The organism is Streptomyces sp. ICBB 8177, assembly GCF_003144095.1.
Lineage (GTDB): Bacteria > Actinomycetota > Actinomycetes > Streptomycetales > Streptomycetaceae > Streptantibioticus_D.
Genome location: NZ_NSKH01000023.1, coordinates 114,900 through 228,730 on the forward strand (window position 1 = coordinate 114,900; position 113,831 = coordinate 228,730).

Here is a 113,831-nt window from a genome sequence, read left to right on the forward strand (position 1 = left end):
CCGCGCGTCACCAGCATCCACCGCTCGTCCTCGTCGTACGCGACCTGAGTGAGCGTCAAGTCGGGGTCGGAAAGTGCCGGTTGGGAGGACCGCAGGGCCAGCAGGGCCGCGTACCACCGGGCCAGTGAGGCGTGCGGCTCGCGGTCCCGCTCGTCCCAGTCCAGGCAGGACCGCAGCCGGGTCGCCGGGTCCTGCGGGTCGGGCACGTCGGCCTCGGCCCAGCCGTGCTCGGCGAACTCCCGCCGCCGCCCGGTGCGCACCGCCTCCGCCAGCTGCGGATCGGTGTGGTCGGTGAAGAACTGCCACGGCGTCGAGGCCCCCCACTCCTCGCCCATGAACAGCATCGGGGTGAACGGCGAGGTCAGCACGAGGGCCGCCGTCAGGGCGAGTTGACGCGGCGTCAGGCGGTCGCCGACCGCCCGGTTGCCGATCTGGTCGTGGGTCTGCGCGTACCCCAGCAGCCGGTGGCCCGGACTCGTGCGCGGCAGCGGGCGTCCGTGGACGCGCCCGCGGAACGAGGAGAACGTGCCGTCGTGGAAGAAACCGCCGGTGAGCGTCTTGGCGACCGCCGCCAGCGGGGCCCGCGCGAAGTCCGCGTAGTAGCCGTGCGCCTCGCCGGTCACCGCGGCGTGCAACGCGTGGTGGAAGTCGTCGCTCCACTGTGCGTGCAGGCCCAGGCCGCCCGCCTCCCGGGGCGCGGTGGTACGCGGGTCGTTCAGGTCGGACTCGGCGACCAGGAACAGCGGGCGCCCGGTCTCGGCGGCGAGCGCGTCCACGGCCGTCGACAGCTCCTCCAGGAACGTCAGCGCGCGGGAGTCGGCCAGCGCGTGTACCGCGTCGAGCCGCAGACCGTCCAGCCGGTACTCGCGCAGCCACGCCAGCGCGCTGCCCAGCAGGAACGCCCGAACCTCGTCGGAGCCCGGCGCGTCCAGGTTGACCGCCGAGCCCCACGGCGTCCAGTGGCGGTCGGTGAAGTACGGGCCGAAGCGCGGCAGATGGTTGCCGGACGGGCCCAGGTGGTTGTGCACGACGTCCAGCGCCACACCGAGCCCCAGCCCGTGCGCGGCGTCCACGAACCGCTTCAGGCCCTCGGGCCCGCCGTACGGCTCGTGGACCGCCCACAGCGAGACGCCCTCGTACCCCCAGCCGTGCGTGCCGGGGAACGGGCAGACCGGCATCAGCTCGACATGGGTGACCCCCAGCTCGGCCAGATGGCCCAGGCGGCGCGCGGCGGAGTCGAAGGTGCCCTCACGGGTGAAGGTGCCGACGTGCAGCTCGTACAGGACGGCGCCGGGCAGCGGGCGCCCCCGCCACGGATTCGTCCACGCGAAGCGGGCGTGGTCCACGACCGCGCTGGGGCCGTCCGGGCCGTCCGGCTGCCGTGCCGAGCGCGGATCGGGCAGCGGCTCGCTCCCGTCCACCCGGAAGGCGTACCGCGTGCCGTCCTCCCACGGCAGGCCCTCGGGCGCCGTCCACCAGCCGGGCCGTGCCGGATCGGGGCGCATCGGATGGCCGGCTCCGGCGATCTCGACCTCGACGGCCCGCCGGGCGAGCGGCGCCCACACCTCGTACCCCACGCGGTCCTCCTCGTGACGACTGGCGCCGCTCCCGGCGCGTATGCCGGACATCTGCCCACGCGCCCGCGCCGGACGCCTACGGATGCGCGTTCGGCGGATCACCGTCGCGTGACGACACCGCGACCGTATGTACCGAACCGTCCTGGCTCAACTCGACGATCGGTATCGCCTTGTTCCTCGGGCCGCCCCCGGAGTCCAGCGAGATCAGCCCGCTCGCCCCCGACACCGCCCTCGCCCCGTACAGCAGCGTCGTCATCTGGACCACGTCGGCGCCGGTCACCGTGTCCGCGGCGGTGCCTCCGGAGGACGCGTTGCGGATCGCGGTGACGGCGGTCAGCGTCGCGTCGTACCCCATGATCGCCTGCCCGTCGTCCAGTGCCTCGCGGGGGAACGCGGTGCGGAACTCGCCGCCGGGCTGGAACGGCGCGATCGCGGTGGCGTCGAAGGACTGCGGGCGCAGCGTCCAGGCGCCCGGGTGGGCGAGTCCGGTGTACAGCAGCCTGATGTCGCCCAGCCGCAGCGCGTCCTTGACCTGGCCGACCCCGGCGGACTGCCCGACCTGCGAGGCGTCGTCGCCGGAGACCACGGTCAGCGGCTTGTCGGCGCATTGCCGGTGCGACAGCGGCGCGAGGAAGCGCGGCAGGTCGATGCCCCGGCCGGCGAAGTACACCACGTCGGGCGCGTCCAGGCACACGTTGGCCATCTGCTGGGTGAAGTACGTCGAGACGTCCGACTTCGACGAGTCGTACGCCATCGGCTGGTCGACCAGCAGTCCGGCCGGATAGCTCTTGCGGAACGAGGTGGCGAGCGTCGAGGTGTACAGGTCGTCCGACCGGGTGTCCTCGACCAGCAGCACCTTCGCCTTCGGCGCCGTCCTCAGCAGGTACTTCGCCGCCGCGGCCGCCTCGTCGGAGTTGGAGGGCGCGACGCGCACCAGGCCGGGGATGCCGATCAGGTCGTCGGAGGTGATGACCGAACCGAACGCGGCGAGGTCCTGCCGGGTCAGCTGCTCGATGCTGGAACGCGTCGCCAGCGTGCTGGTGCCCAGGCCCGCCACCGCGACGACATGGTCGGCGGTGCGGTAGCGGCTGATCTGCGCGAGGGTGTAGTCGCGCTGCGCGGTGGTGGCGCCGGTGTGCGCGAGCAGCAGCACGATCTGCGGCGAATCGCCTTGCGCGTCGGTGTGATTGGCCTCCCACTGCGCGGTGTAGGCGCCCTCCAGCTCGTGCCGGATCGAGTCGGTGGTGTTGGTGCTGCCCGGGCCCTGCACCATCGACATCAGGTACACCACCCCGACCCACGGCGCGCCGCCCGGCTTGGCCGCCGCCGCCCGCACCCGGTCGTTCTCCGTGTGGATCAGGCCGAACAACGAGGCCAGGTCGGGGGAGTACGCGTAGGAGCCGTCCGTCAGCCCCACGCAGGCGTGGTCCGGGCCCACCTTCGCGACGCCGTCGGCGCACCGCGTGCTCGCCGGACGCACCAGCGAGTAGACGCCGGTGCCCAGCGCGACCAGGGCGACCACCAGCGCCAGCACTCCCAGCCGCCCCCGCCACCACGGGCGCGGCGGGTCCCAGGTGCCGTCGGAACCGGGGGAACGTGCCGGTGAGCGGGAGAACACGATCGACCTCCTACGGAACGGGACACCGCACGCCGCCACAGCCCGGCGGCGCCACGCGTCCTCACGTCGAACGCGCCTCGTAGCGGGCGGCCTCCGACCGCAGCACGGCGCTGTTGGCGTCGGCGTGCAGGGCCAGGTCGCGCAGCGAGGCGCTGATGGTGAAGTTCAGCTCGGGGCGGGCACTGGGCAGCCGGTTGCGCGGATCGACCGCCAGCCACAACGCGGTCACCAGCAGCGCCAGGGAGCGGTGCTTGCCGTACGCCTCGGGCGCCAGGTCGCGGGCGAGCCGGTCGGCGCGGTGCGAGGCGGGCTCCGACAGCACGACCGGGTCGCGCATCGGCGCCGCGGTGACCGCGTACAGCTCGTACAGCCACGCCTCGGTCGGCAGCCCGCCCAGCGAGACGCGCAGCGCCGTCACCACCTCGTCCACCCTGCCCAGCGCCAACATGTGGTGCGGTACGGCGAGTTCGTGGCCCGCGCGGTCCGCGTGCCAGGCCCGCATCCGCTCGTGCGCGGTGTCCCAGTCCGGGTGCGGCCCGCCCCCCTCGCGGGCGGCCAGCTCCCGGGTCAGCAGCAGGCGCAGCCACGGTTGCAGCACGTGGGACTCGGGCAGCCGCCTCGGGTGCGCCGCCGGGCCGTCCGCGGGCAGGTAGCCGGAGCCGCGCCCGCCACGGGTGCCCGCGTCCTCCGACAGCGGCGGCACCATCCACAGCCGCTCGGCGGTGTCCTCCAGCAGCGTCTCGCGCAGCCGGGGAGAAAACCCCTCCAGCAGACCGGAGTTGACGGCCGACTCCATGTCCCGGGCCGCCGCGCACGTCACCAGGCCCGCCAGCTGCTCGGCGTCCATGCCCTGCGTCAGGTACCGCAACGCCTCCTGGCCCAGCGTCGGCGGCGCCGGCGAGCCGCCCGCGCCGCCCGGGTCGCGCACCAGCGGACCGGAGTCGAGGATGCCGCGCAGCCGCTCCTGGGCGTCCGGCCGCTCCAGCAGCCGGGCCGCCGCCCGCTGCGTGCGCAGCACGCTCCACGGATGCCCGTACGTCAGCCGGTGCACCAGCGGCGTCGCCTCCGGCAGCCTCGGCGCGATCGCCGCCCCGAGCTGCGAGACCTGACCGGCCGTCAGGTCCGGCAGTTGCACGGCGTACCACCACCAGGACGCGTCCGCGGGCGAGGCGGGCACCGCGTCGTGCCAGTCGTCGTACGACGCCCGCTCGCCCCGGCTGATCCGCAGCCCCGCCGGTCCCGGGTCGAACGGGCCCGGCACCGCGCGGGCCGTCGAGGACGTGGCGACCACCAGCAGCGGATCGCACCCGCCGTCCGGCGCCGCCCGCATCAGCGCCTCGCGCAGCTCCAGCAGCAGACTGAGGAAACGGGTGCCGTCACCGCGGTCGATGTTGTCCAGCACCACCAGGCAGTTGCGGTCCCGGCCCAGGCCCGGCCGCCCCGCGTAGGCCGCCCGCAGGTCGGCGAGGAACGCCTCGCACAGCAGCCGGTCCACCCGCTCGGCGTCGGCCGGATCCTCGCTGCGGCTGCGCTCGTTGAGGGCCACCAGCGCGGCCAGCGGCTCCGACGGGCTGCCCTCGCCGTACCACTCGACGCCGGAGCGCGACACCGTCGACAACAACCTCGGCCCGATGCCGCGCAGCAGCAGCGAGGCGAGCAGCCCGGCGCCCGGCACCGGGATCACCCCGATGTCGTTGAGCAGCCCGACGACCTCCGACAGCGCGTCCGCCGCGGGCCCCGCGGCACGCTTGCGGGCCGAGCGCATCGCCTTGGCCAACTGGTGCTTGGCGTGCTCGGGGTTGTTGGCGTCCAGCCGCAACTCCGGGTCGACGGCGACCAGTCCGTGGGTGAGGCGGGGGAAGTGCAGGGGCCGCTGGTGCGGAGCCTTGAGCGACAGGCGGAACGCCAGCCGCGCAGCGACCTCGTGCGGGCGCAGCGTCGCGGCGGCGAAGTCGTGGCCGGCCGTGGGCGCGGTGGACGCGCGGTGCGCGAGGTGTTCCAGTGCGGCGGTCTTGCCGCTGCCGTGCCGCCCCAGCAGCACGACGACCGGCAACGGGCGGTCCGCCCGCCGCGTCCCCTGCCGGGCGCGCACCCAGCAGTCGCGGACCAGCGTCTCGACGGCCTCCAGGCCGAGCGGACGGACGGGCACGTCGGGCACAGTGCTGGTCCCCCTTCGCAGCAACGTGATCGCGCCGACCCATCGTGGCACGGATTCCTTTACCCGGTACAGGAGTTGGCTTTACGCGGTAAGGGAGCCGAACGCTCCGCCTTCGGCCCCTCGGCTGGGGCGGCCGGTGGCAACTGGACACCCCGGGCCCCGCCCCGGAGAATCCGTAGCGTGAGGTCATACGAGTTCCAGACGCGCTCCGGCCGGCCGTCGGACGCCGAGCGGGACCGGGCCGTCGAGGTGCTCAAGGAGAACGCGGTCCGCGGCAGGCTGTCCCACGACACCTTCCTGCGCCGCATGGAACTCGCGCTCGCCGCCGAGGACCGCGAGGCGCTCGGCGCGCTCACCGCCGACCTGCCCTCCGGCGGCCGTCTGAGCCGCTGGACGCTCGGCGTGGTCGGCGCCTGCTCGGCGTTCGGCGTGCGGGTGCGCAGGGCCTGGCGGGTCGAGCGGCTGCCGAGGCTGATGCTGCCCGAGCCCGGCCCGCGCCCGTTGCGCATAGGCCGCGACTACGCGTCGGGCCTGCGCGTCCACGACGACTCCGTCTCCCGGGTGCACGCGGAACTGGCCTGCGAGGGCGGCGTGTGGATCCTGCGCGACCTGGGCTCGATGAACGGCACGTGGGTCAACGGGCGGCGGGTGATGGGCGCGACGACGGTGCGCCCGGGAGACGTCGTCACCTTCGGCGCGGTCGGCTACCGCCTGGCGGCCGAGCCCCCGGGAAGCCTGCCCGCGTGACGGTCACTCCGTCACGCGCGAAAGCCATGCCTCGTGCGTGCCGTCGAACGGCGCCTGGCGGCGGGCGACCGACTCCGTGAGGCGGTCCGCGGTGTCACGGGCACCGGAGACGATGTCGGGCGGGTAGGCGTAGCGCACCTGGTGCTCGGCGAACTCGTCCTCGTCGTCGACGAACACCGACCCGTCCCGTCGCCGGATCACGTCCAGGTCGAGATCGGCCATCGTCACCCGGTCCTCGGACGGCCAGCGGGGGAGCGTGGTGATGTCGCAGTAGATCTCGTACTTGTGCGGCACGCCGTTGAAGGACGCCGTCCACCACGCGTCGCGCGGCACCAGCAGCACGAACCCCACGCTGCACTCGACCGGCGGCTCCTGCCCCCTCTGCATGCGGCTCCCCGGCACACACCCCAGCCAGGTCCCGAACCGGTCCTCACCGAGCCGCTGCGCGTGGTGGTGCCAGTGCAGGGACCCGTCGTACTTGGTGTAGACGACCTCGACGCTCTCCAGTTGACCACTCATTCCCCGAACCTACGGTCGGCCCCGGCCCGCGCGCACCCGAGTTCCGGTCGGCCGGCACCGCCGTGTCGAGGACGGGCGTTGCGTGCGGGAACAGCCGAGGTGGCCGACACTGTTGCATCGACCGAGCGAACCGAACCAGACCGACCTGACCCGACCCGACCCGACCCGACCCGGGGCACTCCCCGCACGGAGGAATCCTTCATGAACGACCGGCCCTTGACGCTGATGGCCGTGCACGCCCACCCCGACGACGAGGCCACGAGCACGGGAGGGATTCTCGCGCGGTACGCGGCGGAGGGGATCCGCACGGTGCTGGTGACGTGTACCGAGGGTGGCTGCGGTGACGGGCCGGGGGGTGTCAAACCGGACTCCCCTGAGCACGATCCGGCCGCCGTCGCCGCGATGCGCCGCCAGGAGCTGGAGGCGAGCTGCGCCGTCCTGAAGGTCGCGCACCTGGAGACGCTGGACTACGCCGACTCCGGGATGATGGGCTGGCCGACCAACGACGCCCCCGGTTCGTTCTGGCGGACCCCCGTGGAGGAGGCCGCCGCCCGGCTCGCGGACCTGATGAGGCGTTACGAGCCCGACGTGGTCGTGACCTACGACGAGAACGGCTTCTACGGCCACCCCGACCACATCCAGGCGAACCGGATCACGATGGCGGCGCTGGCGATGACCGAGGCGACGCCGAAGGTGTACTGGACGACGGCACCCCGCTCGATGATGCGGCGGTTCGGCGAGGTCATGCGGGAGTTCGACGCGGACTGGCAGGAGCCGGACCCCGCCGAGGCCGCCGCGATGGCCGAGATCGGACTGCCCGACGAGGAGATCACGACCTGGGTGGACGTCACCGACTTCGGCGCCCAGAAGTTCGACGCCCTGGCCGCGCACGCGAGCCAGGGCGAGAACATCTTCTTCCTCAAGATGGGGCAGAAGCGGTTCACGGAGCTGATGGGCGTGGAGACGTTCGTACGGGTCCGGGACACGACAAACGCCCCGGTCCCCGAGAACGACCTCTTCGCGGGACTGCGCTGATCCGCCGGCGCCAACTCGCCGTGGTCCGGCGGCGGTTGCCGCACGCGCATCCGCCGCCGACCCGGACCGGCCGGCCGTCTTCGACCAGTTCGGCATGACCGTGCGCGCGGAGTGTCAGTCGTCGTCGGCGATGAGGTCCGTTATCGCGGCAGTGACGGCTTCGGGCTGCTCGTCGGGGATGAAGTGTCCGGCGGCGGGCACGACGACTCCGCTCGTTTCGTCGGCCCATGGGCTGAGGGAGGCGGCCATGTCCGCGACGGAGCCGTGGCTGCTGGAGATTCCGAGGACGGGCACGGTCAGGTGCCGCCGTTCGAGCGCCTCGCGGTTCCTGCGCGCCGACTCCGCGGCGTCCCGGTAGTACGCGAGGGAGGCGCGCAGGCCGCCGTCGGCGGCGACTGCGGCCGCGTAGTGGTCGAGTTCGGCGTCATCGAACGTGTCGGGGGACAGGGCCTTCGCCTTCAGGAACCAGCCGACGTACTCGCGTTCGCGACCGGCAAGCAGCGTCTCGGGCAGGTCGGGCACGAGGTGGAACGCGAAATGCCAGGTCTTCCACGCTCGGTCCGGGTCGGTGGGGATCGCCTCCGGGAGAGTGATACCGGGAATTCCGGCGTCGAGCAGGGCGATCCCGCGCAGGTGGCTCTCGAAGGTGAGGGCGAGGGAGAAAGCGACCCAGGCGCCGATGTCATGGGCGACCAGGGAGTAGGCCGACACTCCGAGAGCCTGCACGGCGGTGTGGACGTGTGCGGCGACCGTGTGTGTGTCGTAGCCGCGCTCCGGACGCTCGGAGTGGCCCTGACCCGGCAGGTCGATCGCGATGACGCGGAACCGGTGAGTGAGGCCGGGCATCACCTTTCGCCAGGCCCACCAGGTCTGCGGGAACCCGGCGAGCAGGACGACGGCCGGGCCGCTCGGCTGCCCGCCTTCCACGGCGTGGAGGCGGACGCCGTCCGCGTCGACCCAGCGGTGAGTGAATCCGGTCAGATGCCGCAGGGGCAGGTCGGGCACGGGGTTGCTTCCGGAGACCTGCGGGGTGCTGGGTGCCGGGCCGGTCATGGGAATCCCCTGTCGGTGTCGGGTGTGTGGTCGGGACGGATGGCGTAGCTGCCGGCGGCGACGAGGGCCACGTGGTGTGTTTCCCGTGTGATCGCGAAGTGCACGGTAGGCCTGGCCAAGACCGCACTCGAGGGCTAACACATCTTGAACTGTTCGGTTCAAGATAAGATGGTGCACGACACAGTCCGAACCATCGACGCATCGCCGAGGAAGTGCCGCGTGGCAGGCAAGAAGCAGTTCGACATGGACACGGCGCTCGACGCCGCGATGATCCAGTTCTGGCGCGACGGCTACGCCGACACCTCATTGGACGATTTGTCCCGGGCGACCGGCCTGAACCGCAGTTCCATCTACTCCTCCCTCGGCGACAAGGACACACTCTTCCTGCGCTGCCTGGATCTCTACGCCGCGCGCTATGGCGAGAAGTACGACGCCGCCCTGTCGGGCGCGGCCTCGGACCCCGTGGCCGCCGTTCGCGCGTTCTTCGGCGTCACCCTTGAGCGCATCGCCGATCCCGAACTGCCGGATGGATGCCTGATCGCCCAGTCGGCCATGGCGATCCCCGTTCTGAGCCCGGCCGTCGCGGCGCACGCCAAGCAGGCGCTCGGCTTCCAGTACCTGCGTCTGCGCGCCGCGCTGAAGGCCGGCAGGCTGACCGACGAGGAAGCGGAGGCCTTCGCCGTACACACGGCGGCTGTGAACCAGTCGCTCGCCGTCATGAGCAGGGCCGGGGCGAGCCCGGCGCAACTCCTGGCCGTCGTGGGCGTGACCCTTGACGCGCTGTCGCGGGCGTCGCGGGCGTAACGAATCCGATGCGGCCGACGGACTCGCGGCGGCCGACCTCACGCGCTGATATTGCATCAGTTACTGCCATTGCTGTGCGCAAGCCCCGCAGGGAGACGTCCTGCGGGGCTTCCGTCCATCTGGGCTGTCAGCGGTCCTTCGGGGAGAAGTCCAGTGTCAATGCTTCGCCGGATTTGACGGTGAACCATGCTGCGGGGAATTCCAGGCGGATGCCGCACAGTTCGCCCACGGGATTGTGGATTTCGGAGGATGAGACGATTTCGCTGAAGCCCGGTTTCCCTATCGTCTCCACCTCTTCGAAGGCCCATGACTCGGCGGGGTGGCACCAGGAGGGCAACTCCGGCCACCGGCCCTCGGTGACCTTCAGGGTCCAGTCCGTGGCGCACGACAAGAGAACGGAGGGACCTGTGTCCAGCAGGAACTCCACGGCCTCGATCGGTGAGGTGCCTCGGGTGACGTCTGAGAGATACCTGACGCTGTACGCGGCTCGTACCTGCCGCCCGGCTCGAATGTTCACTACTTCTCGCTCGATCATTCCTGGAATCCGTGCTAATAGGGAGTGGCCTGCTGGAAGGCCTGCTTGGCGGCCTTGGCGTGAGCGGTGGCCTGGTCGTCAGCCTTGGCGGCCTGTCCGGCGTGGGCGGCCGCGTCGTCGGCGGCCTTCGCCGCGTTCTCGGCGTGCGTGGCCGCGTAAGTCCTCGACGGCGGAGGGCGGTGTGCCTTCGGCGGACGGCCGCGGGTCCGGCGAGTCGGCGGAGGCGAGCGCCGGTACGCCTACGGTGGCGGTGAGTGCGGCGGCGAGGGCCGCTGCGGTCGCGACGAGTATTCCGCGAAAGCGGGAGGTCACCCGAAATTCCTTTCCGGCACGGGTGCGACGGCCCGTCTGCCGCCCCCGTGCGGACGTAATGTGCAAGTAAAGGTCGCACGGACCTTAGGGCGGATCGGCGTCATGGGCAACGTGACTGGATTCACAGAGGCTTCACAGGGCACGCATGGGTAGCTCATGGATTGAGCGTGGACACGACACGCTTATAGAGCTGAAACGCCCGTCCCGGGCGGGATTCATTGCCTGACGCTCCGTCATGTCGGCCGCGTCTGCCGCCCGTGACGTCGACCGGTGAGCGGTCGAAATTGAGATGGCAAGGTGAAGGAGGGGTAAAGAGACCCGATATCATTCGTGCGGGGGCGAGCGCCGATCCGTTGGCATTGCGGTACGTGAACGCGCTGTTCGGCATCGGATCACTCCGAGAGGCGGGCAACGGGCCAGGCCCTCCGCCGCTGCCCCTCCCGCCATCACCACTCACCCACTCACCACTCGCCACTGACCACTCGCCACTGACGAAACACGAGGTATCCCTTCCGTGCACGAGTACGTCGCCGCCGAAGCGGGACAGGGTTTCGGCTGGAGCCGCCTTCTGACGGCCGCCCTCGGTTTCGCGTTCCTCGTCGTCCTGATACGCGTGGGGCGTGCGCAGCGGCGGACCGGGCGGTCCGTGCTGAGTCCCGGCGAGCCCATGGAGTGCGGTGACCGGCTGGTCCAGCCGCCGCCTCCGCGCACGGTGCACCGTGTCGTCGGGTGGGTGTTCACCGTCGTGGGGTGGACCGGCGTGGCGTTCTTCGGCGTGACGGCCGTGGCCCTGGTCCTGAGTCGCGTTCTGCCCAAGTGACCTCGGGGGTTCCTCAGGTTGGCTTGCGCCACACGGAGATGTGCTTCACGGAGTCCTGGGTGAAAGGCGCCCCGTCCCAGTCCGCGACGCGGCGTTCGAGTTCGAGCCCGGCGATCCGCGCCATCAGGTCGAGCTCCGCCGGCCAGGCGTAGCGGTGTCGGGAGTCGTCGCGGCGGTAGTGGTCGCCCTCGCGGGTGAAGTGGTGCGAGACGAGAATCTGCTCGACCAGGTCGAAGGTGTCGAAGCCGAGATGCTGGTCGGAGACGTCGAACGGCACCGCGACCTGGCCGGGCGGCAGAAACCGCAGCGGCGGCACGCCCAGCTCGATGACGAACCGTCCCCCGGGCCCCAGATGACGTGCGGCGTTGCGGAAGCACTCGACCTGCTCGTCCTGCGTCAGCAGGTTGGTGATGGTGTTGTAGAGGAGATAGACCAAGGTGAACTCACCGGGAACGACGGTGGTGGCCATGTCCCCGATGACCACGGGGAGGGTGTCCTCGTCGACTTTGCGCCGCAGCACCGCTGACATGTGCTCGGACAGTTCGATGCCCGCTACCGGCACGCCGCGTTCCCGGAGTGGGACGCCCACTCGCCCGGTCCCGATGGCGAACTCCAGTGCCCGGCCCTTCCCGGCGAGTTCGGCGAGGAAGGCGAGAGTCGGTGTGAGGACGGCGGCCGAGGACATCTCCTTCTCCTCGGCGTCGTAACGGTCGGCGGTCGCACGGGTCCACAGCTCACTGCTCGTCACGGGCGGCCACTTTGCCGGGTACCGAGGGGCGCTGTCGACGCATTTGCGTTCTCCTCCGCGCGGCGTTGCACCGTCCACAAGGCGTCTTCCCACGCAGTTGCCGCGCATCGTTGTGTCCGCGTTCCTGGCTACCTGGACGGCTTGGCTGACGGGTGCAAAACGGCTGACGCCAGCTGCTCGCGGAACCAACGATGTCCCGGATCCGCCGAGTTGCGGGGGTGCCAGGCCAAACCCAGGTCCACCGGCTCCAGGTCCAACGGGATGCGGAACGTGCGCAGGCCCAGCGCCTCGACCGTCTCCGGCAGCCAGTCGGCGACCGTGAGGGCGACGAGGTCGGCGTTCCGGGCCAGCATCATCGCGCTGGTGTGACTGGGCACGACCACCGCGATCCTTCGGCGCAGCCCGAGCCCGGCGAGCGCGGTGTCGATGGGACCGAGGCGCTTGCCCTGCCGGGAGATGCCGATGTGGTCCACCTCGGCGAAGCGCCGCGCGTCGATCGGCCCGTCGAAGAGGGGGTGGCGCCGCCGTGCGACACCGACCACCCGCATCCGGGCCAGCGGTCGCGTGCGTGTCTCGGGGTCGAGGTGGGCCAGCACGCCGAGTTCGACGTCCACCCAGCCCTGCCGCAGCGCCGGGCCGCCCTCCATCGCCTCCGGCAGGAAGACGACGTCCACGTGCGGAGCCTCGGCGTGGATGCGTTCGGTCAACGTCGCCGCCAGCCCGGCCAGCAGCAGCTCCGAGGCCTGCACGGTGAAGGTGCGCCGCAGGTGCACCGCGTCGAAACCGGCCCCGGGCCGCAGCACGTTGTCGCAGCCGCGCAGCAACGCCGCGACCTCGTCCTTGAGTTCGAGAGCGCGCGGGGTCGGCACCATGCCCTGACCCGCACGGACCAGCAGCGGATCACCGACCGCGCGGCGCAACCGGGCCAGGGTGCGGCTGGCCGCCGCGGGCGAGGTGCCCAGGCGCTCGGCGGCTCGGGTCACGCTGTTCTCCTGGAGCAGGACGTCCAGTGCGCGCAGCAGGTTGAGATCCATGAGCGCTCCCGAGCTGGGCTTTTGCGTTTTGCGGCAAGTATGGGATGCCGATCCTCGCATTGTCGCGGAAGGGCGGCGCGCGGAGAGTGGGAGGTGCCCGCGACGAGGTGTCGCGCCCGCGCCACTGATCATTCCAGGATCGCCCCCGACCCGACTCCTCGGGGCGATCCCTCGGCGCCCGTCCCTTCGGTCCGGGTCCGTCCGTCTCCGGCCCGTTCGATTCCTTACAAGGAGCCTCCGTGCAGCAGCATTCACCCCGCGCCAACCCCGCAACCGGCGCACCTCGCTCAGGCCGCGAAGGCGACGTCCTGGCCGTCGTCAGCCAGAGCGGGCCCACCGTCTCGTTCTTCGACGCGACCTCCGACCGCCACCTGGAAACGATCGAAGTCCTCGCCCAGCCACACGAGTTGTTCTTCGATCCCACCCAGCGCCTGCTGTGGTGCACGAGCGCCTACCACTCGGGCTACTACCACGCCAACAGCGGACGCCGCACCGAGGTGACCGTCATCGACCCCGACGCCCGCCGCGTCGTCGAGGTCATCGACCTCGCCCCCGAACACGGCCCGCACGGACTGGCGTTGGACGCCGAACGCGGACGGCTGTACGTCAGCGTGGAGGGCGCGGCGGACCGGCCCGGCGGTGTCGTGGTGATCGACACCGCGACGCGCAAGCCGGTGGGCCGGATCGACACCGACGCGCCAGGGCCGCACTGGTTCGCCATCGACCCCTCCGGCAGGACGGGTTACGCCACGAACAAGGAGGCCCCGTTCGTCTCCGTCGTGGACCTGGAACGCGGCACGCTCACCGCGAAGGTCGAGGTGCCGGGCAGCGAGGGGCTCGCGGTCTCCGCCGACCACGCGTTCGTGGCCTCGCCGTACGGCGGTTCCTTCTTCGAGACGGGGGAGAAGCGGCCGGCCACCGGCATCCGGGTCATCGACCACCTGACGGCGACCGTCGTGGACACCTTGCCCACCCAGGACGTCGTGTTGCCGATGCACCTGACGTCGACGGGGCTCGTGCTGGCGGGCGAGGCGCCCATGGAACCGGACCCGGACACCCGCCTCGGCCGCCAGGCCCCCGGCCGCCTGTCCGTCTTCTCCGCGACGACGCGTGAGCGGGTCGGCGAGGTGGAGGTGGGGCTGTGCCCGCTGACGATCAGCTCGTCCCCGGACGGCCGTCTCGCCTACGTGGCGTCCGTCGTCTCTTCGACCGTCGATGTCGTGGACCTCGAAGCGCTGGAGCCCCTCGCCCGCATCGACATCCCGCGCAACGGCGAACCCGGCGCGCACGGCCTGGCGTACATCCCCCGGGCGGTCTGACGGCCGCGGGACGGCGTGGCCGCACGCCAGGCGAGCGGTCCGGCGACAGTGCCACGCGGCGGCCCGAGCGCCGGGACGTTGCCAAAGGATGACGGTATGCCGCCGACCGCAGACATCCGGCCACGCACCGTCGCCGACTGGAACATGCGGCCGTGGTCGCGCGCTACCCGGTCGCGACGCCCAGGAAGCGCAGCACCGCCAGGACGCGGCGGTGGTCGGCTTCGGCCTTGGGCAGGTCGAGCTTGGTGAAGATGCTGTTGATGTGCTTGGCGACCGCGCTCTCGCTCACCACCAGCTCGGCGGCGACGCCGGAGTTGGACCGGCCGCCCGCCATCAGCTCCAGCACCTCGCGCTCACGCGGTGTCAGCCGGTCGAGCGGATCGCTGTGCCGGCGCACCAGCAGCTGCGAGACGACCTGCGGGTCGAGCGCGGTGCCGCCGGCCGCCACCCGGCGTACCGCCTCGGTGAACTCCTCGACGTCGGCTACCCGTTGCTTGAGCAGGTAGCCGACGCCCGAGGTGTTGGCGGCCAGCAGGTCGGCGGCGTAGCGCTCCTCCACGTACTGCGACAGCAGGAGCACGGCGGTACGCGGATACTGGCGGCGGATCACCAGCGCGGCACGTACCCCCTCGTCGGTGAAGCCGGGCGGCATGCGCACGTCGACCACGGCGATGTCGGGACGGTGCTCCTCGACGGCCGCCAGCAACGCTTCCGCGTCGGCGACTTGCGCGCACATCTCGAAGCCGGCCGCCTCCAGCACCTTGACCACGCCGATGCGCAGCAAGAGGGAATCCTCGGCGATCACGGCGCGCACGGCAGCTCCACGGTGATGACGGTCGGGCCCCCGGCGGGGCTGCGGCAGGAGAACGTGCCGTCGACGGACGCGACGCGCTTGGCGAGCCCGGCGAGCCCGGTGCCACCGCCGGCCGCCGCGAGATCCGCGCCGCCCGCGCCGTCGTCCGCGACGACCACCAGCAGTGTCTCCCCGATCCGCTCCACGGTCACGTCCGCCCGGGTCGCCTGGGCGTGTTTGACTACGTTCGTCAGGGCTTCTGAGACCACGAAGTACGCGACGGCCTCGACCGTGGGTGAGGGGCGCCGCGGCAGGTCCACCGCCACGCGCACCGGGACCGGGAGGCGGGCCGCGACCCCGGACAGCGCGGCGTCGAGGCCGCGGTCCTCAAGGACGGCCGGATGCAGGCCGCGCACCAGGTTGTTCAGCTCGGCGATCGCCTCCTTCGCCTCGCGGTGCGCCTCGTCGATCACCCTGCGGGCGTCCTCCGGCAGGTCGCCGAGGGTGGCCCTGGCCAGGCCCAGGTTGACGGCGAGCGAGACGAGGCGCTGCTGTGCGCCGTCGTGCAGGTCGCGCTCGATCCGCCGCCGCTCGGCGTCGGCGGCGTCGAGCACACCGGCTCGGCTCTCGGCGAGGTCGGCTACCCGGCGGGCCAGCTTCTCCGTGCGGCTGGGGCCCAGCAGCACCTCGGCCGTCCGGATGTCCAGCCGCACCCGGGCCCCGGTCAGCCGGGGCCCGAGGAACAGCAGGGCGAGGCCGCAGGCGGTGATGTACGCGGCCTGCGTGGTGTACCCGAGGTCGGTGAGCCGCCACTGCGGGGGCAGCGCCCAGATCCACACGTAGATGGAGGCGGCCACGAGAGCGCAGGCCCAGACGGTGAGGACGGCGAGGTCCAGGACGGCGAGCAACGGACCCGCCACGGCGTGGTAGCAGACCTGCCGCCACAAGGCCCGTGTGGTCAGCCGGCGTACCGCCGACTTCCAGTTGCGTCCCGGCCCGGGTACGGCGGGTCGCGGGAGGTCCTTGCCGGCGAGCGCCCGGTAGCGTAGCCGCTGCCCGGCGGTCAGCAGGGGTGTCACCACGAGCGTGAGCAGCACGGGCAGCGGGGCCACGGCCGGCACCAACGCCGCCATCGTGCCGAGCAGCCAGAGCCACAGTGGCAGCACGGCGAGGTGGAGCGGCAGGCCGGCGGCGATGAGCGCGGTCCGGCGCCCCGCCCTGCGGAACGGCCAGCCCAGTACCAGCCGCAGCCACGTCGTGAATTGCATGCGTCAAACGGTAAAGCCGCAGGCCACTCCCATGCCATGACGCTTCTGCCCGGCTTGGGGGTGCACTTTTCTCCACCCCCGGTCGGAACCCTGCGTGACTGACGGCGCCCTGGTGTGCGGCGGAGGGTGGAGCACGTGAACGGGAGAGCCGGCGGGGAGCGGGGGAACACGGTGCGTCAACTGGTGCTACACGATGGCGAATTCGCCGATGGGGAGGGCTTCGGCCGTGCCGAGGTCATCCCGCTCCACGAGGAGGCCGAGGAGCCGCGTCCGGCGCGGGGCATGCGGCGGGCCGGGTGGCTGCTGGTCGCCTGCGGGCTCGCCCTGCTGCCGTGGCTGTACGTGCTGGCCACCGGCCTGCCGGCCACCGAGACCGCGGCGCACTGGCCGGTCGCCTGGGTCGGGCTCGACGCGCTGGAGGCGCTCGGCCTGATCGCCACCGGCCTCCTCGCCGCCCGCGGCGACCGGCGGCACGCCCTGGTGGCCGCCGCGACCGCGACGCTGCTCGGGGTGGACGCCTGGTTCGACACCACGACCGCGGCCCCGGGCGGCGACTTCGCCACCGCGGTCGCCATGGCGCTCGGCGCCGAACTGCCGCTCGCCGCGCTGTGCGGCCGGCTGGCGCTGCGGGCGCTGAGCCGGCACGCGTGACCCCGACAGCCCGGCCACATGCCACGGACCACATCAATCCACCGGAGAACACCATGCACCGCATCGCCACCACCGCCCCCCTCGCCCCGATCCCGGCCCGGACCCGCTGGGCGGTCGCCGCCGGGGTCGGCGCCGCTTTGGCCGCCGCCTGGTGGCTGGGCGACACGGCGCCCTATCCGTACGCCCAACGCGGCATCCTCGACGTGCCGTTGCCGTTCCTGACAGCCGACCGGATGGACGCCGTACTCCAACCGCGGCCCGGGGAGCGGATGCTGGAGATCGGCCCGGGCACGGGTCTGCAGTCGCTGCATGTCGCCCCGCAGCTCGGGCCGGAGGGACGGCTCGACGTGCTCGACGTCCAGCAGGAGATGCTCGACCACGTGATGTGCCGCGCTGAGCGCGACGGCGTGGCGACGATCAGGCCCACCCGCTCGGACGCACGTGAACTGCCGTACGAAGACGGGACGTTCGACGCCGTGTACGCCGTGACAGCGCTCGGCGAGATCCCCGAGCCGGAGCGGGTACTGCGCGAGGCGGCACGGGTGCTGGCATCGGGCGGGCGGCTGGTGGTCGGCGAGTTCTTCGACCGGCACTGGATCCCCTTCGGCCGGCTGCACCGGCTCGCCGACGCCGCCGGCCTCCACCTGACCGAGCGCCGCGGCCCAAGCCTGGCATACCTCGCCCGCTTCCGACCCTGCGCAGCCCACGCGCCGGGCCACCAGAGAGGGCGCCTCGCCCGCGGCGACCGGGGCACCAACGGGCACCCTGCGCGGTGACGCGATCACCGAGGCGGCCACCGGTGCGAGCGGCAGGCCGCTCCAGGAGGCGAGGGGCTCCGCCCCAACGGCGGCTTCGGGCCTCGGTCGCGCCGACGCCCGGGCAGGTGGACGGCCGGGCGGTCACGCTCATCCGGCAGCGGACGCCGGACCACAACTCGTCTGGGCCGGTGTCGTTGGGTCATTGAACGCGTGATGGGCGGCCCGCCGCATGCGGACGCCTCCGACCACCGCGGCGAGCGCCAGGCCGTGCGTCAAACGCGATGGCGCGTCATTCGGTGCCCGGGAGTTCCCCGGACTTCACTGCCGCGATGAAGCTGCTCCAGGCGTGGGTGCTGAACAGCAGGGCGGGGCCGCTGGGGTTCTTGCTGTCGCGTACGGGGACGACGCCGGAGGCGGCGGCGTGGGCGGGGGCCCATTCGACGCAGTCGCCGCCGCCGCCGTTGCTGTGGGTGGACTTGACCCAGGTGGCGGCCCGGGCCAAGTCCGGGGTGGTGGACATGGGGAGGTGTCTCCTCAGTCGGCAGTCGGGAGTTCTCCGGACTTCACCGCGCTGACGAATGCGTGCCAGGCACGCGGGGTGAAGAGCAGCGCGGGGCCTTGGGGGTCCTTGCTGTCGCGCACGGGGACCGCCCCTGCGGCAGCCCAGGCGGGTGCCCACTCGACGCAAGCTCCGCCGTCACCGTTGCTGTAGCTGGACTTGACCCAGACGGCCTGGGAAATGTCCGGGGTGGTGCTCATGAGGGAAGCGCCTCCATGACGGATCTGATGAGCGTCGCCGCGATGCGGGGCGACGGAGCGTGTGCCTTCAGCAGATCGTAAGCCCGGCGGTGGGCGGTGACTACTTCCGGATCTTCGAGCAGGTTTCCGCTCCTGAAGCTTTCTTCCCAGGCGACGGTCGTCTTGTCGTCGAGGGTGAGCAGTCTGAGTGTCCCTCCAGCCAAGGCGTGCTCCCCGTGGCTGAACGGAAGAACCTGCACGACGCTGTTCGGTGTTTCCACCAAGGAGATCAGCGATTCCAGCTGTGACCGCATCACGCTGGGTCCGCCGACAGGCCGCCGGATCGAAGCCTCGTCCAGGATCAGTGACAGGTACGGCGACGACCTGCCGCGCAGCAGCTCCTGACGACTAAGCCGCGCGTTGACCAACTCCTCGATCCTTCCGTCAGAAGCGGAAGGGTTGCTTACGCGGAACAGAGCCCGGGCGTAGTCCTCCGTCTGCACCAGTCCTGGAATGACCTGCCCTGCGTACTCTTCGATGACCTGCGCCCGCGCCTCAAGCTCCATATGGCGCCGATACCGGTCCGGATGGACCTCCCGCTTCGCGAGCGCGTACACCTTGCCGAAGATGCCGTCCGTGCCGAACGCCGCGTCCAGCAGCTCCGCCAGGTCGGGCGGCGGCATCACCTCCGCGTTCTCGATGCGGGAGAGGTGACTCCGGCTGTACTTGACGATCGCCGCGAGGCGTTCGAGGCTCAGGCCCGCCTGCTCGCGGTGGCGGCGTAACTCCGCCCCGAAGAGATGCCGTGCGGACACGAACGGGGTCAGCTCGCGCGGACGCTGGGCCATGGTGCGTAACTCCTCGTCTCCCAAACCCGCTTGGGACATCGTTCGCTTGGAGAGCCTAGCTCCGCAACGCGACGATGGGAATACGCAGCGTGATGGAACGCGCGTACCCCCGTGACCGATGCGACCGGTCACGGGGGGCTTCACCGACCTGAGGAGACAGGCCGACATGGAAGACGGTACCGAGAAGTCGGGGCAGCGTCAGCCCCGTTCCGCGCCAGAAGTGGGCGCGGTGGTGCGCGACAGCGTGCGGGAGAGGCTCGGCGTGCTGGTGGAGGTGGACGGGCCCGTGGCGCACGTACGGCCGCCGGAGGGCGGGACGCCGTGGCTGGCGCGGCTGGCGGACGTGTACGCGGCGTGCCCGATGGACGAACTGCGGGCGAAAGTGGTCGAGTTGAACGCCCGCAGGAGGCTCGCACCGTGAGCGTCTTGAGGCTGCCGTACGTGGACGAGTGTGCGGAGTGCGAACGGCTGCGGGCGGCGGAGGAGTCGGCGCGGGCCGCGTACGACCACAGCAAGGCGGGCGACTACCGCGTGTTGGCGCGACGGCACCTGCGTACGGAGCACGGAGTGGAGGCACTGGTGGTGGAACGCGCTTGAGGGCGCGATCCCCGGCGGCGCGGGCGGGCGCTCACGCCCGCGCCGCGGCGGGCTCGGTCTTGAGGCAGTGAGCAAACGCCACGGCCGTGGCGGGTGGGCCCTGAGGGACGTCGACGCGGACGTGATGGCGGGGGAGGTCGTGGCGCCCACCGGCGGCAACAGGCCGGGGAAGTCGACGCTGCTGCGGATCGCGGTGGGAGTCACCCGGCCGAGCCGCGGCCGGGTGACCGCACGGCCCGCGGTCGTGGGCTGCATGCCCGACCGCTTCACCCCGAGGAACGCATGTCCGCGATGGCCTACCTGAGTCACAGGGGGCGCGTGCGCGGGCTGGCCACGTCGGCCGCGGCAGTGCCGGCCGGCGGCCTCAGCTCCGCCGCAGCAGCGCCACCGGCCAGTCCGTGAACAACTGCGCCGCGTCGGCGGTTTCGCCGTAACGACGCCCCGTCAGCACGTCCTGCCAGTCGCCGTCACCCCCGGGCAACGGCAACGGCAACGTCGTGTCGTGCCAGCCGCCTGCCGCGTCGAGCGTGTGGGTCAGCCGGGTCACCGCCACGACGACCCGGCCGCCGCGCGAGAACGCCAGCAGGTGGGACGCCGACGCGCCACGCGGCGTCAGCGGCTCGTACGTGTCCGGCGCGGCGAACGCCTCGGGGACCTCGCGGCGCAGGCGCAGCGCATGCCGGGTCAGCGCGGTCTTGCGGTCCTCGCGGGCGGGGAACCGCGCCGGGGGCCGGTTGTCCGGGTCGACCAGCGCCTCGTACACCGACTCCGTGCCCTGGTAGACGTCCGGCACGCCGGGCATCGTCAGGTGGAGCAGGGCCGCGCCCAGGCGGTTCGCCTCGGTGTGCGGGGAGAGGCGGGCGGCGAACTCCGCCAGCGCCGACCACCCCGCCCCGCACACCGTCTCCCGCACGAACGCCGCCACCGCGTCCTCGTACCCCTGGTCGCCCTCCGTCCACGACGTGCGCAGCCCGGCCTCGCGCACCGACTTCAGCACCGCGGGCACCAGCCGTTCCGGGTCCGGCGTGCCCAGGCCCAGCGCGGTCTGCCACGCCACCCAGGCCACGTGCGGGTCAGGGGCGCCCTGCGACGGCAGCCGCGACACCAACGCCTGCCACTCGGAGGGCACCTGGGACAGCACCGCCAGCCGCGCCCGTACGTCCGCGCTGCGTTTGGTGTCGTGCGTGGACAGCACGGTACCGGCGTCCGGCCACAGCGCGGACTGCCGCACGCAGAAGTCGTGGAAGGCCTCAGGAGCCACGGCCGGGTCGCCCGGCTCGCCCCCGACCTCGTTCGCCGACAGCAGCGGCACGTAGCGGTAGAACGCCCGGTCCTCCTCCGCCTTCGCGTGCAGCGCGGACGCCACCTGCGCGAACCGCACCGCGAAGTCCCGCACGTCGGGCTGCGCGTCGCCGTACGACAGCGCCAACTCGCGGACCACGTCGACCGCGTGGGCCTCCTCCGGAACCGCGAACGCCTCCCGCGCGCCCCGCGCCGCCCGTTCCAGCAGCCGTGCCGACTCCGCCTCGCCCTCGTACGGCCGGTACACCGGGAACCTGACCAGCGTCTCGCGGATCGCCCTGCGCAGCGCCCACGGCGCGTGGTCGGCCAGCTCCGGGCGGGCGGCGCAGGCGCGGTCCGCCGACCGGCCGAGACGTTCCACCTCCGCCGTCAGATCACCCTCGACCACCTCGTACGCGGCGCGCCGCGCGGTGGCCGCCCACTCACCGCCCGCGTCGGAAGGGCAGCCGGTGAACTCCCGGTAGATGTCGGTCAGTTCGCGTACGCCGTCGGGGTCGGCGAAGACGCCGTCGACGCGGCGCAACGCGTCGTAGCCCGTGGTCCCGGCGCACGCCCAGCCGCGCGGCAGCCGTTCCTCGCCGCACAGCACCTTCTCCACGACCGTCCAGCGGCCCCCGGACGCCTTGCGCAACCGTGCCAGGTAGCCCGCCGGGTCCGCCAGGCCGTCCGGGTGGTCGATGCGCAGGCCGTCCACCACGCCGTCGCGCAGCAGGCGCAGCACGGTGGCGTGGGTGGCCTCGAAGACCTCCGGGTCCTCCACGCGGACCGCGATCAGCTGCGAAATGGTGAAGAAACGGCGGTAGTTGAGGTCGGTGCGGGCCAGCCGCCACCACGCCAGGCGGTAGTGCTGGGCGGCCAGCAGCTCGGGCAGAGGCAGCTCCTCGGTCCCGGGGCGCAGCGGGAAGGCGTGGTCGTAGTAGCGCAGCTGGCCGCCCTCGACCCGCAACGCGCGCGTCTCGTCCGGGAGCCGTCCGCCCAGCACCGGCAGCAGCACCCGCCCGTCGCCCGCCGCCCAGTCGATGTCGAACCATCGCGCGTACTCACTCGCGGGACCGTCCCGCAGCACCTCCCACAGCGCCCGGTTGAGGCGTTCGGGCGCGGGCACCGCCATGTGGTTGGGCACGATGTCCACCACCAGCCCCATCCCGTGCGCCCGCGCCGCCGCCGCGAGCGACCGCAGCCCCTCCTCGCCGCCCAGCTCCTCGCGCACCCGGTCGTGGCCGGTGACGTCGTAGCCGTGTGTGGAACCGGGACCGGCCTCCAGGACGGGGGACAGGTGCAGATGGGAGACGCCGAGGCCGGCCAGGTACGGCACGGCGCGCTCCGCGGCGGCGAAGGGGAACTCCGGCTGGAGCTGGAGGCGGTAGGTCGCCACCGGCACGGCCGGCGGGGGAGAGGAGGGTACTGCGGGCTCGGGGAGCGGCTGAAGGCTCATGGACGGTCCTCGGTCGGGGGCTGGGGACGGTTGCCTGGTGCCGGTCGTCGCGGGCGGGCGTGGGCCCCGCCCGCTCACACCGGACGTTGCAGCACCACCACGCTGCGGTCGGTGAGCGTCAGGCGGTCGCCGGCGCGGACCTTGCGGCCGGTGCCGGGCGGCACGCCGTCGGGACGGGCGGTGTCCACCACGACCTGCCACTCCTTGCCGTGGTTGACCGGGACCACGAACTCCAGCTCCTCCGGCGCCGCGTTGAACATCAGCAGGAAGGAGTCGTCGGTGATCGGCTCGCCGCGCTGGCCCGGCTCGCTGATGGCGTGCCCGTTGAGGAAGACCACCAGCGCGCGGGCGTGCGCGGCCTGCCAGTCCCGCTGCGTCATCTCGTCGCCCTCGGGCGTGAACCACGCGATGTCCGACAGCTCGTCGTGGGTGCCCTCGACCGGGCGGCCATGGAAGAAGCGGCGGCGCCGGAAGACCGGGTGGTCGCGCCGCAGCCACACCATCGTGCGGGTGAAGTCCAGCATCCGCAGGGCCTCGACGTCCTGCCCGCCGTCACCCGGCTTGGGCCACGGCACCCACGTCAGCTCGGAGTCCTGGCAGTAGGTGTTGTTGTTGCCCCGCTGGGTGCGCCCGAACTCGTCGCCGTGCGCCAGCATCGGCACACCCTGCGACAGCATCAGGGTGGCGACGAAGTTGCGCATCTGGCGGCCGCGCAGCGCCAGCACCTCGGGGTCGTCGGTCTCGCCCTCGGCCCCGCAGTTCCACGAGCGGTTGAAGCTCTCGCCGTCCCGGTTGCCCTCGCCGTTGGCCTCGTTGTGCTTGTCGTTGTACGACACCAGGTCGCGCAGGGTGAAACCGTCGTGGCAGGTGACGAAGTTGATGGAGGCCAGCGGCCGGCGGCCGTCGTCCTTGTACAGGTCGGACGAGCCGGTCAGCCGGGAGCCGAACTCGGCCAGCCGCGCGGGCTCACCGCGCCACAGGTCGCGCACGGTGTCGCGGTACTTGCCGTTCCACTCGGTCCACAGCGGCGGGAAGTTGCCCACCTGGTAGCCGCCCTCACCGACGTCCCACGGCTCCGCGATCAGCTTGACCTGGCTGACCACCGGGTCCTGCTGCACCAGGTCGAAGAAGGACGACAGGCGGTCCACCTCGTGGAACTGCCGGGCCAGCGTGGACGCCAGGTCGAAGCGGAAGCCGTCGACGTGCATCTCGGTGACCCAGTAGCGCAGCGAGTCCATGATCAGCTGGAGGGTGTGCGGGCTGCGCATCAGCAGGGAGTTGCCGGTGCCGGTGGTGTCGGTGTAGTAGCGCGGGTCGGCGCCCAGCCGGTAGTACGAGGCGTTGTCCAGGCCGCGGAACGAGAGCGTGGGGCCGAGGTGGTTGCCCTCGGCGGTGTGGTTGTAGACGACGTCGAGGATGACCTCGATGCCCGCGGTGTGCAGCGCGCGGACCGCCGTCTTGAACTCCAGCACCTGCTGGCCGCGGTCGCCCATGGAGGAGTAGGCGTTGTGCGGGGCGAAGAAGCCGATGGTGTTGTAGCCCCAGTAGTTGGTGAGCCCCGCGTCCACCAGCCGGTTGTCGGTGACGAACTGGTGGACCGGCATCAACTCCAGCGCCGTGACGCCCAGTTCGACCAGGTGCTCGATCACGGCCGGGTGGGCCAGTGCGGCGTACGTGCCGCGGATCTCCTCCGGCAGGCCGGGGTGGAGCATCGTCAGGCCCTTGACGTGCGCCTCGTACAGGACGGTGCGGTGGTAGTCGACGCGCGGCGGGCGGTCGCTCGCCCAGTCGAAGAACGGGTTGACCACGACCGAGGCCATGGTGTGCGGCGCCGAGTCCAGGTCGTTGCGCGCCTGCGGGTCCTCGAAGCGGTACCCGTAGACCGACTCGTCCCAGTCGATGGCGCCGCTCATCGCCTTCGCGTACGGATCGAGCAGCAGCTTGGCCGGGTTGCAGCGGTGGCCGCGCGCCGGGTCGTACGGGCCGTGCACCCGGAAGCCGTAGCGCTGGCCCGGCATGACCCCGGGCAGGTACGCGTGCCGCACGAACGCGTCGGTCTCCCGCAGTTCGACGGAGGTCTCCGAGCCGTCGTCGTGCAGCAGGCACAACTCGATCCGCTCGGCCGCCTCCGAGAAGACGGCGAAGTTGGTCCCGGCGCCGTCGTACGTGGCGCCCAGGGGGTACGTCTGTCCCGGCCAGACCTGCATCTCGTCGACTCTCCCGCTCGGTCCTGCGCTTGGGCTGGCGGGACATCCGCTGGCCGCCATACCCGCTGCATCCTCGCCCACTTCAGTGCCAGGATGCCCGTTTTCGCAAGATCTTCCCCTGAACGGGTGCCCGAACGGCGCACGGAACCCACCTCCCGGACGGGTGGCGATGCCGTGAAACTCCGTGGCCGCGTGCGTCGTTCGGGTGCACCCGGTCCCGCGCCCGCAGTAGTCTTCCTTGATCGTGGACGGGGGCCGGAACGCGGCGTGCGAAGGGGGACGAGAGGCGGTGCGGTGGTGACGTCGGGAGGACTGGCGCTGCCCGGCGGGGGCGACCAGGAGAGCCTGGGCGGCGTCGCCGACGGGCCGGCCGGTACGGTATCCCTCGCACAGCCCATGGAGATCGGAACAGAACTGGACTGGGGCGCCGACGCCTGGGCCGAGGTGCGCACCCGCGCCCGGCGGGCCGGGCGGGCTTACGTATGGCTCAATCTCGTCGAACAGCGGCTGCGAGCCGTGGTCGACGCCGTCCTGCGTCCGGTCTACGAGCCGGTGCACGGCGAGGAATGGGTGGTCGCCGCCGCCGGGCCCGCCGGGCACGAGTGGGTACAGCGGGCCGCCGCGGTGCGCGAGGTCAGCCGCCGCAAGGGCTACCTGCTCGACCCCGCCGACGACAACATCATCTCCTTCCTCACCCTGCCGCAGCTGCGCGAACTCGTCGTCCAGCACTGGCCCTGCTTCGAGCCCTACCTCGACGAACGGCGCGAACTGGAGCTGGTGCTCGACGAGTTGGAGGTCGCCCGGCACGTCGTCAACCGCAACCGGGCGCTGTCGGAGACCGTGCTCGCGCAGGCCGAGCGCGCCGCGGGGCGGCTGCTGGACATGCTCGGCGGCGACCACACCGGGCAGGCCCGCGACCGGGTGCCGGTCGACGCGGTCGAGGAGATCGTCGGCGACCGGTACGCCGACGTGATCGGAGTCCACCCGGACCGGGTGCGGCTGCTGCGGCGGCTCCCGGCGGAGGACCTGTTCGGCGGGGCGCGGCGGCTGGACGCGATAGGCATCGGACTGAACCTGCTGGTCCAGAACTACTCGGGCCGCCGCCTCGTCCAGCTCGCCGCCACCGGCTGCCGCACCCGGCTGCTCTTCCTCAACCCGGCCAGCAGCGCGGTACGCCGCCGGGAACGCGAACTCGGCCTCGACCGAGGCGAGATGAGCCGCTCGGTCGAGATGAACATCATGCACATGCGCCGGGTGCGCTCCCGGCTGCGCGACCCCGACGCGTTCGAGATCCGGGTCTTCGACGAGACCCCGCGCTTCAGCGCCTACCTGGTCGACGGCGACGGAGCGGACGGCCTCGCCGTCGTGCAGTCCTACCTGCGCAAGGCGCGGGGCATGGAGGCGCCGGTGCTGGTGCTGCGCGGCGGCAACCGCCGCATCGTGCAGCCGCAGCCGGGCGACGCGCCCGCCGACCGGCAGGGCGAGGGCGGGCTCTTCGAGATCTACCGCGAGGAGTTCGAGGGCGTGTGGACCGATTCGCGGCCGGTGTCCTGAGAGCGCGAGGAATCGGGCGCGGCCGTGCGGACCGCCTGGCGCGTCTCGCCCGGCACGCGGCTCGCGCCGCTCAGAACGCGTGCCACCGCACCGTCGGGTCGCCCGCGCGCAGCGACGCCACCCTGCGCCCGAACTCCGCGCGGGCGGCCGGGTCGCCGGGGGCGTGCTGCGCCACCCACGCGCAGCTCGCCGTCTCCCGGGCGCCGCGCAGCACGCCCCAGCCGTCCCACTCGCGCACGTCCCACCCGTAGCGGCTCGTGAACGCCTCGTACTCGCCCGGGTCGAGCCCGTAGCGGTCGAGGGCCAGCGCCATCACCACGAGGTCGTGCTCGCGCAGGTCGTCCGCGAAGGTCTCCAGATCGGTCAGCACGGGCCCCTCGGGTCCGACGAGCACGTTGCGCGGCAGCGCGTCGCCGTGCACAGGGCCGGGGTCCAGGCGCGGCGTCACCTCACGCATGGCAAGGGTGATGTCGTCTTTGCGCCCACGCAGGAAGGCCGCGTCGGCCGGATCGATCGCGTCGCCCGCCAGCCGCAGCCAGCGCTCTACGCCGTCCAGCAGGCCGCGCGGCGGCAGACCGCCCGGCAGGACGCCGGCGTCCGGGAGCGGCAGCGCGTGCACCCGGCGCAGCAGGTCCGCCAGGTCTGCGCCGCCGGCCGTGCGGACCGGCTCCGGCAGCGGGTGCCAGTACGTCACCGGCAGGCCGTCGGTCAGCTCGGCTTCCGGCCGGGCGGGGCGGACGGCGGGGACGCCCGCCTCGGCCAGCCACGCGGCGACCCGCACCTCGCGCCGCGCCCGCGCCAGCAGGCCCGCTTCCCGGCCGACCTTGAGCACCAGGTCCCCGGCGCGGAAGACCGCGTTCTCACCGAGTGCCAGCAGGCGCGCGTCAGCGGCGCCCGGCACACCGGTGCGCGCCAGCACCGCCCGCGCCCGCTCCTGCGTGAACGCCAACGCCCTCTCCCTCGCGCCGTACCGGCCCATGGTGGCGAGGCCGCCGGAAGCGTGTCCGGCGACCCCGTACCCGGTTTCCGTACCCCCGTGACGGAGCCCCGGTACCGCACCGACGCTACGCGATCGCCCCCGCGCTCCTCATCCGACTTTCCGGCGGGCGGACGGGCGCGCGGGAAGGGCAGGGCTCAGGCCGCCGCTCCGGCGAGCGACCGGGCCGCCGCCTCGTCGTAGCGGCGCAGCACCGCGCGCGCCACCTCGGGGCAGGCGCCGAGCACCGGGGCCAGCAGGTCCGCCCCGGCCTCGCGGGCACCCGCCGCGATGCGGTCCGGCAGGCGGCCGGGGGCCAGCACGTACGGCGCGACGGCGATCCGGCGCACCCCCTCGGCCCGCAGCGCCCGCACCGCGTCCTCGGTCCGGGGGCCGTGGGCGGAGGCGAACGCGGGCCGCACGGCACACCAACCGGTGCGCCGCCACTCCCGCGCGATTTCAGCGATCACCGCGATCGCCTCCGGGTCGCTGGAGCCCGCCGAGGCCAGCACGACCCCGGTCGAGGCCCGGTCGGCGGGGTCGAGCCCCGCCTCGTACAGCCGCCGCTCCAGCGCGTCGAGCAGCAGCGGCGAAGGTCCGAGCACCCCGGCCTGACGGAACGTCAACTCCGGGTGCCGCAGCGACGCTGCGCGCAGCACGGCAGGCAGGTCGGACTTGGCGTGGAAGGCCCGCGTCAGCAGCAGCGGCAACGCCACCACCTCGCGCACCCCCTCCTGCGCGAGCCGTCCGGCCAGCCGGGGCACCGAGGGGGCGCAGAAGTCCAGGAAGGCGGTCTCCACGCGCACCCCGGGCCGCAGCGCCCGCACCCGTTCGCACACCGCGTGCACGGTCGCGGCGTGCCGCGGGTCGCGGCTGCCGTGCGCCACCACCATCAGGACCGGCGGCATCACGCGCTCCCGGCCCGCAGGCCGCGACCGCGCAGCACCCTGCGCTCCACCGGGCGGAAGACCAGCAGCTCGATACCGATCCCGACCACCAGGATCAGAGCGATCGCGGCGAGCACGCTCGGCATGTCCTGGTTGGTGCGGGCGTTCTCCAGCAACTGGCCGAGCCCGGTGCCCAGATCGGGCGAGGTCGCGATGATCTCGGCGGCCATCAGCGACCGCCAGGAGAACGCCCAGCCCTGCTTGAGCCCCGCCAGGTACCCCGGCAGCGCGGCGGGCAGCAGCACGTGGCGCACCCCGCGCAGGCCGGTCGCCCCGATGGTGCGGCCCGCCCGCAGGAACAGCGGCGGCACCTGGTCGACGCCGGACACCAGCCCGTTGGCGATCGAGGGCACCGCGCCGAGCAGCACGACCGCGTAGATGGTCGAGTCGTTGAGCCCGAACCAGATGATCGCGGCCGGCACCCACGCCACCGACGGCATGGCCTGAAGGCCGGACAGGATCGGCCCGATCGCCGCCCGCACCGGCGCCACCCGGGCCACCAGCAGACCCAGCGGCGTGCCGATCAGCACCGCGATCACGAAGCCCAGCGCGCCGCGCGAGACGGAGGTCCACACGTAGCCGAGCAACTGCCCCTGCAACCACATCTGGTGCAGCGACCCGGCGACGTCGGCCGGGCTCGGCAGGTCGTAGTGCGGCTTGACCTGGAAGTGGTACGCGAGCTGCCAGACCAGGATCACCAGCGCCACGGCCAGCACCGGCGGCAGCGCCTTGGCACGCAGCAGGTGCCAGACCGGCACCTTGGCGGTGGCCCTGGTCTCCAGCGCGTCCAGCCCCGCTTCGAGCCCCGCGAGGTGGTCCGGCCGCTCGGCGCCGGGGGCGGCCTTCGCCGTGTCCTGCGCGACGGCCCTCGCCTCGTCCTCGGCCGTCGCCGTCGCCGTCGTCGTCACCGTCGTCGTCGCCGTCGTCTCAGTGCTGGCCATGTCGGCGGATCTCCCCTCGCAGTTGTTCGGTGATCTCCACGGACAGGTCGGCCACCGCCGCGTCCTCGATCCGGCGCGGCTGCGGGAAGTCCACCGTCCACTGGTGGGCGACGCGACCCGGCCGGGACGACAGCAGCACCACCCGCTGCGCGAGCCGCACCGCCTCGCGCACGTTGTGGGTGACGAAGAGCACCGAGACGCCGGTCTCCCCCCAGATACGGGTCAGCTCCTCGTGCAGCACGTCCCGGGTGATGGCGTCCAGCGCCGCGAACGGCTCGTCCATCAGCAGCAGTTGACTGTCCTGGGCGAGTGCCCTGGCCATCGCCACGCGCTGCCGCATACCGCCGGACAGCTCGTGCACCCGCTTGCCGTGCGCGCCCTTGAGCCGTACCAGCTCCAGCAGTTCCTCGGCCCGCTCGCGGCGCTCGGCGCGGGGCACGCCGCGCAGCCGCAGCGCGAGTTCCACGTTGCGGCCCGCGGTCAGCCACGGGAACAGGGCGTGCTCCTGGAACATCAGCGCCGGCCGTCCGCCGGGCACCTCGATCGCCCCGGCGGTCGGCTCGTCCAGTCCCGCGACCAGGTTCAGCAACGTGGACTTGCCGCAGCCGGACGCCCCCAGAAGGCAGACGAACTCACCGGGCGCCACGTCCAGCGTGATGTCGTCCAGCACCTGCTGGCGCGCGCCGGGACGCCCGAACGACTTCGAGACGTGTTCGATGCGCGCCGCGTACGCGGGGGCCGAGCCGTGCCGTACGGCGTGCTCGGTGACGGGGGTCGCCATCGGTGTCACCTCCTGGGGACGTCGGCGGTCACAGGCCCGCGTCGGACACGGCGGGCTTGCCCTCGGACTTCAGGACCGCGTCGAGCGGCGCCAGGTCGTAGATGCCGGACAGGTCGGGCTTTTGGAGCAGTCCGGCCTTGACCGCGTGGTCGGCCTCGCTGCGGAGGGTGGAGGCCAGCGGGTCGTCGGTGGCCTCGATGTTGGCGAAGGCCGAGTTCAGGACGGCGTCCGGCAGCTTCTTGCCGCCGAGCTCCAGCAGCTGCTCGTTGATGGCCTGCTTGGCACCGGACGGGTTCGCCCTGATCCAGGCGTTGGTCTGCACCGAGCCCTTGAGCACGGCCTGCACGACGTCCGGGTGGGCCTTGAGGAAGGACTGCGAGACGACGACGTTGGTCGTGACGAACTTGCCCTGCGGCCACAGGGAGTTCTCGTTGACCAGCGTCCTGCCGCCCTCGGCGACCAGCTGCGAGGCGGTCGGCTCCGGCACCCAGGCGCCGTCCACCTGGCCCTGCTTGAAGGCGCTCACCACGGTCTTGTTGTCGATCCGGTCGACCTTGACGTCGCCCTTGCCGGTCTGGGCGTTCTCCTTGTAGCCCTTGCCCGCCAGGTAGTTGAGCAGCGCCACGTCCTGGGTGTTGCCCAGCTGCGGCGTGGCGATCGTCCTGCCCTTGAGGTCGTCGACGCTTGCGATCTTCTTGGGGTTGACGATCAGCGAGGCGCCGCCCGAGGTCGCACCGGAGATGATCTTCAGGTCCTGGCCGTGCGACTTGGTGTAGCCGTTGATGGCGGGCGAGGGGCCCACCCAGGCGATGTCCACGGCGCCCGCGTTGAGCGCCTCGATCTCGGTGGGACCGGCGTTGAAGACCTGGGTCTTGACCTGCGTGCCCCCCAGCGCCTTCTGGAAGATGCCCTGCTGGAGGCCGACCAGCGCGGTGGCGTGGGTGACGTTGGCGAAGTAGCCGATCGTCACGGAGTCGGCGGACAGCTTCTTGCCGCTGGCGGCCGGCTGGGCGCTCGCGGAGTCGTCGGACTTCGAGCCGTAGCCGCAGGCGGCGAGCGTGCCGGCGAGCAGTGCCAGCAGGGCGGCGGTGGCGGGGACGCGGCCGAGGCGTCTGCCCGCGGAACGTGCGGTGGTGGAACGAGCGGCGGTCACGGGTGAGGGTGTCCTCTCGATGGCCCGGCCTGCGCGCTGCGGCGCGACCGGGTCAGGGGGATGGTCGGGGGCGGTACGGGGCGGTGCGTGGCAGGTGCCGGGGGGTCATCGCACACATCGCGAGACCCCGCCCTGCCCGCTGCCGATCCGGCCGCCTCCGATCCGGCCGCCCTCCTTGGCGAACCCGGAGAACCGTTCCGTCCCTGCCAGGGCGCAGAACCGTTCCGTCCCGGCGGGGCCGCGCAACGGTCCCGTCATCGCGGTCCCCATCAGAAGTCCCACCCCTCGTCGCCCGCCGCCCGCGCCGCCGGGGCCGCGAACGGCTCGCCGGTCATGCCCGCGGTCAGCGTCGAGCCGTCCGCCGGGTCGATCAGCACGAAGGAACCGGTCAACCGCGAGTCCGCGTAGGCGTCCAGCGGCAGCGGCTCGGCGGTGCGCAGCACGACCGCGCCGATGTCGTTGACGCCCAGGCGCTCCGGCTCGTCCTCGTGCGCCAGGCCCTCGGTCAGGTTGACCCGGTACGGCAGCCGCTTGACGATCGCCTTGACGGTGCGGGTGCCGTGCTTGAGCAGCACCCGCTCGCCGACCCGCAACGGCCGCTCGTGCAGGTGGCACACGGTCGCCTCGACGTCCTGGGTGGGCACGGGGGCGGAGGCGGTGGGCGCGATCAGGTCGCCGCGCGAGACGTCCACGTCGTCGGAGAGCAGCACCGTCACCGACTGCGGTGCCCACGCCGCGTCCACCCGCTCGCCCAGCGCGTCGATGGCGGCGATCGTGGAGGCCGCGCCGGACGGAAGGACCGTCACCGGGTCGCCGACGCGCAGCACACCGGAGGCGATCCGGCCCGCGTAGCCGCGGTAGTCGTGGTGCTCGGCCGTCTGCGGGCGGATCACGTACTGCACGGGGAAGCGCGCGGGGGCGTGCGCCGGGTCGGTGCCCACCGGCACCGTCTCCAAGTGCTCCAGGATGGTCGGGCCGCCGTACCAGTCCATGTGCGCCGACGGCGTCACCACGTTGTCCCCGGCCAGCGCCGAGATGGGGATCGCGGTGATCTCCGGGACGCCGAGCGAGGCCGCGTAGGCGGTGAACTCCTCGGCGATCGCGGCGAAGACCGGCTCCGCGTACTCCACCAGGTCCATCTTGTTGACCGCGAGCACCACGTGCGGCACCCGCAGCAGCGCGGCCACCGCGGCGTGCCTGCGGGTCTGCTCCACCACGCCGTTGCGCGCGTCCACCAGCACCACGGCCAGCTCGGCGGTCGAGGCACCGGTGACCATGTTGCGGGTGTACTGCACGTGGCCCGGGGTGTCGGCGAGGATGAACCGCCGCCTGGGCGTGGCGAAGTAGCGGTAGGCCACGTCGATGGTGATGCCCTGCTCGCGCTCGGCGCGCAGCCCGTCGGTGAGCAGCGCCAGGTCCGGCGCCTCCTGCCCGCGGCGCAGCGACGCCGCCTCGACGGCCTCCAACTGGTCGGCGAGCACCGACTTCGAGTCGTGCAGCAGCCGCCCCACGAGGGTGGACTTGCCGTCGTCCACCGAACCGGCGGTGGCGAAGCGCAGCAGCGAGGTCGCCGAGACGTCCAGGGCGTCGGTCACGGTTTCGGTCATGGCTAGAAGTACCCCTCGCGCTTGCGGTCCTCCATGGCGGCCTCCGACAGCTTGTCGTCGGCCCTCGTCGCACCGCGTTCGGTGAGCCGGGACGCGGCGATCTCGGCGATCACCTGCTCGATGGTGGCGGCGTCGGAGTCGACGGCGCCGGTGCACGACATGTCGCCGACGGTGCGGTAGCGGATCAGCCGCCGACGCACCGGCTCGTTGTCCCTCGGCCCGCCCCACTCACCCGCGGTCAGCCACATGCCGCCGCGGGAGAAGACCTCGCGCTCGTGCGCGTAGTAGATCTCCGGCAGCTCGATGCCCTCGCGGGCGATGTACTGCCACACGTCCAGCTCGGTCCAGTTCGACAGCGGGAAGACGCGCACGTGCTCGCCGGGCGCGTGGCGGCCGTTGTACAGCTGCCACAGCTCCGGGCGCTGGCGGCGCGGGTCCCAGGCGCCGAACTCGTCGCGCAGGCTGAAGACCCGCTCCTTCGCCCGCGCCTTCTCCTCGTCGCGCCGCCCGCCGCCGAACACGGCGTCGTAGCGGCCCGAGGAGATGGCGTCCAGCAACGGCACGGTCTGCAACGGGTTGCGGGTGCCGTCGGGGCGCTCGCGCAGCCGCCCGTCGTCGATGTAGTCCTGCACCGACGCCACGTGCAGCCGCAAGCCGTGCCGCTCCACCGTGCGGTCACGGTAGGCGATCACCTCGGGGAAGTTGTGCCCGGTGTCCACGTGCAGCAGCCCGAACGGCACCGGCGCGGGCGCGAAGGCCTTCAGCGCCAGGTGCAGCATGACGATGGAGTCCTTGCCCCCGGAGAACAGGATCACCGGCCGTTCGAACTCCCCGGCCACCTCACGGAAGATGTGCACCGCCTCGGACTCCAGTGCGTCCAGGTGGCTGAGCGCGTACGGGCTCGCGGTGCCCTCGTTGCGCTGGGTCGCGGTGGTCACGCCAGTCCCCTCTCCGTGAGCAGCGCGTGCAGCGCGGCGGCGGACGCCGAAGCGTCCTGGGTGTGGGTCTCGATGCGCAGGTCCGGTGCCGCGGGCGCCTCGTACGGGTCGTCCACGCCGGTGAGGCCCGACAGCTGCCCGGCCGCCTGCTTCGCGTACAGGCCCTTGACGTCGCGCACCGAGCAGACCTCGACCGGCGTCGCCACGTGCACCTCCAGGTAGCGGGTGCCGGCGGCCTCGTGCCGCTTGCGGACCGCCTCGCGGCTGTCGGCGTACGGGGCGATGACCGGCACGAGCGCCTTGACGCCGTGCGAGGCCAGCAACTCGGCGACGAAGCCGATGCGTTGCACGTTGGTGTGCCGGTCCTCGCGGCTGAAGCCGAGGCCCGCGGAGAGGAACTCGCGGATCTCGTCGCCGTCGAGCACCTCCACCCGGTGGCCCTCGCCGCGCAGCCGGCCGGCCAGCGCGTGCGCGATGGTGGTCTTGCCCGCGCTCGGCAGACCGGTGAGCCACACCGTGGCTCCCTGGTCCGTCACGCCCATGGGTATCTCCTGTGCCCTCGCGGCCGCCGTCGCGGCCACACCTCGTCCGGTGGTCATCAGCCGTGCAGTCCGCACTCGGTCTTGGCCCGGCCAGCCCAGCGCCCCGCCCTGGCGTCCTCGCCCTCCAGCACCCGGCGGGTGCACGGCGCGCAGCCGACCGAGGCGTAACCGTCCATCAGCAGCGGGTTGGTCAGCACGCCGTGCTCGGCCACGTAGGCGTCCACGTCCGCTTGCGTCCAGCGCGCGATGGGGGAGACCTTCACCTTGCGGCGCCTGGCGTCCCAGCCGACGACCGGGGTGTTCGCCCGGGTCGGCGACTCGTCGCGGCGCAGTCCCGTCGCCCACGCGTCGTAACCGGCCAGCCCCTCTTCGAGCGGCTGGACCTTGCGCAGTGCGCAGCACAGGTCCGGGTCGCGGTCGTGCAGCCTCGGGCCGTGCTCGGCGTCCTGCTCCGCCACCGTCCGGCGCGGCGTCAGCGTGATCACGTTCACGTCCATCACGGCGGCCACCGCGTCGCGGGTGCCGATGGTCTCGGGGAAGTGGTATCCGGTGTCCAGGAAGACCACGTCCACGCCGGGCGCGACCCGGGAGGCCAGATGCGCCACGACCGCGTCCTCCATCGAGGACGTCACGCAGAACCGCGCGCCGAACTCCGCCGTGGCCCAGCGCAGCACCTGGAGCGCGTCCGCGTCCTCCAGCTCCCGCCCGGCCCGCTCGGCCAGCTCCCGCAACTCCTCGTCCGTGCGCCAGGATCGCTGTCCGACATCGTGCTGACTGCTCGTCATGATCCGTTGCCCCCTCCGCCGTTGCCGTGCCGCAGGCCCTTGGCCAGCAGTCCCAGGAACGACAGCCGGAACGCCCGGTTGCACGCGGCGCATTCCCACGCCCCGTGGCCCTCTTCGAAGGGCCGCAGGTCCTCGTCGCCGCAGTACGGGCAGTAGAACGGGGCCGCTCGCTCGCTCACGACAGCGCCTCCTCGTCAGCCCGCGCCGCCCAGGTCGCGAAGCGCTCGCCGTCCTCGCGCTCCGCCCGGTAGCGGGTCAGCACGCGCTCGACGTAGTCGGGCAGTTCGTCCGAGGTCACCTTCAGGCCGCGCACCTTGCGGCCGAAGCCCGCGTCGAGACCGAGCGCGCCGCCCAGGTGCACCTGGAACCCCTCGACCTGCTCGCCGGCGTCGTTCAGCACCAACTGGCCCTTCAGGCCGATGTCGGCGGTCTGGATGCGGGCGCAGGCGTTGGGGCAGCCGTTGACGTTGATGGTGATCGGCTCGTCGAAGTCCGGGAACCTGCGCTCCAGTTCGTCGATGAGCGAGGCGCCGCGCGCCTTGGTCTCCACGATCGCCAGCTTGCAGAACTCGATGCCGGTGCAGGCCATCGTGCCGCGCCGGAACGGCGAGGGGTTCACCTGGAAGTCCAGCGACTCCAGGCCCGCCACCAGGGACTCGACCTGGTCCTGGGCCACGTCCAGCACGATCATCTTCTGCTCGACGGTGGTGCGCAGCCGGCCCGAGCCGTGTGCCTGGGCCAGGTCGGCGATCTTCGTCAGCGTGGTGCCGTCCACCCGGCCGACGCGCGGCGCGAACCCCACGTAGAAGCGGCCGTCCTTCTGCCGGTGCACGCCGACGTGGTCGCGCCAGCGGGAGACGGGCTGCTCGGGCGCGGGGCCGTCGACCAGCGTGCGCAGCAGGTACTCGCGCTCCAGCACCTCGCGGAAGCGCTCCGCGCCCCAGTCGGCGACCAGGAACTTCAGCCGCGCGCGGGTGCGCAGCCGCCGGTAGCCGTAGTCGCGGAAGATCGAGATGACGCCCTCGTAGACCTCCGGCACGTCCTCCAGCGGCACCCAGGCGCCGAGCCGCACCCCGATCTTGGGGTTGGTGGACAGGCCGCCGCCGACCCACAGGTCGAACCCGGGCCCGTGCTCGGGGTGGACGACGCCGACGAACGAGACGTCGTTGATCTCGTGGGCCACGTCCAGCAGCGGCGAGCCGGAGATCGCCGACTTGAACTTGCGCGGCAGGTTGGAGAACGCCTTGTTGCCGATGACGCGGCGCTGGATCTCCTCGATGGCGGGCGTGCCGTCGATGATCTCGTCCTCGGCGATCCCGGCGACCGGCGAGCCCAGGATGACGCGCGGGGTGTCGCCGCACGCCTCGGTGGTCGACAGGCCGACGCCTTCGAGGCGGCGCCAGATCTCCGGGACGTCCTCGATGCGCACCCAGTGCAGCTGGATGTTCTGCCGGTCGGTGATGTCCGCGGTGCCGCGGGCGAACTCCTGCGAGACCTCGCCGATCACCCGCAGCTGCTCGGTCGTCAGCCGCCCGCCGTCGATGCGGACGCGCAGCATGAAGAACTCGTCGTCCAGCTCCTCCGGCTCCAGCACGGCCGTCTTGCCGCCGTCGATGCCGGGCTTGCGCTGGGTGTACAGGCCCCACCAGCGCATCCGGCCGCGCAGGTCGGCACCGTCGATCGAGTCGAAACCCCGGTGGGCGTAGATCGTCTCAATACGTGTCCGAACGTTGAGACCGTCGTCGTCCTTCTTGGTCTGCTCGTTGCCGTTGAGCGGGGTGAGGTGCCCCGCGGCCCACTGTCCCTCGCCGCGGTGGCGGCCTGCCTTGCGGCGGGACGGTGCGGCCTTCGGCTGCTCGGGCGTGATGGCCATGGGAATGCGGTCCTTCGGGCGGCTCGGTACGGGGCGCGGATCAGCGGGACCGCCCTGACCTGCGAGAACGGCGCAGCGGGGGCCCGCGCGTCAGCGGTGGCGGGAGGGCGTGGGGCTCAAGTGGCGCTGGACGTCAGCTCGCCGGACAGATGGCGCTGGACATGCGGCCGAGGTCGACGTGCAGTCGACCTACCAAGGCGATTCCAGCGCGAGACATGACGGAAGCGTGGCACGGCGGTCTCCGGGCAGTCCACCGGTATCCATATGCTGGACTTCTATAGCTCAATGGTTGAGACGAGTGTGTCGCCGGTCACGATGGCGCCGCGGCTGTTGACGTGGGGGCCGGGTCCGTCGCGGGGGCCGGGGCCACCTCGGTCGCGAAGAGGCGGAAGCCGCGCCGCTCGTAGTTGGCCCGCGCGTACGGCCCGTCCAGGCTGCACGTGTGCAGCCACACCCGCTCGGTCCGCGCCCGCCCCGGCCACCGTTCGGCCAGGTCCCAGGCCCGGGCGGTGCCGCAGGACAGCAGGTGTCCGCCGATGCCCCGCCCCCGGGACGCGGGCAGCAGGCCGAAGTAGACGATCTCGACCTGCCCGCCGTCCCCCGCCGCCAGTTCGACGTACCCGGCCGGGGTGCCGTGCCGGTAGGCGACCCAGGTCTCCACACCCGGCTGTTCCAGGTGGCGCTGCCACCGCTCGGGCGGCCAGGGCAGGCGGTCCACCCAGGAGACGTCCGCGCCGACCGCGGTGTAGAGGAACCGGCTGAACGCCGCGCACGGCACCCGCGCCCGCATGATCCGTACGCCCGCGTCGGCTCCCGGGACCGCGGCGGGTACGAGGTCGTCGGGGGAGGTCTGTTCGAGCGACCAGGTGGTCACGGCGGCGGCGCGGCTGTCCATGCGGGACACCCAACCACGCGGCGGCTCGGGCTGTCGCTACCGGACCGGGACGATCCGGCTCAGCACCGCCGCGGACGGCGGCCCGAGACGGCCCTGGGCGTCGTCTCCCGTCACCCCGGTGGCTGCTTCCGCGTCGCCGGCGCGCACCGACGTCAGGCGGGCGAACACGACGACGTCGCTGTCGTAGCCGCGCTCCTTGGTGAAGTCGCCCCCGCAGGTGATCAGCCGCAGCTCCGGCTGCCCGGTGTCCCCGTAGACGCGTCGCGCGGGGAAGCCCGCCTTGGGGTAGAGCGCGACCCCGTAGACCGTGAAGACGGCCGTGCGCCCGTCCGCGCGGGAGACCTCGACGCGGTTGCCCCGGTGCAGCGCGCCCAGGCCGTAGAAGACCGCGGGGCCCGCCATCGTGTCGACGTGGCCGTCGATGACGGCGGTGCCGCGTTCGCCGGGGGCGGGGCCCTGGGTGTACCAGCCGGTGAGGTTGCGGTCGGTCGGCGACGGCGCCCCGACCCAGCCGCCCGCCTCGAGCCCCACGCGGGTCACTGGGGCGTCGACACCGATCGACGGGATCCGCACCCGGCCGGGCGCCGAGAACGGCAACGGGGCGTGAACGGGCGGGAGTTGGGCCGCGTCCGCCGGTCCGGAGCCGCCGCCGTCGCCACCGGTGCCGCTCGTGGACGCCCTCGGCCGCGTCCGCGCCCCCGGCCCCGTCCCGGTCCCCTTCCCCGGCGACGCGGCGGGCGACGGCCGGGTCGGCGCGTCGACGGCGGCGGGCCGGGGCGGAGCCGACTCCCGCAGGCCGTTGCGGACCATGGTCACCCCCAGCACCGCCGACAGCGCGATGGCCAGCGGCAGGGTCCAGCGCCCGCGCGCCGCGGCGGTCCCGCCGCCCTCCCCGCTCATGGGCCACCACCTTCCGTATCGCCCGGGGCATCGAGGCCGCGCCCGAGGCACCGGGGCCACCACTGCCTGACGCCGTGAACGCTAGCCACGCCCCCTTCGCCCGGCCACGCGTACCGGGCGAACGGGTGGCGCGGCACCGCCCCGTCCGCCGCCGTCCGAGTGATCGTCGTACGAGGCCCCGCCCGCGCGCACAGGACTCGCGGGACCCGCCCTGACCAGCACCTCAACCGCCGCCACCGGCACGCCGGATGGCGCGGGGACGGTGGCACCGCGGATGCGGTGCGCACCGGGGCGGGTGAGTGTCGAGAAGGACGCGCCCCTGCCGACTTCCGGGGCGCCGCGCCCCGGGCGTGTCCATGGAAGGAACATCGATGTCCGTCTCTCGTGCTCTCGCCGCCACCGTCATAGCCGGCGCCTCCGTCGCGCTGGCCGCCCCCCTCGCCGTGGCGAACGACAGCAGTCCGCTCCCGCTCAGCAGCCCCTCGTCCAGCGCGATGCCGCTGCACAGCCCCAGCTCGCAGCCGCTGCCGCTGCACAGCCCGAGTTCCAGCGCGGCGCCGTCCGGCCCGAGCAACATCCTCGTCTTCCCGACCTCGGTGAAGCCCGGTGGCAAGCTGACCGTGACCGTGGACGGCTCGTCCTGCCGCACCGGCGGCATCGTCGAGTCCAACGCGTTCCCGCGCACCCCGCTCAAGGGCATCCCGAACCAGGGCTCCTCGGTCGCCATGCCGATGATCTTCTCCGCCGCGCGCCCCGGCACCTACAGCGTGACCGCCACCTGCGGCGGCCGGACCGTCACCGGTGGGCGCTTCACCGTCACCGGCGGCAAGGCGGTCGTCGTCCCGTCGAAGGGCGCCAGGACCGGCCTCGGCGGCAGCGTCACCGGCATGAACTCCACCGAGACCGCGCTCGGCGGCGCGCTGCTGGCGCTCGCCGCGGCCGGCGGCGCCGCGTTCCTCGCCCGCCGCCGCTCGGGCTCGAAGGCCTGACGCCGCGCCACGTCCCGCCCCGGACGCCCCCGCCCCCGATCACGGCGCGGGGGCGTTCGCGCGGCGTGGATCCGGGACGGGCGCGGCGTGGACGCCGTTACGCGGCGCCCGCACGCATCGTGCCCGAACCCTTGACGCCTCCGTTGGTCTAGTCCAACTTGAGGGGTGCGCTGCCCCGCTCACCCCCACCCCTCAGGAGGCGCATCGCCATGCCCAGGGAACGCCGACCGCAGCACCGCAGACGGGCGTTGACCGCCGCCACCGCCGTCGCCGCGTTAGGTCTCGCCGGAGCGCTGACCGCCGCGCTGCCGGGCCACGCCCACGCCGACGGCACCGGCATCCAGAACGCGGGCTTCGAGTCCGGCGGCCTGTCGCCATGGTCGTGCGACGGCTCCACCGGCGCCGTCGGCCCGGGCGCCCACACCGGCTCGTACGCGCTGCACGCCACGCCCACCGCGAGCGACACCGCCCAGTGCGAGCAGAACGTCGCCGTCCAGCCCAGGACCACCTACACGCTGTCCGCCTGGGTGCAGGGCTCCTACGTCTACCTCGGCGCGAGCGGCACCGGCGGCACCGATCCCAGCACCTGGACCTCCGGCAGCGGTACCGGCTGGCAGCAGTTGAGCACCACGTTCACCACGGGCGCCTCCACCTCCAGCGTCACCGTCTACGTGCACGGCTGGTACGGCCAAGGCGCCTACGCCGCCGACGACTTCACGCTCGCGACCGGCTCCGGCGGCACCCCCACCCCGACGCCGACACCCACTCCGACGCCCACCCCGACCCCCGTGCCGCCCTCGGTGCCCGTCCACGTCGCCCCGTACGTCGACATGGGCGCCTGGCCCACCCCCACCCTCAGCGACCTGTCCTCCGGCGGCGGCCTGAAGGACTTCACCCTCGCCTTCGTCACCTCCGTGGGCTGCAAGGCGTCCTGGTTCAACGCCTACGACCCGCGCACCGCGTGGGCGAAGGACCAGATCGACGCCATCCGCGCGGCGGGCGGCGACGTGAAGATCTCCTTCGGCGGCGAGTCCGGCATCGAGCTGGCGCAGGCCTGCACCGACGCGACCTCGCTGTTCAACGAGTACAACGCGGTGGTCGACGCCTACGACCTCACGTACGTCGACTTCGACATCGAGGGCGCCGCCGTCGCCGACCAGGCGTCCGTCGACCGCCGTTCGCAGGCCATCGCGATGCTCCAGAAGGCGCACCCGGGGCTGAGAGTGTCGCTGACGCTGCCGGTGCTGCCGGAGGGCCTGACCTCCGACGGGATCAACGTGGTCAAGTCGGCGATCAACGCGGGCGTCAACATCGATCTGGTCAACGTGATGGCCATGGACTACTACCGCAGCGGCGTCGACTACGGCACCGCCGCCACCCAGGCCGCCCAGGCCACCCACGACCAACTCGCCGCCCTGTACCCGGACAGGACCGACGCGCAGCTGTGGTCGATGGTCGGCGTCACCCCGATGATCGGCCAGAACGACGACGGCAACGTCTTCTCGCTCGACGACGCCCGCCGGCTGGTGGCCTTCGCGCAGAGCAAGCACCTGGGCATGCTGGCCTTCTGGGAGGAGACCCGGGACGCCAACGCCTGCACCGGCGCCCTCTACAAGTGCACCGACGTCACCCAGAATCCGTACGACTTCTCGAAGATCTTCGCGCAGTACACCGGCTGACCCGGCCCCTCAGTCGCTCCGGGGCGGGCGAGCGCCGGGCCCGCCCGCCCCGGAGCCACCACCGTCCGCGTCCGCGCCGTGCCGCTCCCGCAGCACCACCGGCGCGGTCGAGAACGGCAACAGGTCCAACGGGTCGGCCGGGCGCCGCAGTTGGACCTCGGTCTCGTCGGCGAAGCGATACGGCCGGTGCGCCAGCACCCCCGCCAACGTCCGCCGCAGCCGGGAGAGTTCGGCCCGCACCGTCACCGTGCGCGAGGCGTCCCCGAACAGGTCGGCCGCCAGTTGCGCCGCGGTGCTCCCCTCCCGGCGCAGCGCCAGCGCCAGCAGCAGTTCGGCGTGGCGCGGGCTGAGGTTCTGCGACCACTGGCCGACCGCGCCGCAGACCGTCACCGACCACGACCTGGGGTGCGACAGGTCCACCACCACCCGCCCGGCCGCCACCGGCTCCCGCTCCCCGCCCGGGGCGACGCGCACCAGCCAGCCACCCGGCAACGGCTCCAGCGCGCAGCGGCCGAACGCGGGCAGCCACACCTCCCCGGCGGCCGGCCGCTCGGGCAGCGCGATCCGGTCCACCGGCGCCATCCCGGTGACCGCCGCCGTCCACCCGTCCCGGTCCACCGCGATCGCCCTGCCGCCCGTGCGGGCCAGCACCGGCGCCGCGACCGACCGCAGCCGCGCCACCGACTGCCAGTGGCGGGAGCGCAGTTCGCCCTCGGCGACCTTGGCGACCGCGGTCACCAGCGCGAACATCGCCGAGGGACGGCAGTCGGCGGGCGAGGTCACGTTCATCACGCCCAGCAGCCGCCCGTCGCACGGGTCGTACAACGGCGCCGCAGCACAGCTGAGCCCGTGGTAGGCCCGCACGAAGTGCTCGGAGGCGTGCACCAGGATCGGCTTGCGGGCCACCAGGGTGGTCCCGATGCCGTTGGTGCCGGCCACCTCCTCCAGCCAGCCGGTGCCCTCGACCAGTTCGAGACGGTCCGCGCTGCGCCGCATCGACCGGCTCCCGTCGCGCCACAGCACCCGGCCCTCGCTGTCGCAGACCAGCATCAGATGGCTGTCGGCGTCCGACAGCGCCGACAGCCCGTCGCGCAGCGTCGGCAGCATCTCCCGCAGCCGGGTGTTGCGGCGCAGGCCCTCCAGCTCGTCCAGCGGCAGATAGCTGGGCCGGTTGCGGCGGTCGGGATCGAGGCCGCTGCGCAGCGTGCGATGCCACGACTCGCCGATCAGCGGCCTGGGCGCGGCGCCGGGGCCCGGCAACGGCCCGCGCGCGCCGGTCGCCCCGGACACGGTCTGCCCCTCCACCGAAGCCACTGAGTCGCTCCCCCCATGTCGTTGCGCGGGGGCCGGACGCAGGTGGCTCGCGCCCGCGGCCCCCTCGGCGCGAGACGTGCAACGTACTGCAACTGTTGTGCGTCGCCTGTGCCCTGACGGAGAGTTGAGCGGGGTCACGTCAGCAGCCCAGGCCCCCTCCGGGCCGCTGACCGCGGACCGGGGGTGGTGCCGAGTCGGCGCGGCACCACCCGTATTCTTCTGCCTTCCACCGCGTCCGTGTCCCCCAATCACCCGAACAGGGGACACGGCAAGACGTTTGCGCGGACGGGCCCACGAAGAGCGGTCGGCGTACGAAGCAGGTGCCGGCGTACACGGAGCGGTTCCGGTCACGCCGTGACGGCGCTCACTCCACGGCCGGGCGGGCCCGGTCCACCACCGCCGCCAGGTCCAGCGTGTGCGCAAGCGTGCCGAAGGCCGTACCCCAGTCGCCGCCCAGCCGGGAGGCGCAGAATGCGTCGGAGACCGGCGCGGGCGCGTACCGCACCAGCAGCGAGCCCTGGAGCACCACCGCCATCCGCTCCACCACCCGCCGGGCCCGCGCCTCGATGCCCTCCAGGTCGCCCAGTTCCGTCAGCAGGTCCTTGACCGCCGCGTCCAGCCGGTGATCGGCGCCGCGCGCCTGCCCGATCTCCACCAGGAACGCGTTCAGCGCCTGCGGCTCCCGCTGCATCGCGCGCAGCACGTCGAGCGCCTGGACGTTGCCCGAACCCTCCCAGATCGAGTTCAGCGGCGACTCGCGGAACAGCCGCGGCATGCCCGACTCCTCCACGTAGCCGTTGCCGCCCAGGCACTCCAGCGCCTCCCCGGCGACCGCCGGACACCGCTTCGTCACCCAGTACTTGGCGACCGGTACCGCGATCCGCCGCAGATGCCGCTCGTGCTCGCCGTCCGCGTCGTATGCCGCCGCCAGCCGCAGCGCCAGCGTGGTCGCCGCCTCCGACTCCAGCGCCAGGTCGGCCAGCACGTTGCGCATCAGCGGCTTGTCGATCAGCGGACCGCCGAACGCCTCCCGGTACGCCGCGTGGTGCGTCGCCTGCGCGACCGCCTGCCGCATCAGCGCCGCCGAACCCGACACGCAGTCCAGCCGGGTCGCGGCCACCATCTCGATGATGGTGGCGACCCCGCGCCCCTCCTCGCCGACCCGGCGTGCCCAGGTGCCGGAGAACTCCACCTCGGACGAAGCGTTGGAGCGGTTGCCGAGCTTGTCCTTCAGCCGCTGGATGGCGAACGGGTTGCGGGTGCCGTCCGGCAGCACCCTCGGCAGCAGGAAGCAGGTCAGCCCGCCCGGCGCCTGCGCCAGCACCAGGAAGCCGTCCGACATCGGCGCGGAGCAGAACCACTTGTGGCCGGTCAGGACGTAACAGCCCTCCTCCGCCAGCGGTTCGGCCCGCGTGGTGTTGGCCCGCACGTCCGAGCCGCCCTGCTTCTCCGTCATCCCCATGCCGAACAGCGCGCCCGGCTTGGCACCCGGCGCCATCAGCTCCGGATCGTAGACCCGCGAGGTCAGCCGCGGCTCCCACTCGGCGGCCAGCGACGGCTCCGCGCGCAGCGCCGGCACCGCGGCGTGCGTCATCGACAGCGGGCAGCCGTGGCCGGCCTCGACCTGGGTCCAGGCGATGAAGCCCGCGGTGCGCCGCAGGTGGCCGTCGGGACGGGACCAGGCGGCGGTGAGCCCGGCCGACACCGCGTGCCCCAGCAGCCGGTGCCAGCTGGGGTGGAAGTCGACCTCGTCGATCCGGTGGCCGTAGCGGTCGTGGGTGCGCAGCACGGGCGAGCAGGCGTTCGCCTCCTCGCCCCAGCGCTGCGCCTGCGCCGAGCCCGCGGAGCGGCCCAGTTCGCTCAGCTCGGAGGTGATCTCGTCCAGCCGTTCGGGCGCGGCGTGCCGTGCCACGCCCTCCGTCAGGGCCGGATCGGACGCGTAGACGTCGTATGCGACCAGGGGCGGAACCTGGTTCGTCACCGTGTGTGTAGGGACTGCCATGACAGCTACGGTATGCAGGTGCACGCAGCAGAGGGAACACCGCCGAGGAGACCGGGAAGGTGGCACCGGGCCCGCGCCCTGTACGCGGAGGTCTCCAAGCGCAGAGTGCTCTGGCTGCTGGTGAAGGACACCTTCGACGCGTGCATGGAGTACCGGGTCACCGGCCTCGCCGCCGAAGCCGCCTTCTTCGTGCTGATGTCGCTGCCGCCGCTGCTGCTCGGCCTGGTCGGCGCGCTGGGCTACCTCGACACCGCGCTCGGCGGCCACACCATCGACCACATCAGGCAGAACATCCTGACCGCCTCCGGCACCGTGCTGTCGGACAAGGGCGTCAACCAGCTGGTGCGCCCGCTGGTCGACACCGTCTTCCGCCGCGGGCGGCCCGACATCATCTCGGTCGGCTTCGTCATCGCCCTGTGGTCCGGTTCCCGCGCGGTCAACGTCTTCGTCGACACCATCACCATCATGTACGGGCTGGAGGGCCGCCGCGGCATCATCCGCACCCGGCTGCTGTCCTTCGGCCTGTACGTGGTCGCGCTGGTGGTCGGCGCGGTCGTGCTGCCGCTCCTGGTGGCCGGCCCGGACGCGGTCGTGGGCTGGATCCCGCACAGCGCCGGGGCGGTCCGCGTGCTGTACTGGCCGGTCGTCCTGGTGTTGTCCATCGCGTTCCTGACGACGCTTTACCACGTCTCCGTGCCGGTCCGCTCGCCCTGGCTGGAGGACGTGCCGGGGGCACTGGTGGCGCTGCTGATGTGGGTGCTGGGCAGCTTCCTGCTGCGCATCTACCTCACCCACACCGTCGAGGGGCCCACCATCTACGGCTCGCTGGCGGCGCCGGTCGCGGTGCTGCTGTGGATCGGCGTGTCCGCGTTCGCCGTGCTGGTCGGCGCCGCGGTCAACGCCGCCATCGACCGCGTCTGGCCGTCGCTGGCCACCGCCACCGCGCGCGAGGAGCGGGCCAGGGCCAACGAGGCCGCCGCCGCGGAGGTCGTGGCGCGCGCCGCCGCCCGCCGCGCCGGGCGCCGTTACGGGGAGACGGCGGGGGAGAGCGCGCAGGAGGACGAGGACGACGAGGACGACGGGGAGGACGACGGCTCCGCGGACGAGGGCGAGCCGCCCTCCGAGTTCCCCGAACGCTGGGCCGGCTTCCTCCCGCCCGACGACGTGCGGTCCCGGCTGCGCAAGCACCACGAGCCCGGAGGCCGGGGGAAGCGGAAGCCGGAGCAGGAGGGGGGCACCGAGGACGGCACGCCGCCCGGCGGCAAATCGGTGGACGGCGACGAGGACGATCAGTAGCGTCGCCCGCGACATCGGAAAAGCAGGCCCTCAGCGGCACGCGTGAGCGAGGAGGTGGGACCCATGGCCGTCATCGCGCCGGGCACCGCCCGTACCCGTACGACCGTTCCTCACCGTTCGCTCACCTCGAAGGGCCTTCCCCTTGAACTCCACGCTCTCCGGCTACGGCTGGGACAGCACGCTCGACACTGACTTCGCGCCGCACGCCGCCCGGGGCCTGGTCCCCGCCCGCGTACTGCGCGTCCACGGCACGCTCTGCGACGCCATCACCGGCGAAGGGCCGGTGCGCGCCGACATCTCACCGGTGACCTCGCCCGACCCGACCCGCTGGGTCTGCACCGGCGACTGGGCCGCGCTGGACACGACCGGCGACCCGGTGCTCGTGCGGGCGCTGCTGCCGCGCCGCAGCGCCATCGTCCGCAACGGCTCCTCCAAGCGGTCGGACGGCCAGGTCCTCGCCGCCAACGTCGACCACGTGGTGGTCGCCGTCTCGCTCGCCACCGACCCCGACCTCGGCCGGGTCGAACGCTTCCTGGCCCTGGCCTGGGAGTCCGGGGCCCAGCCGCTGGTCGCGCTCACCAAGTCCGATCTGGTGCCCGAACCGCAGCTCGGGCACCTGGTCGCCGACACGCAGGACGCCGCCCCCGGCGTCCCGGTGTTCGCGGTCAGCGCGGCGACCGGTGCCGGACTCGGCGCGCTGACCGCCTGCCTCACCGGCGGCACGACGGTCCTGCTCGGGCAGTCCGGCACCGGCAAGTCCACCCTGGCCAACGTCCTGACCGGCCGCGACACCCAGCTCGTCCGGACGATCAGGGACGCCGACGGCAAGGGCCGGCACACCACGACCAGCCGCGACCTGCTCCCAGTCCCCGGCGGCGGCGTGGTCATCGACACGCCCGGACTGCGCGGCGTCGGCATGTACGACGCGGAGTCCGGGGTGGAGCGGGTCTTCACCGAGATCGAGGAACTGGCGCGCGAGTGCCGGTTCCACGACTGCGCGCACACCGCGGAGCCGGGCTGCGCGGTCCTCGGCGCGGTCGAGGACGGTGAGCTGGCACAGCGCAGGCTGGACAGCTACCGCAAACTGCTGCGCGAGAACGCCTGGATCGCCTCCCGCACCGACGCCCGGCTGCGCGCGGAACAGCGCCGCGAGTGGAAGCGCAGGGCGGCGGTCGGCCAGGCCCGGAGCGCGGCCAAACGCGGCGGGGCGTGAGGCGTCCCGTGCCCTGGAGGTGTTCAGGGCACGGGAGGTAGGTCCCGGGCCCCGTCCGTCAGCCGGCGCCGTTGTGGCGCCGGCGGCGGGCGGTGATGGGACTGCCCTCGTGCCAGAACGTGTAGAGCACGGTGCCTACGCCGAGCGCGACGATCACGACGCCCAGCACGATCGTGTAAAGCATGGGCTCCTCCAGGGAGTTGGCGCGGGCTTCACGCGGTCTTCACGGCTGCTCCGTGCCCGTGACATTCCCGTGGGGAGGGGCCCCCACACCATCACCTGTCCCTCGCACGGGAATTCGCCGCGAACGAACAGGCGTCCGCCTGACGGGTGCGCTGACGCACACCGCGTCAGGTTGCCGATCAGCGGCGGGACTTGGAGTTCACCGGGCCGGCCGCTCCCAACGCGTCGCCGCCGTCCGCGCCCCGAGCACCGTCGCCGCCGTCCGCGCCCCGAGCGCCGTCGCCCCCTTCCCGGGACTTGCTCGTCCTGCCGGTCCTGCTCGTCTTGCCTGTCTTGTCGTACGTGGTCGAGTTGACCCGGTCGGCGGCCCAACTCGCCCAGTGGTGAATGGTGTCGGTGACCCTTATCCCGTACTCCAGCGCCAGTCGGCCGTTGACCGCCAGCGGGTGGGTGTCGTCGGTCACCGGGCCGCGCAGCGAGAGCAGTTGGTCGTGGTACGCCGCGGCGGCCTCGGCCCGGCGCTCCAGGAAGGTGCGGGCCTTGTCGGGCTCGACCTGGTCGAGGAAGAAGACGCGCAGCAGCATCCCGTCGCGGCGCGGCCGTTCGGGCTCCACCTCGGTCAGCCAGTGGTGGAACTCCTCGCGTCCGGCGTCGGTGATGGCGTACTCCTTGCGCCCGCGCGGGCCCTCGGCCTGGACGGTGACGAGTCCGCCGTCGGTGAGGCGGCCCAGCTCCGTGTAGAGCTGGCTCTGCGTGGCGGGCCACACGTTCGCCAGCGACTGGTCGAATGTCTTGAGCAGGTCGTATCCGCTGGCCGGGCCGTAGGCCAGGAGTCCCAGTACCGCGTGTCGAAGGCTCATGGGGGAATCCTACCTTCCAGCGTTGACATGTCGAGCCGGAAGGCTCTACCTTCGACATGTCAGTAGTGGAACGTCGGCCCGGGGGGTACGGCGTCCGGCCTCGGGGAGTTCCCATGCTCGGCTTCATCCGTCCCTTCCTGCCCTGGATCGCGTACTCGGTGGTGGCCTCCGCGCTCGACTGGCGCTGGGGTGCGCTGGTCGGCCTGCTGTGGACCGCCGCGGAGTTGCTGAGCGCCCGCCGCTCCGGCCGCGGCTGGGACTCGCTGGTGATCGAGGCCTGCTCGTCGCTCTACTTCGTGATCGTGGTGGCGGTCGCCTTCGCGGAACCGCACTCGTCCGCCCGTCCCTACATCCAGGCCGCGTCCTCGCTGTGGCTGGCCCTGGCGGCATGGGGCTCCCTGGCGATACGCCGCCCCTTCACGCTCGGCATAGCCAAGCAGACGGTGCCGTCCGAGGTCTGGGACAGCCCGGTCTTCTACCGCGTCAACGCGGTCATCACCTCGGCCTGGGCCATCAGCTTCACCCTCAGCGGCGCCGCGATGGTCGCCCTGCGCGCCACCCACGGCTCCGGCTCCCTGGTCACGCTCGTCACCATCGCGGGCTTCGTGGTCCCGGCCGTCTTCACCGCCCGCTACTCCGCCGCCGCCCGGGCGCGGGCCGCCGCCGCGGCGCGGGCCTGACCAGCGCTCCGAGCGCCCGAATCCGTACCGCTCCCGCGCCGACCGCGACGCCTTCGCCGCCTCACCCAGGAGGAACCATGACCACCAGCCCGGCCGCTTCGACCAGCCCGGCCCCCTCGACCGTCTCGTCCGCCCCGCGTTACCTGACCGGCCACTTCGCCCCGGTGCCCGACGAGAGCGAGGGCTTCGGCCTGGAGGTCACCGGCACCCTGCCGCCCCGGCTCAACGGCCGTTACCTGCGCAACGGGCCCAACCCCCGCCCCGGTGAGGACCCCGGCCACTGGTTCGCCGGCGCCGGGATGCTGCACGGGGTGCGGCTGCGCGACGGCCGCGCCGAGTGGTACCGCAACCGCTGGGTGCGCACCCGCAAGCTGGAGGGCGCCTCGTTCTTCCGCCCCGACGGCACCCTGGACCGGGCCGCCGTGACCGCCAACACCCATGTCATAGCCCACGCCGACAAACTCCTCGCCCTGGTGGAGAACGGCTTCCCCTACGAGGTCACCCCCGAGCTGGACACCGTCGGGCCCTGCGACTTCGGCGGGCGGCTGACCACCGCGATGACCGCCCACCCCAAGGAGGACCCGGTCACCGGTGAGCTCCTCTTCTTCGGCTACGGCGCGGTCCCCCCGTACCTCACCTACCACCGGCTGTCGGCGGCGGGTGAGCTGGTGGAGAGCCGGGAGATCGCGGTCCCGGCGGGCACGATGATGCACGACTTCGCGATCACCGAGCACTACGTGGTCTGGCTGGACCTGCCGGTCGTCTTCGACCTCGCGCTGCTCGGCAGGGGCATGCCGACGCGCTGGGACGACGGGTACGGCGCGCGTCTCGGGCTGATGCGGCGGGACGGCGCGGGCGAGGTGCGCTGGTTCGACGTCGACCCCTGCTACGTCTTCCACGTGGGCAACGCGTACGAGGACGCGGCCGGGCGGGTCGTGCTGGACGCGGTGCGCTACTCCCCGGCGGGCTTCGCCGCGGTGTGGAAGCCGATCGGCGGCGAGGTCGACGACCCGTCGGTGACCGGGCGCCTGCCGGAGGCGGACCAGGCGGCCCGCCTGTACCGCTGGCGGCTCGACCCGGCCACCGGCACGGTGGGCGAACAGGCGCTGGACGACCGCGAGGTGGAGTTCCCCACCCTCAACGACACCCTCACCGGGCGGCCCAGCCGCTACCTCTACACCGCCGCCGAGCACGCGATCGTCAAGTACGACACCGTCGCCGGCACGTCGCACGCCTACGACACCGGCGCGGACACCGCTCCGGGCGAGGCGGTCTTCGTCGCGGAGGACGGCGCCGCGGACGAGGACGGTGGCTGGCTGCTGTCCATCGTCTCCGACCGCGCGGGCCACGGCTCGCAGCTGCTGGTCCTGGACGCCCGGGAGATGACCCGGGTGGCTGCCGTGACCCTGCCGCGCCGGGTACCGGCGGGCTTCCACGGCAGCTGGATACCGGACGCGCGGGCGTAGCCCGGCCGGGAGCCGGGGCGGGGGAGCGGGCCCGAGCGGAACCCCCGGCCTCCGCCGCCCGCCGGTTTCGCCGCCCGCCCGGCCTCCGTCCCGGCCGTCTCGGCAGGAGGAAACGTCGCGTCCGATTTCCGCCAGTCGCGCGGCCGGGGGATGACGGAGACTGGAAGACGTGATCGACGCGGAGACCGGATACCAGGCGGTGAGCAGCCGCGACGCGCGGTTCGACGGCGTGTTCTTCACGGCGGTGCGGACCACCGGCATCTACTGCCGTCCCAGCTGCCCCGCCGTCACCCCCAAGCGGCACAACGTGAGCTTCTATCCGACCGCCGCCGCGGCCCAGAGCGCCGGGTACCGGGCCTGCCGCCGCTGCCGTCCCGACGCGGTGCCCGGCTCACCGGAGTGGGACGTGCGCGCGGATCTGGTCGGCCGGGCGATGCGGCTGATCCGGGACGGCGTGGTGGACCGCGACGGGGTGGCGGGGCTGGCGGCGCGGCTGGGGTACAGCGAGCGGCAGGTGCACCGGCAGCTGACCGCCGAGGTCGGTGCCGGGCCGGTCGCGCTCGCCCGGGCGCAGCGCGCGCAGACGGCCAGGGTGCTGTTGCAGACCACGGCGCTGCCGATCACGCAGGTGGCGTTCGCGGCCGGGTTCGCCAGCGTGCGGCAGTTCAACGACTCGATCCGCGAGATCTACGACCGCACCCCCACCGAACTGCGCGCCGCGGCCCCCGCCCGGCGTCCCGGCCGCAGCCCCGCTACGGAAGGCCGCACCGTCCTGCCGCTGCGGCTGGCGCACCGCGGTCCGTACGACGCGGCCGCCGTCCTGGACCACTTGCGGCGGCACGCCGTCCCCGGGATCGAGGAGGTGGTCGGCGCGCCCGGTTCCCGACGCTACCGCCGCACCCTGCGCCTGCCGCACGGTGCGGCGGTCATCGAGGTCGCCGAGCCGGGCCGGGCGGCCCGCGAGGGGAACTGGCTGGAGTGCCGGTTGCGCCTGGCCGACCTGCGGGATCTGACGACGGCCGTGCAGCGGGTGCGCCGGCTGTTCGACCTGGACGCGGACCCCGGCGCGGTGACGGCGCGGCTGGGGGCGGACCCGCTGCTCGGGCCACTGGTCGCGGCGCGGCCCGGACTGCGCTCGCCGGGCTCGGCGGACCCGGCCGAGACGGCGCTCAGCGCGGTCGCGGGATCGCCGTCGGCGGCCGGGGACCTGGTGGCGGCCTACGGGGAGCCGCTGCCGGGCGGGGCGGACGGCGGGCTCACCCATCTGTTCCCGACCGCGGCCACGCTCGCCGACGCCTACCCGGCGCACTACGTGGACCCCGCGGTGCGCGCGGTGGCCGCCGCACTCGACGACGGCACGCTGCGACTGGACCCCGGCGCGGACCGCGAGCGGTCGGCCGCGGCGCTGCGGGCGCTGCCGGGGGTCGGGTTGTGGACGGCCGGGTACGTGCGGATGCGGGCGCTGGGCGACCCGGACGTCTTCCTGCCCACGGGGATCGTGGACGAGGGGACCGCCGAGCGCTGGCGGCCCTGGCGCAGTTACGCCCTGCACCACCTCTGGCAGGCCGAACGGGAACGCTCCGCCACGGCCGGGGCGGCCTGACTGCCGCGCACCGGGCCTGGTGTCAGCGCACCGGGAAGCTGAAGCCGTAGCCCTGCTGCCTGAGCCAGGGCAGGATCTCCTTGAGCGCCGCGACGGTCTGGCCGCGGTTGCCGCCGCCGTCGTGGAAGAGGATGGTCGGGCCGTTGGGCAGCTCGCTCTTGAGGGTGCTGACGATGGTGGGCACGCCGGGCCGGTCGAAGTCCTTGGTGTCGATGTTCCAGCCCAGCGGACGCATGCCCTGGGACGCGGCGATCTGACGGCTGTACGGCGTGAAGGCGCCGCCCGGGGCGCGGTAGTACATCGGCTTCACCCCGCCCGACGCCTTCTCGATCATCTGCTCGGCGTCCAGGATCTCCTTGGACTGGTAGGAGTCCGGCATGTGGTCCATGGACGTGTTGTGCGACACGGTGTGGTCGCACAGCCGGTTGCCGTCCGCCACGACCTGCCGGACGACCTCGGGGTGGGCGGCGGCCTGCGGGCCGATCATGCAGAACGTGGCCTTGACGCCGTTCTCCTTCAGCACCTGGAGCACCTTCGGTGTCCACACCGGGTCCGGCCCGTCGTCGATGGTGATGTTGACCGCCCTGCCTCCGGTGGCCGCCGCGTGGGCGATGTCCATGTTCACCACCGGCGCCGGGAGCTTCGGGTCCGGCACCGAGGTCTGCCCGGGGATCGGGGTGGGCGCGCCGTTCGACGCCCCCGCGGAGGTGGAGGCGGCGGGCGCCGCGACCGTGCGGTGCGAGGGCTCGCCCGCCTGGGCGGTCCACACCCCGGCCAGCACGCCCGCCGCCGCCAGCCCCGCCACCGAGGCCGCCGCGATCCTGGCCCGCCGACGCCGTCCGTGCCGCCCGGGCCCGCCACCGGGCAGCCCGCCGCCCGCGCCCGCGGCGCCGGGCCACTGATCCGCGCCACCGCTACCGTTCCCGTCGGCGCCCCCGCCGTTCCCGTACCAGCCCTCGCTGCCGCCGGGTGTCCGGTCCCCGCCGTTCCACCCGCCCCGCACCCGCGCCATGTCTAGGCCCTCCTGGTCCCGCTCGCCGGCGTCCCGTGTGCGGACGCCGTGTCTCCTGCCGTGGCGGTGCCCGCGGTCCTCGAAGGACGCGGGCACGGTCGGGGAGACGCCGGAAGCCTTGGCCTTGGATGCGCTTGTTGCTGTTTCCTCATATTCAGCCTCAATACTGGGCCGCATGTCGCGAGTGCTGCTGATCGAGGACGACCCCGCCGTACGCCACGGGGTGAGCCTCGCCCTGCGCAGGCGTGGTCACGAGGTGGAGGCGGTGGCGACCGGCGAGGACGGGCTGAAGGTGCTGGACGTCTTCCGGCCCGAACTGGTGCTGCTCGACCTGATGCTCCCCGGCGCCTCGGGCTTCGAGATATGCCGCCGCATCCGCGACACCCGCCAGCTGCCGATCATCATGCTCACCGCGCGCGGCGACGACATCGACATCGTGCTGGGCCTGGAGGCCGGTGCCGACGACTACATCGTCAAGCCCGCGCGCGGCGAGGTGCTGGAGGCCCGCATCCGCGCCGTGCTGCGCCGCACCGCGCCCGCGGAGGCCGGGGATTCGGCCGGGGTGCTCACCCCGAACACCGTGGAGACCTACGGCGAGCTGGCCATCGACCGCGCCGGGCTCATCGTCACCAAGAACGGGCAGGACCTCGCGCTTCCGCCGTCCGAGATGAAACTGCTGCTGTACCTGTCCGCCTCGCCCGGCCAGGTCTTCAGCCGCCAGCAGCTGCTGGAGCGCGTCTGGGAGCACAGCTACCACGGTGACTCCCGGCTGGTGGACGCCTGCGTGATGCGGTTGCGGGCCAAGGTCGAGGACAACCCGCGCGCCCCGAAGTACGTCCAGACGCTGCGGGGCTTCGGCTACCGCTTCGGCCCGCTGTGACCAGCTCCACCCCGGTCGCCGCCGCTCCGCCCGCCGTTGCCCCGGCCCCCGTCGCCCGGGCCGCCGCCCCCTCCCGCCCCAGCCGTGGCCGCCGCGCGTGGCGGGCGCTGCGCGGCAGCCTGCGCGGGCTGCGCGCCCGGCTGGTCGTCGCCTTCCTGCTGGTCGCCGCGGTCAGCTCGCTCACCACCGCCGCGCTCACCTTCCGCGAGGCGAGACGCGCGATCCTCCAGCGCAGCCAGGACACCGCCGTCAACGCGCTGCGCGCCCAGGTCGACTCACTCGCCCCCGATCTGACCTTCCCGCCCAGCCAGGCGGCGCTGGAGAACTTCGTCCACCAGATCAACGGCGGCGGACAGGCCCAGGGCTGGACCGCGTACGCCACCTACGGCGACGAGACCACCGCCCCGGACGTGGCGGACACCGCGCCCGACGCCATCACCTCCGGCCTGCGCGACGCGGTGCGCGAACGCGGCGTGCCGGTCTTCCAGCGCGTCGACGTCGCGGGCCGCCCGTGGCTGGCGATCGGCATGCCGGTCACCTACGCGGGCGGCGGGCGCGAGCAGTCGGGCCTCGCGGTCTACGCCGAGCTGCCGCTGACCGCGGAGAAGACCAACATCGACGCACTGGTCCAGGCCGCGGAACGCGGCGCGCTGCCCGCCCTCGCGCTGTCCCTGGTGCCCGCGCTGCTGGCCGCGCAGGGCGTGCTGCGCCCGGTGCGCAAGCTGCGCAAGGCCGCGGGCGACCTGGCGGCGGGACGGCTCGACACCCGGCTCGGCGTGCGCGGCGGCGACGAACTCGCCGAGCTGTCGCGCTCGTTCAACCACATGGCCGCCACCCTGGAGGAGAACGTCATCGAGCTGCGCCGTCTGGAGGCCACCGCCCGGCGCTTCGCCTCCGACGTCTCGCACGAACTGCGTACGCCGCTGGCCGCGATGACCGCCGTCACCGACGTGCTCGACGAGGACGCCGACACCCTCGACCCGGACACCGCCGCCGCCGTGCGGCTGGTCAGCGAGGAGACCGGCAAGCTGGTGCGGATGGTGGAGGACCTGATGGAGGTCTCCCGGTTCGACGCCGGGGCCGCCGCGCTGCACCTGGACGAGGTCGACGCGGCGGAGACCGTGCGCAAGTCCCTCCAGGCGCGCGGCTGGCTGGAGCAGGTCGAGACCGAACTGCCCGAGGACACACGGGTGTCGCTCGACCCGCGCAGGATCGACGTGGTCGTCGCCAACCTGGTCGGCAACGCGCTGCGGCACGGCGGCGCGCCGGTGCGCGTCACCCTGCGCACCACGCCCCGCGACGAGGACGGCACCGGCCGCCTGGTCATCGAGGTCGCCGACCGCGGCCCTGGGATCGCCCCCGAGGTGCTGCCGCACATCTTCGAGCGTTTCTACAAGGCCGACGCGGCCCGCGCCCGCTCCGAGGGCAGCGGCCTCGGCCTCGCCATCGCCGCCGAGAACGTCCGGCTGCACGGCGGCGAACTGCGGGCCGCCAACGCGCCCGGCGGCGGCGCCGTCTTCACGGCCGACATGCCGTTGCGACCCCTGGAGCAGTCATGAACCCGGCGAAGCGGCCGACCGCCGCGTTCCCCCGGCCGACGTCGAAGCGGCCGACCGAGAGGCGGCCGACGGCGAAGCGGCCGACCGCGAGGCGGCTGACCGCCGTCCTCCTCGGGCCGGTCGCCCTCCTCGGCGCGCTCACCGGCTGCGGCATCGCGCCGACGGGCGTCATCGAGGCGGGCGAGCCCGCCGGCGGGATCCAGCCGCCGGGCAAGCCGAAGGAGGCCGTGGTCAGGCTGTTCTTCCTCTCCGCGGTCGGGTTGCGTCCCGCCTCGCGCCCCGCCGCCGGGGTCGTCGACCCGCAGCAGGCGATCGACCTGCTGCTCGCCGGGCCCAACGGCGCCGAGGTGGCCCGCGGCCTGACCACCGAGATCGGTCCCTCGGCCGGCGGCGCCAAGGTGGTCTTCGCACCCGGCTGGGTCCGCGTCGAGCTGGCCTCCAACGCCAAGCTGCTCACCTCCGGGGCGGTCAGCCAGCTGGTCTGCACGGCCGCCGGCGCGGCCGAGGCGGTCGGCGACGGCCCGTCGGCGAAGGTGGACGTGACCGTGGCCGGCGGGGGCGCGACGCTCAACCCGGTCCGCTGCACCACCCCGGCCACCACCGCCCCGCAGCCGCCCGCCCCCACCGAGGCTGCGCCCACGGCCCCGTCACCCAGCGCCTCGGCCGAGCGCGCTCGGTGACCGCCCGCCCGGTACGTCCTCAGGTCGCCAGGACCGCGCCCAGCCAGGCGCCCGCGACCAGCAGGCAGCTGAACAGCTCGGCCAGCACGGACAGACCCACCGCGCGCATCGCCCGCCGCGTCGAGACCCGCGCGGCGCCGTGGCTGCCGAGCCGCACGCGTTCCTGCGCGTAGATCGCGCCGACGAACGCGGGGACCGCGCCGAGGACAGGGACGGCGAAGAACGCGGCGATCGCGCACACCCCGGCCAGCGCCAGGGTCTGCCGGGTGATGCCGGCCTCCCTGGCGCGCCGCCCCGGCGCCAGCCACTTCCCCGCCTGCCCGGCCGCCAGCACGACGCCGGAGCCGAACAGCACGTACCAGGCGAGCGCGGTGTGCACGGCCCCGGCCCACCACAGCGTCGCCGCCCAGCACACCAGCGGGCCCGGCAGCCCCGGTGCCAGGACCGCGAGCAGCCCGGCGAGCATCGCCAACCCGACAAGGCACAGCTGTGCGGTCCCCATGCGCACAGCCTGCACCAAGGGGTGGGCGAATCGCGGTGATCCCGCGCGGGATCCGTCAACTACCGCCTCTCCGGGTGCCTCCCGGTGGACAATAGGGACATGAGTCCCATGGGGGAGTCCCGTCGCCAGGCGGAGGACGCGTGGTGGCGTGAGCTCTACGACGACGGCGAAGGCGACGAGCTGCTGGAACGCATGCCGGACGAGGCGGAGGCCGGTGAGGCGTTCGACGGCGTGTCCGGCGGGCCGCCGGGCGGTGCGCCGGGCGCCGACGCGAGCGCCGTCGAGGATGTGGCCGACGCCGTCGGCGACGCGCTCGGCGACCCGCTGCGCGACTCGCTGGACGCCCACTTCGCCTCCGCGCTCACCGCCTCCGGCGGCCCCCCGCAGTCGGCGGTGCCGCCCCAACTGCCGCGCGACGACCGGCTGTTGCCCGAGACGCAGCCGCAGGGCGAGGCCCGGCCGCAGCGTGAGCTGCCGTCCGACGAGTCGTCGCCCGACACCCTCCGGCTGCGCAGACCGCTCCTGCCCGAGCCGCGCGAGCCCGAGGCGCCGAAGCCCGAGGCGGCCGTCCCCGAGCCCACGCCGCAGCGCACGCCGGGCACCCCGGACGACGGCCCCCACGACGACCGCGCCCAGGACGACGACGCCTCCGGGCTCGGGCCCGCCGCTGCGCCGCCGCAGCTCGTGCACGTGGGCGACCGCCCGCCGACCTACGAGCCGGAGCCCACCGCCTGGCCGCAGGCCGACCCGGACCGGCTCGAAGCGCTCGAACCCGACACCGTGCTGGACGGCGCCCGCTACGGCGCGTTGACGCTGCGCGCGGTCTCGGTGCGCGGCGACTCGGCGCGCTACCGGGGCCGGGCGCGCTCCGACACGCTGCTGACGGCGCGGTTCGGCGGCGGGGCGGACGCGCTGCTGTTCGTCGCGGTCGCCTGCGGCACCAGGGCCGCCGGGGAGGACGGGCACCGTGCGGCGCGTGAGGCGTGCCAGGCCATCGGCGCGGCGGTCGGCCGCAGCCACGCCCGGCTCGCCGAGGACGTGCGCGCCGCCCGCCGCACCGCGCTCAGGTCGGGACTACAGCGCCTCGCGGACCGTGCCTACGGCAAGCTCCGTGCCGTGCCGGTCGGCGACCGGGGTGAGCCCGAGGGCGAACGGGGCGAGGGCGGGCCGGAGTTCGCCGCGTCGCTGCGCTGCCTGCTGCTGCCCGCGGACCCCGAGTGCGACACCCGGGTGTTCTTCGGCGTGGGCGCGGGCGGGCTGTTCCGGCTGCGTGACGGGGTGTGGCAGGACCTCGACCCCGACTCCGGTGCGGATCCGGGGGCGTTCCGCTTCCGGGCCTCGGCCGCCCGGCCCGACGACGTACTGCTGCTGTGCGGGGCGGGGTTCGCCGAACCGATGCGGGAGGTCCCGGCCCTCGCGGCCCGGCTCGCCGAGCGCTGGGGCCCGCCCCAACCGCCGCCGGCCTTGGCCGAGTTCCTCGCCGACGCGCAGACCCGGGTCAAGGGCTACGCGGACGACCGTACGCTGGTCGGCGTCTGGGAGGAGTGAGCCACCGCCAGCCGCAGCGTGAGGATCTGGAACGGCCGCAGCCGCAGCGCGAACGCCGCGCCCTGGCCGTCCGCGGGCACCCCGGCGCGTTCCGCCGCCCGCAGCGGCCGTTCCAGCAGGTCGGTCACGTCGGCGCGGGGCACGGGGAAGCGGGTGGTCAAGGTGGCGGTGACGCGGGTGCCGCGCGACTCGTAGAGCCGTACGACGACATCGCCCGAGCGGTCGTCGGCCTGCTTGACCGCCTCGACGGTGACGGCCGGGTCGTCCACCCCGATCAGCCCTTCGACGCCGCCGATGCCCGGTGCGCGCGGCAGCGTGGACGGGCTGTCCCCGCTCACCCGCAACGGCAGGTTGACCGCGAGCCCCTCGGCCACCGCGTCACCGGTGTCCGCGCCGGGCAGCAGCGCGTATCCGAAGCGGTGGACGCCCTGGTCGGTCTCCGGGTCGGGGCTGTGCGGCGCCCGCAACAGCGTCAGCCGCACCGTCGTCCCCACCCCTTCCGCGTGCGGCGCGCGGGTCACGTCGTGGCCGTAGGTGGAGTCGTTGAGCAGCGCGATCCCGTAGTCCGGCTCGGCCACCCGCACCCAGCGGTGCGCGCAGGTCTCGAACCGGGCCGCGTCCCAGCCGGTGTTGGCGTGCGTGGGGCGCTGGACGTGCCCGAACTGGATCTCGGAGGCGGCCTGTTCGGCCTGCACGTCCAGCGGGAAGGCGGCCTTGAGGACCTTCTCCGACTCGTGCCAGTCGACGACGGTGTCGATGTCCACGCGCCGCGCCCCCGCGCGCAGCACGATGTCCTGGGTGACGCGCGAGCCGTCGCCGACAAGGCGCACCACCCGGACCACCGCGCGCAGCGGCCCGTCCTCGGTCAGCTCCACCGACTCGGCGTCCGTCAGGTCGGTCCCGCGGCGCCGGTAGTGGCGGTCGATGTCCCAGGCGTCCCACTTGTTGGGGTGGTCGGGGTGCAGTTGCAACAGGTTGCCGCGCGTTCCCGGGGCCAGCGCCTCGCGCTCCGCGGCCTTGTCGCGCACCGAGGACAGCAGCCCGTCGCGGTCCACCACCACCCGCAGCGCGGCGTTCTCCAGCACGTGACCGCCGTCCGCGGCCGTCGTCGCGCGGACCCACGCGTCGCCCGGCGCCTCCCCGGCGACCGCCGCGCCCAGCGCGGGGACCGCGGCCCACGCCGTGCGTCCGTCCGGCAACGTCACCGGCTCGGAGCGGGCATAGGGCGAGGCGTTGAAGACCACCGGCGCTCCGGCGGGGGCGATCACCCGGACCGCGTCCGCGACCAGCGACTCCAGCTCCCGGCGCACCCGCTCGTACGTCTCCCGCGCCTCCCTGTGCACCCACGCGATGGAGGAGCCCGGCAGGATGTCGTGGAACTGGTGCAGCAGCACCGTCTTCCACAGCCGGTCCAGGTCGTCGTACGGGTAGGAGTAACCGGAGTCGGCCAGCGCGGCCGTCGTGGCCCACAACTCCGCCTCGCGCAGAAGGTGTTCACTGCGGCGGTTGCCGCGCTTGGTGGCGGCCTGCGTGGTGTAGGTGGCGCGGTGCAGCTCCAGGTACATCTCACCGGACCACACCGGCGCCCGCTGCCCGTACTCCCGCTCCGCGGCGGTGAAGAAGGCGGACGGCGACTCGACCTCCACCCGGGGCGAGCCCTCCAGCGACCGGGTGCGCCGGGCCTTCTCCAGCATCTCGCGCGTCGGCCCGCCGCCCCCGTCGCCGTGGCCGAACGGCACCAGTGAGCGGGTGGCGAGCCCCTTCTCCGCGAACTGCCGTACCGCGCGAGCCAGTTCACTGCCGCGGATGCCGCTGTTGTAGGTGTCGACCGGCGGGAAGTGGGTGAAGACGCGGGAGCCGTCGATGCCCTCCCACCAGAAGGTGTGGTGCGGCATGCGGTTGGACTGGTTCCACGACAGCTTCTGGGTGAGGAACCAGCGGATGCCGGCGAGCTTCGCCAGCTGCGGGAACGCGGCGGTGTAGCCGAAGGAGTCCGGCAGCCAGATCTCCTCGGTCTCCACGCCGAACTCCTCGCGGAAGAACCGCTTGCCATGAGTGATCTGCCGCACCAGCGCCTCGCCGCCCGGCATGTTGGCGTCCGACTCCACCCACATCGATCCCACCGGCGCCCAGTTGCCGCTCGCCACCGCCTCCTTGATCCGGCGCCAGATGTGCGGCTGGTGCTCCTTGACCCACGCGTACTGCTGCGCCTGGGAGCACGCGAAGACCAACTCCGGGTACTCCGTGGCCAGTTGGGTGACGTTGGCGAAGGTGCGGGAGGCCTTGCGGACCGTCTCGCGCAGCGGCCACAGCCAGGCCGAGTCGATGTGCGCGTGGCCCACCGCGCTCAGCCGGTGCGCGCTGGCGTGCGCGGGCCGCGACAGCACCCCGGCCAGCTCCGCCCGCGCGTCGGCCGCGGTGCCGGGCACGTCGTGCAGGTCGAGGGCGTCGAGGGCGAACTCGAGCGCCCGCAGGATCTCGTGGCGTCGCGGGTCGTCCGGCGACAGCTCGCGCATCAGCTCCGAGAGCACCTCGACGTCGAGCACCAGGTGCCACACCTCGTCGGACCGCACCGCCAGCCGCGCGTACCCGAAGCGGTACAGCGGCTCGTCGCCCGCCGTCAGCACGTCGCCCAGCCGGGTCGGCCGGAAGCCGTCGCGCAGCACGGCCGGGTTGGCCGCCGCCTCCAGCAGCAGCCGCACCGGCTCGCCGCCGCGCGCGGGGGCCGCGACGGGGACGTGCCGGTTGAGCGGGTGCACGCCCTTGACCGGCACGCCGTCCGCGTCGTACACCAGCCCCTCCGCCTGGAAGCCCGGCCCGTCACCGGCGAACCCCGGGTCGATCAGCACCTCCACCCGCCGGCCCGCCCACTCCCGCGGAACCTCGCCCTCGATCCGGAACCAGCTGGTCGACCACGGCGAGCCCCACGCCGTGCCCGGCGCGAACGGCTCGTAGCGCGCCCGCAGCGCCTCGGCCACCGGGACCGGCTCGCCCGGGGCGTGCCAGGCGCTCACCGCCAGGCCGGTCCACTCCGGGTGGACGGCGGGCCTGACGAACTGGTCGAGCGCCCGCTCCAGACGCCCTTCGACCAGCGCGCGGTCGTCGTGCATCGGCGGACCTCCTCGGGACGAAGGGACAGCGCGCTCCTTCCACACCCTTCCCCGGTCCGCCCCTCGGCGCACCCCCTCGTCCCGCTTGTCCGTTGTCCGCTCTTCGTCCGCTGCTGTCCGGAATCCAGCGATCGGGGGGAGTGGACCGTGAGGGGATGGGCATGAATCCCGCGACACTGTTCGAAGGGGGACCGAGTGGCGGGGGCGGATACGGAGCCGATGGATCGGGGCCCGGGCGACGTGCTCGCGCGGGACGGTGGACCGCCGTCCCGCCGGGTAGCCCAGGACGGGACCGTACGGAACAAGACGGCGCCGCGGGCCGGGACGACGAGCCGCAAGGGGGAGGCGCCGAACGACGCGGCGGCGCGGACCGGAGCCGGACCGGAGCGCGAGTTGCGGCACGAGTTGCGGCACGCGGACCTGCCGGCGGTGGCGGAGGTGCGACGGTTGTTACGCGACCGGCTCAGCCAGTGGAAGGTGCCGGACCTGATCGACACCGCGGAGCTTCTGGCCAGCGAGGTCGTCACCAACGCGCTGGTGCACACCGACCGCGGCGCGGAGCTGACCGCCCGGCTGACCGAGGGCGGCTGCCAGCGGCTGCGGGTGGAGGTGCGGGACTACGTGGCCAGGCGGCCCAAGGTGCGCCGGGCGACCGACCACGCGGCACACGGCCGGGGCCTGCTGCTGGTGCAGGCGCTCGCGGACCGGTGGGGGGTGCGGGCGCAGGAGGCCGGCAAGGTGGTGTGGTTCGAGCTGACGCAGAAGGCGAGCTGACGCGGGCCGTCCGCCCCGGCCCCGCCCACCCGTGAGCCCCGCCGTCCGTCCGGCGTGCCGGAAGGGGGCGGGGCTCAGGTCCCGGAGCGGTGACGCGGGGCGCCGTCGCGAGGGCCACGGTGCGGGGCGCTGGCTGGGCGCGGCAGCTCGGCGCGGCGCTCGGGGCGTCAGCCGAACTGCCGCTCCAGGTCCTTCAGTTTGGCCTCCAGCGAGTCCAGCCGTGGCAGCGCCTGGGTGTCGTCCTCGGCGGTCAGGTCGACCACTCCTTTGCCGGACGCGGCGGACGCGGCGGACGCGGCGGTCGCGCTCGGCCCGGGCGCGCCGTCACCGGAGACCGGCTGGAGCGCGGGGCGGCGGCGCACCGGAAGCTCGGCCGGGTCCCCTATGGCAGGCTCCGCGACGTCGGCCGGGGCGGCCGGGGTGCTCGCCGCGGGCAGCTCCACCTGGCGCCCGCCGCGCGGCCGGACCCATCCGCGCTGGTGCTGACGGGCTATGGCCTTGAGCCGGGCGCGTTCCAGGCGGTCGTGGTCGCGGCGGCGCAGCCGGTTCTCCTCGCGCTCCCGCTGGTCCTCGCGGACCTCCTCGACCGCCTCGTCGAGGGTGCGCACGTTCTCCAGCAGCATCAGCGACCACGCCTTGTACGTCTCGCGCGGCGCGCGCAGCCAGCGGACCATCCGGATCTGCGGCAACGGCCGCGGCACCAGGCCCTGTTCGCGCAGTGCCGCCCGGCGGGTCTGCTTCAGCGCGCGGTCGAAGAGCACCGCCGCCGACAGCGACATGCCCGCGAAGAACTCCGGCGCTCCCGCGTGGCCGAAACCGCGCGGTGCGTGCACCCAGTTGAACCACGCCGACGCCGCCGCGAAGGTCCACACCAGCAGGCGCGAGCCGAGCGCCGCGTCACCGTGACTGGCCTCCCGCACCGCGAGCACGGAGCAGAACATCGCCGCGCCGTCCAGCCCGAACGGCACCAGGTACTCCCAGCCGCCGGACAGGTCGAGGTTCTGCTGACCGAAGCCGACCAGACCGTGGAAGGACAGCGCGGCGGCCACCGCGGCGCAGCAGAACAGCAGCACATAGGAGGCGCTGCCGTACATGGCCTCCTTCTTGCGCCGCCGTTCCTCACCGCGCTCCCAGGAGTCCAGCGCGGCCTCCTGGGCGGCCTTGGCCTTGCGGCCGCGCACCACCACCAACGCGGCCGCCGCCAGGACCGCGAGGCCGACGACGCACGACAGCGTCCAGTCCAGCGATATGTCCGTAATTCTCATCTGGTCGGTCCCTTAAGTCATCTGTCTTCGCGCTGCGCGCCATCCTGACGAATGACCCGCGTTCTTGGGGTGGTTTCGGGACAAGTGAACGCCAATGAGCGGGTGTTTACCGGAAGGTGCGTGCCGAAGTATCGAACTCCCGCTCGCCACCAGGGGAGTTGATCCAATCCGGCGCACCTTATCAGGTGAGTTCCGGTCGTCCGGACCGTTGTCACGGGACGGCGCCCGATGGCCTGAGATGTCACTCCGGCACCCCCTCGCTGTTCGAAGTGGCACTTTTGTGATCGTTGGTGTTCGATCACCGTCGCCGGATGGTGAAATAGGGTGCATTCGCCCGAACGAGGGACGAGCCGACACGGCACGGACAACCGACAACGGACAACGGAACGAGGAGCGACCGGTGGAGCACGACCCGCGCCGACCCGGGGCAGAAGCGCGCCCGAGGGTGCCGGGCCAGGCGGGCCCCGGGGCCGCCCCCCGCCGGCACTCGCTGCGCGACCAGGTGCTCGGCGCCCTGCGCAGCGCCCTGGTCACCGGCGAGATGCGGCCCGGCGCCGTCTACTCCGCCCCGGTCCTGGCCGAGCGCTTCGACGTCTCGGCGACCCCGGTCCGCGAGGCCATGCAGCAGCTGGTGCGGGAGGGCGCCGTGGAGGTGGTGCACAACCGCGGCTTCCGGGTGGCCGAGCGCACCGGCCGCGACCTCGCGCAGCTGGCCCAGGTGCGGGCGCTGATCGAGGTGCCGGTGGTGCTGGAGCTGGCCCGCACGGTCCGCGCCGACCGCTGGGAGGCGCTGCGGCCGCTCGCCCAGGCGTCGGTACGGGCCGCGGCCGACGGCGACCGGGCCTCCTACGCCGAGGCCGACCGCGCCTTCCACCGCGCCCTGCTGGGCCTGTCCGGCAACGCCCAGCTGGTGACGGTCGCGGAGGAGCTGCACCGGCGGGCGCAGTGGCCGGCGGCGGACGGCGGGCCCCCGCACCCGGCCGGGCTGCTGGCGGACGCCACCGAGCACGAGGTGCTGCTCGACGCGCTCATCCGTGGTGATCTGCCGACCGTCGAGTCACTGATCCGGGAGCACTTCTCCGGCTCCGCCTGGGCCTGAGACGCCTGGGCCTGAGACACCTGAGCGGGGCCCGGCCCCGGCCTGTGAGCGCGGCCCGCCCGGCCTCGCCCGGACAGCGGTCACGCCTCGCCCAGCAGGTCCGCCAGCCACACCGGTTGCCCGCCCAGCAGCCGGAACAGCCGGGTCGCCTCCGCCCGCAGCCGCGCCGCCTCCGGCTCCGGCTCGACCTCGGCCAGCGAGACCAGCGCGGGCGGCGTGCCGATCAGGTAGCCCAGCTCCTCGCGGATGCGCAACGACTCGGCGAACCCGTGCCGTGCCTCGGCCACCTCGCCGTCACGCAGCGCGAGACCGGCCAGATGGCGCCAGGTGAACGAGCACAGCAGCAGGTCGCCGTGGGCGGTCGCGCCCGCGTGGGCACGGCGGTAGGCGGGCCTGGCGCGCGCCGGGTCGTCGGAGAGGTTCTCGGTGATCAGCCCGCGCCGGAAGTCCAGCAGCGCGCGGTCCGGCGCGCCGGGTCGCAGCAGTGCGGCGGCCCGCCCCAGCGCCGAGCGCGCCTCGTCGACGCGGTCGTGGACGTGCAGCACGGTCGAGGCGTACGCCAGGTGCCCGCGCTCGCAGGCGGCCCGCCCGCGTTCCTCGTCGGTGCGGGCGCTCGCCTCCGCGATCCGCAGCGCGTCCTCGGCCCGTTCCCAGCCGTCCGCGGTGAACAGGCAGCCCTCGATCAGCAGTGCCGCCCGGCGCAGCGCCGCGTGCGGGCCGGAACCGGTCAGCGCGGCGGCGGCCTCCGCCCAGCAGCCGCGGGAGCGCAGCCGCCACACGGCGGGCGGATCCTGCGGCGCCCCCGCCCAGGCGTCGTCGGCCGCGCCTTCCCGCGCCGCCCAGGCGTCCGCCACCGTTGCCTCCCCGTCGAGTCGTCGAGCATCTGGCCGTACGAACCGGAAAGCGCTGCGCGCAGTCCAGCACGCCGGGGCGGGCGGGGCCAAGGGGTCTGCCGGAAAGTGGGTGAACGGATTCACAAACGGCCGGATCCCGGCGGATCACGGCGATCACGGCGCCACACGCTCCGCCGGTCCCGCCGCATCCCGCCGGAGCCGCGCCGGGGGCCCGTCCGGTCACCGGTGGCGGCCCCGCTGCCGCGGGTCAGCTCATGCGCAGCGCGAGGAAGAAGTCCACCTTGTCCTCCAGCCGGGACAGATCCCGGCCGGTGAGCTGCTCGATGCGGCCGATGCGGTAGCGCAACGTGTTGACGTGCAGGTGCAGCCGGGTCGCGCAGCGGGTCCATGACCCGTCGCAGTCCAAGAACGCCTCCAGCGTCGGGATCAGCTCCGCGCGGTGGCGGCGGTCGTAGGCGCGCAGCGGGTCCAGCAGCCGCGCGGTGAACGCCCGCCGTACGTCGTCCGGGACGAACGGCAGCAGCAGCACGTGGGAGGCCAGCTCCTCGTGGCCCGCGACGCAGACCCGGCCCGGCCGGGCGGCGGCGACCCGGCGGGCGTGCCGGGCCTCCTCCAGCGCGCCGCGCAGCCCTTCGGCGGAATGCACGGACGCGCTCACCCCGATGGTCAGCCGCCCGTCGCCGTCCAGCCCGCGGGCCAGCGGGCCGCCCACGGCGCGCAGCAGTTCGTCGGCGCGCAGAGCGCGCGGCCCGGCCGACGCGTCGTCGCCCTCCTGGGCGCCGGGCACGACCGGCAACGGCAGCAGCGCCATCGCCTCCTCGTCGTCGTGCGCCACCGCGACGCGCTCCAGCGGGTCGCCGCCCGGGCCCGCCGGGTCCACCAGGATCTCCTCCAGCAGCGTCTGCGCCTCCGGGCCCCCGGAAGGCCGCTCGTCGTCCCAGTCGACCCTGGCCACCACGACCTGCCAGTGCGGCGCGGTGCCCGATCCCGGCAGCAGCACCGGCGCCGCCACCCGCAGCCGGGCGGCCACCTCGGCGGGCGGCGCCCCGGTCTGCACCAGCTCCAGCACCTCGTGCGCGAGACGGCGGCGTACCGCGCCCGCGGCGTCCTGGCGGTCGCGCTCGGTGGCGATCAGCTGGGTGACGCCGCCCAGCAGGTCGAGGCGTTGGGCAGACCACTCGCCCGCGTCGGCCTCGACCGCCAGCAGCCAGTCCGACAGCGGCGAGGCGCCCGGGCCCCCGGCGTGCCCCGGGCCGCCGGGGCGGATCGCGAAGAGCGAGAAGGTCCGCCCGCCGACGGTCAGCCGGTGCGGGCCGGGGCGGCCGGTGCGGGCCGAGGCCAGGTGCTCACCGGCCAGCTCGGCCCGTACCGGCGCGGGCAGCTCGGCCGCAGAGCCCGCGATCCGTCGTCCGGTGGACGACAGCACCCAGGCGCGCAGGTCCAGATCGGTGACGAGCAGGTCGAGCACCGCGTCGGGGCCGCCGCCCGAGGGCCCGGACGACATCAGCCTGCGGTGCCGGTCGACCACCGCCGCCAGATCGCCCGCCCGCTCGGTGGACACCTGCCGCACCACGTACTCGGTGATGGTCGCGAACGCCACGTCCTCGTCCACCGCGAACAGCGGCAGCCGGTGCCGCCGGCAGGCCTCCACCAGGTCCCGCGGCACCCCGCCGACCTCCGCCTCACCGGCCGCCAGCGCCGCCACCCCGGCCGCCGCCAGGCGCCGCACGAACGGCTCGGAGTCCTCGGGACCGCGCCGCCAGGCCAGCCCGGTCAGCACCAGCTCGCCCCCGGACAGGTAGCGGCTGGGATCGCGCAGGTCCGTGGTCATCACGCCGCGGACCGTACGGTCCAGCTCGTCCTGCCCGCCGAGCAGCCGCAGGCCCATCGCCTCGGTGTCCAGCAGTGTGCGCAGCCGCATCGGTCCCGCCTTGTCGCCGTGTCTCGGTCGTGTCGTCGTGAAGTCGTGTTGTCATGCCGTTGGGCCCGCCGTACCGCTGCCCCCGCGTGGCCGGATTCCGGCCTGCCCGGGTGAACGCCGCGACCATCCGGAACCAGGTCTTTCAGAGGAATCTACAAGGTGCGTCCGCCGACCGCCCAAGCGCTTCATGGTTTCGGTGACTGCACCGAACCGGCCACGCGGCCGTGTACTGGGCTCACACCACGTGAACAGGACATGAACTCCCCGTCCGTCAGCACCCCTCAGCACCCCTCAGCGCAACCGACGCACCACACGAGATCGAGAAGAGATCCCCCATGGACTTCCTGCGCCCCGCCAGCTGGGAGGAGGCGCTCGCCGCCAAGGCCGAGCACCCCACCGCTGTGCCGATCGCGGGCGGCACCGACGTGATGGTCGAGATCAACTTCGACCACCGCCGGCCCGACGTGCTGCTGGACCTGAACCGCATCGGCGAGCTGCACGACTGGGAGGTGGGCGAGGACACCGTACGGCTCGGCGCGTCGGTCTCCTACACCCGCATCATCGAGAACCTGCGGTCCGTGCTGCCGGGCCTGGCCACCGCGAGCCACACCGTCGCCTCCCCGCAGATCCGCAACCGCGGCGGCGTCGGCGGCAACCTGGGCTGCGCCTCCCCGGCCGGTGACGCCCACCCCGCGCTGCTCGCCTCCGGCTGCGAGGTCGAGGTGGCCTCGGTGCGCGGCACCCGCATGATCCCCATCGACGAGTTCTACGTCGGCGTCAAGCGCAACGCCCTCGCCCCCGACGAGCTGATCCGCGCGATCCACCTGCCCAAGGCCGACGGCCCCCAGCAGTTCTCCAAGGTCGGCACCCGCAACGCCATGGTCATCGCGGTGTGCGCCTTCGGCATCGCCCTGCACCCGTCGACCCGCACGGTGCGCACCGGCATCGGGTCCGCCGCGCCCACCCCGATCCGCGCCAAGGCCGCCGAGGAGTTCCTCGCCGCCGCGCTGGAGGAGGGCGGCTTCTGGGAGAACGGCAAGATCATCCCGCCCGCCGTGGCACGGCAGTTCGCGGAGCTGGTCTCCGGCGCCGCCAACCCCATCGACGACGTGCGCGGCTCCGCCTCGTACCGCCGTCACGCGCTGGGCGTCATGGCCCGGCGCACGCTGGGCTGGACCTGGGACGAGTACCGCGGCAACGAGAGGAGCGCACGATGCGCGTGACGTTCACGGTCAACGGCCGCGAGCAGGAAGCCGACGACGTGTGGGAGGGCGAGAGCCTGCTGTACGTCCTGCGCGAGCGGATGGGCCTGCCCGGCTCCAAGAACGCCTGTGAGCAGGGCGAGTGCGGCTCCTGCACGGTGCGCCTCGACGGCGTGCCGGTCTGCTCCTGCCTGGTCGCCGCCGGCCAGGTGCAGGGCCGCGAGGTCGTCACCGTCGAGGGCCTGGCCGACGCCGCCCGCGAGCGCGAGGGCCGCGCCACCGACGGCACCACGCTCGACCAGGCCAAGGGCTGGCAGGCCAAGCCGCAGGGTGCGCAGGCCGCCGAGCGCGGTCAACTCGCCCCGATCCAGCAGGCGTTCATCGACGCCGGAGCCGTGCAGTGCGGCTTTTGCACCCCCGGCCTGCTGGTCGCCGCCGACGAACTGCTGGAGCGCAACTCCTCCCCGACCGACGCGGACATCCGCGAGGCGCTGTCGGGCAACCTGTGCCGCTGCACGGGCTACGAGAAGATCCTCGACGCGGTCCGCCTGGCCGCCGCCCGCCAGGACGAGGTGGTCTGAGATGGCAGGAACGACCCGCACCCCGACCAACCTGACCCAGGGCGCCACGGCGGACGCCGGCATCGGCGCCTCCACCCTGCGCCCGGACGGCACGCTGAAGGTGACGGGGGAGTTCGCCTACTCCTCCGACATGTGGCACGAGGACATGCTGTGGGGCTTCACCCTGCGCAGCCCGCACGCCCACGCCCGCATCCTGTCCATCGACACCTCCGACGCCCTCGCCCAGGCCGGGGTCTACGCCGTGCTCACCCACGACGACCTGCCGACCGAGCACAAGAAGTACGGCCTGGAGTACACCGACACCCCGGTGCTCGCCGACGGCGTCGTACGCCACCACGGCGAGCCGGTCGCGCTGGTCGCCGCCGACCACCCGGAGACCGCCCGCCGCGCCGCCGCCAAGATCAAGGTGGAGTACGAGGAGCTGCCCGTCGTCCACGACGAGGCCAGCGCGCTCGCCGACGACGCGCCCGTGCTGCACCCCGGCCGCGACGACCACCACGCGCACGAGGTGCCGCACCCCAACATCGTCCACCGCCAGCCGATCATCCGCGGTGACGCGAACGCCGCCGCCCGGCGCGCCGACGTGATCGTCACCGGCGAGTACGAGGTCGGCATGCAGGACCAGGCGTTCCTGGGCCCCGAGTCGGGCCTGGCGGTGCCCGGCGAGGACGGCGGCGTCGATCTGTACGTCGCCACCCAGTGGCTCCACTCCGACCTGCGGCAGATCGCGCCGGTCCTCGGGCTGCCGGAGGAGAAGGTACGCATGACGCTCTCCGGCGTCGGCGGCGCGTTCGGCGGACGCGAGGACCTGTCGATGCAGATCCACGCCTGCCTGCTGGCGCTGCGCACCGGCAAGCCGGTCAAGATCGTCTACAACCGCTTCGAGTCCTTCTTCGGCCACGTCCACCGGCACCCGGCGAAGCTGTGGTACGAGCACGGCGCCACCCGCGACGGCAAGCTCACCCACATGAAGTGCCGCATCGTGCTGGACGGCGGCGCCTACGCCTCCGCCTCCCCGGCCGTCGTCGGCAACGCCTCCTCGCTCAGCGTGGGCCCGTACGTCATCGACGACGTGGAGATCGAGGCCGTCGCCCTCTACACCAACAACCCGCCCTGCGGCGCGATGCGCGGCTTCGGCGCGGTCCAGGCGTGCTTCGCCTACGAGGCGCAGATGGACAAGGTCGCCGCCGAACTCGGCATGGACCCGGTCGAGTTCCGGCAGCTGAACGCGATGACGCAGGGCACGATCATGCCGACCGGGCAGGTCGTGGACTCCCCGGCGCCCGTCGCAGAACTGCTGCGCCGCGTCAAGGCGTTGCCGCTGCCGCCCGAGAACCAGTGGGAGAGCGCGGGCCAGACCGCCGACGTGCGCGCCCTGCCCGGCGGGCTGTCCAACACCACGCACGGCGAAGGCGTGGTGCGCGGCGTGGGCTACGCGGTCGGCATCAAGAACGTCGGGTTCTCCGAGGGCTTCGACGACTACTCCACCGCCCGGGTGCGCCTGGAGGTCGTCGCGGGCGAGCCGGTGGCCACCGTGCACACCGCGATGGCCGAGGTCGGCCAGGGCGGCGTCACCGTCCACGCGCAGATCGCCCGTACCGAACTGGGCGTCCAGCAGGTCACCATCCATCCCGCCGACACCCAGGTCGGCTCCGCCGGATCGACTTCCGCCTCCCGCCAGACGTACATGACCGGCGGCGCGGTGAAGAACACCTGCGAGGCCGTGCGCGACAAGGCGCTCCAGCTGGGCCGGCGCAAGTTCGGCACCTTCCACCCCGCGTGGGCCACCGCCGAACTGCTGCTGGAGGGCGGCAAGGTGGTCACCGACGGCGGCGAGGTGCTCGCCGACCTCGCCGACGTGCTCGGCGACGACGTGATCGACCTGGAGCTGGAGTTCCGGCACCGTCCCACCGAGGCGTTCGACATCGTGACCGGGCAGGGCTTCGGCCACGTCCAGTACTCCTTCGCCGCGCACCGCGCGGTCGTGGAGGTGGACACCGAACTCGGCCTGGTGAAGGTGGTCGAACTCGCCTGCGCCCAGGACGTCGGCAAGGCGCTCAACCCGCTGTCGGTGGTCGGCCAGATCCAGGGCGGCACCACGCAGGGACTGGGCCTGGCGGTGATGGAGGAGATCATCGTGGACCCCAACTCCAAGGTGCGCAATCCCTCCTTCACCGACTACCTCATCCCGACCATCCTCGACACCCCGACCATCCCGGTCGACGTGCTCGAACTGGCCGACGACCACGCCCCGTACGGGCTGCGCGGCATCGGTGAGGCGCCGACGCTGTCCTCCACCCCGGCCGTGGTCTCCGCCATCCGCGCGGCGACCGGGCTGGCCCTCAAGCGGGTGCCGGTGCGCCCCGAGCACATCACCGGCGTCTGACCCGACGGCACCGCCCACGGTGCCGCCCAGCAGCTCCGGGCGGCGGTCGCGGATCTCGTCCCTTTCCGCCCCGCCGCCCGGTACGGCCTCCCCCACCTTCTGGCCGAGCAGTACTCGTTCGCCTCGGGCCGTCCCCCGGGTCGTGCGCATCCCAAATCCCGTGCCGCCGTGCGCGGGTGCCCCTGTGAACCTTGGGAGTTGCACCCATGACCCAGTCGCAAATCGAGCCGCCGGCGGTCGCGGAGGACGCGGGAGACGGCACACGCCAGCCCGCGGGCCGCTCCTGGCTCGACCGTTACTTCCACATCTCCGACAGAAGCTCGACGGTCGCCCGCGAGGTCCGCGGCGGTCTGACGACCTTCATGGCGATGGCGTACATCCTGCTGCTCAACCCCGTACTGCTCTCCGTTCCGGACGTCAACGGCCACCGCCTGCCGCACGCCGCGCTCATCACGGCGACCGCGCTGGGCGGCGCCGTCACCACGTTGCTGATGGGGTTCGTCGGCAAGGTCCCGCTCGCGCTCGCCGCGGGACTGAGCGTCGCCGGAGTGGTCTCCACCCAGGTGGCCCCGGAGATGACCTGGCCGCAGGCGATGGGGATGTGCGTCATCTACGGCGCCGTCATCGTCCTGCTGGTGGTCTCCGGACTGCGTGAGGCGGTGATGAACGCGATACCGCTGCCGCTCAAGCACGGCATCACCGTCGGCATCGGCATGTTCATCTCGCTCATCGGCCTGGTCAACGCGGGCTTCATCGGCAAGGGAGACCCGGTGGCGCTCGGCGTCGGCGGGCACCTGACCGGCTGGCCGGTGCTGGTGTTCTGCGTGACGCTGCTGACCATCTTCATGCTCCAGGCCCGCAAGGTGCCCGGCGCCATCCTCATCGGCATCGTCTCCGGCACCGTGCTCGCCGCGATCCTCCAGGCCGTCGGCGCCACCCAGGCCAAGGACTGGGGCCTCAACGTCCCGGCCCTGCCGCACAACCCGGTCTCCATGCCCGACTTCTCGCTCTTCGGCCACGTCGAGTTCGGCGGCTGGGGCAAGATCGGCGGGATGACGGTCGGAGTGATCGTCTTCACCCTCGTGCTGGCCGGGTTCTTCGACGCGATGGCCACCATCATCGGCGTCGGCACCGAAGCGGGACTCGCCGACTCCCAGGGCCGCATGCCGGGCCTGAGCAAGGCGCTGTTCATCGACGGCGCCGGCGGCATGATCGGCGGCGCGGTCGGCGGCTCGGGACAGACCGTCTTCATCGAGTCCGCGACCGGCGTCGGCGAGGGCGCCCGCACCGGCCTGTCCAGCGTGGTCACCGGCCTGCTGTTCGCCGCGGCGCTGTTCTTCACCCCCGTCGCCTCGATCGTGCCGGGACAGGCCGCCGCCGCCGCGCTGGTGGTCATCGGCTCGATGATGATGACCAACGTCCGGCACATCGACTGGACCGACCGCTCGGTGTCGATCCCGGTCTTCCTGACCGTCGCCCTGATGCCCTTCACCTACGGCATCACCCCCGGCGTCGGCGCGGGCGTCATCTCCTACTGCGCCATCAAGGGCGCCCAGGGCAAGTGGCGCGAGCCCAGCGTCCTGATGTGGATCCTGTCCGTCGTCTTCGTCGTGTACTTCGCCCTCAACCCGATCCAGAGCTGGCTCGGGGTCCACTGACCCCGGCGGCTCCCTTCAAGGAGTGGCACATCATGCTGGACATCGCTGACGAGTTGCGCCGCTGGTACACGGCAGGGCGGCCGTTCGCCGTCGCGACCGTGGTGGCGACCGGCGGCAGCGCGCCCCGCCAGCCCGGCGCCGCGCTCGCCGTCGATGCCGAGGGCCGTGCGATCGGCAGCGTGTCCGGCGGATGTGTGGAGGGCGCGGTCTACGAACTGTGCCGGGAGGCCCTGGAGACCGGCACCCCGGTGCTCGAGACCTTCGGGTACTCCGACGAGGACGCCTTCGCGGTCGGCCTGACCTGCGGTGGCGTCATCGACATCTTCGTCCAGCGGGTGGACCCGGCGACCATGCCGGAGTTCGGTGCCGCGCTGGAGGCGGCGGGGGAGGGGGAGCCGGTCGCGGTCGCCCGGGTCGTCAAGGGCCCGGGCGGCCTGCTGGGTTCCGCGCTCGTCGTCCCGTCCGGGGACAACGGCGGCCGAGGAGGCTTCGGCGACGCGGAGCTGGACGCCACCGTGGGGGCCGAGGCCGCCGCCATGCTGGACGCGGGGCGCACCGGCACCGTCGAGGTCGGCGCGGACGGCAGCCGCTGCGGTGAGCCGCTGACGCTGCTGGTCGAGTGCCGCGTCCCGGCGCCGCGCATGCTCGTCTTCGGGGCCATCGACTTCGCGGCGGCGGTGGTCCGCATCGGCACGTTCCTGGGCTACCGCGTCACCGTGTGCGACGCCCGCCCGGTGTTCGCCACGGCGGCCCGCTTCCCGCAGGCCGACGAGGTGGTGGTCGACTGGCCGCACCGCTACCTCGACTCCCAGACCCTGGACGCGCGCACCGTGCTGTGCGTGCTCACCCACGACGCCAAGTTCGACATCCCGCTGCTGGAGCGGGCGCTGCGGCTGCCGGTGGCCTACGTCGGCGCCATGGGATCGCGCCGCACCCACCTGGACCGCCTGGAGCGGCTGCGCGAAGCCGGCCTGACCGAGCTGGAGTTGAACCGCCTGCGCTCCCCGATCGGCCTGGACCTGGGCGCCCGCACCCCGGAGGAGACCGCGCTGTCCATCGCCGCCGAGATCGTCGCCCACCGGCGCGGCGGCTCCGGTGCCCCGCTCACCGGCGCGCACACCCCCATCCACCACGACACCGCACGCGGGCGCACCCGGGTGGGATCGGCGGCGTGAGGCCCTGGCGCCGCCAACCGCCCCCCGTCAGCGGTAGTTCAGCTCGGCCATCTCGGTGGCGAGCCTGGTGCGGAACGTCGGGACGCGGCCCAGCAGCGGCAGCAGGGTCCCGCGTGCCATCCGGCCGCCCGCCCCGCGCAGGGTGGCGAAGCGCGTCAGGCGGTCGGTGAACGCCACCACCCGCTCGGCGACCGGCCGGCGCAGCGCCTCGTAGGTGTCCACGCGGTCCTGCGCGATCGCCCGGCCCAGCGCGTGGCCGTCCTGGATGCCGGTGTTCATGCCCTGGCCGCCCGCGGGGCTGTGCACGTGAGCCGCGTCACCGGCGAGCAGCAGCCGCCCGGCGCGGTAGCGGTCGGCGACCCGGTGGTGCACCCGGAAGCGCGAGGACCACCGCACCTCGTCGATCCGCAGCTGCCCCGGCACCCGCTCGTCCATCACCCGTTGCACGAAGGCGAGTTCGGGCCGCTCGGGCGCCTCGTCCACCGTGGCCACCACGCGGTAGCGGTCGCCGGGCAGCGGCGCGACCAGCGCGAGGCCCCGCTCGTGCAGCAGCAGCGCCACCGTCTCGCGCCCCGGCGCCCACCGCGCGCGCACGTCCGCCAGCACGAAGGACTCCCCGTACGAGCCGCCGGGGAAGCCGATGCCGGCCGCCTCCCGCACCACGCTGTGCATCCCGTCGGCGCCCACCGCGTAGGCGGCGCGCAGGGTCTCGCCGGTGGCCATGGTGAGCGTGACGCCGGCCTCGTCCTGGGCCACGCCCGCCACCTCGTACGGCCGGTACGCGTCGCCGCCGGCCCGCCGCAGGGTCTCCAGCAGCACGCCCTCGGTCGTGTCCTGCGGCACCAGCAGCGCGTACGGGAACGGTGTCGCGAGCCGCGAGAACGGCACGTTCAGCAGTTCCCGGGTGCCCTCCCGGACGCTGAAGCGGTCCACCGCGAGCCCTCGGGACGTCAGCTGCCTCGCCGCGCCCAGGCTGTCCAGCACCTCCAGGGTGCGGGCGTGCACCACGGCGGCGCGGGAGGTGTTGGCGCCCTCCGCGAGCCGGTCGAGCAGGACGAAATCGACCCCGGCCCGGGCCAGGGTGAGGGCGAGCGCGAGCCCGGTCGGCCCGGCGCCGACGATGGCGACCTCGGTGCGCTCCGGCAGGGCGGGGCGGCCGGCGGCGTGTGCGGTCGTGTCCATGGTGGTGCCCCCTTTCATGATGCCAACGATTGTTGGCCAACGTCTGTTGTCATGGTGCGCGGAGCCTCGCCATGAAGTCAACAGGTGTTGGCCCACGAATGTTGGCCTACAGTTGTTGACGTGAAGACGACCAACGAGGACCAGCCACTCGCGGGCGGCCGGGACGCCGAAGGGGCCCGGCGCTCGGACCGCACGCGGGCCGCGATCCTGCGGGCCGCGCGCGAGCGCTTCGCCGAGCACGGCTTCGAACGCACCACCATCCGCGCGGTCGCGGCCGACGCGGACATCGACCCGTCGATGGTCATGCGCTACTTCGGCACCAAGGAACGGCTCTTCGACGCAGCCCTCGACATCGACCTGCGCCTGCCCGACCTGGCCGGCGTACCCCTGGCCGGACTGCCCGAGCTGCTGGTGCGGCACTTCCTCGACCGCTGGGAGAGCGACCCGCCGGACGACGGGCTGCTGGTGCTGCTGCGCTCGGCGGTCACCAACGAACGCGCCGCCCGGCGCACCCGGGAGATGTTCGCCGCGCAGGTCGCCCCCGCGGTGGCCGGAGTCCTGCCACCGCGGTCCGCGGCCCGCGTCGGGCTGGTCTCGGCCCAGCTGCTCGGGCTCGCCCTCACCCGCTACCTGCTGCGCATGCCCGCGGTGACGGAACTGTCGAAGGAGGAGATCGTGGAGACGCTCGCCCCCGCCATCGCCCGCACGCTGGGGCTGTAAGGGGCGGACGGCGTAAGGCGCCAAGGGGTGCGGCGCGTTACGGAAGCAGGCCCGCGCGCCGGGCCGCGACGACCGCCTCAAGGCGCGTGTGCGCGCCCAGCTTGCGCATGGCCGACCGCAGATACGCCTTCACCGTCTCCGGGCGCAGCCCCAGCCGGTCCGCCACGGCGGCGTTGGTGGCGCCGCGCGAGACGCACGAGAGCACGTCCACCTCACGCGGGGACAGCGCCACGTCGCGGTCCCCGCGCGCCGTTCCGCCGCACGCGCTCTCCAACCGGGCGCAGGCGGCCAGCAGTTCGCCCCGCAGCCGGGCGTCCGGCACGTCGTGCGCGAGCGTCCGCAGTTGCGCGTGGGCGGCCCGCACCTCCTCCCAGGCGGCCGGGGCCGCGGCGCGCAGCCGGTCCGCGTCGTCGCGCGCCGCGATCGACCGCTCCAGCCCGCCCGCGGTCCGCACGGCCGCAGCCAGGGCGCGGTCGCCCAGGGCCGTGGGCTCGCGCAACGCCGCGTAGAGCACCGCGCGCACCCGGCGCCGTACCACCACCGGCACGGCGAGCACCGACCGCAGGCCCTCGGCGGCCACCGCCGCGTCGTACTCGTGGCTGATCGCGCGGGACGCCCGGTAGTCGGTGACCGCGACCGGCCGGGCCAGCGCGATCGCCTTGCCGCCCAGCCCGCTGCCCGAGCTGATCGCCAGCCCGCGCAGCGCGCACGTGGTGGTGCCGACGAGCTGGGAGATCCGGAACCCTGCCCCCTCGCCACCGGGCGCGCGGGCCGCCGCCGGGGCGCCGTCGCCGGTCAGGCCGCCGAAGGCGATCGGCAGGCCGCAGGAGCGCGTCAGGGCGGCCAGCGCCTCGCGCACGTCGGCGGCTTCGTCCTGCCGGGCCTGTTCCCGGGCCTGTTCCTGGGCCCGCCCGGCTACGCCGTCGGTGCGCATGGCTGCCTCCTGACCCCGGTCCGCACGGCTCGCGGGCCACCCCCGTTCGGGGGTGGTGAGACGTGGATCACTCGTCGCACGATGTCACTGCGACGTTACCGCTGCATGGAGGCCCCCGTGACCGCACCTTCCGCCGCCGAGCCCGAGCCGTCCTACGCGAGCGGGACGGGCACCACCCCGCTGCTGGGCGACACCATCGGCCGCAACCTCGCTCGGGCCGTGGCCGCCCACCCCGACCGCGAGGCCCTCGTCGACGTGCCCAGCGGCAGGCGGTGGACCTACGCGCAGTTCGGCCGCGACGTGGACGTGCTGGCCCGGGCCCTGCTGTCGCGGGGCATCGGCAAGGGCGACCGGGTCGGCATCTGGGCGGTCAACTGCCCCGAGTGGGTGCTCACCCAGTACGCCACCGCCCGCATCGGCGCCATCCTGGTCAACGTCAACCCGGCCTACCGCACCCACGAACTGGCCTTCGCGCTCCGGCAGTCCGGAGTGCGGCTGCTGATCGCCTCAACCGTCCACAAGACCAGCGACTACCGCGCCATGGCCGCCGAAGTGCGCGGCGAGTGCCCCGAGTTGCGCGACGTGGTGCACATCGGCGACCCCTCGTGGGACGAGCTGGTGGCGGACGCCGGGCGCACCGGAGCGGAGCGGCTGGAAGCCGTCGCCGCCGGCCTCAGCTGCGACGACCCGGTGAACATCCAGTACACCTCCGGCACCACCGGCTTCCCCAAGGGCGCCACGCTCTCGCACCACAACATCCTCAACAACGGCTACTTCGTGGGGGAGTTGGTCGGGTACACCGAACGGGACCGGGTCTGCCTGCCGGTGCCGTTCTACCACTGCTTCGGCATGGTGATGGGAAACCTGGGCGCCACCACGCACGGCGCCTGCGTCGTGATCCCGGCGCCCTCGTTCGACCCGGCGGCGACACTGCGCGCGGTCCAGGACGAACGGTGCACCTCGCTGTACGGAGTGCCGACGATGTTCATCGCCGAACTCGACCACCCGGACTTCGCCTCCTACGACCTGTCCACGTTGCGCACCGGCATCATGGCGGGCTCGCCGTGCCCGGTGGAGGTGATGAAGCGGGTGGTGGACCGGATGCACATGGCGGAGGTCGCCATCTGCTACGGCATGACCGAGACCTCCCCGGTCTCCACCCAGACCCGCCGCGACGACGACCTGGAACGCCGCACCGGGACGGTCGGCCGGGTGCTGCCGCACCTGGAGGTGAAGGTGGTCGACCCGGCCACCGGTGTCACCGTCCCGCGCGGCGAGCCCGGCGAACTGTGCACTCGCGGCTACTCGGTGATGCTCGGCTACTGGGACGAGCCCGAGCGCACCGCCGAGGTGATCGACGCGGGCCGCTGGATGCACACCGGCGACCTCGCGGTGATGCGCGAGGACGGCTACCTGGCGATCGTCGGCCGCATCAAGGACATGATCATCAGGGGCGGCGAGAACGTCTACCCGCGCGAGATCGAGGAGTTCCTCTACACCCACCCGAAGATCGCCGACGTCCAGGTGGTCGGCGTCCCCGACGAGCGCTACGGCGAGGAGATCGTGGCCTGCGTCATCCCGCGCGACCCCGCCGACCCGCCGACGGCGGACGAGCTGGCCGCGTTCTGCCACGGCAGGCTGGCCCACTACAAGATCCCGCGCCGGCTGCGCCTGGTGGACGCCTTCCCGATGACGGTGAGCGGCAAGGTCCGCAAGGTGGAACTGCGCGAGGCGGCGGCGCGCGGGAACGCCTGAGGCGCGCGGGACGGGCGCGTGGCGCCCGGCCCACCACCGGCTGCGGGAACGACGATCCGCATACCGGTCTCCGGACGGCCGGGTGCGACGGCCGCGACACCGAGAAGCGACGGCCGCGACACCGAGAAGCGACGGCCGCGACGCCGAGAAGGGGGAGCGCGAACACCGAGCGGAGCCTGACCGGTGCTGAACCGATGAGCTGACCGCGGTCCCGGCGACGGCCGGCCGACGCGGGCGCCCTCCGCGGGCGCCCGCGTCGACCGGCCGTCGCGTCGTGTCCGGCGCGTCTTGACGCCTTCCCGGCCCGCCCGTAGATTCATTCCATAAAGTAGAAACGCTATTCCGTATGGCGGAAGTTGGGCGCTTCGTCACGGCAGGCGTGGTCGACACGGGAGGGCTCAATGCCTCGGATGACCGCCGCTCGCGCGGCAGTGGAGATCCTCAAGAAGGAAGGCGTGACCCACGCGTTCGGTGTGCCCGGCGCTGCGATCAACCCCTTCTACGCCGCCCTGAAGGCGTCCGGCGGAGTCCGCCACACGCTGGCCCGGCACGTCGAGGGCGCGTCGCACATGGCCGAGGGCTACACCCGCACCCACCCCGGCAACATCGGTGTGTGCATCGGCACCTCGGGCCCGGCCGGGACCGACATGATCACGGGACTGTACTCCGCCACCGGTGACTCCATCCCGATCCTGTGCATCACGGGCCAGGCGCCGACCGCCGTGATCCACAAGGAGGACTTCCAGGCCGTCGACATCGCCTCCATCGCGGCGCCGGTCACCAAGAAGGCCACCACCGTGCTGGAGGCCGCCCAGGTGCCGGGCGTCTTCCAGCAGGCGTTCCACCTGATGCGTTCCGGGCGTCCCGGGCCGGTGCTGATCGACCTGCCGATCGACGTGCAGCTCACCGAGATCGAGTTCGATCCCGACACCTACGAGCCGCTGCCGGTCTACAAGCCGGCCGCGACCCGCGCGCAGGTCGAGAAGGCCGTCGCTCTGCTCAACGCCTCGCAGCGCCCGCTGATCGTCGCGGGCGGCGGAGTCATCAACGCCGACGCCTCCGACCTGCTGGTGGAGTTCGCCGAGCTGACCGGCACGCCGGTCATCCCGACCCTGATGGGCTGGGGCGCCATCGCGGACGACCACGAGCTGAACGCGGGCATGGTGGGCCTCCAGACCTCGCACCGTTACGGCAATGCCACGTTCCTGGAGTCGGACTTCGTCCTCGGCATCGGCAACCGCTGGGCCAACCGCCACACCGGCAAGCTGGACACGTACACCGAGGGCCGCACCTTCGTGCACGTCGACATCGAGCCCACCCAACTCGGCAAGATCTTCGCGCCCGACTACGGGATCGCCTCGGACGCCAAGGCGGCGCTCGAACTGTTCGTCGAGGTGGCCAAGGGGCTGAAGGCGAAGGGCGAACTGCCCGACCGCAGCGACTGGGCGGCCTCCGCGCAGGACCGCAAGGCCCGCCTCCAGCGCCGCACCCACTTCGACAACGTGCCGATCAAGCCGCAGCGCGTCTACGAGGAGATGAACCGCGCCTTCGGCCCCGAGACCCGGTACGTCACCACCATCGGCCTGTCGCAGATCGCCGGCGCCCAGATGCTGCACGTCTACAAGCCGCGGCACTGGATCAACTGCGGCCAGGCGGGCCCGCTGGGCTGGACCATCCCGGCCGCGCTCGGCGTCGCCACCGCGGACCCGCAGGCCACGGTCGTGGCGCTGTCCGGCGACTACGACTTCCAGTTCATGCTGGAGGAACTGGCGGTCGGCGCCCAGCACAACATCCCCTACGTCCACGTGCTGGTGAACAACGCCTACCTCGGGCTGATCCGGCAGGCGCAGCGCAACTTCGACATCGACTTCCAGGTCAACCTGGAGTTCGAGAACGTCAACACGCCGGAGATCGGCGTCTACGGCGTGGACCACGTGAAGGTCGCCGAGGGCCTGGGCTGCAAGGCGATCCGGGTGACCGAGCCCGACCAGCTGCTGCCCGCCTTCGAGGAGGCGAAGAAGCTGGCCGCCGAGTTCCGCGTCCCGGTCGTGGTCGAGGCGATCCTGGAGCGGATCACCAACATCGCGATGAGCGGCTCGGACATCGCGAGCGTCAACGAGTTCGAGGAACTGGCGACCGAGCCGGGCCACGCCCCCACCGCGATCCGCCAGTTGACGGTGTGAGCGAGGGGCCGCGGCCCCACCGTGTGATCCCGGCGGGCGGCCCCGCCGTGTGATCGCGCCGTGTGATCCCGCCGTGCGGACCTGGGGGTGGTTCCGGAACCGCACGGCGCCCGGAGGGCGTGCCGTCACCTGACGACGGCACGCCCTCCGGCCGGTTCCGGGTCGCCCGCACCGGCACCGCGGAACCGGAACAGGGCGTGGTGACCCCCGAACGCGACCACGGCGTACGGGAGTCGCGCAGCCGCATCGTCCCGCGGGAGACCGGCCTCGGTCCGCTTCCCTGAGGCGGGGGCGGTCAGTCCGGGTCCGGGGCCAGGTAGCGGCGCAGCACGCGCTTGCACTCTGCGATCAGGGCCGGGTCGCCGTCCGGGTCCACGCGGAAGGCGAGCTGGAGCACCGCGTCCGCGCACTCCATCGCCACCCGCAGCGCCAGCGACGGATCGGTGCCGTCCTGCCCGTCCGTGCCGCCCTCAGGCTCCAGCAGCCCGCCGATCAGGGCGCCGAGACGCTGGGCCACCGCCGCGTTGTTGTCCAGCACCGCGTCGAGGATGTGCTGCTCCGCACGGTTGCCGGGCGGCCCGACCACGCCGAAGTCCAGCACCCCGAAGCCGGGCACCGCGCGCTTCATCGCGACGAACTCCTCCACCGCGAGGTCGGTCAACGCGCCCACGTGGGCCGGGGCCTCGCACTCGATGCGGCGGGCCAGCCGGGCGAGGTAGCGCTCCAGGTTGCGCTCGGCCAGCGCGGCCACCAGGGCGTCCTTGCCGGTGAAGAACTGGTACAGCGTGCCGATCGGCACCTCGGCGCGGCGGGCCACCTCCCGGGTGGTCAGCGCCCCGTACCCGGACTCGTCCAGCAATCGCGCGCTCGCGTCCAGGATGCGCTCCAGACGCTCGGCGCTGCGGCGCTGCACGGGTCTGCGGCGCAGCGGGCCGGACGGGTCCTCGGGTCGTGCCTTCATGTGCCCACTCTGCCGGATCTGGCGCTCCCGCCGCGAATCACTATCATGAGCGATGCTCATGTTAGCCGGGTGGCCCGACGCCGCGCGCCGCCCGCGCCGGTCCGTCGAAGGGTCGCCGTGATGCCGCATGAACCGTCCGCGCACGCCACGCAGCCGCACGAGCCGCCGTCCAACCCGCTGCCGTCCGGCTTCCGTTGGGGCGTATCGACCTCCGCCTACCAGATCGAGGGCGCCACCACCGAGGACGGCCGGGGCCGAAGCGTCTGGGACACCTTCGCCGAGCGGCCCGGTGCCGTGCGCGACGGCCACACCGCGAGGACCGCCTGCGACCACTACCACCGCTGGCGCGAGGACGTGGCGCTGCTGGCCGGGCTGGGCGTGGACGCCTACCGCTTCTCCGTCGCCTGGCCCCGGGTGCAGCCGGGCGGGCGCGGCCCGGCCAACGCCGCCGGACTGGACTTCTACGACCGGCTCACCGACGCCCTGCTGACCGCCGGGGTCGAGCCGTTCCCCACCCTCTACCACTGGGACCTGCCACAGGAGCTGGAGGACGCGGGCGGCTGGCTCTCCCGCGACACCGCGTCGCGGTTCGCCGACTACGCGGCACTGGTGGCCGACCGGCTCGGCGACCGCGTGCGGGACTGGATCACCCTCAACGAGCCCTTCGTGCACATGGCGTTCGGCTACGCGCTCGGGGTCCACGCCCCCGGCCGCGCGCTGCTGCTGGACGCGCTGCCCGCCGCCCACCACCAACTCCTCGGCCACGGGCTGGCGTCGGCCGCCCTGCGCGAACGCGGCGGCCGGGTGCACATCGCCAACAACTGCACCCCGGTGACCCCGGCAAGTGACACGCCGGCCGACCGGGAAGCGGCGGACGCCTACGACACGCTGCACAACCGGCTCTTCAACGACCCGGTGATCAACGGGAGTTACCCGGACCTTTCGGCCTACGGCGCGGGCGACGACCTGCGCGGGGCGCTGCGCGACGGCGACCTCGACCTCATCGGCGGCACCCCGCCGGCCGGGCTGGGCATCAATTACTACAACCCGACCCGGGTACGCGCCGCGCCCGCCGGAGCGGACCTGCCCTTCGAGGACGTGCCGATCGACGGCGTGCCGCACACCGCGTTCGGCTGGCCGGTCGTCCCCGAAGGGCTGCGCGACCTGCTGCTGGGCCTGCGCGAACGCTATGGCGACCACCTCCCGCCGCTCACCGTCACCGAGAACGGCTGCTCCTACGACGACCGCCACGGCATGGAGGACACCGAGCGCATCGACTACCTGGCAGGGCACGTCGGCGCCGTGGCGGACGCGGTGGGCCGAGGGGTGGACGTGCGCGGGTACTTCACCTGGACGCTGCTGGACAACTTCGAGTGGGCGGAGGGCTACCACCAGCGCTTCGGCCTGGTCCACGTGGACCACGAAACCCAGAAGCGCACGCCCAGGGCGTCCTACGCGTGGTACCGCGACCTGATCGCCGCGCACCGCGATCCGGCGCACCGCGATCCCGCGCGGCCGTGAGCGACGCGGACATGAGTGCCCCTCACGTCCCTCCGGACGGTGCCCGAGTGCCGGCGGACCGGACGGGCGTCCCCGTGGCGACCGCGCCCGCCGCCGCTCTCGCCGAACCGGTGGTCCCGGTGCGGCCGTTGTGGACCGCGGCCCTGAGCCTGGGGACCCTCGCCGTCTTCATGGCGTTCTTCACCCCCATCCAGATCCTGCTGCCCGACCAGCTCCAGCAGGCCGACCCGGCGCACAAGGCCGCCGCGCTGTCGTGGGTCACCGGGGCCGGGGCACTGGTGTCGATGGCCGCCAACCCGTTGGCCGGAGCGCTCTCCGACCGCACCACCAGCCGCTTCGGGCGCCGCCGCCCCTGGATCGCCGCAGGCGCGCTGCTGGGCGCGTCCGGCCTGCTGCTGACCTCGGCGGAGCACACCGTCGCCGGCATCCTGCTGGGCTGGTGCGTGGCGCAGGCCGGGCTCAACGGGATGCTCGCCGGGCTCACCGCGCCGGTCGCCGACCAGGTCCCGGTCACCCAGCGCGCCGTGGTCTCCGGCTGGACCGGCATCTGCCAGTCGCTGGGCCTGGTGCTGGGCGGGCTGCTGGTCACCGAGGCCGTCACCGGCACCACGACCGGCTACGCGCTCACCGCCCTGCTGACCGTCGCGCTCGCCCTGCCGTTCGTGCTGGCCTTCCCCGACCCGGTGCTGCCGCCCGGGCACCGGCCGCCCCGGCCCCGGGCGAGCGCCTTCTGGGTCAGCCCGCGCCGCCACCCCGACTTCGGCTGGGCGTGGCTGACCCGCTTCCTGATCAACCTCGGCAACTCCATCGGCACCCTCTACCTGCTGTACTACCTCACCGACGCCGTGCACCGCCCCGACCCGGCGGCGGGCGTGCTGGTCCTCACAGCCGTCTACACCCTCGCCGCGCTGCTCACCGCGATCCCCTCCGGCGTGGTCTCCGACCGCACCGGGCGCAGGCGCACCCTGGTGCTGGTCTCCTGCGTGGTCATGGCCGCCGCCGCGCTGCTGCTTGCCACCGTCCACACCTGGCCCGCGACGGTGCTGGCCGCCGCCGTGCTGGGGGCCGGGTTCGGCGTCTACCTCGCCGTCGACCAGGCCCTCGTCACCCAGGTGCTGCCGGCCGCCGCCGACCGCGCCAAGGACCTGGGCGTCATCAACATCGCCAACTCCGCCCCCCAGGTTCTCGCCCCCGCCCTCGCCGCACCCGTACTCGCCCACGGCGGCGGCTACTTCGGGCTCTACACCCTCGCCGCGCTCGTCACGCTGGCGGCCGGAGTACTGGTCCGCCGGGTGCGGTCGGTCGCATGACCCCCGTACGGGGGTAGTGGCGGCCCGCCCTGTGGCGCGACGATGGCCGGGCACGATCGTTACGAGGAGGGCACATGGCGGACAGCGCGGCGACCGAGGAGTTCCGGACGGCCCGGGACTTCCTGCTGCGGCACCGGGAGGACCACGCGGCGGCCCGCGCGGGCTTCCGCTGGCCGCGCCCGGAGCACTTCAACTGGGCGCTGGACTGGTTCGACCGGATCGCCGACGACCCCGGCCGGGCCGGCGGCACCGCGCTGTGGATCGTCGAGGAGGACGGCACCGAGGTCCGGCTGAGCTTCGCCCAGCTGCGCGAGCGCTCCGACCGGGTGGCCACCTGGCTGCGCGCCCGGGGCGTGCGCGCCGGTGACCGGATCGTGGTCATGCTCGGCAACCAGGCCGAGCTGTGGGAGACCGCGCTCGCCGCGATGAAGCTGCGCGCGGTGGTCATCCCCGCGACCCCGCTGCTGGGCCCGGCCGACCTCACCGACCGCGTGGAGCGCGGCGGCGCCGCCCACGTCCTCGTACGCTCAGCCGACACGGCGAAGTTCGACGACGTGCCCGGTGCGTACACGAGGATCGCGGTGGGCGGCGCGCCCGAGGGATGGCTTCCCTACGAGGACGCCTACGCCGCCGACCCGGCGTTCACCCCGGACGGGCCGACGCGGGCCGACGACACGCTGATGCTGTACTTCACCTCCGGCACGACCGCGCTGCCGAAGCTGGTGGAGCACAGCCATCTGTCGTACCCGGTCGGCCACTTGACCACCATGTACTGGATCGGCCTGCGGCCGGGCGACACCCACCTCAACATCTCGTCGCCCGGCTGGGCCAAGCACGCCTGGTCCAGCCTCTTCGCGCCGTGGAACGCCGAGGCGACGGTCTTCGTGCACAACTACACCCGTTTCGACGCCGGGCGGCTGATGGCCGAGATGGACCGGGCCCGGGTGACCAGCTTCTGCGCCCCGCCGACGGTGTGGCGCATGCTGATCCAGGCCGACCTGACGCAGCTGGCGACGCCGCCGCGCGAGGCGGTGGCCGCGGGCGAGCCGCTCAACCCCGAGGTCATCGAGCATGTGCGGCGCGCCTGGGGCGTGACGGTGCGCGACGGCTTCGGCCAGACCGAGACCACCGTCCAGGTCGGCAACACCCCCGGCCAGCCGCTCAAGCCCGGCTCGATGGGCCGCCCGGTGCCCGGCTACACGGTGGCGCTGGTCGACCCGGTCACCGGCGAGGAGGGCGACGAGGGCGAGATCTGCCTCGACCTGCGCGAGGAGCGGCCGGTGGGCCTGATGACCGGCTACGCGGGCGACCCGGAGCGCAGCGCCGCCGCGACCGCGGGCGGCTTCTACCGCACCGGTGACATCGGTGCCCGGGACGCGGAGGGCTACATCACCTACGTGGGCCGCGCCGACGACGTGTTCAAGGCCTCCGACTACAAGATCTCGCCGTTCGAGCTGGAGAGCGCGCTGCTGGAGCACGAGGCGGTGGCCGAGGCCGCGGTCGTCCCGTCGCCCGATCCGGTACGGCTCGCCGTGCCCAAGGCGTACGTGGTCCTGGCGAGCGGCTGGGAGCCCGGAGAGGCGACGGCCAAGGCGATCTTCGCGCACTCGCGGGCGGTCCTCGCGCCCTACAAGCGGGTGCGGCTGCTGGAGTTCGCGGAACTGCCCAAGACCGTCTCCGGCAAGATCCGGCGGGTCGACCTGCGCGAACGCGCCGCGCGCGGCGACGGCCAGGAGTACCGCGAGGCGGACTTCACCTGAGGCGGCGGCGAGCGCGGGCCTCACGCCGGGAGGGCGGGTCTCACCTGCGGCGGCCCGGGGTGGACCTGATGAACTGGTCGGCCGCGTCGTTGACCGGCTGCGGGGTGCCGGTCAGGTCCATCACGAAGAGCGGGACGAGCAACTGGTCGGCGCGCAGCCGCGCGTCGTGCGCGTAACCGGCGAGCGAGAAGAAGGCACCGGCCGCGTCCTCGTTGAGGCAGTTGAGCCAGAGGGTCTCGACCTCGCGCAGCGGCGTCGCCCGGGTGGACGGGTCGACCTGGGCGACCAGGCCCTCGCCGCGCAGGTCCACCCCGGTCGCCGCGCGGTCCGCGGCCACGGTGACCTCGCGGAAGCCCAGCCATTTCAGGTACTGCGCCGCGGCGGCCACCGCGTCCCGGCCGGTACGGATGGTCACCGGTCTGAACGGTGGCCGCCGCACCGGCCGCGGCGCGGTCGCGGTGGCCCGGCCGCCCGGCGCGGGCAGCGACTCCGGGGCGGTCACGTCCACCGGCGGGCGGATCACCGCGCCGCAGGCACAGCCGAGTTCGGGCTGCGGCCAGTCGTCGCTGCGGCCGCAGGCGGGACAGCGCAGGGTGATCCAGGAGTTGCGCCAGGTGCGTTGCAGGACGCGGGTCGGCATGCCGCCCCGCAGCAACGGCAGGGTCAGCGGCGCACCGCACGGGCACGGGAACGTCGGCGGGGTGAACGCGTGCTCGCGGCGGCACGCCGGGCAGCGGACGGGCACGCTTTCGGCCATGACGGAACTCCAGGCGGATCCGGACCTGCGGGGGCGGTCTGCCTCTCCATGCTGCCACGCCGGGTCGGCCCGCTATGGCCAAGTAGCGCCATATGCACGGAGATTGACGGGGCGTCGCACGCTCTGGTGCGCGGAAGGCGCCGTGGTCTGCCCGTTCCGCCGCCGCTCACCAAGGCCCCGGCACGGCGTGCGGCCCCGGCGCGGGCGCCCGCACAGGCGCCCGCGCCGGGGCCGGTTGGTGCCGTCCGATGGTGCGACCGGCGCGACGGACAAGGTGTCGCACCGCCGGACGGGGCTGGTCGCGCCCGCGCCGCCTGTCTCCACCCCTCAGAAGAGACTGGCGGCGCGGACGGGTTCTGGGGCGGGGAGCCGTGCGGCGGCTCCCCGCTGCTGACGTATCGTCAGCTGTCGCGCAGCTCGCGGACGGCGGCCTCGACGCGCTTGCCGTAGTCGGGGTCGGCGGCGTGGAAGTGGGCGAGGTTCTTCTCGATCACGTCGTCCCTGCTGACCTGGGACAGGCCGCCCGCGATGTTGGCCACCAGGCGCTTCTTCTCCTCCTCCGACATCAGCCGGTACAGCTCACCGGCCTGGAAGAAGTCGTCGTCCTTGGTGTGCGCCGGGGCCTCGTGGGTGCCGGTGTGACCGGCGACCGCCAGCGGCGCGGACAGCGGCTGGTCGGTCTGGACCGGGCCGTCGTAGGAGTTGGGCTCGTAGTTCTTGGCGTGCCGCGAGCCGTTGCGGGTGGCCATCAGGCCGTCCCGCCCGTAGTTGGCGGCCTCGAACTTCGGCGCGTTGATCGGAAGCTGGGTGTGGTTGACGCCGAGGCGGTAGCGGTGCGCGTCCGCGTAGGCGAACAGCCGGCCCTGGAGCATCTTGTCCGGTGACGGGCCGATGCCCGGCACGAAGTTGTTCGGCGAGAACGCGGCCTGCTCGACCTCGGCGAACACGTTGTCGGGGTTGCGGTCCAGCACCAGGCGGCCCACCCGCTGGAGCGGGTAGTCGGCGTGCGGCCACACCTTGGTCAGGTCGAACGGGTTGAAGCGGTACGAGGGCGCCTCGGCCGCCGGCATGATCTGCACGTACAGCGTCCAGGACGGGTTGACCCCGCGCTCGATGGCCTGCACCAGGTCGCGCTGGTGGGAGTTGGCGTCCTTGCCGACCTGCTCGGCCGCCTGCTCGCTGCTCAGGCAGCGGATGCCCTGGTTGGTCTTGAAGTGGTACTTGACGAAGAACGCTTCGCCGGCGGCGTTGGTCCACTGGTAGGTGTGGGAACCGTAGCCGTTCATGTGGCGGTACGAGGCGGGGATGCCGCGGTCGCCCATCAGCCAGGTGATCTGGTGGGTGGCCTCGGGGGAGTGCGCCCAGAAGTCCCAGACGTTGTCCGGCTCCTGCACGCCGGTGAACGGGTCGCGCTTCTGGGAGTGGATGAAGTCGGGGAACTTGATGGGGTCCTTGATGAAGAAGACCGGGGTGTTGTTGCCGACCAGGTCGTAGTTGCCCTCGTCGGTGTAGAACTTCAGCGCGAAACCGCGCGGGTCGCGCACCGCGTCCGCGCCGCCCAGGCTGTCGGCGACGGTGGAGAAGCGGGCGAAGACCGGGGTGCGCCTGCCCACCGAGCCCAGGAAGTCGGCGCGGGTGAAGCCGGTGACGTCGTCGGTGACCTCGAAGTAGCCGTGCGCGCCCGAACCCCGGGCGTGCACCACGCGCTCCGGGATGCGCTCGCGGTTGAACCGGGCCAGCTTCTCCAGCAGGTGCTGGTCCTGCAGGAGCAGCGGGCCGCCGACACCGGCGGTGGCCGAGTTCTGGTTGTCGGCGACCGGAGCGCCGGACTCAGTGGTAAGGGTGGGCTTGGGCATGGCGACCTTCCGTTACTACCCGTAACTGCCGCGAAGCGGGAGTGCGTTTCCGTATGCCGGACTTCGTGCGTCGGACGATATGAACGGCTTCAACAAACTGTCAACAGTGTCGAAACCGCCGAGTGGTGTTCCGTCCGGCGGCGCGCTTGGGCGCGACAGGACAGGTCGGCGCGCCGCCGGACGGAAGTCGTGGGGCCGGACGAGGCCGCGGTGCGGCCCGTCCGACCGGGTCGGCGGTCGGTCAGGCCGCCGGGGTGCTGCCGGACAGCCGCTCCACGCCGCGCAGCAGCGCCGAGTGGTCCAGGCCCCCGTCGCCCTGGGCGCGCAGCGAGGCGACGAGCTGGGCGACGACCGCGCCGACCGGCAGTGCGGCGCCGACGTTGCGGGCGGCGTCGGTGACGATGCCCATGTCCTTGTGGTGAAGGTCGATCCGGAAGCCCGGCGCGAAGTCGCGCTTGAGGAAGTTGTCCTTCTTGCGGGTCAGCACGGTCGAGCCGGCGAGACCGCCGTTGAGGACGTCGAGCGCGGCGGTCAGGTCGACGCCGGACTTCTCCAGGAAGACCACGGCCTCGGCGCACGCCTGGATGTTGACGGCGACGATGAGCTGGTTGGCGGCCTTGACCGTCTGACCCGAGCCGTGCGGACCGCACAGCACGATGGTCTTGCCCAGCACCTCGAAGATCGGCTTCGCCTCGTCGAAGTCGGCCTGCTCGCCGCCGACCATGATGGACAGCACCGCCTCGATGGCGCCCGCCTCGCCGCCGGAGACCGGGGCGTCCAGCACGCGGATGCCCTTGTCCGCCGCGTTCTTGGCGAGGTCCACCGAGGTCTGCGGGGTGATCGAGGACATGTCGATCAGCAGGGTGCCCGGGCGGGCGTGGGCCAGGATGCCCTCGTCGCCGTAGGCGATCGCCTCGACCTGCGGGGAGGCCGGGACCATCGTGATCACCACGTCGGCGTCCTTGACCGCCTCGGCGATCGAGCCGGCCGCCGCGCCGCCGGCCGCGGCGAGCCGGTCCAGCTTGGCCTGCTCCAGGGTGTAACCGGTGACCTGGTAACCCGCCTTGATCAGGTTCTCGGCCATGGGGGAGCCCATGATGCCGAGGCCGATCCAGGCGATCTTCGGGAGTGCGTTGCTCATGGAGGTGAAGTCCTTACGCGATGTCGTACGGGGAGGAGGCGGGGTCGCCGGGCGCCGATCAGCCGCGGGCCGCACGCCGCTCGTGGGGCAGCCACCCGAAGGCGTCCGCGCTCGGGCCGTCGCCGGGCTTGTACTCCAGGCCGATCCAGCCGTCGTAGCCCGCCTTGTCCAGCCGGCCGAGCAGGTCGGCGAAGTCCAGTCCGCCGCTGCCGGGGAAGGAGCGGCCGGGGTTGTCGGCGATCTGGACGTGACCGGTCTTGTCGGTGTAGCGGTCGATGACCTCGTGGAGGTCCTCGCCGTTCATCGACAGGTGGTACAGGTCCATCAGGAACCGGGCGTTGCCCAGGCCGGTGGCCTCGTTGACCCGGTCCACCACCTCGATCGCCTTCGGGGCGCTGACGATCGGGCACAGCGGCGACTCCGGCGCGTTGAGCGCCTCGATCAGCAGCACCGCGCCGACCCGGTGCGCGGCCCGGGCGGCCAGCGCGAGGTTCTCCAGGGCGAGTTCGTCCTGCGCCTCGGGGGCGACGCCCTCGACGCGGTTGCCGTACAGGGCGTTGAGCGCGGTGCAGCCCAGCGACTTGGCGAAGTCGGCGGCCACGTCGAGGTTGGCGCGGAACTTCTCCGACTCCTCGCCGGGGATCGACAGCGCGCCGCGGTCGGGCCCTGGCAGCTGTCCCGCGTAGAAGTTCAGCCCCACCAGCCGAGTGCCCGCGTCGTTCAACGCGTCGCGCAGGGCGTCGAGTTCGGCCCGCTCGGGGGTGGGCGCGTCGACCCAGGGCCACCACAGTTCCACGGCGGTGAACCCGGCCGCGGCGGCGGCCGCCGGGCGCTCCAGCAACGGGAGTTCGGTGAAGAGGATCGAGAGGTTCACGTCGAAGCGCGCGTCGAGCAAGCCCACAGGTGGCGCCCCTTTCCGGTTCCTAGGGCCTTCCGCCGGCCCCGACGGGGTTCACGGATGCGCGGGGTCCCGGACCGGGAAATCCCCTCGGCGCTTGATTCCGTATAGCGGAAGTTTCTTTCTGCTTAATGGAAGCCTGAATGAGGGAGGGGTCCGATGTCAAGTGGCGGCCTCGCGCCGGCGCGAGGAGCGGTTAGGTTGTGGACGTGCGATTGAGGGTTGAGTTCACGACGGAACCGTTCGACCTCGACGAGGCGCCCCGCCACGCGGTGGTGGCCCGCGAGGTCATCCAGGGGGCCGGCCTCGACAGTGTCGACGTCGGCCCGTTCGGCAACACCGGCGAGGGGCCCGCCGACCGCGTGCTCGCCGCGGTGGACGAACTGCTGCGGCGCGGTCTGGACGCCGGGGCCACCCGGGTCTCGCTCCAGGTCAACGTGGTCGCCGAGGCGGGGGAGGGTGCTTCGTGACCGAGATGGCGGGCCACCCGTTCGTGGACGCGGTCAAGCCGCTGGTCGACGCGATGGGCGGGGTGCTCGTGCCGCCGGAGCAGGCCCGGGGCGACGACGTGGTGCTCAGCTGGGAGGGCGCCCAGGTGGTCGCCGTGCGGCTGCCGCACATAGCCGACTCGCTGGACCACATCCTCGCCGACCTGGAGCGCCGCCGGGGCCGGCCGCTCGCCGAGCTGGACCGCAAGGACAAGCAGACCGTGGTGCGGATCCTGGAGGAGCGCGGCGCGTTCTCCGTGCGCCACGGTGTGGAGACCGTCGCCTCCGCGCTCGGCGTCAGCCGTTTCACCGTCTACAACTACCTGAACCGCGAGAACGCGGCGGCCAAGGGCGGCCAGTAGGCGTCCGGCCGGGGGCGCCGCCTCCAGCCCGTGGCAGGGGCTCCGGCTCGGGCGGCGGCGGGTCAGGGGGCCCGGACCCGGCCCGGACCCGGCCCGGTCGCCGGCCGGTGCGCTGCCCGGCCCGGAGGGCCCGTGTCCGGCCGCCGCCAGTCCCGGCCCGCGGCTCGTCCGCGGGGTCGGGCGCGCCCCGGCCGCCGACCCGCCGGACCCTGGGCCAGGGCCGTCACCGGTGAAATTGACTTCAACAAAGTGTTGACGCGATGTGTCGGGGGGATCTAGCTTTCCGGCAAGCCCGGTCCAGCGCGAGACCCCACGGAGGTCGTGGATGTCAGCTCGTCTCCCGGCGGGTCTCGCCCGCTTCAACACCGCAGAGCCCGACACCGCCGCCGGTCTGCTGCACGAGGTGTGCACCTCGCGCGGCTGGGCGGAGGCGGTGCTCGCCAAGCGCCCGTACGACGGTCTCGAAGCGCTGTACGAGGCGAGCGACGCGGCGATGAGCGGCCTGAGCGCCGACGACCTCGCCGAGGCCATGGCCGGCCACCCGCAGATCGGCCGGCCCAAGCCCGGCGACCCGGTCTCCGCCCGGGAACAGGGCGGCATGGCCGGCGCGTCGGACGAACTCAGGGCGGAACTGCTCGACCTCAACCTGGCCTACCAGGAGAGGTTCGGGCACGTCTTCCTGATCTGCGCCACCGGCCTGACCGGTGAGCAGATGCGGGACGCCGCCCGCAGCCGCCTCGGCAACACCCCGGAGCGGGAACGCGAGATCGTCCGCGCCGAGCTGACGAAGATCAACCGCATCAGACTGGCCCGGCTGGCCGAAGCCGAAGAAGCCGAAGGAGACCCGTCATGACGGACACGTCCGTCTCCACGCACATCCTGGACACCTCCGTCGGACGCCCGGCCGAAGGCGTGCCCGTCGAGTTGTCGGTCAGCGGCGGCGACGGCGGCTGGACGCCGCACGGCGCCTCCAAGACCGACGCGGACGGGCGCTGCAAGGACCTGCCCGCCCTCCCCGAGGGCACCACCCACGTACGGCTCCGGTTCGACACCGGGACGTACTTCACCGCACACAGGCAAGCCGAGGAACAGCAGGACGCCCCCCGCGCAAGGGACAGCGACGCCTTCTTCCCGGAGGTGGCGATCACGTTCGCCGTCGTTCCGGGTGAGCACTACCACGTGCCGCTGCTGCTCAACCCGTTCGGCTACTCCGTATACCGAGGGAGCTAGCAGACATGACCACCGTTCTCGGTCAGAACCAGTACGGCAAAGCGGAGAACCGCGTCGTCAAGATCACGCGGGACGGCGACACCCACCACATCAAGGACCTCAACGTCTCGGTCGCGCTGTCCGGCGACATGGACGACGTCCACTACTCCGGCAGCAACGCCAACGTGCTGCCCACCGACACCACCAAGAACACGGTCTTCGCCTTCGCGAAGGAGGTGGGCATCGAGTCCGCCGAGCAGTTCGGCATCGCGCTCGCCCGCCACTTCGTCACCAGCCAGGAACCCATCAAGCGGGCCCGCATCCGCGTCGAGGAGTACACCTGGGACCGCATAGCCACCTCCGACGCCAACTCCCGCTTCATCGGCGCCGACGAGGTCCGCCACTCCTTCGTGCGCAACGGCACCGAGACCCGCGTCGCGCAGATCACCTTCGACGGCGAGCGGTGGGAGGTGCTGGCGGGGCTGAAGGACCTGACCGTCCTGAACTCCACCAACTCCGAGTTCTGGGGCTACGTCAAGGACAAGTACACGACGCTCCAGGAGGCCTACGACCGCATCCTGGCCACCAGCGTCTCCACCTGGTGGCGCTACAACTGGACCAGCGACGAGGACCGCGCCCCCAACTGGAACAAGTCCTACGACCAGGCCCGCACGCACATCCTCCAGGCGTTCGCCGAGACCTACAGCCTCTCGCTCCAGCAGACGCTTTACCAGATGGGCTCGCGCGTCATCAACAGCCGCTCGGAGATCGACGAGATCCGCTTCTCGCTGCCCAACAAGCACCACTTCCTGGTCGACCTGGAGCCCTTCGGCCTCAAGAACGACAACGAGGTGTACTTCGCCGCCGACCGCCCCTACGGGCTCATCGAGGCCACGGTGCTGCGGGACGGCGCCGAGCAGCGCATCCCCGGTGACATGACCAACCTCTGACCGCTTCACCCTCGGCACCCGGAGCGACCTGACGGGCGGCGGCCGGCCGGATCACCGGCCGCCCGCCCGGCTCCGGCACTCAAAACCCCCAGGGCCCTGCCGTGCCCGACCGCCGATCAAAAGAACGAGGAAGCACCATGGCAGCACCGGCAGCCCACGACGGCACGCAGCGGCGTGTCGTCATCGAGAACTGTTCCGTAGCCACCGTGGACGCTAGCGACACCGAGTACCCCAGCGGTCACGTGGTCGTCGCCGGCAACCGCATCGAGTCGGTCGGCCCCGGCCCGGCCCCCTCCGGGCTGGAGAACGTCGTACGGCGCGTGGACGCCGAAGGGCACCTGCTCACCCCGGGCCTGGTCAACACCCATCACCACTTCTACCAGTGGATCACCCGGGGCCTCGCCACCGACCACAACCTCTTCGACTGGCTGGTCGCCCTCTACCCCACCTGGGCCCGCATCGACGAGCCCATGGCCTACGCGGCGGCGCAGGGCTCGCTGGCGGTCATGGCCCGCGGCGGCGTCACCACCGCCATGGACCACCACTACGTCTACCCGCGCGACGCGGGCGACCTGTCCGGCGCCATCATCCGGGCCGCCCGGGAGACGGGGGTGCGCTTCACCCTCGCCCGCGGCTCGATGGACCGCGGCAAGTCCGACGGCGGACTGCCGCCGGACTTCGCTGTGGAGAGTTTGGACGGCGCGCTCAGCGCCACCGAGGAGACCGTCGACGCCTACCACGACGCCTCCTTCGACGCGATGACCCAGGTCGCCGTCGCACCCTGCTCCCCGTTCTCCGTCTCCACCGAACTGCTGCGCGACGCCGCCCAGTTGGCGCGGCGCAAGGGCGTGCGACTGCACACCCACGGCAGCGAGACGGTCGAGGAGGAGAAGTTCTGCCACGAGCTGTTCGGCATGGGCCCGACCGACTACTTCGAGTCCACCGGCTGGCTGGGCGACGACGTGTGGATGGCGCACTGCGTCCACATGAACGACTCCGACATCGCCGCGTTCGCCCGCACCAGGACCGGCGTTGCGCACTGCCCGTCCTCCAACGCCCGCCTCGCGGCCGGTATCGCCCGGGTCCCCGACATGCTCGCCGCCGGCGTCCCCGTCGGCCTCGGCGTGGACGGCACCGCCTCCAACGAGTCCGGCGAACTCCACACCGAACTGCGCAACGCCCTGCTCATCAACCGCCTCGGACCGCACCGAGAGCGCGCCCTGAACGCCCGTCAGGCGCTGCGCCTGGGCACGTACGGCGGTGCCGAGGTCCTCGGCCGGGCCGAGCAGATCGGCTCCATCGAGCCGGGCAAGCTCGCCGACCTCGTGCTGTGGAAGATGGACACCATCGCCCACGCCTCCATCGCCGACCCGGTCACCGCGCTGGTCTTCGGCGCCGCCGCCCCCGTCGCGCTCGCCCTCGTGGACGGCGAGCCGGTCGTGGAGAACGGCCGCCTGACCCGGGTCGACGAGGACGCCGTCGCCCGCTCCACCCGCACCGAGGCCCGCCGGCTCGCCCGCATCGCGGGCCTGGCCGACTGACGCCGCGTCACGACCGACGCCCGCGTCACACCGCGCACCCGGTCGGGGAGGACGGTCCCCGGCCGGGGCAGGCGGCGCCGCCCCCGCCCCCGGATGGTCACGGCACCGGGGGCGGCGCCCGGCACGCCCGCCTTCCGGCACCCCCGGGCAGGACGTCACTCGCTGCCGACATCCGCGTAACACAGCCGAATCGCAGCCCCGCTTCGGTGGTTCACGCTGTCGCAACCCCTCGCCAGCACGACCCGCACCACCTCCCTGAAACCCGCGCCGCGAGCGTGTAACCGACAGGAGGAGCACCGTGGTCGAGACCTCGGCTCCGCACAACGCACCGGCCCGCCACCCGGTGGACCAGACCCTTCCGCCACTCAAACTCGTCACCAGCGGCCTCCAGCACGTCGCCGCCATGTACGCGGGGGTGGTGGCGCCTCCCCTGGTGGTGGGCAAGGCGGTCGGCCTCACGGCGACCCAGATGACCTTCCTGGTGGGCGCCAGCCTGTTCACCGCGGGCATCGCCACCCTGCTTCAGACCATCGGCTTCTGGAAGGTCGGCGCCCGGCTGCCCTTCGTCAACGGCGTCTCGTTCGCCGGTGTCGCGCCGCTGGTCGCCATCGCCGACACCACCGACCACCACGACAGCCTGCCCATCATGTTCGGCGCGGTGATGGTGGCGGGCGTGCTCGGCTTCTTCGTCGCCCCCTACTTCAGCAAACTGGTGCGCTTCTTCCCACCCGTGGTCACCGGTTCGGTCATCACGCTGATAGGGGTCTCGCTGCTGCCGGTCGCCATCGGCTGGATCGCCGGCAACGGCTCGGTCGCGTCCGTGTCCGACATCGTCCTCGCGCTGATCACGCTGGCCATCGTGCTGGTGCTGCGCAGGCTGCTGACCGGATTCCTCCAGCAGATCGCGGTCCTGATCGGCCTCGTGGTGGGAACCGTGCTCGCCATCCCGTTCGGCGTCACCGATTTCAGCGCGATCCGGCACGCCTCCCTCGTGGGATTCCCCAGCCCCTTCCACTTCGGCGCGCCGCAGTTCCAGATACCCGCGATCGTGTCGATGTGCATCGTGATGCTGGTGTGCCTGACCGAGTCGACCGCGGACATCCTGGCGCTGGGCAAGGTCGTCGACAAACCCGCCGACGAGGCCACCCTCGCGGCCGGCCTGCGCGCCGACACCCTCGGCAGCGCCATCAGCCCGCTGTTCAACGGCTTCGCCAACAGCGCCTTCGCGCAGAACATCGGCCTGGTCGCCATCACCAAGGTCCGCAGCCGCTTCGTGGTGGCCGTGGGCGGCGTGCTGCTGGTGCTGATGGGACTGTGTCCGGTCCTCGCCTCCCTGATCGCCCTCGTCCCCGGCCCGGTGCTGGGCGGCGCGGGCATCGTGCTGTTCGGCACGGTCGCGGCCAGCGGCGTCAAGACGCTCGCCGAGGCCGACCTGCACGACGGCGACAACCTGCTGATCATGGCCGTGGCGCTGGGCGTCGGCGTCATCCCCATCGTCGCCCCGCACTTCTACGACCACCTCGACCCGCACCTGCAGATCGTCCTGCAGTCCGGGGTGAGCGCGGGCTGCCTGGTGGCGGTCCTGCTCAACCTCGCCTTCCACCACCTCGGCCGCAAGCGCGCCCCGGCCACCGAGGAGCAGCCCGCCGCCGAGGCCCTGGCGGACGCCGTCCCCTCGGCCTGAACCCGCCGCCGCGTCCGCACCGCTCGCGCGCCGCACCAGCAAGCCCGCCCCGGAGTTCACCGGAGCGGGCTTCCTGGCGCGCCAACCGCCTGCGTCAGCCCAGCAGTTCGTACGCCGGCAGAGTCAGGAAGTCCACGTACTTCTCGTCCAGCGACACCTGGAGCAGCAGGTCGTGGGCCTGCTGCCACTGACCCGCGGCGAAGGCCTCCTCGCCGATCTCGGCGCGGATCGCGGCCAGTTCACCGGCCGCGACCTCGCGGGCCAGCTCCGCCGTCGCCTTGCGGCCGTCCTCGAAGACCACGCCCGCGTCGATCCACTGCCAGATCTGGGACCGCGAGATCTCCGCCGTGGCCGCGTCCTCCATCAGGTTGAAGATGGCCACCGCGCCCAGGCCGCGCAGCCACGCCTCGATGTAACGGATGCCCACCTGCACCGCGTTGCGCAGTCCCTCGAAGGTGGGCTCGGCCTTCAGCGAGTCGACGGCCAGCAACTGGTCGCCGGTGACGTGGACGTCCTCGCGCAACCGGTCCTTCTGGTTCGGCCGCTCGCCCAGCACCGCGTCGAACGACGCCATCGCGATCGGGACCAGGTCGGGGTGGGCCACCCACGAGCCGTCGAAGCCGTCGGCCGCCTCCCGGTCCTTGTCCGCCTTGACCTTCTCAAAGGCGACCTTGTTGACCTCGGCGTCCCGCCGCGAGGGGATGAACGCGGCCATGCCGCCGATGGCGTGGGCCCCGCGCTTGTGGCAGGTGCGTACCAGCAGTTCGGTGTACGCGCGCATGAACGGCGCCGTCATCGTCACCGCGTTGCGGTCCGGCAGCACGTACTTCGGGCCGCCGTCGCGGAAGTTCTTCACGATCGAGAACAGGTAGTCCCAGCGGCCCGCGTTCAGCCCCGAGGCGTGGTCGCGCAGTTCGTAGAGGATCTCCTCCATCTCGAACGCGGCGGTGATGGTCTCGATCAGCACGGTGGCGCGGACCGTGCCCTGCGGGACGCCCACGTAGTCCTGTGCGAAGACGAACACCTCGTTCCACAGCCGGGCTTCGAGGTGCGACTCGGTCTTGGGCAGGTAGAAGTACGGGCCCTTGCCCTTGGCGATCAGCCGCTTGGCGTTGTGGAAGAAGTACAGGCCGAAGTCGACCAGCGCGCCCGGCACCGGCTCGCCGTCCACCCGCAGGTGGCGCTCGTCCAGGTGCCAGCCGCGCGGGCGCATCACCACGGTCGCCAGCTCCGCGTCCGGACGCAGCGCGTACGACTTGCCCTCGGGTGTGGCGAAGTCGATGCGGCGCTCGTAGGCGTCGATCAGGTTGATCTGGCCGCCGACGACGTTGGCCCAGGTGGGCGCCGAGGCGTCCTCGAAGTCGGCCAGCCACACGCGCGCGCCGGAGTTGAGCGCGTTGATGGTCATCTTGCGGTCGGTGGGGCCGGTGATCTCCACCCGGCGGTCGTCCAGCGCGGCCGGGGCCGGGGCGACCCGCCAGTCGCCCTCCCGCACGGCGGCGGTCTCGGGCAGGAAGTCCAGCGTGCCGGTGCGGGCGATCTCGGCACGGCGCTCGGCCCTGCGGGCCAGCAGCTCGGCGCGGCGCGGCGCGAACCGCCGGTGCAGCTCGCCGAGGAACGCCAGCGCCTCGGGCGTCAGCACCTCCTCGGCACGCGGGACGGACTCGGCGCCGGTGACGACGGCCGAGGGGGACGGCGCTGCTGCGGACATGGGCTGTCACTCCTTCCCGCGCGGCCGTGTGCGGCGGCGGCGCGGCGGCGGCACGGGGTGCCGTGGTTCGTCGATCGGGACGGCAGAGCGGCGGGCGGGTGTGCGGCGCGCCCGGGGCTTCTGCTGCGTGGAGCATAGTTTCTGCATAGTGGAAGATCAACGGTCTGTGGCACTGCGTGCAGGGTGATTGGAAGCACCTTTTCGCAGGGCGGAAAGATCGTCGCCGAGGAGCCGCAGGTCGGCGGGGGTGTCGATGTCGTCCGGCGCCGCGAGGTCCCCGCACTCGACGAGTGTGACGCTGCTCTCGTACGCCTTGAGGTACGCCCGAGCGCCCTGGTCGCCGGAGGCGGAGGCGACGATGCCCGGCCAGTGCTCGACCCCGAGCAGCACCGGGTGCCCCCGCTTACCGCCGTACGCGGCCGCCGCGAGCGCGCAGGCCGGCGCGTCCCCGAGCCCCTCGCCGATCACCCTGCGCACCGCGTCGGGGCCGATCCCCGGCTGGTCCACGAGGGCGACGACCGCCGCCAGGGCCCGGCCGCCGGCCAGCGAGGCCAGTCCCCGGCGCAGCGAGGAGCCCATGCCCTCGGCCCATTCCGGGTTGTCGACCAGCGTGTACGCGCCGAGCCCGGTCGCCCGCTCCCGCACGGTGTCCGCGGCGGCGCCCAGCACCACGTGCACCGGGTCGCAGCCGCCGTCGCGCAGCACCCGCGCCGCGTGCTCGACCAGCAGGCCGCCGCGGTACCCCAGCAGGGCCTTGGGGTGCCCGCCGAGCCGCCGCCCGGCCCCGGCCGCCAGCAGCAGCCCGGCCACGGGAGCGCCACGGCCGGGCGGGCAGCCGTCCCGGGCGGGGCGGGGCCGGCGGACGTCGTGCGGGTGGTGGTGCGAGCCGTGGGTTCGCCGCTGCTGCGTCATGACTCCTGGATACCTCGCCGGGCCCCGTCCGGGCGACGACGGGCGTCGCCCAGCCCGGCCCGGGCGACGGAGGCCGCCGTGGCGAAAGATGAGAAGTGGCCGGAGAACCATGAATTTTTCCCCAGATTTCGCTCTCCGTATGGCGCGATGCGCGGAGCGTGGCCTTTACTGGTCCGACCCTCAGCCAGCCGAAGGGGAGTTGGTCAGTGTCGAACGACCGGATCGGGCAGTGCACCCGACCCGCCGCCGACCGTGACGAGGTCTGCGGCGAAGATCCGCGAGTGGCCGGACTGCGCAGGGCGGTCGGTCGCCTGCGCCGTGAACTGGCCTGCTACCGGCCCCAGTTGTCGGACCGTCAGGTAGCGGAGGAGGAGCTGGCGCTGCTCGACGCCGCGGTGGCCGACGGATCGATATCCGTGCCGCGTCTGCGCACCTCTTTACTGGTCGTCACCAGCGCCCTCGGGTCGGTCAGCGCGCTCGCCGAACCGGTCGCCGCCCTGCGGCGCGCCATAGACCTCTTCGGTCCGAGTCCGTCGTCCCCGCACCCGTCGGACCGGGCCCCGTTCACCCACGGCTGAGTTCGCCGCGCCGGGCGACGGCCGCCGGGCGGGTCCCGGCGGCGGTCAGCCCGCGCCGCCCGAGTTGGCCAGCGCCTGCGACAGCTGCCGGGCCACGTCCTGCAGCGCCGGGATGATCTTGTCCTGGGCGGCCTCGGTCACCCGTCCCGCCGGGCCGGAGATGGAGATGGCCGCCGCCGTCGGGTAGTCCGGCACGCTCACCGCGAGGCACCGCACGCCGATCTCCTGCTCGTTGTCGTCGATCGCGTAGCCCGCCTCGCGGATGCGGGCCAGCTCCGCGAGGAACGCGTCCGGGTCGGTGATCGTGCGGTCGGTCGCGGCCGGCATGCCGGTGCGCCGCAGCAGCGCCCGGACCTCCTCCGGCTCCACGGCGGCCAGCAGCGCCTTGCCCACGCCGGTCGAGTGCGGCAGCACCCGGCGGCCGACCTCGGTGAACATCCGCACCGAGTGCCGCGAGGGCACCTGCGCGACGTAGACCACCTCGTCGCCGTCGAGCAGCGCCATGTTCGCGGTCTCGCCGGTCGCCTCCACCAGGTCGGTCAGGTACGGCCGCGCCCAGGTGCCCAGCAGGCGCGAGGCGCTCTCGCCGAGCCTGATCAGCCGCGGGCCAAGTGCGTAGCGGCGGTTGGGCTGCTGGCGCACGTAGCCGCAGGAGACCAGGGTGCGCATCAGGCGGTGGATGGTGGGCAGCGGCAGCCCGCTGCTGGCCGACAGCTCGCTCAGGCCCACCTCGCCGCCCGCGTCCGCCATCCGCTCCAGCAGGTCGAAGGCGCGTTCCAACGACTGCACGCCGCCGGTACCGCCGGCCGAGCCGGTGGTCTTGGCGGTGCTGGCGGGGCTGCTGGAGCTCATCGACGGCACGTCCGGTCCTCTCGGAGCCTTTCGGGGGCCACTGGGACCGCCGGGGGCGTCCGGCGGATGTATCGCAGCCTACCGGGCGGTGGACGCGTGTTCACCGGCCGCGGCCTGCGCATCCGCCCCGCGCGACGCTGTCGGCGACGTGATCGCGGCCGGTGCCCCGCGCGATGCCGGGCGGGCGCCCACGCCACAAGTGGCCGGAGCTACCTTCTGCTGTGCGGAACTTTCTTTCCATTTTGTGGAATCATCCAAACGTCGTTCCGTGTCGCGCGGTCGCTCCGGGTGGGTCTTGACTGCCCGTGAGGGCCGGGCCGAAGATTCGTTCAACAGAACGTTGAATTTTCTTCGGAGTGCCGCCCCGGGAACGTCGCGGGGTCCTCCGGAACCGGAAAGTCGTCGGAAGGGGTGCGTGTGCCCGGCACTGAACGCGTCGACCTGGTCCTGCGGTCCACGAGGGTCGTCACACCCGAGGGCGAGCGTCCCGCGGCCGTCACCGTGAGCGGTGAGCGCATCGCCGCCGTCCTGCCCCACGACGCGCGGCCGCCGCGCGACGCCCGGGTGGTGGACCTCGGCGACGACGCCCTGCTGCCCGGCCTCGTCGACACCCACGTCCACGTCAACGACCCCGGCCGCACCGAGTGGGAGGGGTTCGACACCGCCACCCGGGCGGCCGCGGCGGGCGGCGTGACCACGATCATCGACATGCCGCTCAACAGCATCCCGCCCACCACCACCGTCGACGCGCTCCAGGTCAAACGGCGCACCGCCCAGGCCAAGGCACACGTCGACGTCGGCTTCTGGGGCGGCGCGGTCCCCGGCAACGTCAAGGACCTGCGCCCGCTGCACGACGCGGGCGTCTTCGGCTTCAAGTGCTTCCTGCTGCACTCCGGCGTGGACGAGTTCCCCCAGCTCGACCCGGCCCAACTGGCCGACGCGCTGGGCGAGATCGCGGGCTTCGGCGGCCTGCTCATCGTGCACGCCGAGGACCCCCACCTCATCGACGACGCGCCGCCCGCGTCAGGCCGCCGCTACGCCGACTTCCTCGCCTCGCGGCCGCGCGCCGCGGAGAACACCGCCATCGAGGGGCTGATCGCGCTCGCCCGGCGGCTCGACGCCCGGGTGCACATCCTGCACCTGTCGTCGTCCGACGCGCTGCCGCTGATCGCCGCCGCCCGCCGCGAGGGCGTACGGATCACGGTGGAGTCCTGCCCGCACTACCTCACGCTGAAGGCGGAGGAGATACCCGAGGGCGCCACCGAGTTCAAGTGCTGCCCGCCGATCCGCGAGGGCGGCAACCAGGACGCCCTGTGGCGCGGGCTCGCCGACGGCACGATCGACTGCGTCGTCTCCGACCACTCGCCCTCGACGCCCGACCTGAAGAACTTCGACACCGGGGACTTCGGCACCGCGTGGGGCGGGATCTCCTCGCTCCAGCTCGGCCTGCCCGCGATGTGGACCGAGGCCCGCCGCCGCGGCCACACCCTCGCCGACGTCGTCCGCTGGATGTCCACCGCGCCCGCCGCGCTCGCCGGACTGCCCGCCAAGGGCGCCATCGAGCCCGGCCGCGACGCCGACTTCGCCGTCCTCGCGCCGGACGAGACCTTCACCGTGGACCCGGCCGCGCTGCACCACCGCAACCGCGTCACCGCCTACGCGGGCCGCACCCTCACCGGCGTGGTCCGCGCCACCTGGCTGCGCGGACGGCTCATCGCCGACCACGGGGTCACCACCAGCCCGGCCGGCCGCCTCCTGCAACGCCCCTGAACCCGCCTCGCACGCAAAGGAGATCGCATGCCGCAGGTCACTCGCTTCACCGGTGACGCCCAGCCGTACCAGGAGGGCAGCGAACCGTACGCGGACTACCGCCGTGCCGACGCCCTGCCCTTCGACGGCCTCGTCGACCTCGCCGACCGCCGCCTGGGCGCGGGCGTCATCGCGGCCAACGACGAGTTCTTCGCCGAGCGCGAGAACCTGCTGATCCCCGAGCCCGCCGTCTTCGACCCCGAGCGCTTCGGCCACAAGGGCAAGATCATGGACGGCTGGGAGACCCGGCGCCGCCGCGGCACCGGCGCCGGCACCCCGCACCCCACCGCCGGCGACCACGACTGGGCGCTCGTGCGGCTCGGCGCGCCCGGCGTCATACGCGGCCTGGTCGTGGACACCGCGCACTTCCGCGGCAACTACCCGCGCGCCGTCAGCGTCGAGGCCACCACCGCCCCGCTGTCCGCGTCCCCCGCCGACCTGCTCGGCGACGACGTGGAGTGGACCGAGATCGTCCCGCGCACCGAGATCGGCGGCCACGCGGCCAACGCCTTCACCGTCGAGGCCGAGCGCCGCTTCACCCACCTGCGCCTCAACCAGCACCCCGACGGCGGCATCGCGCGACTGCGGGTGTTCGGCGAGGTCGCCCCGGACCCGGAGTGGCTGGCGACACTTGGCACGTTCGACCTCGTCGCGCTGGAGAACGGCGGTGTGGTCGAGGACGCCTCCGACCGCTTCTACTCGCCGCCCACCAACACCATCCTGCCCGGCCGCTCCCGCAAGATGGACGACGGCTGGGAGACCCGGCGCCGCCGCGACGACGGCAACGACTGGGTGCGCTACCGGCTCACCCAGCAGTCGGTGATCCGCGCGGTGGAGATCGACACGGCCTACCTGAAGGGCAACTCGGCCGGATGGGCCGCGCTCTACGCCCAGGACCAGGCCGCCGGCGCGGACGCGCAGTGGGTGGAGGTCCTGCCCCGCACCCGGCTCCAGCCCGACACCGTGCACCGCTTCCTGGTGGACGCCCCGCCCGCCACCCACGTACGCATCGACATCTTCCCGGACGGCGGGATCTCCCGGTTGCGGCTGTACGGCTCGCTGACCGACACCGGCGCCAAGACGCTGGCCGAGCGCACGGCCGAACTGTCGGGCTGAGGCACTCGTCGACTCCGCGGGCGGCCGGGGCAATCCTCTCGCCCCGCCCGCCCGCGGTCCCATACCCTTCACCTCCCCGTCACTGCCGTGCGCGGGGAGTCCGAGGAGGGACCGCGCATGCCCGAGCCCGAAGCAGGCCGCCTCGACGTGGTCGACCGCCAACTGGTCGACGCGGCCGTCGAGTTGGCCCGCTCCCGTTTCCCCGGCGCCGAGCCGTGGTCGGGCGGCGCCGCGGCGCTGCGGCTGGACGACGGGACGGTGCTGACCAGCACCGCGCCGCAGCCACCGAACGCCGCGGTGAGCCTGTGCCACGAGACCGGCGCCCTCTGCGAGGCGTTCAAGCGCGACCGCCGGGTCGTGGCATCGGTGTGCGTCGTCGACGCCGGCCCCGGCCGCGGCCACTGGGTGCTGGCCCCCTGCGGCGTGTGCCAGGAGCGGCTGTTCGCGTACGGCCCGGACGTGGCAGTCGGCGTCCCCGACCCCCACGACCCGCGCCGCTGGCGCTCGTTGAGACTGCGGCACGTGCAACCGCACTGGTTCGCCCGGGTGTTCCCCGACGACCCGTGGCCGTACGAAGGCGCGGGGCAGTAGCGGCGGGTCGGCCCGGGTCCGCGGGGACGGGACCGTTCACCCCCTGGGCGCCCTGCGCGCACCAGTGCGGTCCGTCGGCCGGTCCGGCTCACCTCCGGAACCGGTGCGGGCCCGGGCCCGTCTCAGGCCGCCCGCCGCACGCGCCTGCGGTGGGCGGCGATGATCTCCGCGTAGCGCCGGCCGCTGCCCTTGACCGTGCGCGCCTGCGTCGCGTAGTCCACGTGCACCAGGCCGAAGCGCTTGTCGTAGCCGTACGCCCACTCGAAGTTGTCCAGCAGCGACCAGGCGAAGTAGCCGTCCAGCGGCACGCCCTTGCGCACCGCCCGCGCGCACGCCGCCACATGGGCGTCGAGGTACGCCGCGCGTTCGGGGTCGGCGACCTGGCCCTCGGGCCCCACGGTGTCCGGGTACGCCGAGCCGTTCTCGGTGACCAGGATGCGCCGGGCGCCGTACTCCCGGGTCATCCGCAGCAGCATCCGCTCCAGGCCGTCCGGCCTGACCTCCCAGTCCATCCCGGTGCGCGGCACACCGGGCAGGTAGACCTGGCGGGCGCGCGGCGGCGGGCCGGTGGGGTCGTCCGCGACGACATGGCGGAAGTAGTAGTTGAGGCCCAGCCAGTCCAGCGGCGCCGCGATCGCCTCCAAGTCGCCGGGACGGGTCGGGAGTTCGACGCCGTAGAGGTCGACCATGTCCTGCGGGTAGCCCCTGCCGTGCAGCGGGTCCAGCCACCAGCGGTTGGTGTGGCCGTCCGCGCGCACCGCCGCGGCGCGGTCCGCCTCGCGGTCGGTCGCCGGTTCGCACGGGCTGAGGTTGTTGACGATGCCGATGCGCGCGCCCGGCACCTCGGCGCGCAGCGCGGCGACTGCCCTGGCGTGCCCGAGGTGCAGGTGGTACGAGGCGCGCACGGCCGCGGTGACGTCGCGCAGGCCCGGCGCCATCCGCCCCTCCAGGTGGCCGATCCACGCCGAGCACAGCGGCTCGTTGAGCGTCGCCCACTCCCGCACCCGGTCGCCCAGCGCCCGCCCGACCACGCGCGCGTACTCACCGAGGTGCTCGGCGGTCTCCCGGTGCGGCCAGCCGCCGCGGTCCTGGAGCGCCTGCGGCAGGTCCCAGTGGTAGAGCGTGGCGTACGGCGTGATGCCCGCGTCCAGCAGGGCGTCCACCAGGCGGTCGTAGAAGTCCAGCCCGGGCCGGTTGACGGCGCCGCTGCCCTGGGGCAGGACACGCGGCCAGGCGATGGAGAAGCGGTAGGCGGTGACGCCGAGTTCCTTGAGCAGCGCGACGTCCTGCGGCCAGCGGTGGTAGTGGTCGCAGGCGACGTCACCGGTGTCGCCGCGGTCGACCGCTCCCGGCACCCGGCAGAAGGTGTCCCAGATCGACGGCGCCCGGCCGTCCTCGTCGTGCGCGCCCTCGATCTGGTACGCGGAGGTGGCGGCGCCCCACTGGAACCCGGCGGGGAAGGCGGTCAGGTCGTCCAAGCCGTACTCGTCTGTCGCAACTGCCTTTGTCACAACGGCCTTTCCATGAGGGGTTGTCGGGTGGCGTACGCCGTCGGTGGCGCGGGCTCGCGGGGCGGTCACTTCACCGCCCCGGCCGTCAGCCCCGCCACGAGGTAGCGCTGGAGCAGCAGGAACCCGGCGACCACGGGGACGCTCACCACGAGGGAGGCGGCCATCACCTGGTTCCAGTAGACGTCGTTCTGCGTGGCATAGCCCTCCAGACCCACCGCGAGGGTGCGGGTGGTGTCGTTGGTCATCACGGAGGCGAACAGCACCTCGCCCCACGCGGTCATGAACGCGTACACGCCGACCGCCACGATCCCCGGGACCGCCGCCGGGATCACCACGCGGAACAGGGCGCCCAGCGGCCCGCACCCGTCGGTGAGCGCGGCCTCGTCGAGATCGCGGGGGATGGAGTCGAAGTACCCGGCGAGCATCCAGATGGAGAACGGCAGCGAGAACGTGAGGTAGGTGAGGATCAGCCCGCCTCTGCTCCCGTACAGGGCGATGCCTGTGGCATTGCCGATGTTGACGTAGAGCAGGAAGAGCGGCAGCAGGAAGAGGATGCCGGGGAACATCTGCGTGGACAGCACCGTGACGGTGAACAGACGCCGGCCACGGAACCGGTAGCGGCTGACCGCGTACGCGGCGAAGATCGCCACCGCCACCGAGGCCAGCATCGAACTTCCGCTGACGATGAGCGAGTTGACGAAGTAGCGGGCGAGCGGAACGGTGTGCCAGATGTCCACGTAGGGGCGCAGGGTGAGCGCGTGCGGTATCCAGTCGAACCGGCCCTGCACCTCACCCAGCGACTTCAGCGAGGAGCTGAGCATCACGTACACCGGCACCAGCGCGAACGCGGTGAGCCCGGTGAGCACCACCCGGCGCGTCCAGACGAAGGCGCGCGGCGCCGCCATCGGCGACCTCGGCCGCCCGGCCCGCGCCGCGCCGGACCTCGGCGACATCGCCCGCCCGGGCCGCGGGGACCTGGAGACCTCAGCCATCGGTGTCCCTCCCGCGCGTCGCGACCAGGTAGCCCGCCGTCACCAGCAGCAGGAAGAGCAGCAGCAGAACGGACATCGCCGAGCCCGAGCCGAAGTTCCAGTTGACGAACGACGACTGGTAGATGTGGATGGAGACCAGGTCGGCGGCGGGCGGCGCCGAGCCGCCGAACAGCACGTAGGGCGTGTTGAAGTCGTTGAACGTCCACAGGAACAGCACGAGCACCAGTACCTGGTTGACCGGGCGCAGCGACGGCAGGGTGATGCGGCGGATCCGCTGCCAGGTCCCGGCGCCGTCCATCGCCGCCGCCTCGTACAGCTCACGCGGGATGTTCTGGAGCCCGGCGGTCAGGCACAGGAACGCGAACGGCCAGTTGCGCCACACCGACACCGTCAGCAGCGCGACGAAGCTGTGCGGGCCGATCAGCCAGAACGGCCGGCCGGATGTCAGGTGCAACTGGTCGTGGAGCACGTGGTTCACCAGCCCGTTGTCCTGCTGGAACATGAACGCCCAGGTGATCACGGCCGCGTACACCGGCAGCGCGTACGGCACCAGGAACAGCCCGCGCAGCAGCCCGCGCCCGCGGAACGGATCCTGGGTCAAGATCGCCGCCGCCGAGCCCAGCAGCCACGACAGTCCCACCGACAGCACCGTGAACGCGCACGTCACCCAGAACGAGTGCAGCAGCGCCGTGCCGACCGCGGCGTGGAAGTCCACCGCCACGCGGTAGTTGCCCAGCCCCGTCCAGGGCGCGGAACCCCAGTCGCGGATGAAGAACTGGGTGAGCTGCTTGAAGCTCATCACCACCCCGACCACCATCGGGATCAGGTGCACCAGCACTTCCAGCACGAGCGCGGGCACCAGCAGCAGGTACGGCAGCGCACCGCGCCGCGGACGCAGCCGGGAGCGCAGGGTGCCGCTCGGGCGCCGGTCCGCCGCCCGTCCGGGCGGACGCCTCTCCAGGATCGTCGTCATCTTCGCCGACGCCCGGTCAGCTCTGCGGCATCTGCTGCTGGGCCTTGGCCAGTTCGGCCCTCACCGTGGCGTCGGTGACCGGCTTGCCCGCCGCGGCGTCCGCGAACAGGTCCTTCATCGCGGTGCCCACCAGCGTCTCGAACTGGCTCTCGTCCGGTACCTGCGGCATCGGGGCCGCGGAGTCCGCCAGGACCTGGCGCAGCGTGCGCTGCTCGGGCGCGGAGAACGCCGCGTCGCTCTGCGCCGCGGTCACCGGCGGCACCGAGCCGTAGGCGGAGTTGAGGATCTGCTGCTCGGGGACGCTCGTCATGAACTTTACGAACTTCAGCGCGCCGGAGCGGTTGTGGGTGTTGGCGAAGACGGCCATGTTGATGCCGGCCACCATCGAGTCGGTCTTCGCCGAGCCCGTGGGGTTCGCGGTCTGGAACGGCACCGGGGCCACCCCGTAGGCGGAGGCGTCCATGCCGTGCGCCTTCAGCGAGCTTCCGGCCGCCTGCCACAGCAGCATGGCCGCCTTGCCGGTGGCGAAGTCGGTCACCGACTGGTTGGCGGAGTACTCGGCGTCGCCGGGGGCCACGATGTGGTCGGCGGCCATGAAGTCGATGTACTGCTTGACCGCGGCGACCGCCTGCGGCGTGGTGAACTGCGGCTTGCCGGAGCTGTCGAAGAAGTCGGCGCCGTGCTGCTCGCCGAGGACGAAGGCGTGGTGGGCGTTCTCCGCGAGGCTGGAGCCCTCCTCGGCCAGCCCGTAGTGGCCGTTGCCGGTGAGTTTCCTGCCGTCGGCGACCAGCTGGTCCCAGGTGGCCGGCGGCGTGGGGATGCCCGCCTGCTGGAAGAGCTTCTTGTTGTAGTAGAGCGCGTACGACAGGGAGTAGAGCGGGACCGCCGCGGGGTCCTTGCCCGCCGCACCGGTCGCGGCCAGCGCGGACGCGGTGAACTTGTCCTTGCCGCCGATCGCCGCGAAGTTGCTCGCGTTGAACGGCAGCAGCGCGCCGGTGGCCTGGAGCGAGGCCGACCAGGTGTTGCCGATGTTGAGCACGTCGGGGCCCTGGCCGGAGGAGGTGGCCGCGAGGATCCGGTTGAGCAGGTCGTTCCAGGGAATGACCTCAAGCTTGACCTTGATGCCGGTCTGCTTGGTGAACTTGGCCAGTTCCGGGCCGAGCACCTTCTGGTCGACGCCGATGTTGGCGCCCTGGTTGCTCGCCCAGTACGTGAGCGTCCTGGGACTGGAGTCGTCACCGCCGCCCGTGGTGCTGCCGCCTCCGCAGGCGGTGGCGGTCGCGGCGAGGGCGAGGACGGCTGCGGTGGCGCTGAGCGTGCGGGAGACCTTGAGGATCGGCACGGCGGACCCCTCTCTGGGGGGCGGACACGGCGGGTTCGGAAGGCGCGTGGGCGGAGCGGCCGCGTTCGGGAAGTGAACGCCTTCACGCCTTAATTCAAGTCGTGATTTAAACTGCGTGAAAACCCGGCGTCAAGACTTCGCGCACCGGTAGGTTTTCCGGCCAGGAACGGCCCGTCACGGGGCGCGGAGGGGAGCGGCATGGCGGACAACCAGCGAACGGTGCGCGACCTGCGCCGCGCCAACCGATCGGCGCTGCTGCGCCATCTGTGGTTCGAAGGGCCCCTCAGCCGCCAGGAGTTGGCCCGCGACACCGGGCTGAGCACCGGGTCCATCAGCAACGTGGTGGGCGAACTCCTCGCCGACGGCGCGGTGGAGGAGGCCGGCGCGGTCGGCTCGGACGGCGGCCGCCCGCGCATCCTGCTGCGGGTCGCCGCCGACCGCGCCCGGGTGATCGGCGTGGACGTCGGCGAGACCCGGGTGCGCGTCGAGCTGTTCGACCTGCTCATGGGCGAACTCGCGGTCACCGCACCCGCGTTGTCCGACAGCGGCCACGACGTGGACCACGTCGTACGGCTCGTGCTCGACGGCATCGGCACGGTGCTGGCCGAGACCGGCACCGACCCCTCCCGGGTGCTCGGGGTCGGCATCGGCGTGCCCGGCGTCGTCGAACAGGGCGCCTCACCCGACGACGCGCTGGTGCACGGCCAGACCATCGGCTGGGACGCCGTGCCCCTCGCTCGCCTGCTGCGCGCCGGGACCGACCTGCCGCTGCACGTCGACAACGGTGCCAAGACGCTGGGCCAGGCGGAGATGTGGTTCGGCGCCGGGCGCGGCGCCCGCAACGCGGTCATCGCGCTGATCGGCTCGGGCGTCGGCGCCTGCGTCGTCACCGACGGGCGGCCGTACCGGGGCGCGACCTCCAGCGCGGGGGAGTGGGGGCACACCACGATGCGGGTCGGCGGGGCGCGCTGCCGGTGCGGTGCGCCGGGGTGCCTGGAGGCGTACGTGGGCGCGGAAGCCGTCGTCAGGCGCTGGGGCGGCGCACCGGCGCACGCCTCGGAGGAGACCGCGCTCGCCGCGCTGCTGGAACGCGCCGACGACGACCCGGCGGCGCGCGCGGTGCTGGACGAGACGGCCGAGTACCTCGGCGCGGGCATCGCCGACCTGGTCAACCTCTTCAACCCCGAACGCATCGTGCTGGGCGGCTGGGCCGGCCTGATGCTCGGTCCGCGCCTGCTGCCCCGGGTGCGCGAGCACGCCGCCGCCTACGCGCTGCGGCAGCCCGGCGAACGGGTGGAGATCACCCTGGGGCGGCTGGGCGCCGAGGCCGTCACCGTGGGCGCGGCGACCTTGCCGCTCGCGCGCTTCCTCGACAACGGGGGACGCGCCGACCGGTCGCCCTCCACGGGAACCGACGCGGCGGTTCCGGGCGTTCAGACGGACAGGGAGGCACGCGCCCTGGCGCGCCGCGCCCGTTGACGCGGCGATCGCCGGATCGCCGCCCGCCCGTTCCGCCACGTCACCGCCGAGGAGCACCGCTCGTGACACTCCAGCAGCAGATCGTGGGCAACGCCATGCAGATGGCGGTCTGTAGTCTGCAACCGGGCCAGACCGTGTACTGCGAGGCGGGGAAGTTCCTGTTCAAGACCTCCAACGTGACGATGGAGACCCGCCTTTCCGGCCCCGGCGCCCAGCGCGACGGCGGCGCCGGAGGTGGCGGCGGGGGCATGGGGGGTCTGCTGCGGCAGGCCATGGGCACCGCGATGCAGGTCGGCCAGCGGGTGCTGGCGGGAGAGTCGCTGGCGTTCCAGTACTTCACCTCGACCGGCGGCGAGGGCACGGTCGGCTTCGCGGGCGTCCTGCCCGGCGAGATGCGCGCGCTGGAACTCGACGGCACGCACGCGTGGTTCGCGGAGAAGGACGCGTTCGTGGCCGCCGAGTCCACGGTCGAGTTCGGCATCGCCTTCGCGGGCGCCCGGCAGGGGATGAGTGGCGGCGAGGGCTTCGTCCTGGAGAAGTTCACCGGCCGCGGCACGGTGATCATCGCGGGCGCGGGCAACTTCATCGACCTCAACCCGGCGGAGTTCGGCGGCCGCATCGAGGTCGACACCGGCTGCATCGTGGCGTTCGAGGAAGGCGTACGGTACGGGGTGCAGCGCATCGGCGGCCTCAACCGCCAGGGCATCATGAACGCGGTCTTCGGCGGCGAGGGCCTGTCGCTGGCCACGCTGGAGGGCGATGGCCAGGTCATCCTGCAGTCGATGACGCTGGAGGGCCTGGCCAACGCGCTGAAGAAGGCGGAGGGCGGCGACAAGCAGGGGCCGACCGGCGGCCTTTTCTCGACGAACGTCGGCTGAACCACCCGTCGTCCGTAGCGCCGGCCGCCCGGCGTCCTGCGCGCCCGCGAACGCTCCCGTACCGCAAGCCGCACCACATCGTTCCCACCGGCCGAAGCGACCAAGCGGGCGGGTCCGCCCGCGAGAGGATGGCGAAAGCACCGTGTACCGCTGGGAGATCACCCGGGCCGCGCTGGCGCAGCGGATCGTGGCCGTGGTCCGCGCGGACAGCTACGACGAGGCCGCGGCCACCGCCGACACCCTGCTGTCGGCGGGCCTGACCACCCTGGAGATATCCCTCACCACGCCCTTCGCCCTGGAGGCCGTCACCACCATGGCCCGTGAGGTGGGCGACGACGCGGTGATCGGCGCGGGCACGGTGCTGGACGCGGCGTCGGCGCGGATGGCGATCGATGCCGGAGCCCGCTACCTCGCCGCACCCCGCCTGGACGCCGATACCGTCGCCACCGCGCACCGCTACGGCGTCCCGGTCTTCCCCGGCGCGTCCACGGCGGGCGAGATCGTGCGCGCGCTGGAACTCGGAGCGGACGCCATCGGCGTCTTCCCCGCCTCCGCCGTCACCCCCGACTGGCTGCGCGACGTCTCGGCCGCCCTGCCGCAGGCGCCGCTGATCCCCACCTGCGGGGTCACCGACCGGACCGCCCCGGAGTGGATCGCGGCCGGCGCGGTCGCCTGCGCCCTGGGCGCCGAACTCACCGACGGCGACCGCGACACCGTACTCAAGCGCGTCACCGACCTGCTGACGCGGCTGTCCGAGACCGTCTGACCCGCGTGTCCGGGCCGTCCGTCAGACGCGTTCGGCGATCTCCGCCACCCGCACCGGGCGGTGCTCGCGGCGGGACACCTCGCACGCCTCCGCCACCAGCAGCGCGTTGAGCGCCTCGCGGCCCTCGCACGGATTGCCGCTCGCCCCCTTCACCACGTCCACGAACGCGCGCAGTTCGGCCCGGTACGCCGGTGCGAAGCGCTCCAGGAAGCCGCCCCACGGATGCGCCGGGGCGGGCGCGCCGTCCGGCTCGGTCGAGGTCAGCGGGGTGCGGGCGTCCACGCCGACCGCCAACTGGTCGTCCTCGCCCGCCAGTTCCATGCGCACGTCGTAGCCCGCGCCGTTGTAGCGCGTCGCCGTGGCGGTGGCGAGGGTGCCGTCGTCCAGCGTCAGAAGCGCCGCCGCGGTGTCCACGTCGCCCGCCGCGGCGAAGAAGTCCGCGCCGCCGTTGGCACCGGTCGCGTAGACCTCCGCCACCTCGCGTCCGGTGACCCAGCGCAGGATGTCGAAGTCGTGGATCAGGCAGTCGCGGTACAGCCCGCCGGACAGCGGCACGTACGCGGCCGGGGGCGGCTCGGGGTCGGAGGTGATCGCGCGTACCGTGTGCAGTCGGCCCAGCTTGCCCGCCCGCACCGCCTCGCGCGCCGCCCGGTAGCCCGCGTCGAAGCGGCGCTGGAAGCCGATCTGCAGCACGCTGCCCGCCGCCTCGACCTCGCGCAGCGCGGCCACCGTGCCGGGCAGGTCGGTGGCGATGGGCTTCTCGCAGAACGCGGGCAGCCCGGCGCGGGCGGCCCGCCCGATCAGCTCCGCGTGCGCGGCCGTGGCCGAGGTGATGACCACCGCGTCCACG

General features: G+C 73.1%; 104 protein-coding genes (2 of these 104 cut by a window edge). 50 read left to right on the plus strand and 54 right to left on the minus strand.

Annotated features, from left to right (window positions below):
* From treZ to CK485_RS21005, 3 genes are all read right to left on the minus strand, one after another.
* Positions 1-1,577: the 5' portion of a malto-oligosyltrehalose trehalohydrolase gene (gene treZ / locus CK485_RS20995; protein ID WP_109453425.1), read on the minus strand. 169 nt of this gene lie to the left of the window's left edge; only the first 1,577 of its 1,746 coding nucleotides appear in the window; the start codon lies at positions 1,575-1,577; its stop codon lies off the left edge, out of view.
* A 76-nt stretch (positions 1,578-1,653) separates the two neighbouring features.
* Positions 1,654-3,195 carry an ABC transporter substrate-binding protein gene (locus tag CK485_RS21000; protein WP_109453426.1) on the minus strand — a complete coding sequence of 514 codons (1,542 nt, stop codon included), beginning with the start codon at positions 3,193-3,195 and terminating at the stop codon, positions 1,654-1,656.
* A 61-nt stretch (positions 3,196-3,256) separates the two neighbouring features.
* Positions 3,257-5,344, minus strand: a complete 2,088-nt coding sequence (locus tag CK485_RS21005) for a hypothetical protein (RefSeq protein WP_241968509.1) — start codon at positions 5,342-5,344, stop codon at positions 3,257-3,259.
* A gap of 189 nt (positions 5,345-5,533) precedes the next feature.
* On the opposite strand from CK485_RS21005, the gene CK485_RS21010 reads away from it, so the two are divergent.
* The gene (locus CK485_RS21010; RefSeq protein ID WP_109453428.1) at positions 5,534-6,100 is read left to right on the plus strand and encodes a DUF1707 and FHA domain-containing protein; all 567 of its coding nucleotides are present in this window, start codon (positions 5,534-5,536) and stop codon (positions 6,098-6,100) included.
* Between the two features lie 3 nt (positions 6,101-6,103).
* Here the strand turns inward: CK485_RS21010 and CK485_RS21015 are convergent, their stop codons facing one another.
* The gene (locus CK485_RS21015; RefSeq protein ID WP_109453429.1) at positions 6,104-6,619 is read right to left on the minus strand and encodes a DUF402 domain-containing protein; all 516 of its coding nucleotides are present in this window, start codon (positions 6,617-6,619) and stop codon (positions 6,104-6,106) included.
* A gap of 201 nt (positions 6,620-6,820) precedes the next feature.
* Between CK485_RS21015 and CK485_RS21020 the strand changes: the two genes are divergently transcribed.
* Positions 6,821-7,654 (plus strand): PIG-L family deacetylase, encoded by an 834-nt coding sequence (locus tag CK485_RS21020; protein ID WP_109453430.1) that lies wholly within the window; start codon positions 6,821-6,823, stop codon positions 7,652-7,654.
* 114 nt (positions 7,655-7,768) lie between these two features.
* Here CK485_RS21020 and CK485_RS21025 read toward each other — a convergent pair whose 3' ends face one another.
* Entirely contained in the window at positions 7,769-8,707 is a 939-nt protein-coding gene (locus CK485_RS21025) for an alpha/beta hydrolase (RefSeq protein ID WP_109453431.1), read from the minus strand.
* Between the two features lie 219 nt (positions 8,708-8,926).
* On the opposite strand from CK485_RS21025, the gene CK485_RS21030 reads away from it, so the two are divergent.
* Positions 8,927-9,511, plus strand: a complete 585-nt coding sequence (locus tag CK485_RS21030; protein ID WP_109453432.1) for a TetR/AcrR family transcriptional regulator — start codon at positions 8,927-8,929, stop codon at positions 9,509-9,511.
* A 127-nt stretch (positions 9,512-9,638) separates the two neighbouring features.
* Here CK485_RS21030 and CK485_RS21035 read toward each other — a convergent pair whose 3' ends face one another.
* A complete protein-coding gene (locus CK485_RS21035) occupies positions 9,639-10,046 on the minus strand; it encodes a hypothetical protein (RefSeq protein ID WP_109453433.1) in 408 nt (135 codons plus the stop codon).
* 826 nt (positions 10,047-10,872) lie between these two features.
* On the opposite strand from CK485_RS21035, the gene CK485_RS21040 reads away from it, so the two are divergent.
* Entirely contained in the window at positions 10,873-11,178 is a 306-nt protein-coding gene (locus CK485_RS21040) for a hypothetical protein (RefSeq protein WP_109453434.1), read from the plus strand.
* Positions 11,179-11,191: 13 nt separating this feature from the next.
* Here CK485_RS21040 and CK485_RS21045 read toward each other — a convergent pair whose 3' ends face one another.
* Both CK485_RS21045 and CK485_RS21050 read right to left on the minus strand, forming a co-directional pair.
* Positions 11,192-11,926 carry a class I SAM-dependent methyltransferase gene (locus CK485_RS21045; protein ID WP_109453435.1) on the minus strand — a complete coding sequence of 245 codons (735 nt, stop codon included), beginning with the start codon at positions 11,924-11,926 and terminating at the stop codon, positions 11,192-11,194.
* 128 nt (positions 11,927-12,054) lie between these two features.
* A complete protein-coding gene (locus tag CK485_RS21050) occupies positions 12,055-12,960 on the minus strand; it encodes a LysR family transcriptional regulator (protein WP_109453436.1) in 906 nt (301 codons plus the stop codon).
* A gap of 239 nt (positions 12,961-13,199) precedes the next feature.
* Between CK485_RS21050 and CK485_RS21055 the strand changes: the two genes are divergently transcribed.
* Positions 13,200-14,279 carry a surface layer protein gene (locus tag CK485_RS21055; protein ID WP_109453437.1) on the plus strand — a complete coding sequence of 360 codons (1,080 nt, stop codon included), beginning with the start codon at positions 13,200-13,202 and terminating at the stop codon, positions 14,277-14,279.
* Positions 14,280-14,442: 163 nt separating this feature from the next.
* On the opposite strand, the gene CK485_RS21060 is transcribed toward CK485_RS21055, so the two are convergent.
* Together CK485_RS21060 and CK485_RS21065 are read right to left on the minus strand one after the other, a co-directional pair.
* The gene (locus CK485_RS21060; RefSeq protein WP_109453438.1) at positions 14,443-15,093 is read right to left on the minus strand and encodes a response regulator transcription factor; all 651 of its coding nucleotides are present in this window, start codon (positions 15,091-15,093) and stop codon (positions 14,443-14,445) included.
* On the minus strand, positions 15,081-16,340 hold the full coding sequence (locus tag CK485_RS21065) for a histidine kinase (protein ID WP_109453439.1): 1,260 nt from the start codon (positions 16,338-16,340) through the stop codon (positions 15,081-15,083). Before CK485_RS21065 ends, CK485_RS21060 begins: the two co-directional genes overlap by 13 nt.
* Positions 16,341-16,523: 183 nt before the next feature.
* Here CK485_RS21065 and CK485_RS21070 point away from each other — a divergent pair, with 183 nt between their 5' ends.
* A complete protein-coding gene (locus CK485_RS21070) occupies positions 16,524-16,991 on the plus strand; it encodes a hypothetical protein (RefSeq protein ID WP_241968510.1) in 468 nt (155 codons plus the stop codon).
* A gap of 53 nt (positions 16,992-17,044) precedes the next feature.
* Positions 17,045-17,767 (plus strand): methyltransferase domain-containing protein, encoded by a 723-nt coding sequence (locus tag CK485_RS21075; RefSeq protein WP_199239461.1) that lies wholly within the window; start codon positions 17,045-17,047, stop codon positions 17,765-17,767.
* A 271-nt stretch (positions 17,768-18,038) separates the two neighbouring features.
* On the opposite strand, the gene CK485_RS21080 is transcribed toward CK485_RS21075, so the two are convergent.
* The 3 genes from CK485_RS21080 to CK485_RS21090 are packed head-to-tail and all read right to left on the minus strand — an operon-like array spanning position 18,039 to position 19,335.
* The gene (locus CK485_RS21080) at positions 18,039-18,269 is read right to left on the minus strand and encodes a DUF397 domain-containing protein (RefSeq protein WP_109453441.1); all 231 of its coding nucleotides are present in this window, start codon (positions 18,267-18,269) and stop codon (positions 18,039-18,041) included.
* A 14-nt stretch (positions 18,270-18,283) separates the two neighbouring features.
* On the minus strand, positions 18,284-18,508 hold the full coding sequence (locus tag CK485_RS21085; RefSeq protein WP_109453442.1) for a DUF397 domain-containing protein: 225 nt from the start codon (positions 18,506-18,508) through the stop codon (positions 18,284-18,286).
* The gene (locus CK485_RS21090) at positions 18,505-19,335 is read right to left on the minus strand and encodes a helix-turn-helix transcriptional regulator (protein ID WP_109453443.1); all 831 of its coding nucleotides are present in this window, start codon (positions 19,333-19,335) and stop codon (positions 18,505-18,507) included. The genes CK485_RS21085 and CK485_RS21090 overlap by 4 nt, the downstream gene beginning before the upstream one ends.
* A gap of 166 nt (positions 19,336-19,501) precedes the next feature.
* On the opposite strand from CK485_RS21090, the gene CK485_RS21095 reads away from it, so the two are divergent.
* The 3 genes from CK485_RS21095 (at position 19,502) to CK485_RS30180 (ending at position 20,236) form a co-directional block, all read left to right on the plus strand.
* Positions 19,502-19,756, plus strand: a complete 255-nt coding sequence (locus CK485_RS21095; RefSeq protein WP_146214567.1) for a hypothetical protein — start codon at positions 19,502-19,504, stop codon at positions 19,754-19,756.
* Positions 19,753-19,932 carry a hypothetical protein gene (locus CK485_RS21100; protein ID WP_109453445.1) on the plus strand — a complete coding sequence of 60 codons (180 nt, stop codon included), beginning with the start codon at positions 19,753-19,755 and terminating at the stop codon, positions 19,930-19,932. Before CK485_RS21095 ends, CK485_RS21100 begins: the two co-directional genes overlap by 4 nt.
* A 124-nt stretch (positions 19,933-20,056) precedes the next feature.
* Positions 20,057-20,236, plus strand: coding sequence for a hypothetical protein (locus tag CK485_RS30180; protein ID WP_342673502.1), 180 nt, complete (start codon positions 20,057-20,059; stop codon positions 20,234-20,236).
* Between the two features lie 60 nt (positions 20,237-20,296).
* Here the strand turns inward: CK485_RS30180 and treY are convergent, their stop codons facing one another.
* Together treY and glgX are read right to left on the minus strand one after the other, a co-directional pair.
* Positions 20,297-22,669 carry a malto-oligosyltrehalose synthase gene (gene treY, locus CK485_RS21110; RefSeq protein ID WP_109453446.1) on the minus strand — a complete coding sequence of 791 codons (2,373 nt, stop codon included), beginning with the start codon at positions 22,667-22,669 and terminating at the stop codon, positions 20,297-20,299.
* A gap of 74 nt (positions 22,670-22,743) precedes the next feature.
* Positions 22,744-24,876, minus strand: a complete 2,133-nt coding sequence (gene glgX / locus CK485_RS21115) for a glycogen debranching protein GlgX (protein ID WP_109453447.1) — start codon at positions 24,874-24,876, stop codon at positions 22,744-22,746.
* A 318-nt stretch (positions 24,877-25,194) separates the two neighbouring features.
* On the opposite strand from glgX, the gene CK485_RS21120 reads away from it, so the two are divergent.
* Positions 25,195-26,430 (plus strand): SAV2148 family HEPN domain-containing protein, encoded by a 1,236-nt coding sequence (locus CK485_RS21120; RefSeq protein WP_275124674.1) that lies wholly within the window; start codon positions 25,195-25,197, stop codon positions 26,428-26,430.
* A 70-nt stretch (positions 26,431-26,500) separates the two neighbouring features.
* On the opposite strand, the gene CK485_RS21125 is transcribed toward CK485_RS21120, so the two are convergent.
* The 14 genes from CK485_RS21125 to CK485_RS21185 form a co-directional block, all read right to left on the minus strand.
* On the minus strand, positions 26,501-27,409 hold the full coding sequence (locus CK485_RS21125; protein ID WP_109453449.1) for an aminoglycoside phosphotransferase family protein: 909 nt from the start codon (positions 27,407-27,409) through the stop codon (positions 26,501-26,503).
* Between the two features lie 155 nt (positions 27,410-27,564).
* Positions 27,565-28,314 (minus strand): sirohydrochlorin chelatase, encoded by a 750-nt coding sequence (locus tag CK485_RS21130; RefSeq protein ID WP_109453450.1) that lies wholly within the window; start codon positions 28,312-28,314, stop codon positions 27,565-27,567.
* Positions 28,314-29,294 carry an ABC transporter permease gene (locus CK485_RS21135; protein ID WP_109453451.1) on the minus strand — a complete coding sequence of 327 codons (981 nt, stop codon included), beginning with the start codon at positions 29,292-29,294 and terminating at the stop codon, positions 28,314-28,316. The genes CK485_RS21130 and CK485_RS21135 overlap by 1 nt, the downstream gene beginning before the upstream one ends.
* Positions 29,281-30,075 (minus strand): ABC transporter ATP-binding protein, encoded by a 795-nt coding sequence (locus tag CK485_RS21140; protein ID WP_109453452.1) that lies wholly within the window; start codon positions 30,073-30,075, stop codon positions 29,281-29,283. Before CK485_RS21140 ends, CK485_RS21135 begins: the two co-directional genes overlap by 14 nt.
* Positions 30,076-30,103: 28 nt before the next feature.
* Complete coding sequence (locus CK485_RS21145) at positions 30,104-31,228, minus strand: aliphatic sulfonate ABC transporter substrate-binding protein (RefSeq protein WP_109453453.1); 1,125 nt, start codon at positions 31,226-31,228, stop codon at positions 30,104-30,106.
* A gap of 269 nt (positions 31,229-31,497) precedes the next feature.
* Complete coding sequence (locus CK485_RS21150; RefSeq protein ID WP_109453454.1) at positions 31,498-32,835, minus strand: GTP-binding protein; 1,338 nt, start codon at positions 32,833-32,835, stop codon at positions 31,498-31,500.
* A gap of 2 nt (positions 32,836-32,837) precedes the next feature.
* Positions 32,838-33,773, minus strand: coding sequence for a sulfate adenylyltransferase subunit CysD (cysD, locus tag CK485_RS21155; RefSeq protein ID WP_109453455.1), 936 nt, complete (start codon positions 33,771-33,773; stop codon positions 32,838-32,840).
* Positions 33,770-34,315, minus strand: coding sequence for an adenylyl-sulfate kinase (gene cysC, locus CK485_RS21160; RefSeq protein WP_109453456.1), 546 nt, complete (start codon positions 34,313-34,315; stop codon positions 33,770-33,772). Before cysC ends, cysD begins: the two co-directional genes overlap by 4 nt.
* Positions 34,316-34,371: 56 nt before the next feature.
* Positions 34,372-35,100: a phosphoadenylyl-sulfate reductase gene (locus CK485_RS21165; protein ID WP_109453457.1), complete on the minus strand. Its 729-nt coding sequence runs from the start codon at positions 35,098-35,100 to the stop codon at positions 34,372-34,374.
* Positions 35,097-35,279, minus strand: coding sequence for a hypothetical protein (locus tag CK485_RS21170; protein ID WP_109453458.1), 183 nt, complete (start codon positions 35,277-35,279; stop codon positions 35,097-35,099). The genes CK485_RS21165 and CK485_RS21170 overlap by 4 nt, the downstream gene beginning before the upstream one ends.
* Positions 35,276-36,973, minus strand: coding sequence for a nitrite/sulfite reductase (locus CK485_RS21175; protein WP_109453459.1), 1,698 nt, complete (start codon positions 36,971-36,973; stop codon positions 35,276-35,278). Before CK485_RS21175 ends, CK485_RS21170 begins: the two co-directional genes overlap by 4 nt.
* A gap of 133 nt (positions 36,974-37,106) precedes the next feature.
* The gene (locus CK485_RS30185) at positions 37,107-37,190 is read right to left on the minus strand and encodes a putative leader peptide (protein WP_342673503.1); all 84 of its coding nucleotides are present in this window, start codon (positions 37,188-37,190) and stop codon (positions 37,107-37,109) included.
* 93 nt (positions 37,191-37,283) lie between these two features.
* Positions 37,284-37,868 carry a GNAT family N-acetyltransferase gene (locus tag CK485_RS21180; RefSeq protein ID WP_109453460.1) on the minus strand — a complete coding sequence of 195 codons (585 nt, stop codon included), beginning with the start codon at positions 37,866-37,868 and terminating at the stop codon, positions 37,284-37,286.
* A 36-nt stretch (positions 37,869-37,904) separates the two neighbouring features.
* The gene (locus CK485_RS21185; protein ID WP_241968511.1) at positions 37,905-38,768 is read right to left on the minus strand and encodes a class F sortase; all 864 of its coding nucleotides are present in this window, start codon (positions 38,766-38,768) and stop codon (positions 37,905-37,907) included.
* Positions 38,769-39,139: 371 nt separating this feature from the next.
* Between CK485_RS21185 and CK485_RS21190 the strand changes: the two genes are divergently transcribed.
* Entirely contained in the window at positions 39,140-39,757 is a 618-nt protein-coding gene (locus CK485_RS21190; RefSeq protein ID WP_199239463.1) for a hypothetical protein, read from the plus strand.
* A gap of 209 nt (positions 39,758-39,966) precedes the next feature.
* The gene (locus CK485_RS21195) at positions 39,967-41,436 is read left to right on the plus strand and encodes a carbohydrate binding domain-containing protein (RefSeq protein WP_109453461.1); all 1,470 of its coding nucleotides are present in this window, start codon (positions 39,967-39,969) and stop codon (positions 41,434-41,436) included.
* A gap of 9 nt (positions 41,437-41,445) precedes the next feature.
* On the opposite strand, the gene CK485_RS21200 is transcribed toward CK485_RS21195, so the two are convergent.
* Both CK485_RS21200 and CK485_RS21205 read right to left on the minus strand, forming a co-directional pair.
* The gene (locus CK485_RS21200) at positions 41,446-42,726 is read right to left on the minus strand and encodes a GAF domain-containing protein (protein WP_241968512.1); all 1,281 of its coding nucleotides are present in this window, start codon (positions 42,724-42,726) and stop codon (positions 41,446-41,448) included.
* 388 nt (positions 42,727-43,114) lie between these two features.
* On the minus strand, positions 43,115-44,752 hold the full coding sequence (locus CK485_RS21205; protein ID WP_109453463.1) for an acyl-CoA dehydrogenase family protein: 1,638 nt from the start codon (positions 44,750-44,752) through the stop codon (positions 43,115-43,117).
* An 18-nt stretch (positions 44,753-44,770) separates the two neighbouring features.
* Between CK485_RS21205 and CK485_RS21210 the strand changes: the two genes are divergently transcribed.
* Together CK485_RS21210 and rsgA are read left to right on the plus strand one after the other, a co-directional pair.
* A complete protein-coding gene (locus tag CK485_RS21210) occupies positions 44,771-46,048 on the plus strand; it encodes a YihY/virulence factor BrkB family protein (RefSeq protein WP_241968513.1) in 1,278 nt (425 codons plus the stop codon).
* 142 nt (positions 46,049-46,190) lie between these two features.
* Positions 46,191-47,261 (plus strand): ribosome small subunit-dependent GTPase A, encoded by a 1,071-nt coding sequence (gene rsgA, locus CK485_RS21215; protein WP_109453465.1) that lies wholly within the window; start codon positions 46,191-46,193, stop codon positions 47,259-47,261.
* 58 nt (positions 47,262-47,319) lie between these two features.
* On the opposite strand, the gene CK485_RS30105 is transcribed toward rsgA, so the two are convergent.
* Positions 47,320-47,445: a hypothetical protein gene (locus tag CK485_RS30105; protein ID WP_275124648.1), complete on the minus strand. Its 126-nt coding sequence runs from the start codon at positions 47,443-47,445 to the stop codon at positions 47,320-47,322.
* Between the two features lie 178 nt (positions 47,446-47,623).
* Positions 47,624-48,304, minus strand: a complete 681-nt coding sequence (locus CK485_RS21220) for a PadR family transcriptional regulator (protein ID WP_109453466.1) — start codon at positions 48,302-48,304, stop codon at positions 47,624-47,626.
* Positions 48,305-48,417: 113 nt separating this feature from the next.
* Between CK485_RS21220 and CK485_RS21225 the strand changes: the two genes are divergently transcribed.
* From CK485_RS21225 to CK485_RS21235, 3 genes are all read left to right on the plus strand, one after another.
* Positions 48,418-48,984, plus strand: a complete 567-nt coding sequence (locus tag CK485_RS21225) for a hypothetical protein (protein WP_109453467.1) — start codon at positions 48,418-48,420, stop codon at positions 48,982-48,984.
* 77 nt (positions 48,985-49,061) lie between these two features.
* Positions 49,062-50,450, plus strand: a complete 1,389-nt coding sequence (locus tag CK485_RS21230) for a carotenoid oxygenase family protein (protein WP_109453468.1) — start codon at positions 49,062-49,064, stop codon at positions 50,448-50,450.
* Between the two features lie 169 nt (positions 50,451-50,619).
* The gene (locus tag CK485_RS21235; protein WP_109453469.1) at positions 50,620-52,053 is read left to right on the plus strand and encodes a DNA-3-methyladenine glycosylase 2 family protein; all 1,434 of its coding nucleotides are present in this window, start codon (positions 50,620-50,622) and stop codon (positions 52,051-52,053) included.
* Positions 52,054-52,075: 22 nt separating this feature from the next.
* On the opposite strand, the gene CK485_RS21240 is transcribed toward CK485_RS21235, so the two are convergent.
* Entirely contained in the window at positions 52,076-52,858 is a 783-nt protein-coding gene (locus tag CK485_RS21240) for a polysaccharide deacetylase family protein (RefSeq protein WP_241968589.1), read from the minus strand.
* 382 nt (positions 52,859-53,240) lie between these two features.
* Between CK485_RS21240 and CK485_RS21245 the strand changes: the two genes are divergently transcribed.
* The 3 genes from CK485_RS21245 to CK485_RS21255 all read left to right on the plus strand — a co-directional run bounded on the left by CK485_RS21245 (position 53,241) and on the right by CK485_RS21255 (position 56,184).
* Positions 53,241-53,945: a response regulator transcription factor gene (locus CK485_RS21245; RefSeq protein ID WP_109453471.1), complete on the plus strand. Its 705-nt coding sequence runs from the start codon at positions 53,241-53,243 to the stop codon at positions 53,943-53,945.
* A gap of 107 nt (positions 53,946-54,052) precedes the next feature.
* Positions 54,053-55,504 (plus strand): ATP-binding protein, encoded by a 1,452-nt coding sequence (locus tag CK485_RS21250; RefSeq protein ID WP_109454306.1) that lies wholly within the window; start codon positions 54,053-54,055, stop codon positions 55,502-55,504.
* Positions 55,501-56,184: a hypothetical protein gene (locus CK485_RS21255; RefSeq protein ID WP_241968514.1), complete on the plus strand. Its 684-nt coding sequence runs from the start codon at positions 55,501-55,503 to the stop codon at positions 56,182-56,184. Before CK485_RS21250 ends, CK485_RS21255 begins: the two co-directional genes overlap by 4 nt.
* A gap of 19 nt (positions 56,185-56,203) precedes the next feature.
* On the opposite strand, the gene CK485_RS21260 is transcribed toward CK485_RS21255, so the two are convergent.
* Positions 56,204-56,686, minus strand: coding sequence for a DUF456 domain-containing protein (locus tag CK485_RS21260; RefSeq protein WP_109453472.1), 483 nt, complete (start codon positions 56,684-56,686; stop codon positions 56,204-56,206).
* Positions 56,687-56,785: 99 nt separating this feature from the next.
* Between CK485_RS21260 and CK485_RS21265 the strand changes: the two genes are divergently transcribed.
* Positions 56,786-58,234, plus strand: coding sequence for a protein phosphatase 2C domain-containing protein (locus CK485_RS21265; protein ID WP_109453473.1), 1,449 nt, complete (start codon positions 56,786-56,788; stop codon positions 58,232-58,234).
* Here the strand turns inward: CK485_RS21265 and CK485_RS21270 are convergent.
* Positions 58,192-61,344: a glycoside hydrolase family 38 C-terminal domain-containing protein gene (locus CK485_RS21270; RefSeq protein WP_109453474.1), complete on the minus strand. Its 3,153-nt coding sequence runs from the start codon at positions 61,342-61,344 to the stop codon at positions 58,192-58,194. The two genes, CK485_RS21265 and CK485_RS21270, sit on opposite strands and share 43 nt — an antisense overlap.
* A gap of 219 nt (positions 61,345-61,563) precedes the next feature.
* On the opposite strand from CK485_RS21270, the gene CK485_RS21275 reads away from it, so the two are divergent.
* Positions 61,564-62,118 carry an ATP-binding protein gene (locus tag CK485_RS21275; RefSeq protein WP_109453475.1) on the plus strand — a complete coding sequence of 185 codons (555 nt, stop codon included), beginning with the start codon at positions 61,564-61,566 and terminating at the stop codon, positions 62,116-62,118.
* A 167-nt stretch (positions 62,119-62,285) separates the two neighbouring features.
* On the opposite strand, the gene CK485_RS21280 is transcribed toward CK485_RS21275, so the two are convergent.
* Positions 62,286-63,383 (minus strand): DUF2637 domain-containing protein, encoded by a 1,098-nt coding sequence (locus tag CK485_RS21280; RefSeq protein WP_109453476.1) that lies wholly within the window; start codon positions 63,381-63,383, stop codon positions 62,286-62,288.
* Between the two features lie 445 nt (positions 63,384-63,828).
* On the opposite strand from CK485_RS21280, the gene CK485_RS21285 reads away from it, so the two are divergent.
* Complete coding sequence (locus CK485_RS21285; RefSeq protein WP_241968590.1) at positions 63,829-64,482, plus strand: GntR family transcriptional regulator; 654 nt, start codon at positions 63,829-63,831, stop codon at positions 64,480-64,482.
* An 80-nt stretch (positions 64,483-64,562) separates the two neighbouring features.
* Here CK485_RS21285 and CK485_RS21290 read toward each other — a convergent pair whose 3' ends face one another.
* Positions 64,563-65,261 (minus strand): hypothetical protein, encoded by a 699-nt coding sequence (locus CK485_RS21290; protein WP_109454308.1) that lies wholly within the window; start codon positions 65,259-65,261, stop codon positions 64,563-64,565.
* A 322-nt stretch (positions 65,262-65,583) separates the two neighbouring features.
* Entirely contained in the window at positions 65,584-67,257 is a 1,674-nt protein-coding gene (locus tag CK485_RS21295) for a PucR family transcriptional regulator ligand-binding domain-containing protein (RefSeq protein WP_109453478.1), read from the minus strand.
* Between the two features lie 335 nt (positions 67,258-67,592).
* On the opposite strand from CK485_RS21295, the gene CK485_RS21300 reads away from it, so the two are divergent.
* The 5 genes from CK485_RS21300 to CK485_RS21320 all read left to right on the plus strand — a co-directional run bounded on the left by CK485_RS21300 (position 67,593) and on the right by CK485_RS21320 (position 74,259).
* Positions 67,593-68,480: an FAD binding domain-containing protein gene (locus tag CK485_RS21300; RefSeq protein ID WP_109453479.1), complete on the plus strand. Its 888-nt coding sequence runs from the start codon at positions 67,593-67,595 to the stop codon at positions 68,478-68,480.
* Positions 68,471-69,040: a (2Fe-2S)-binding protein gene (locus CK485_RS21305; protein ID WP_109453480.1), complete on the plus strand. Its 570-nt coding sequence runs from the start codon at positions 68,471-68,473 to the stop codon at positions 69,038-69,040. The genes CK485_RS21300 and CK485_RS21305 overlap by 10 nt, the downstream gene beginning before the upstream one ends.
* A 1-nt stretch (position 69,041) precedes the next feature.
* Positions 69,042-71,426, plus strand: a complete 2,385-nt coding sequence (gene pucD, locus CK485_RS21310; RefSeq protein WP_109453481.1) for a xanthine dehydrogenase subunit D — start codon at positions 69,042-69,044, stop codon at positions 71,424-71,426.
* A 206-nt stretch (positions 71,427-71,632) separates the two neighbouring features.
* Positions 71,633-73,084, plus strand: coding sequence for an NCS2 family permease (locus CK485_RS21315; protein WP_109453482.1), 1,452 nt, complete (start codon positions 71,633-71,635; stop codon positions 73,082-73,084).
* 32 nt (positions 73,085-73,116) lie between these two features.
* Positions 73,117-74,259: an XdhC/CoxI family protein gene (locus CK485_RS21320; RefSeq protein WP_109453483.1), complete on the plus strand. Its 1,143-nt coding sequence runs from the start codon at positions 73,117-73,119 to the stop codon at positions 74,257-74,259.
* 27 nt (positions 74,260-74,286) lie between these two features.
* Here the strand turns inward: CK485_RS21320 and CK485_RS21325 are convergent, their stop codons facing one another.
* Positions 74,287-75,441 carry an FAD-dependent monooxygenase gene (locus CK485_RS21325; protein WP_109453484.1) on the minus strand — a complete coding sequence of 385 codons (1,155 nt, stop codon included), beginning with the start codon at positions 75,439-75,441 and terminating at the stop codon, positions 74,287-74,289.
* A gap of 120 nt (positions 75,442-75,561) precedes the next feature.
* Here CK485_RS21325 and CK485_RS21330 point away from each other — a divergent pair, with 120 nt between their 5' ends.
* On the plus strand, positions 75,562-76,161 hold the full coding sequence (locus tag CK485_RS21330; RefSeq protein ID WP_241968515.1) for a TetR family transcriptional regulator: 600 nt from the start codon (positions 75,562-75,564) through the stop codon (positions 76,159-76,161).
* 37 nt (positions 76,162-76,198) lie between these two features.
* Here CK485_RS21330 and CK485_RS21335 read toward each other — a convergent pair whose 3' ends face one another.
* Positions 76,199-77,020, minus strand: coding sequence for a helix-turn-helix transcriptional regulator (locus tag CK485_RS21335; protein WP_241968591.1), 822 nt, complete (start codon positions 77,018-77,020; stop codon positions 76,199-76,201).
* A gap of 192 nt (positions 77,021-77,212) precedes the next feature.
* Here CK485_RS21335 and CK485_RS21340 point away from each other — a divergent pair, with 192 nt between their 5' ends.
* The 3 genes from CK485_RS21340 (at position 77,213) to CK485_RS28820 (ending at position 81,317) form a co-directional block, all read left to right on the plus strand.
* Positions 77,213-78,850, plus strand: a complete 1,638-nt coding sequence (locus CK485_RS21340; protein ID WP_199239464.1) for an AMP-binding protein — start codon at positions 77,213-77,215, stop codon at positions 78,848-78,850.
* A gap of 401 nt (positions 78,851-79,251) precedes the next feature.
* Positions 79,252-81,033, plus strand: coding sequence for a glyoxylate carboligase (gcl, locus tag CK485_RS21345; RefSeq protein WP_109453488.1), 1,782 nt, complete (start codon positions 79,252-79,254; stop codon positions 81,031-81,033).
* A gap of 119 nt (positions 81,034-81,152) precedes the next feature.
* A complete protein-coding gene (locus CK485_RS28820) occupies positions 81,153-81,317 on the plus strand; it encodes a hypothetical protein (RefSeq protein WP_158288230.1) in 165 nt (54 codons plus the stop codon).
* Positions 81,318-81,328: 11 nt separating this feature from the next.
* Here CK485_RS28820 and CK485_RS21350 read toward each other — a convergent pair whose 3' ends face one another.
* Positions 81,329-81,994 (minus strand): TetR family transcriptional regulator, encoded by a 666-nt coding sequence (locus CK485_RS21350; protein ID WP_109453489.1) that lies wholly within the window; start codon positions 81,992-81,994, stop codon positions 81,329-81,331.
* A 120-nt stretch (positions 81,995-82,114) separates the two neighbouring features.
* Here CK485_RS21350 and CK485_RS21355 point away from each other — a divergent pair, with 120 nt between their 5' ends.
* From CK485_RS21355 to CK485_RS21365, 3 genes are all read left to right on the plus strand, one after another.
* Positions 82,115-83,515, plus strand: a complete 1,401-nt coding sequence (locus CK485_RS21355) for a GH1 family beta-glucosidase (protein ID WP_109453490.1) — start codon at positions 82,115-82,117, stop codon at positions 83,513-83,515.
* Positions 83,516-83,589: 74 nt separating this feature from the next.
* Positions 83,590-84,825 (plus strand): MFS transporter, encoded by a 1,236-nt coding sequence (locus CK485_RS21360; RefSeq protein WP_241968516.1) that lies wholly within the window; start codon positions 83,590-83,592, stop codon positions 84,823-84,825.
* Between the two features lie 74 nt (positions 84,826-84,899).
* The gene (locus CK485_RS21365; RefSeq protein ID WP_109453491.1) at positions 84,900-86,585 is read left to right on the plus strand and encodes an AMP-binding protein; all 1,686 of its coding nucleotides are present in this window, start codon (positions 84,900-84,902) and stop codon (positions 86,583-86,585) included.
* Between the two features lie 40 nt (positions 86,586-86,625).
* Here CK485_RS21365 and CK485_RS21370 read toward each other — a convergent pair whose 3' ends face one another.
* The 4 genes from CK485_RS21370 to CK485_RS21385 all read right to left on the minus strand — a co-directional run bounded on the left by CK485_RS21370 (position 86,626) and on the right by CK485_RS21385 (position 91,240).
* Entirely contained in the window at positions 86,626-87,342 is a 717-nt protein-coding gene (locus tag CK485_RS21370; RefSeq protein ID WP_109453492.1) for a hypothetical protein, read from the minus strand.
* Between the two features lie 401 nt (positions 87,343-87,743).
* The gene (locus tag CK485_RS21375; RefSeq protein WP_109453493.1) at positions 87,744-89,198 is read right to left on the minus strand and encodes a catalase; all 1,455 of its coding nucleotides are present in this window, start codon (positions 89,196-89,198) and stop codon (positions 87,744-87,746) included.
* A 241-nt stretch (positions 89,199-89,439) separates the two neighbouring features.
* Positions 89,440-90,339, minus strand: coding sequence for a 2-hydroxy-3-oxopropionate reductase (locus CK485_RS21380; protein ID WP_109453494.1), 900 nt, complete (start codon positions 90,337-90,339; stop codon positions 89,440-89,442).
* A 58-nt stretch (positions 90,340-90,397) separates the two neighbouring features.
* Entirely contained in the window at positions 90,398-91,240 is an 843-nt protein-coding gene (locus tag CK485_RS21385; RefSeq protein ID WP_109453495.1) for a TIM barrel protein, read from the minus strand.
* 206 nt (positions 91,241-91,446) lie between these two features.
* On the opposite strand from CK485_RS21385, the gene CK485_RS21390 reads away from it, so the two are divergent.
* The 7 genes from CK485_RS21390 (at position 91,447) to CK485_RS21420 (ending at position 97,471) form a co-directional block, all read left to right on the plus strand.
* The gene (locus CK485_RS21390) at positions 91,447-91,707 is read left to right on the plus strand and encodes a hypothetical protein (RefSeq protein WP_109454310.1); all 261 of its coding nucleotides are present in this window, start codon (positions 91,447-91,449) and stop codon (positions 91,705-91,707) included.
* On the plus strand, positions 91,704-92,087 hold the full coding sequence (locus CK485_RS21395) for a helix-turn-helix domain-containing protein (RefSeq protein ID WP_109453496.1): 384 nt from the start codon (positions 91,704-91,706) through the stop codon (positions 92,085-92,087). Before CK485_RS21390 ends, CK485_RS21395 begins: the two co-directional genes overlap by 4 nt.
* Before the next feature lie 325 nt (positions 92,088-92,412).
* A complete protein-coding gene (gene uraD / locus CK485_RS21400; protein WP_109453497.1) occupies positions 92,413-92,940 on the plus strand; it encodes a 2-oxo-4-hydroxy-4-carboxy-5-ureidoimidazoline decarboxylase in 528 nt (175 codons plus the stop codon).
* Positions 92,937-93,317: a hydroxyisourate hydrolase gene (gene uraH / locus CK485_RS21405; protein WP_109453498.1), complete on the plus strand. Its 381-nt coding sequence runs from the start codon at positions 92,937-92,939 to the stop codon at positions 93,315-93,317. Before uraD ends, uraH begins: the two co-directional genes overlap by 4 nt.
* A gap of 5 nt (positions 93,318-93,322) precedes the next feature.
* A complete protein-coding gene (gene pucL, locus CK485_RS21410) occupies positions 93,323-94,246 on the plus strand; it encodes a factor-independent urate hydroxylase (RefSeq protein WP_109453499.1) in 924 nt (307 codons plus the stop codon).
* Positions 94,247-94,383: 137 nt separating this feature from the next.
* A complete protein-coding gene (locus tag CK485_RS21415) occupies positions 94,384-95,787 on the plus strand; it encodes an 8-oxoguanine deaminase (protein ID WP_109453500.1) in 1,404 nt (467 codons plus the stop codon).
* A gap of 298 nt (positions 95,788-96,085) precedes the next feature.
* Complete coding sequence (locus tag CK485_RS21420; RefSeq protein ID WP_109453501.1) at positions 96,086-97,471, plus strand: nucleobase:cation symporter-2 family protein; 1,386 nt, start codon at positions 96,086-96,088, stop codon at positions 97,469-97,471.
* Between the two features lie 94 nt (positions 97,472-97,565).
* Here the strand turns inward: CK485_RS21420 and aceB are convergent, their stop codons facing one another.
* The gene (gene aceB / locus CK485_RS21425; protein ID WP_109453502.1) at positions 97,566-99,182 is read right to left on the minus strand and encodes a malate synthase A; all 1,617 of its coding nucleotides are present in this window, start codon (positions 99,180-99,182) and stop codon (positions 97,566-97,568) included.
* A gap of 156 nt (positions 99,183-99,338) precedes the next feature.
* Entirely contained in the window at positions 99,339-99,992 is a 654-nt protein-coding gene (locus CK485_RS21430) for a nucleotidyltransferase family protein (RefSeq protein WP_241968592.1), read from the minus strand.
* A 308-nt stretch (positions 99,993-100,300) separates the two neighbouring features.
* On the opposite strand from CK485_RS21430, the gene CK485_RS21435 reads away from it, so the two are divergent.
* Entirely contained in the window at positions 100,301-100,672 is a 372-nt protein-coding gene (locus CK485_RS21435; protein ID WP_241968517.1) for a DUF5955 family protein, read from the plus strand.
* A gap of 45 nt (positions 100,673-100,717) precedes the next feature.
* Here CK485_RS21435 and CK485_RS21440 read toward each other — a convergent pair whose 3' ends face one another.
* On the minus strand, positions 100,718-101,524 hold the full coding sequence (locus CK485_RS21440; protein ID WP_199239465.1) for an IclR family transcriptional regulator: 807 nt from the start codon (positions 101,522-101,524) through the stop codon (positions 100,718-100,720).
* A 417-nt stretch (positions 101,525-101,941) separates the two neighbouring features.
* Here CK485_RS21440 and allB point away from each other — a divergent pair, with 417 nt between their 5' ends.
* From allB to CK485_RS21455, 3 genes are all read left to right on the plus strand, one after another.
* Positions 101,942-103,294: an allantoinase AllB gene (gene allB, locus CK485_RS21445; RefSeq protein WP_109453505.1), complete on the plus strand. Its 1,353-nt coding sequence runs from the start codon at positions 101,942-101,944 to the stop codon at positions 103,292-103,294.
* A 27-nt stretch (positions 103,295-103,321) separates the two neighbouring features.
* Entirely contained in the window at positions 103,322-104,449 is a 1,128-nt protein-coding gene (alc, locus tag CK485_RS21450; RefSeq protein WP_109453506.1) for an allantoicase, read from the plus strand.
* Positions 104,450-104,566: 117 nt separating this feature from the next.
* Positions 104,567-105,040 carry a cytidine deaminase gene (locus CK485_RS21455; RefSeq protein ID WP_109453507.1) on the plus strand — a complete coding sequence of 158 codons (474 nt, stop codon included), beginning with the start codon at positions 104,567-104,569 and terminating at the stop codon, positions 105,038-105,040.
* A 122-nt stretch (positions 105,041-105,162) separates the two neighbouring features.
* Here the strand turns inward: CK485_RS21455 and CK485_RS21460 are convergent, their stop codons facing one another.
* The 4 genes from CK485_RS21460 to CK485_RS21475 all read right to left on the minus strand — a co-directional run bounded on the left by CK485_RS21460 (position 105,163) and on the right by CK485_RS21475 (position 109,858).
* Positions 105,163-106,518, minus strand: coding sequence for a GH1 family beta-glucosidase (locus CK485_RS21460; RefSeq protein WP_109453508.1), 1,356 nt, complete (start codon positions 106,516-106,518; stop codon positions 105,163-105,165).
* Between the two features lie 98 nt (positions 106,519-106,616).
* Positions 106,617-107,504, minus strand: a complete 888-nt coding sequence (locus CK485_RS21465) for a carbohydrate ABC transporter permease (protein WP_109453509.1) — start codon at positions 107,502-107,504, stop codon at positions 106,617-106,619.
* A gap of 31 nt (positions 107,505-107,535) precedes the next feature.
* On the minus strand, positions 107,536-108,516 hold the full coding sequence (locus tag CK485_RS21470) for a sugar ABC transporter permease (protein WP_109453510.1): 981 nt from the start codon (positions 108,514-108,516) through the stop codon (positions 107,536-107,538).
* A gap of 16 nt (positions 108,517-108,532) precedes the next feature.
* On the minus strand, positions 108,533-109,858 hold the full coding sequence (locus tag CK485_RS21475; protein WP_241968518.1) for a sugar ABC transporter substrate-binding protein: 1,326 nt from the start codon (positions 109,856-109,858) through the stop codon (positions 108,533-108,535).
* Positions 109,859-110,056: 198 nt separating this feature from the next.
* On the opposite strand from CK485_RS21475, the gene CK485_RS21480 reads away from it, so the two are divergent.
* The 3 genes from CK485_RS21480 to CK485_RS21490 all read left to right on the plus strand — a co-directional run bounded on the left by CK485_RS21480 (position 110,057) and on the right by CK485_RS21490 (position 112,981).
* Positions 110,057-111,337: an ROK family transcriptional regulator gene (locus CK485_RS21480; protein WP_109453511.1), complete on the plus strand. Its 1,281-nt coding sequence runs from the start codon at positions 110,057-110,059 to the stop codon at positions 111,335-111,337.
* A gap of 62 nt (positions 111,338-111,399) precedes the next feature.
* Positions 111,400-112,215, plus strand: a complete 816-nt coding sequence (locus CK485_RS21485) for an AIM24 family protein (protein WP_109453512.1) — start codon at positions 111,400-111,402, stop codon at positions 112,213-112,215.
* Positions 112,216-112,357: 142 nt separating this feature from the next.
* Positions 112,358-112,981 (plus strand): bifunctional 4-hydroxy-2-oxoglutarate aldolase/2-dehydro-3-deoxy-phosphogluconate aldolase, encoded by a 624-nt coding sequence (locus CK485_RS21490; protein WP_109453513.1) that lies wholly within the window; start codon positions 112,358-112,360, stop codon positions 112,979-112,981.
* 21 nt (positions 112,982-113,002) lie between these two features.
* Here the strand turns inward: CK485_RS21490 and CK485_RS21495 are convergent, their stop codons facing one another.
* Positions 113,003-113,831, minus strand: partial view of a Gfo/Idh/MocA family oxidoreductase gene (locus tag CK485_RS21495; protein WP_109453514.1) — the 3' portion only. The gene runs 179 nt beyond the window's last position; only the last 829 of its 1,008 coding nucleotides appear in the window; its start codon lies off the right edge, out of view; its stop codon occupies positions 113,003-113,005.

Bases quoted from the DNA above. Each gene is read 5' to 3' on its own strand.
- CK485_RS21015 (WP_109453429.1), bottom strand. From the start codon at position 6,619: ATGAGTGGTCAACTGGAGAGCGTCGAGGTCGTCTACACCAAGTACGAC.
- CK485_RS21020 (WP_109453430.1), top strand. From the start codon at position 6,821: ATGAACGACCGGCCCTTGACGCTGATGGCCGTGCACGCCCACCCCGAC.
- CK485_RS21025 (WP_109453431.1), bottom strand. From the start codon at position 8,707: ATGACCGGCCCGGCACCCAGCACCCCGCAGGTCTCCGGAAGCAACCCC.
- CK485_RS21035 (WP_109453433.1), bottom strand. From the start codon at position 10,046: ATGATCGAGCGAGAAGTAGTGAACATTCGAGCCGGGCGGCAGGTACGA.
- CK485_RS21050 (WP_109453436.1), bottom strand. From the start codon at position 12,960: ATGGATCTCAACCTGCTGCGCGCACTGGACGTCCTGCTCCAGGAGAAC.
- CK485_RS21065 (WP_109453439.1), bottom strand. From the start codon at position 16,340: ATGCAATTCACGACGTGGCTGCGGCTGGTACTGGGCTGGCCGTTCCGC.
- CK485_RS21075 (WP_199239461.1), top strand. From the start codon at position 17,045: ATGCACCGCATCGCCACCACCGCCCCCCTCGCCCCGATCCCGGCCCGG.
- CK485_RS21080 (WP_109453441.1), bottom strand. From the start codon at position 18,269: ATGTCCACCACCCCGGACTTGGCCCGGGCCGCCACCTGGGTCAAGTCC.
- CK485_RS21085 (WP_109453442.1), bottom strand. From the start codon at position 18,508: ATGAGCACCACCCCGGACATTTCCCAGGCCGTCTGGGTCAAGTCCAGC.
- CK485_RS21090 (WP_109453443.1), bottom strand. From the start codon at position 19,335: ATGGCCCAGCGTCCGCGCGAGCTGACCCCGTTCGTGTCCGCACGGCAT.
- CK485_RS21095 (WP_146214567.1), top strand. From the start codon at position 19,502: ATGGAAGACGGTACCGAGAAGTCGGGGCAGCGTCAGCCCCGTTCCGCG.
- CK485_RS30180 (WP_342673502.1), top strand. From the start codon at position 20,057: ATGGCGGGGGAGGTCGTGGCGCCCACCGGCGGCAACAGGCCGGGGAAG.
- treY (WP_109453446.1), bottom strand. From the start codon at position 22,669: ATGAGCCTTCAGCCGCTCCCCGAGCCCGCAGTACCCTCCTCTCCCCCG.
- glgX (WP_109453447.1), bottom strand. From the start codon at position 24,876: ATGCAGGTCTGGCCGGGACAGACGTACCCCCTGGGCGCCACGTACGAC.
- CK485_RS21125 (WP_109453449.1), bottom strand. From the start codon at position 27,409: ATGGGCCGGTACGGCGCGAGGGAGAGGGCGTTGGCGTTCACGCAGGAG.
- CK485_RS21130 (WP_109453450.1), bottom strand. From the start codon at position 28,314: ATGCCGCCGGTCCTGATGGTGGTGGCGCACGGCAGCCGCGACCCGCGG.
- CK485_RS21135 (WP_109453451.1), bottom strand. From the start codon at position 29,294: ATGGCCAGCACTGAGACGACGGCGACGACGACGGTGACGACGACGGCG.
- CK485_RS21140 (WP_109453452.1), bottom strand. From the start codon at position 30,075: ATGGCGACCCCCGTCACCGAGCACGCCGTACGGCACGGCTCGGCCCCC.
- CK485_RS21150 (WP_109453454.1), bottom strand. From the start codon at position 32,835: ATGACCGAAACCGTGACCGACGCCCTGGACGTCTCGGCGACCTCGCTG.
- cysC (WP_109453456.1), bottom strand. From the start codon at position 34,315: ATGGGCGTGACGGACCAGGGAGCCACGGTGTGGCTCACCGGTCTGCCG.
- CK485_RS21165 (WP_109453457.1), bottom strand. From the start codon at position 35,100: ATGACGAGCAGTCAGCACGATGTCGGACAGCGATCCTGGCGCACGGAC.
- CK485_RS21175 (WP_109453459.1), bottom strand. From the start codon at position 36,973: ATGGCCATCACGCCCGAGCAGCCGAAGGCCGCACCGTCCCGCCGCAAG.
- CK485_RS30185 (WP_342673503.1), bottom strand. From the start codon at position 37,190: ATGTCTCGCGCTGGAATCGCCTTGGTAGGTCGACTGCACGTCGACCTC.
- CK485_RS21180 (WP_109453460.1), bottom strand. From the start codon at position 37,868: ATGGACAGCCGCGCCGCCGCCGTGACCACCTGGTCGCTCGAACAGACC.
- CK485_RS21185 (WP_241968511.1), bottom strand. From the start codon at position 38,768: ATGAGCGGGGAGGGCGGCGGGACCGCCGCGGCGCGCGGGCGCTGGACC.
- CK485_RS21190 (WP_199239463.1), top strand. From the start codon at position 39,140: ATGTCCGTCTCTCGTGCTCTCGCCGCCACCGTCATAGCCGGCGCCTCC.
- CK485_RS21195 (WP_109453461.1), top strand. From the start codon at position 39,967: ATGCCCAGGGAACGCCGACCGCAGCACCGCAGACGGGCGTTGACCGCC.
- CK485_RS21205 (WP_109453463.1), bottom strand. From the start codon at position 44,752: ATGGCAGTCCCTACACACACGGTGACGAACCAGGTTCCGCCCCTGGTC.
- CK485_RS30105 (WP_275124648.1), bottom strand. From the start codon at position 47,445: ATGCTTTACACGATCGTGCTGGGCGTCGTGATCGTCGCGCTCGGCGTA.
- CK485_RS21220 (WP_109453466.1), bottom strand. From the start codon at position 48,304: ATGAGCCTTCGACACGCGGTACTGGGACTCCTGGCCTACGGCCCGGCC.
- CK485_RS21225 (WP_109453467.1), top strand. From the start codon at position 48,418: ATGCTCGGCTTCATCCGTCCCTTCCTGCCCTGGATCGCGTACTCGGTG.
- CK485_RS21230 (WP_109453468.1), top strand. From the start codon at position 49,062: ATGACCACCAGCCCGGCCGCTTCGACCAGCCCGGCCCCCTCGACCGTC.
- CK485_RS21245 (WP_109453471.1), top strand. From the start codon at position 53,241: ATGTCGCGAGTGCTGCTGATCGAGGACGACCCCGCCGTACGCCACGGG.
- CK485_RS21255 (WP_241968514.1), top strand. From the start codon at position 55,501: ATGAACCCGGCGAAGCGGCCGACCGCCGCGTTCCCCCGGCCGACGTCG.
- CK485_RS21260 (WP_109453472.1), bottom strand. From the start codon at position 56,686: ATGGGGACCGCACAGCTGTGCCTTGTCGGGTTGGCGATGCTCGCCGGG.
- CK485_RS21265 (WP_109453473.1), top strand. From the start codon at position 56,786: ATGAGTCCCATGGGGGAGTCCCGTCGCCAGGCGGAGGACGCGTGGTGG.
- CK485_RS21270 (WP_109453474.1), bottom strand. From the start codon at position 61,344: ATGCACGACGACCGCGCGCTGGTCGAAGGGCGTCTGGAGCGGGCGCTC.
- CK485_RS21275 (WP_109453475.1), top strand. From the start codon at position 61,564: ATGGATCGGGGCCCGGGCGACGTGCTCGCGCGGGACGGTGGACCGCCG.
- CK485_RS21280 (WP_109453476.1), bottom strand. From the start codon at position 63,383: ATGAGAATTACGGACATATCGCTGGACTGGACGCTGTCGTGCGTCGTC.
- CK485_RS21295 (WP_109453478.1), bottom strand. From the start codon at position 67,257: ATGCGGCTGCGCACACTGCTGGACACCGAGGCGATGGGCCTGCGGCTG.
- CK485_RS21300 (WP_109453479.1), top strand. From the start codon at position 67,593: ATGGACTTCCTGCGCCCCGCCAGCTGGGAGGAGGCGCTCGCCGCCAAG.
- CK485_RS21305 (WP_109453480.1), top strand. From the start codon at position 68,471: ATGCGCGTGACGTTCACGGTCAACGGCCGCGAGCAGGAAGCCGACGAC.
- pucD (WP_109453481.1), top strand. From the start codon at position 69,042: ATGGCAGGAACGACCCGCACCCCGACCAACCTGACCCAGGGCGCCACG.
- CK485_RS21315 (WP_109453482.1), top strand. From the start codon at position 71,633: ATGACCCAGTCGCAAATCGAGCCGCCGGCGGTCGCGGAGGACGCGGGA.
- CK485_RS21320 (WP_109453483.1), top strand. From the start codon at position 73,117: ATGCTGGACATCGCTGACGAGTTGCGCCGCTGGTACACGGCAGGGCGG.
- CK485_RS21325 (WP_109453484.1), bottom strand. From the start codon at position 75,441: ATGGACACGACCGCACACGCCGCCGGCCGCCCCGCCCTGCCGGAGCGC.
- gcl (WP_109453488.1), top strand. From the start codon at position 79,252: ATGCCTCGGATGACCGCCGCTCGCGCGGCAGTGGAGATCCTCAAGAAG.
- CK485_RS21350 (WP_109453489.1), bottom strand. From the start codon at position 81,994: ATGAAGGCACGACCCGAGGACCCGTCCGGCCCGCTGCGCCGCAGACCC.
- CK485_RS21355 (WP_109453490.1), top strand. From the start codon at position 82,115: ATGCCGCATGAACCGTCCGCGCACGCCACGCAGCCGCACGAGCCGCCG.
- CK485_RS21365 (WP_109453491.1), top strand. From the start codon at position 84,900: ATGGCGGACAGCGCGGCGACCGAGGAGTTCCGGACGGCCCGGGACTTC.
- CK485_RS21370 (WP_109453492.1), bottom strand. From the start codon at position 87,342: ATGGCCGAAAGCGTGCCCGTCCGCTGCCCGGCGTGCCGCCGCGAGCAC.
- CK485_RS21375 (WP_109453493.1), bottom strand. From the start codon at position 89,198: ATGCCCAAGCCCACCCTTACCACTGAGTCCGGCGCTCCGGTCGCCGAC.
- CK485_RS21380 (WP_109453494.1), bottom strand. From the start codon at position 90,339: ATGAGCAACGCACTCCCGAAGATCGCCTGGATCGGCCTCGGCATCATG.
- uraD (WP_109453497.1), top strand. From the start codon at position 92,413: ATGTCAGCTCGTCTCCCGGCGGGTCTCGCCCGCTTCAACACCGCAGAG.
- uraH (WP_109453498.1), top strand. From the start codon at position 92,937: ATGACGGACACGTCCGTCTCCACGCACATCCTGGACACCTCCGTCGGA.
- pucL (WP_109453499.1), top strand. From the start codon at position 93,323: ATGACCACCGTTCTCGGTCAGAACCAGTACGGCAAAGCGGAGAACCGC.
- CK485_RS21415 (WP_109453500.1), top strand. From the start codon at position 94,384: ATGGCAGCACCGGCAGCCCACGACGGCACGCAGCGGCGTGTCGTCATC.
- aceB (WP_109453502.1), bottom strand. From the start codon at position 99,182: ATGTCCGCAGCAGCGCCGTCCCCCTCGGCCGTCGTCACCGGCGCCGAG.
- CK485_RS21440 (WP_199239465.1), bottom strand. From the start codon at position 101,524: ATGAGCTCCAGCAGCCCCGCCAGCACCGCCAAGACCACCGGCTCGGCC.
- alc (WP_109453506.1), top strand. From the start codon at position 103,322: ATGCCGCAGGTCACTCGCTTCACCGGTGACGCCCAGCCGTACCAGGAG.
- CK485_RS21455 (WP_109453507.1), top strand. From the start codon at position 104,567: ATGCCCGAGCCCGAAGCAGGCCGCCTCGACGTGGTCGACCGCCAACTG.
- CK485_RS21465 (WP_109453509.1), bottom strand. From the start codon at position 107,504: ATGTCGCCGAGGTCCGGCGCGGCGCGGGCCGGGCGGCCGAGGTCGCCG.
- CK485_RS21470 (WP_109453510.1), bottom strand. From the start codon at position 108,516: ATGACGACGATCCTGGAGAGGCGTCCGCCCGGACGGGCGGCGGACCGG.
- CK485_RS21480 (WP_109453511.1), top strand. From the start codon at position 110,057: ATGGCGGACAACCAGCGAACGGTGCGCGACCTGCGCCGCGCCAACCGA.